At 51.8% G+C, this 115,343-nt stretch carries 105 protein-coding genes and 1 tRNA gene (2 of these 106 cut by a window edge); 59 read left to right on the top strand and 47 right to left on the bottom strand.

Annotation, left to right across the window (positions count from 1 at the left end):
• Positions 1 to 83 carry the end of a glycoside hydrolase family 25 protein gene (locus tag IEY39_RS19560; protein WP_229688996.1) on the top strand. 619 nt of this gene lie to the left of the window's left edge, so the window shows 83 of its 702 coding nt (coding positions 620-702); its start codon lies beyond the left edge, outside the window; its stop codon occupies positions 81 to 83.
• Between the two features lie 23 nt (positions 84 to 106).
• On the opposite strand, the gene IEY39_RS19555 is transcribed toward IEY39_RS19560, so the two are convergent.
• Both IEY39_RS19555 and IEY39_RS19550 read right to left on the bottom strand, forming a co-directional pair.
• The gene (locus IEY39_RS19555) at positions 107 to 718 is read right to left on the bottom strand and encodes a hypothetical protein (RefSeq protein ID WP_188934728.1); all 612 of its coding nucleotides are present in this window, start codon (positions 716 to 718) and stop codon (positions 107 to 109) included.
• The gene (locus IEY39_RS19550; protein ID WP_229688995.1) at positions 699 to 1,220 is read right to left on the bottom strand and encodes an RNA polymerase sigma factor; all 522 of its coding nucleotides are present in this window, start codon (positions 1,218 to 1,220) and stop codon (positions 699 to 701) included. The genes IEY39_RS19555 and IEY39_RS19550 overlap by 20 nt, the downstream gene beginning before the upstream one ends.
• A gap of 63 nt (positions 1,221 to 1,283) precedes the next feature.
• Here IEY39_RS19550 and IEY39_RS19545 point away from each other — a divergent pair, with 63 nt between their 5' ends.
• Positions 1,284 to 1,640: an arsenate reductase family protein gene (locus tag IEY39_RS19545; RefSeq protein ID WP_188934724.1), complete on the top strand. Its 357-nt coding sequence runs from the start codon at positions 1,284 to 1,286 to the stop codon at positions 1,638 to 1,640.
• On the opposite strand, the gene IEY39_RS19540 is transcribed toward IEY39_RS19545, so the two are convergent.
• The 3 genes from IEY39_RS19540 to IEY39_RS19530 form a co-directional block, all read right to left on the bottom strand.
• Positions 1,626 to 2,219, bottom strand: a complete 594-nt coding sequence (locus tag IEY39_RS19540) for a transposase (protein ID WP_188934722.1) — start codon at positions 2,217 to 2,219, stop codon at positions 1,626 to 1,628. The two genes, IEY39_RS19545 and IEY39_RS19540, sit on opposite strands and share 15 nt — an antisense overlap.
• Positions 2,220 to 2,370: 151 nt before the next feature.
• Entirely contained in the window at positions 2,371 to 2,943 is a 573-nt protein-coding gene (locus IEY39_RS19535) for a transposase (protein WP_188934720.1), read from the bottom strand.
• A 174-nt stretch (positions 2,944 to 3,117) separates the two neighbouring features.
• Positions 3,118 to 5,463 carry an ATP-dependent helicase gene (locus IEY39_RS19530; protein WP_188934718.1) on the bottom strand — a complete coding sequence of 782 codons (2,346 nt, stop codon included), beginning with the start codon at positions 5,461 to 5,463 and terminating at the stop codon, positions 3,118 to 3,120.
• Positions 5,464 to 5,501: 38 nt separating this feature from the next.
• Here IEY39_RS19530 and IEY39_RS19525 point away from each other — a divergent pair, with 38 nt between their 5' ends.
• Together IEY39_RS19525 and IEY39_RS19520 are read left to right on the top strand one after the other, a co-directional pair.
• Positions 5,502 to 6,716 (top strand): M48 family metalloprotease, encoded by a 1,215-nt coding sequence (locus IEY39_RS19525; protein ID WP_188934716.1) that lies wholly within the window; start codon positions 5,502 to 5,504, stop codon positions 6,714 to 6,716.
• Positions 6,706 to 12,192, top strand: a complete 5,487-nt coding sequence (locus tag IEY39_RS19520) for an AAA domain-containing protein (RefSeq protein ID WP_188934714.1) — start codon at positions 6,706 to 6,708, stop codon at positions 12,190 to 12,192. The genes IEY39_RS19525 and IEY39_RS19520 overlap by 11 nt, the downstream gene beginning before the upstream one ends.
• Here the strand turns inward: IEY39_RS19520 and IEY39_RS19515 are convergent.
• Complete coding sequence (locus IEY39_RS19515; protein ID WP_188934713.1) at positions 12,189 to 12,347, bottom strand: hypothetical protein; 159 nt, start codon at positions 12,345 to 12,347, stop codon at positions 12,189 to 12,191. The two genes, IEY39_RS19520 and IEY39_RS19515, sit on opposite strands and share 4 nt — an antisense overlap.
• Positions 12,348 to 12,415: 68 nt before the next feature.
• Between IEY39_RS19515 and IEY39_RS19510 the strand changes: the two genes are divergently transcribed.
• On the top strand, positions 12,416 to 12,781 hold the full coding sequence (locus IEY39_RS19510) for a hypothetical protein (RefSeq protein ID WP_188934711.1): 366 nt from the start codon (positions 12,416 to 12,418) through the stop codon (positions 12,779 to 12,781).
• 36 nt (positions 12,782 to 12,817) lie between these two features.
• Here the strand turns inward: IEY39_RS19510 and IEY39_RS19505 are convergent, their stop codons facing one another.
• Positions 12,818 to 13,093, bottom strand: coding sequence for a hypothetical protein (locus tag IEY39_RS19505; RefSeq protein ID WP_188934709.1), 276 nt, complete (start codon positions 13,091 to 13,093; stop codon positions 12,818 to 12,820).
• Between the two features lie 146 nt (positions 13,094 to 13,239).
• Positions 13,240 to 13,743, bottom strand: a complete 504-nt coding sequence (locus IEY39_RS19500; RefSeq protein ID WP_188934707.1) for an META domain-containing protein — start codon at positions 13,741 to 13,743, stop codon at positions 13,240 to 13,242.
• A gap of 41 nt (positions 13,744 to 13,784) precedes the next feature.
• Here IEY39_RS19500 and IEY39_RS19495 point away from each other — a divergent pair, with 41 nt between their 5' ends.
• The gene (locus tag IEY39_RS19495) at positions 13,785 to 15,374 is read left to right on the top strand and encodes a Na+/H+ antiporter (protein WP_188934705.1); all 1,590 of its coding nucleotides are present in this window, start codon (positions 13,785 to 13,787) and stop codon (positions 15,372 to 15,374) included.
• A 75-nt stretch (positions 15,375 to 15,449) separates the two neighbouring features.
• Here IEY39_RS19495 and IEY39_RS19490 read toward each other — a convergent pair whose 3' ends face one another.
• Together IEY39_RS19490 and IEY39_RS19485 are read right to left on the bottom strand one after the other, a co-directional pair.
• Positions 15,450 to 17,807, bottom strand: a complete 2,358-nt coding sequence (locus IEY39_RS19490) for an ATP-binding protein (RefSeq protein WP_188934703.1) — start codon at positions 17,805 to 17,807, stop codon at positions 15,450 to 15,452.
• A gap of 65 nt (positions 17,808 to 17,872) precedes the next feature.
• Complete coding sequence (locus tag IEY39_RS19485) at positions 17,873 to 18,739, bottom strand: OmpA family protein (RefSeq protein WP_188934701.1); 867 nt, start codon at positions 18,737 to 18,739, stop codon at positions 17,873 to 17,875.
• A 547-nt stretch (positions 18,740 to 19,286) separates the two neighbouring features.
• Between IEY39_RS19485 and recA the strand changes: the two genes are divergently transcribed.
• Positions 19,287 to 20,288, top strand: a complete 1,002-nt coding sequence (recA, locus tag IEY39_RS19480; RefSeq protein ID WP_188934699.1) for a recombinase RecA — start codon at positions 19,287 to 19,289, stop codon at positions 20,286 to 20,288.
• Between the two features lie 300 nt (positions 20,289 to 20,588).
• Here the strand turns inward: recA and IEY39_RS19475 are convergent, their stop codons facing one another.
• Positions 20,589 to 21,236: a T9SS type A sorting domain-containing protein gene (locus IEY39_RS19475; RefSeq protein ID WP_188934698.1), complete on the bottom strand. Its 648-nt coding sequence runs from the start codon at positions 21,234 to 21,236 to the stop codon at positions 20,589 to 20,591.
• Between the two features lie 182 nt (positions 21,237 to 21,418).
• Here IEY39_RS19475 and IEY39_RS19470 point away from each other — a divergent pair, with 182 nt between their 5' ends.
• Genes IEY39_RS19470 through uvrB form a run of 4 tightly spaced genes read left to right on the top strand, consistent with a single transcriptional unit; the run spans position 21,419 to position 28,692 of the window.
• Positions 21,419 to 21,907, top strand: coding sequence for a methylglyoxal synthase (locus IEY39_RS19470; protein ID WP_188934696.1), 489 nt, complete (start codon positions 21,419 to 21,421; stop codon positions 21,905 to 21,907).
• 7 nt (positions 21,908 to 21,914) lie between these two features.
• Positions 21,915 to 24,146, top strand: coding sequence for a transferrin receptor-like dimerization domain-containing protein (locus IEY39_RS19465; protein ID WP_188934694.1), 2,232 nt, complete (start codon positions 21,915 to 21,917; stop codon positions 24,144 to 24,146).
• A 6-nt stretch (positions 24,147 to 24,152) separates the two neighbouring features.
• Complete coding sequence (locus IEY39_RS19460; RefSeq protein WP_188934692.1) at positions 24,153 to 26,609, top strand: AsmA family protein; 2,457 nt, start codon at positions 24,153 to 24,155, stop codon at positions 26,607 to 26,609.
• 43 nt (positions 26,610 to 26,652) lie between these two features.
• A complete protein-coding gene (gene uvrB / locus IEY39_RS19455) occupies positions 26,653 to 28,692 on the top strand; it encodes an excinuclease ABC subunit UvrB (RefSeq protein WP_188934690.1) in 2,040 nt (679 codons plus the stop codon).
• On the opposite strand, the gene IEY39_RS19450 is transcribed toward uvrB, so the two are convergent.
• The gene (locus IEY39_RS19450; protein ID WP_188934687.1) at positions 28,672 to 29,247 is read right to left on the bottom strand and encodes a BRO family protein; all 576 of its coding nucleotides are present in this window, start codon (positions 29,245 to 29,247) and stop codon (positions 28,672 to 28,674) included. The genes uvrB and IEY39_RS19450 overlap by 21 nt on opposite strands.
• 108 nt (positions 29,248 to 29,355) lie before the next feature.
• Here IEY39_RS19450 and polA point away from each other — a divergent pair, with 108 nt between their 5' ends.
• From polA to IEY39_RS19425, 5 genes are all read left to right on the top strand, one after another.
• A complete protein-coding gene (gene polA, locus IEY39_RS19445) occupies positions 29,356 to 32,325 on the top strand; it encodes a DNA polymerase I (protein WP_188934685.1) in 2,970 nt (989 codons plus the stop codon).
• Positions 32,326 to 32,421: 96 nt separating this feature from the next.
• A complete protein-coding gene (locus IEY39_RS19440) occupies positions 32,422 to 34,776 on the top strand; it encodes a hypothetical protein (RefSeq protein ID WP_188934683.1) in 2,355 nt (784 codons plus the stop codon).
• Between the two features lie 142 nt (positions 34,777 to 34,918).
• Positions 34,919 to 35,572, top strand: a complete 654-nt coding sequence (locus tag IEY39_RS19435) for a DsbA family protein (RefSeq protein ID WP_229688993.1) — start codon at positions 34,919 to 34,921, stop codon at positions 35,570 to 35,572.
• Positions 35,573 to 35,636: 64 nt separating this feature from the next.
• A complete protein-coding gene (locus IEY39_RS19430; protein WP_188934681.1) occupies positions 35,637 to 36,284 on the top strand; it encodes a DUF5606 family protein in 648 nt (215 codons plus the stop codon).
• A gap of 5 nt (positions 36,285 to 36,289) precedes the next feature.
• Positions 36,290 to 38,005, top strand: a complete 1,716-nt coding sequence (locus IEY39_RS19425) for a M3 family oligoendopeptidase (RefSeq protein ID WP_229688992.1) — start codon at positions 36,290 to 36,292, stop codon at positions 38,003 to 38,005.
• 201 nt (positions 38,006 to 38,206) lie between these two features.
• Here the strand turns inward: IEY39_RS19425 and IEY39_RS19420 are convergent, their stop codons facing one another.
• Both IEY39_RS19420 and IEY39_RS19415 read right to left on the bottom strand, forming a co-directional pair.
• Complete coding sequence (locus tag IEY39_RS19420) at positions 38,207 to 38,629, bottom strand: Fur family transcriptional regulator (RefSeq protein ID WP_188934679.1); 423 nt, start codon at positions 38,627 to 38,629, stop codon at positions 38,207 to 38,209.
• Between the two features lie 18 nt (positions 38,630 to 38,647).
• Entirely contained in the window at positions 38,648 to 39,340 is a 693-nt protein-coding gene (locus tag IEY39_RS19415) for an SCO family protein (protein ID WP_229688991.1), read from the bottom strand.
• Positions 39,341 to 39,411: 71 nt separating this feature from the next.
• Here IEY39_RS19415 and IEY39_RS19410 point away from each other — a divergent pair, with 71 nt between their 5' ends.
• The 4 genes from IEY39_RS19410 to IEY39_RS19395 are packed head-to-tail and all read left to right on the top strand — an operon-like array spanning position 39,412 to position 41,600.
• Positions 39,412 to 39,792: a MerC domain-containing protein gene (locus IEY39_RS19410; RefSeq protein ID WP_188934677.1), complete on the top strand. Its 381-nt coding sequence runs from the start codon at positions 39,412 to 39,414 to the stop codon at positions 39,790 to 39,792.
• Positions 39,793 to 39,842: 50 nt separating this feature from the next.
• Positions 39,843 to 40,436: a NifU family protein gene (locus IEY39_RS19405; protein ID WP_188934675.1), complete on the top strand. Its 594-nt coding sequence runs from the start codon at positions 39,843 to 39,845 to the stop codon at positions 40,434 to 40,436.
• The gene (gene pnuC / locus IEY39_RS19400; protein WP_188934674.1) at positions 40,436 to 41,071 is read left to right on the top strand and encodes a nicotinamide riboside transporter PnuC; all 636 of its coding nucleotides are present in this window, start codon (positions 40,436 to 40,438) and stop codon (positions 41,069 to 41,071) included. Before IEY39_RS19405 ends, pnuC begins: the two co-directional genes overlap by 1 nt.
• Positions 41,058 to 41,600, top strand: a complete 543-nt coding sequence (locus tag IEY39_RS19395) for an AAA family ATPase (RefSeq protein WP_188934672.1) — start codon at positions 41,058 to 41,060, stop codon at positions 41,598 to 41,600. Before pnuC ends, IEY39_RS19395 begins: the two co-directional genes overlap by 14 nt.
• Here IEY39_RS19395 and mtgA read toward each other — a convergent pair.
• The 4 genes from mtgA to IEY39_RS19375 all read right to left on the bottom strand — a co-directional run bounded on the left by mtgA (position 41,589) and on the right by IEY39_RS19375 (position 45,045).
• Positions 41,589 to 42,290, bottom strand: coding sequence for a monofunctional biosynthetic peptidoglycan transglycosylase (mtgA, locus tag IEY39_RS19390; RefSeq protein WP_188934670.1), 702 nt, complete (start codon positions 42,288 to 42,290; stop codon positions 41,589 to 41,591). The two genes, IEY39_RS19395 and mtgA, sit on opposite strands and share 12 nt — an antisense overlap.
• A 13-nt stretch (positions 42,291 to 42,303) precedes the next feature.
• Complete coding sequence (locus IEY39_RS19385; RefSeq protein ID WP_188934668.1) at positions 42,304 to 42,792, bottom strand: hypothetical protein; 489 nt, start codon at positions 42,790 to 42,792, stop codon at positions 42,304 to 42,306.
• A 72-nt stretch (positions 42,793 to 42,864) separates the two neighbouring features.
• On the bottom strand, positions 42,865 to 43,503 hold the full coding sequence (locus IEY39_RS19380) for a LysE family translocator (RefSeq protein ID WP_188934666.1): 639 nt from the start codon (positions 43,501 to 43,503) through the stop codon (positions 42,865 to 42,867).
• Positions 43,504 to 43,518: 15 nt separating this feature from the next.
• Complete coding sequence (locus IEY39_RS19375) at positions 43,519 to 45,045, bottom strand: GH3 family acyl-acid amido synthetase (RefSeq protein ID WP_188934664.1); 1,527 nt, start codon at positions 45,043 to 45,045, stop codon at positions 43,519 to 43,521.
• Between the two features lie 70 nt (positions 45,046 to 45,115).
• Here IEY39_RS19375 and IEY39_RS19370 point away from each other — a divergent pair, with 70 nt between their 5' ends.
• The gene (locus IEY39_RS19370; protein WP_188934662.1) at positions 45,116 to 45,823 is read left to right on the top strand and encodes a hypothetical protein; all 708 of its coding nucleotides are present in this window, start codon (positions 45,116 to 45,118) and stop codon (positions 45,821 to 45,823) included.
• Positions 45,824 to 45,827: 4 nt separating this feature from the next.
• On the opposite strand, the gene IEY39_RS19365 is transcribed toward IEY39_RS19370, so the two are convergent.
• The gene (locus IEY39_RS19365) at positions 45,828 to 47,003 is read right to left on the bottom strand and encodes a glycosyltransferase family 2 protein (RefSeq protein WP_188934660.1); all 1,176 of its coding nucleotides are present in this window, start codon (positions 47,001 to 47,003) and stop codon (positions 45,828 to 45,830) included.
• Between the two features lie 145 nt (positions 47,004 to 47,148).
• Between IEY39_RS19365 and IEY39_RS19360 the strand changes: the two genes are divergently transcribed.
• The 4 genes from IEY39_RS19360 to IEY39_RS19345 are packed head-to-tail and all read left to right on the top strand — an operon-like array spanning position 47,149 to position 50,875.
• On the top strand, positions 47,149 to 47,451 hold the full coding sequence (locus IEY39_RS19360; RefSeq protein ID WP_188934658.1) for an ArsR/SmtB family transcription factor: 303 nt from the start codon (positions 47,149 to 47,151) through the stop codon (positions 47,449 to 47,451).
• Between the two features lie 51 nt (positions 47,452 to 47,502).
• Positions 47,503 to 48,291 carry an inositol monophosphatase family protein gene (locus IEY39_RS19355; RefSeq protein WP_188934656.1) on the top strand — a complete coding sequence of 263 codons (789 nt, stop codon included), beginning with the start codon at positions 47,503 to 47,505 and terminating at the stop codon, positions 48,289 to 48,291.
• The gene (thiL, locus tag IEY39_RS19350) at positions 48,288 to 49,325 is read left to right on the top strand and encodes a thiamine-phosphate kinase (RefSeq protein ID WP_188934654.1); all 1,038 of its coding nucleotides are present in this window, start codon (positions 48,288 to 48,290) and stop codon (positions 49,323 to 49,325) included. Before IEY39_RS19355 ends, thiL begins: the two co-directional genes overlap by 4 nt.
• 8 nt (positions 49,326 to 49,333) lie before the next feature.
• Positions 49,334 to 50,875, top strand: a complete 1,542-nt coding sequence (locus IEY39_RS19345) for a S41 family peptidase (protein WP_188934652.1) — start codon at positions 49,334 to 49,336, stop codon at positions 50,873 to 50,875.
• Between the two features lie 190 nt (positions 50,876 to 51,065).
• Here the strand turns inward: IEY39_RS19345 and nagA are convergent, their stop codons facing one another.
• Genes nagA through IEY39_RS19330 form a run of 3 tightly spaced genes read right to left on the bottom strand, consistent with a single transcriptional unit; the run spans position 51,066 to position 53,494 of the window.
• Positions 51,066 to 52,181: an N-acetylglucosamine-6-phosphate deacetylase gene (gene nagA, locus IEY39_RS19340; RefSeq protein ID WP_188934650.1), complete on the bottom strand. Its 1,116-nt coding sequence runs from the start codon at positions 52,179 to 52,181 to the stop codon at positions 51,066 to 51,068.
• A 6-nt stretch (positions 52,182 to 52,187) separates the two neighbouring features.
• Positions 52,188 to 53,030 (bottom strand): nitrilase family protein, encoded by an 843-nt coding sequence (locus IEY39_RS19335; protein ID WP_188934648.1) that lies wholly within the window; start codon positions 53,028 to 53,030, stop codon positions 52,188 to 52,190.
• On the bottom strand, positions 53,015 to 53,494 hold the full coding sequence (locus IEY39_RS19330; RefSeq protein ID WP_188934646.1) for a regulatory protein RecX: 480 nt from the start codon (positions 53,492 to 53,494) through the stop codon (positions 53,015 to 53,017). Before IEY39_RS19330 ends, IEY39_RS19335 begins: the two co-directional genes overlap by 16 nt.
• A gap of 131 nt (positions 53,495 to 53,625) precedes the next feature.
• Between IEY39_RS19330 and dnaN the strand changes: the two genes are divergently transcribed.
• Together dnaN and IEY39_RS19320 are read left to right on the top strand one after the other, a co-directional pair.
• Positions 53,626 to 54,741, top strand: a complete 1,116-nt coding sequence (gene dnaN, locus IEY39_RS19325) for a DNA polymerase III subunit beta (RefSeq protein ID WP_188934644.1) — start codon at positions 53,626 to 53,628, stop codon at positions 54,739 to 54,741.
• Between the two features lie 56 nt (positions 54,742 to 54,797).
• Positions 54,798 to 55,721, top strand: a complete 924-nt coding sequence (locus IEY39_RS19320; protein ID WP_188934642.1) for a sterol desaturase family protein — start codon at positions 54,798 to 54,800, stop codon at positions 55,719 to 55,721.
• A 63-nt stretch (positions 55,722 to 55,784) separates the two neighbouring features.
• On the opposite strand, the gene IEY39_RS19315 is transcribed toward IEY39_RS19320, so the two are convergent.
• The 5 genes from IEY39_RS19315 to IEY39_RS19295 all read right to left on the bottom strand — a co-directional run bounded on the left by IEY39_RS19315 (position 55,785) and on the right by IEY39_RS19295 (position 60,395).
• Positions 55,785 to 56,435, bottom strand: coding sequence for a hypothetical protein (locus tag IEY39_RS19315; RefSeq protein WP_188934640.1), 651 nt, complete (start codon positions 56,433 to 56,435; stop codon positions 55,785 to 55,787).
• The gene (locus tag IEY39_RS19310) at positions 56,436 to 56,591 is read right to left on the bottom strand and encodes a hypothetical protein (RefSeq protein WP_188934637.1); all 156 of its coding nucleotides are present in this window, start codon (positions 56,589 to 56,591) and stop codon (positions 56,436 to 56,438) included.
• Between the two features lie 422 nt (positions 56,592 to 57,013).
• Positions 57,014 to 57,967: a transglutaminase family protein gene (locus IEY39_RS19305; RefSeq protein ID WP_188934634.1), complete on the bottom strand. Its 954-nt coding sequence runs from the start codon at positions 57,965 to 57,967 to the stop codon at positions 57,014 to 57,016.
• A 7-nt stretch (positions 57,968 to 57,974) separates the two neighbouring features.
• Positions 57,975 to 58,907, bottom strand: coding sequence for an alpha-E domain-containing protein (locus tag IEY39_RS19300; RefSeq protein WP_188934632.1), 933 nt, complete (start codon positions 58,905 to 58,907; stop codon positions 57,975 to 57,977).
• Positions 58,908 to 58,946: 39 nt separating this feature from the next.
• Entirely contained in the window at positions 58,947 to 60,395 is a 1,449-nt protein-coding gene (locus IEY39_RS19295; RefSeq protein ID WP_188934630.1) for a circularly permuted type 2 ATP-grasp protein, read from the bottom strand.
• Positions 60,396 to 60,504: 109 nt separating this feature from the next.
• Here IEY39_RS19295 and kdsB point away from each other — a divergent pair, with 109 nt between their 5' ends.
• From kdsB to mgtE, 5 genes are all read left to right on the top strand, one after another.
• Positions 60,505 to 61,239 (top strand): 3-deoxy-manno-octulosonate cytidylyltransferase, encoded by a 735-nt coding sequence (kdsB, locus tag IEY39_RS19290; protein WP_188934628.1) that lies wholly within the window; start codon positions 60,505 to 60,507, stop codon positions 61,237 to 61,239.
• A gap of 142 nt (positions 61,240 to 61,381) precedes the next feature.
• Complete coding sequence (locus tag IEY39_RS19285) at positions 61,382 to 62,317, top strand: ROK family protein (RefSeq protein WP_188934626.1); 936 nt, start codon at positions 61,382 to 61,384, stop codon at positions 62,315 to 62,317.
• Between the two features lie 111 nt (positions 62,318 to 62,428).
• Positions 62,429 to 63,502, top strand: a complete 1,074-nt coding sequence (locus IEY39_RS19280; protein ID WP_188934624.1) for an iron-containing alcohol dehydrogenase family protein — start codon at positions 62,429 to 62,431, stop codon at positions 63,500 to 63,502.
• 11 nt (positions 63,503 to 63,513) lie between these two features.
• Positions 63,514 to 64,428 carry a fasciclin domain-containing protein gene (locus IEY39_RS19275; RefSeq protein ID WP_188934622.1) on the top strand — a complete coding sequence of 305 codons (915 nt, stop codon included), beginning with the start codon at positions 63,514 to 63,516 and terminating at the stop codon, positions 64,426 to 64,428.
• 83 nt (positions 64,429 to 64,511) lie between these two features.
• Entirely contained in the window at positions 64,512 to 65,879 is a 1,368-nt protein-coding gene (gene mgtE / locus IEY39_RS19270; protein WP_188934620.1) for a magnesium transporter, read from the top strand.
• Here mgtE and cydB read toward each other — a convergent pair.
• The 4 genes from cydB to IEY39_RS19250 all read right to left on the bottom strand — a co-directional run bounded on the left by cydB (position 65,876) and on the right by IEY39_RS19250 (position 71,090).
• Positions 65,876 to 66,910, bottom strand: coding sequence for a cytochrome d ubiquinol oxidase subunit II (gene cydB / locus IEY39_RS19265; protein WP_188934618.1), 1,035 nt, complete (start codon positions 66,908 to 66,910; stop codon positions 65,876 to 65,878). The genes mgtE and cydB overlap by 4 nt on opposite strands.
• Positions 66,911 to 66,941: 31 nt before the next feature.
• Positions 66,942 to 68,336 carry a cytochrome ubiquinol oxidase subunit I gene (locus IEY39_RS19260; RefSeq protein ID WP_188934616.1) on the bottom strand — a complete coding sequence of 465 codons (1,395 nt, stop codon included), beginning with the start codon at positions 68,334 to 68,336 and terminating at the stop codon, positions 66,942 to 66,944.
• A gap of 18 nt (positions 68,337 to 68,354) precedes the next feature.
• Entirely contained in the window at positions 68,355 to 68,861 is a 507-nt protein-coding gene (locus tag IEY39_RS19255) for a DUF2480 family protein (RefSeq protein ID WP_188934614.1), read from the bottom strand.
• A gap of 69 nt (positions 68,862 to 68,930) precedes the next feature.
• Complete coding sequence (locus tag IEY39_RS19250; protein ID WP_188934612.1) at positions 68,931 to 71,090, bottom strand: SurA N-terminal domain-containing protein; 2,160 nt, start codon at positions 71,088 to 71,090, stop codon at positions 68,931 to 68,933.
• Positions 71,091 to 71,654: 564 nt separating this feature from the next.
• Here IEY39_RS19250 and nadA point away from each other — a divergent pair.
• Positions 71,655 to 72,665: a quinolinate synthase NadA gene (nadA, locus tag IEY39_RS19245; protein WP_188934610.1), complete on the top strand. Its 1,011-nt coding sequence runs from the start codon at positions 71,655 to 71,657 to the stop codon at positions 72,663 to 72,665.
• 15 nt (positions 72,666 to 72,680) lie between these two features.
• On the opposite strand, the gene mnmG is transcribed toward nadA, so the two are convergent.
• Both mnmG and ybeY read right to left on the bottom strand, forming a co-directional pair.
• Entirely contained in the window at positions 72,681 to 74,543 is a 1,863-nt protein-coding gene (gene mnmG / locus IEY39_RS19240) for a tRNA uridine-5-carboxymethylaminomethyl(34) synthesis enzyme MnmG (RefSeq protein WP_188934609.1), read from the bottom strand.
• A gap of 87 nt (positions 74,544 to 74,630) precedes the next feature.
• Positions 74,631 to 75,062, bottom strand: a complete 432-nt coding sequence (gene ybeY, locus IEY39_RS19235; RefSeq protein WP_188934607.1) for an rRNA maturation RNase YbeY — start codon at positions 75,060 to 75,062, stop codon at positions 74,631 to 74,633.
• Between the two features lie 40 nt (positions 75,063 to 75,102).
• Here ybeY and IEY39_RS19230 point away from each other — a divergent pair, with 40 nt between their 5' ends.
• Together IEY39_RS19230 and nadD are read left to right on the top strand one after the other, a co-directional pair.
• Complete coding sequence (locus tag IEY39_RS19230; protein ID WP_188934605.1) at positions 75,103 to 75,333, top strand: FeoA family protein; 231 nt, start codon at positions 75,103 to 75,105, stop codon at positions 75,331 to 75,333.
• Positions 75,330 to 75,905 carry a nicotinate (nicotinamide) nucleotide adenylyltransferase gene (nadD, locus tag IEY39_RS19225; protein WP_188934603.1) on the top strand — a complete coding sequence of 192 codons (576 nt, stop codon included), beginning with the start codon at positions 75,330 to 75,332 and terminating at the stop codon, positions 75,903 to 75,905. The genes IEY39_RS19230 and nadD overlap by 4 nt, the downstream gene beginning before the upstream one ends.
• A 21-nt stretch (positions 75,906 to 75,926) precedes the next feature.
• On the opposite strand, the gene IEY39_RS19220 is transcribed toward nadD, so the two are convergent.
• Positions 75,927 to 76,268: an MmcQ/YjbR family DNA-binding protein gene (locus tag IEY39_RS19220; protein ID WP_188934601.1), complete on the bottom strand. Its 342-nt coding sequence runs from the start codon at positions 76,266 to 76,268 to the stop codon at positions 75,927 to 75,929.
• Between the two features lie 72 nt (positions 76,269 to 76,340).
• Here IEY39_RS19220 and IEY39_RS19215 point away from each other — a divergent pair, with 72 nt between their 5' ends.
• Positions 76,341 to 77,579 carry a chromate transporter gene (locus tag IEY39_RS19215; protein ID WP_229688988.1) on the top strand — a complete coding sequence of 413 codons (1,239 nt, stop codon included), beginning with the start codon at positions 76,341 to 76,343 and terminating at the stop codon, positions 77,577 to 77,579.
• Here IEY39_RS19215 and IEY39_RS19210 read toward each other — a convergent pair.
• A complete protein-coding gene (locus IEY39_RS19210; protein WP_188934599.1) occupies positions 77,576 to 78,973 on the bottom strand; it encodes a DEAD/DEAH box helicase in 1,398 nt (465 codons plus the stop codon). The two genes, IEY39_RS19215 and IEY39_RS19210, sit on opposite strands and share 4 nt — an antisense overlap.
• Positions 78,974 to 79,194: 221 nt before the next feature.
• Between IEY39_RS19210 and IEY39_RS19205 the strand changes: the two genes are divergently transcribed.
• Positions 79,195 to 81,795 carry an MGH1-like glycoside hydrolase domain-containing protein gene (locus IEY39_RS19205; RefSeq protein ID WP_308423241.1) on the top strand — a complete coding sequence of 867 codons (2,601 nt, stop codon included), beginning with the start codon at positions 79,195 to 79,197 and terminating at the stop codon, positions 81,793 to 81,795.
• Between the two features lie 69 nt (positions 81,796 to 81,864).
• Here the strand turns inward: IEY39_RS19205 and IEY39_RS19200 are convergent, their stop codons facing one another.
• The 4 genes from IEY39_RS19200 to IEY39_RS19185 all read right to left on the bottom strand — a co-directional run bounded on the left by IEY39_RS19200 (position 81,865) and on the right by IEY39_RS19185 (position 88,099).
• Positions 81,865 to 82,575, bottom strand: a complete 711-nt coding sequence (locus IEY39_RS19200; RefSeq protein WP_188934595.1) for a hypothetical protein — start codon at positions 82,573 to 82,575, stop codon at positions 81,865 to 81,867.
• 85 nt (positions 82,576 to 82,660) lie between these two features.
• Positions 82,661 to 86,065 (bottom strand): ATP-binding protein, encoded by a 3,405-nt coding sequence (locus IEY39_RS19195; protein WP_188934593.1) that lies wholly within the window; start codon positions 86,063 to 86,065, stop codon positions 82,661 to 82,663.
• A complete protein-coding gene (locus IEY39_RS19190) occupies positions 86,046 to 86,636 on the bottom strand; it encodes a DUF4194 domain-containing protein (RefSeq protein ID WP_188934591.1) in 591 nt (196 codons plus the stop codon). The genes IEY39_RS19195 and IEY39_RS19190 overlap by 20 nt, the downstream gene beginning before the upstream one ends.
• Positions 86,633 to 88,099, bottom strand: a complete 1,467-nt coding sequence (locus IEY39_RS19185; RefSeq protein WP_188934589.1) for a DUF3375 domain-containing protein — start codon at positions 88,097 to 88,099, stop codon at positions 86,633 to 86,635. The genes IEY39_RS19190 and IEY39_RS19185 overlap by 4 nt, the downstream gene beginning before the upstream one ends.
• A 239-nt stretch (positions 88,100 to 88,338) precedes the next feature.
• Between IEY39_RS19185 and IEY39_RS19180 the strand changes: the two genes are divergently transcribed.
• Positions 88,339 to 88,617 carry a hypothetical protein gene (locus IEY39_RS19180; protein WP_188934587.1) on the top strand — a complete coding sequence of 93 codons (279 nt, stop codon included), beginning with the start codon at positions 88,339 to 88,341 and terminating at the stop codon, positions 88,615 to 88,617.
• A gap of 38 nt (positions 88,618 to 88,655) precedes the next feature.
• Here IEY39_RS19180 and IEY39_RS19175 read toward each other — a convergent pair whose 3' ends face one another.
• Genes IEY39_RS19175 through IEY39_RS19165 form a run of 3 tightly spaced genes read right to left on the bottom strand, consistent with a single transcriptional unit; the run spans position 88,656 to position 91,857 of the window.
• Positions 88,656 to 89,366, bottom strand: a complete 711-nt coding sequence (locus IEY39_RS19175; protein WP_188934585.1) for a class I SAM-dependent methyltransferase — start codon at positions 89,364 to 89,366, stop codon at positions 88,656 to 88,658.
• A 47-nt stretch (positions 89,367 to 89,413) separates the two neighbouring features.
• Positions 89,414 to 91,360 carry a beta-N-acetylhexosaminidase gene (locus IEY39_RS19170; RefSeq protein ID WP_188934583.1) on the bottom strand — a complete coding sequence of 649 codons (1,947 nt, stop codon included), beginning with the start codon at positions 91,358 to 91,360 and terminating at the stop codon, positions 89,414 to 89,416.
• A 38-nt stretch (positions 91,361 to 91,398) separates the two neighbouring features.
• Positions 91,399 to 91,857 carry a NanQ anomerase/TabA/YiaL family protein gene (locus tag IEY39_RS19165; protein ID WP_188934582.1) on the bottom strand — a complete coding sequence of 153 codons (459 nt, stop codon included), beginning with the start codon at positions 91,855 to 91,857 and terminating at the stop codon, positions 91,399 to 91,401.
• A gap of 240 nt (positions 91,858 to 92,097) precedes the next feature.
• On the opposite strand from IEY39_RS19165, the gene IEY39_RS19160 reads away from it, so the two are divergent.
• From IEY39_RS19160 to IEY39_RS19135, 6 genes are all read left to right on the top strand, one after another.
• Positions 92,098 to 92,661, top strand: a complete 564-nt coding sequence (locus IEY39_RS19160; RefSeq protein WP_188934580.1) for a hypothetical protein — start codon at positions 92,098 to 92,100, stop codon at positions 92,659 to 92,661.
• Positions 92,662 to 92,789: 128 nt separating this feature from the next.
• Complete coding sequence (locus IEY39_RS19155; protein WP_188934578.1) at positions 92,790 to 93,323, top strand: RNA polymerase sigma factor; 534 nt, start codon at positions 92,790 to 92,792, stop codon at positions 93,321 to 93,323.
• A 1-nt stretch (position 93,324) separates the two neighbouring features.
• Positions 93,325 to 94,179, top strand: coding sequence for a zf-HC2 domain-containing protein (locus IEY39_RS19150; protein WP_188934576.1), 855 nt, complete (start codon positions 93,325 to 93,327; stop codon positions 94,177 to 94,179).
• 12 nt (positions 94,180 to 94,191) lie between these two features.
• Positions 94,192 to 95,067 carry a DUF4097 family beta strand repeat-containing protein gene (locus IEY39_RS19145; RefSeq protein ID WP_188934574.1) on the top strand — a complete coding sequence of 292 codons (876 nt, stop codon included), beginning with the start codon at positions 94,192 to 94,194 and terminating at the stop codon, positions 95,065 to 95,067.
• A 10-nt stretch (positions 95,068 to 95,077) separates the two neighbouring features.
• Positions 95,078 to 95,896: a DUF4097 family beta strand repeat-containing protein gene (locus IEY39_RS19140; protein WP_188934572.1), complete on the top strand. Its 819-nt coding sequence runs from the start codon at positions 95,078 to 95,080 to the stop codon at positions 95,894 to 95,896.
• 428 nt (positions 95,897 to 96,324) lie between these two features.
• A complete protein-coding gene (locus IEY39_RS19135) occupies positions 96,325 to 96,750 on the top strand; it encodes a YybH family protein (RefSeq protein WP_188934570.1) in 426 nt (141 codons plus the stop codon).
• 12 nt (positions 96,751 to 96,762) lie between these two features.
• Here IEY39_RS19135 and bla read toward each other — a convergent pair whose 3' ends face one another.
• Complete coding sequence (bla, locus tag IEY39_RS19130) at positions 96,763 to 97,659, bottom strand: subclass B3 metallo-beta-lactamase (protein ID WP_188934568.1); 897 nt, start codon at positions 97,657 to 97,659, stop codon at positions 96,763 to 96,765.
• A gap of 144 nt (positions 97,660 to 97,803) precedes the next feature.
• Between bla and IEY39_RS19125 the strand changes: the two genes are divergently transcribed.
• Positions 97,804 to 98,286, top strand: a complete 483-nt coding sequence (locus IEY39_RS19125) for a YcxB family protein (RefSeq protein ID WP_188934566.1) — start codon at positions 97,804 to 97,806, stop codon at positions 98,284 to 98,286.
• Positions 98,287 to 98,320: 34 nt separating this feature from the next.
• Here the strand turns inward: IEY39_RS19125 and IEY39_RS19120 are convergent, their stop codons facing one another.
• Complete coding sequence (locus tag IEY39_RS19120; protein WP_188934564.1) at positions 98,321 to 99,427, bottom strand: radical SAM protein; 1,107 nt, start codon at positions 99,425 to 99,427, stop codon at positions 98,321 to 98,323.
• A 113-nt stretch (positions 99,428 to 99,540) separates the two neighbouring features.
• Here IEY39_RS19120 and IEY39_RS19115 point away from each other — a divergent pair, with 113 nt between their 5' ends.
• From IEY39_RS19115 to IEY39_RS19075, 9 genes are all read left to right on the top strand, one after another.
• Positions 99,541 to 100,047: a hypothetical protein gene (locus IEY39_RS19115; RefSeq protein ID WP_188934562.1), complete on the top strand. Its 507-nt coding sequence runs from the start codon at positions 99,541 to 99,543 to the stop codon at positions 100,045 to 100,047.
• 358 nt (positions 100,048 to 100,405) lie between these two features.
• Positions 100,406 to 101,518, top strand: coding sequence for a Fic family protein (locus tag IEY39_RS19110; protein ID WP_188934560.1), 1,113 nt, complete (start codon positions 100,406 to 100,408; stop codon positions 101,516 to 101,518).
• A 616-nt stretch (positions 101,519 to 102,134) separates the two neighbouring features.
• Positions 102,135 to 102,866 (top strand): hypothetical protein, encoded by a 732-nt coding sequence (locus IEY39_RS19105; protein WP_188934558.1) that lies wholly within the window; start codon positions 102,135 to 102,137, stop codon positions 102,864 to 102,866.
• A gap of 376 nt (positions 102,867 to 103,242) precedes the next feature.
• Positions 103,243 to 103,488 carry a hypothetical protein gene (locus tag IEY39_RS19100; RefSeq protein WP_188934556.1) on the top strand — a complete coding sequence of 82 codons (246 nt, stop codon included), beginning with the start codon at positions 103,243 to 103,245 and terminating at the stop codon, positions 103,486 to 103,488.
• On the top strand, positions 103,485 to 103,766 hold the full coding sequence (locus IEY39_RS19095) for a type II toxin-antitoxin system RelE/ParE family toxin (protein WP_188934554.1): 282 nt from the start codon (positions 103,485 to 103,487) through the stop codon (positions 103,764 to 103,766). The genes IEY39_RS19100 and IEY39_RS19095 overlap by 4 nt, the downstream gene beginning before the upstream one ends.
• 375 nt (positions 103,767 to 104,141) lie before the next feature.
• On the top strand, positions 104,142 to 104,495 hold the full coding sequence (locus IEY39_RS19090) for a hypothetical protein (protein ID WP_505903801.1): 354 nt from the start codon (positions 104,142 to 104,144) through the stop codon (positions 104,493 to 104,495).
• Between the two features lie 55 nt (positions 104,496 to 104,550).
• A complete protein-coding gene (locus tag IEY39_RS19085; protein WP_188934550.1) occupies positions 104,551 to 105,666 on the top strand; it encodes an ATP-binding protein in 1,116 nt (371 codons plus the stop codon).
• A 49-nt stretch (positions 105,667 to 105,715) separates the two neighbouring features.
• Positions 105,716 to 105,931, top strand: a complete 216-nt coding sequence (locus tag IEY39_RS30265) for a DeoR family transcriptional regulator (RefSeq protein WP_188934548.1) — start codon at positions 105,716 to 105,718, stop codon at positions 105,929 to 105,931.
• 1,159 nt (positions 105,932 to 107,090) lie between these two features.
• On the top strand, positions 107,091 to 107,687 hold the full coding sequence (locus IEY39_RS19075) for a hypothetical protein (RefSeq protein ID WP_188934546.1): 597 nt from the start codon (positions 107,091 to 107,093) through the stop codon (positions 107,685 to 107,687).
• A gap of 92 nt (positions 107,688 to 107,779) precedes the next feature.
• On the opposite strand, the gene IEY39_RS19070 is transcribed toward IEY39_RS19075, so the two are convergent.
• Both IEY39_RS19070 and IEY39_RS29875 read right to left on the bottom strand, forming a co-directional pair.
• Positions 107,780 to 107,852, bottom strand: a tRNA-Phe gene (locus IEY39_RS19070).
• Positions 107,853 to 107,933: 81 nt separating this feature from the next.
• Positions 107,934 to 108,260 (bottom strand): cupin domain-containing protein, encoded by a 327-nt coding sequence (locus IEY39_RS29875; protein WP_229688986.1) that lies wholly within the window; start codon positions 108,258 to 108,260, stop codon positions 107,934 to 107,936.
• A gap of 78 nt (positions 108,261 to 108,338) precedes the next feature.
• Here IEY39_RS29875 and IEY39_RS29870 point away from each other — a divergent pair, with 78 nt between their 5' ends.
• Positions 108,339 to 108,731, top strand: coding sequence for a VOC family protein (locus IEY39_RS29870; protein ID WP_229688984.1), 393 nt, complete (start codon positions 108,339 to 108,341; stop codon positions 108,729 to 108,731).
• Between the two features lie 29 nt (positions 108,732 to 108,760).
• On the opposite strand, the gene recQ is transcribed toward IEY39_RS29870, so the two are convergent.
• Positions 108,761 to 111,037 (bottom strand): DNA helicase RecQ, encoded by a 2,277-nt coding sequence (gene recQ, locus IEY39_RS19060; protein ID WP_188934544.1) that lies wholly within the window; start codon positions 111,035 to 111,037, stop codon positions 108,761 to 108,763.
• Positions 111,038 to 111,454: 417 nt separating this feature from the next.
• Here recQ and IEY39_RS19055 point away from each other — a divergent pair, with 417 nt between their 5' ends.
• The 4 genes from IEY39_RS19055 to IEY39_RS19040 all read left to right on the top strand — a co-directional run.
• Positions 111,455 to 112,432: a KpsF/GutQ family sugar-phosphate isomerase gene (locus tag IEY39_RS19055; RefSeq protein WP_188934542.1), complete on the top strand. Its 978-nt coding sequence runs from the start codon at positions 111,455 to 111,457 to the stop codon at positions 112,430 to 112,432.
• An 8-nt stretch (positions 112,433 to 112,440) separates the two neighbouring features.
• Positions 112,441 to 113,523 carry a mannose-1-phosphate guanylyltransferase gene (locus IEY39_RS19050; protein ID WP_188934540.1) on the top strand — a complete coding sequence of 361 codons (1,083 nt, stop codon included), beginning with the start codon at positions 112,441 to 112,443 and terminating at the stop codon, positions 113,521 to 113,523.
• A gap of 148 nt (positions 113,524 to 113,671) precedes the next feature.
• Positions 113,672 to 114,391: a 3'-5' exonuclease gene (locus IEY39_RS19045; RefSeq protein ID WP_188934538.1), complete on the top strand. Its 720-nt coding sequence runs from the start codon at positions 113,672 to 113,674 to the stop codon at positions 114,389 to 114,391.
• Between the two features lie 10 nt (positions 114,392 to 114,401).
• Positions 114,402 to 115,343: the 5' portion of a methionine aminotransferase gene (locus IEY39_RS19040; RefSeq protein ID WP_188934536.1), read on the top strand. It continues 213 nt past the right edge of the window; only the first 942 of its 1,155 coding nucleotides appear in the window; the start codon lies at positions 114,402 to 114,404; its stop codon lies off the right edge, out of view.

Here is a 115,343-nt window from a genome sequence, read left to right as displayed (position 1 = left end):
GCGTCAACGGCATCATGACGAGGGTGGATTTCGATGTGTTCAACGGTGACTCCACCGAATTCCGCAAGCTGCTGATCAATTAGTGGACGCTGGCGCAGGCGCGGGTCTATCCCTCATCCATCTCCCGAAGCAGCTCTTGTAATTTCCGGACATGCCGGCCGTAGAATTTGTCGATGCCCCAGCGGTTGACAAAATAGGTGGCGACCGTGGTTACCACGATCAGGGCCGATAAGAGCCCAATCGCCCGCCACCAGTGAAAAGGCGGTTCGTCCGCCAGCCGGCTTTGAAGCGCGATCCCGAAAGCGGCAATGATGCTCACCGGTGCGGCCAGCGTACCGGACCAGAAATAGAAGCGGAGGTATTTTTGAAGGGTCTTAAGCTGGCCCGCCAGGTTGGACCGGACCTCACAGCTTACGCATTGCATTCTTTTCAACAGTTGGTTCTTCCGGTAATAATAGCCAAAATAGAACGCCAGGACCCCGACAAACACCCAGGCCACGCGGGACATACTGCCATTGAAGGCCAGAAGATAGAATACGATACACCCGCTGTAAGTAATGGCCATTATCACGGCCTCCTTTCGCAGGTTGCGGCGCATCCGGTCGATGGGGCCGTGCGACCGCTTCTGCAACAAGGCCAGCAGCTCATCCCGGGATGCAGCTGCATCCGGCGTCACATCCTGCTCTTTCCAGATTGCCTTAAGAGTTTCCAATTCCATAAACGGCCTCCTTTGTCATTTTACGTAATTTCTCTTTTACCCGGTTCATCTTCACACGCAGGTTGTTCTGGGGAATACCCAATATCTCTTCCATCTCCGCATAGCTCTTATCCTCGAGATAGAGCATGGTCAGTGCTTTCTCAACTTCCGTGAGCCGGTTGATGGCGGCGTAAAGGGACTGCAATTGTTCTTCCCGTTCCGTGCTGTAAGGGATATCTTTCAGTTGGGTGGGCAGATTGTCGGGATCGAACGAAGTGATATAATGGCGTTGTTTGCGCAGATCGGAAATAGCCGTGTTCAGCGCTATCCGGTAAAGCCAGGTGCTGAATTTTGCCTCGCCTCTGAAGGAAGGATAAGACCGCCAGAGCTGGATGACGATCTCCTGGAAAAGGTCCTGCCGGTCGGGTGAGGTAGCGCCGTACATCCTGCATATCTTGTAAAGGATGGCGCGGTTGTCGGTTACCAGCCGGATAAATGCTTCCTGTAAGTCCGGGTCTTGCAAGTCGAGGCTTTTAACAATAATACTATTTGTCGGCGGCTCGTGGAAAATATTACATTCGCAACCATGAAGAAGATCTATCATCTCTCCACTTGCACCACCTGCCAGCGCATCCTGGAAGAAACCGGGGCGGCGGAAAAGGGGTTTACCTTACAGGATGTAAAAACGGCCGGCATTACGCCTGCCCAGCTGGATGAGCTAAAGGAAAAAGTAGGTTCGTACGAAGCGTTGTTCAGCCGGAGGGCGCTCAAATACAAAGAGTTAGGGTTGAAGGACCAGGTTTTGACAGAAGCCGACTACCGCCGGCTGATCCTGGAAGAGTACACCTTTCTCAAGCGCCCTGTCGTGGTGGCGGGCAAAAAGGTATTTGTGGGCAGTGAGAAAAAAACGGTGGCGGCGCTTACAGCGCTAATTGGAGGATAGCAGCTTTACTCCAAAAGGCCCTTGCTGCTGCACTACCCTGACGCGGACAAGACCGGGCCTCGCGGTATAGTCCCTTGCACTGCTGAACAGATAGGACTCCGGCTGCTCTACGATCCGCTCCCTGACGGGGTTCTCGTGGATATGAGCTATCCGGTCGAGCAGGGACTGGCGAGAGGAGCAATCGATGCGCAGGGGACTGCAGCAGTCTTGCCACAGATGGAATTTCTCCTTGCGTAGGGATTTGCGATATTCCTCGAAATGCTGCAGCATCCACTCCCGCCTGAAATCCATTTCCATTTCGATGGTTTTCAGGATGGCCGGTGTGGTATATTTCTTGAAATCCCGTTCAAAATAGGCGGGGGCGGTTGCTTCTTTTGTCCGGACGATGAGGTGGAGATGGCTGGTCATCAGACACCAGGAATAAATGGTAAGCCCCTGGGTAGTGATAAAATAATTCAAGGCTTCGGCGATCACCTGCTTATAAGCCGGCCGGGTAAATACATCTATCTTGTCTACAGTGTTCAACGTCAGGAAATAACAGGCATCCAGGGGGATCATCGGTTTTTCGTTTGACAGCATAGTCTCTCGTTTTGATGACAAAAAAGCCGTTATCAAATAGGGTGCAAATGAGACAGGTATGGGCGGGGGGGATGTGTACTAAATTACAAAAAACCCGATAATTCGGTTGCAGGGCGCTCCAAAATTTTCCCTTATTTTTTCCGGCCGATCCTTACTTTTCGTCCAATTGCGGCTCGTCGATGAAGCCGTTGACTGTGGAAAGTTTTACCCGTTGTCTGGGATAGGCGCTACAATAGATATAATGTTCGGGATTGTCGACCCACTTGGCCTTCATCAGCTTGTCGATGGGGGTAGGCATGGGTTTGTCCTTTTTAAGGATCTTTTCCAGATCGACCGGCTGGTTGCCGAACTGCCAGAAGTGATGTTCCGAATCGTGCTGGTAGCGGTTGGCAAAGAAATGGAACAGCCGCATCAGCCATTCCTTCCGGCTTTCATCAGGGTGTTCTGAAATAGCCCGGAGGATCTGTTTGGCTGAAATGCTCTTTAGATCACGTAATACTTTCGGAAGATTACCTTTCCCTTGTTCGACGTCCGCTATCATATACAACTGACTGGGCAGGATGGCATATTCGTATACCCGTAGCCGTTTGTTTTCGATGCAGTAGTTGAGGTTGTCCACCAACAAATCGCAGTATTCAAAGCGAGTGAATACGTCGATCCCGCCGACTACGGTTAGGGTTACAAAATACAATCCCTTCGGCTGTATCTTGTACATTTCGGTCATGCGTAAAAGATAGCAAACTTTTGTTAAAATCTATAACTGCGCAGGTTTTCCGCGGGTCCCAACAAGGCTTTTTTTGTTCCACTTTAAAAAAGTTTCTCTTTTTGTTCCCACCGGGAGAATCTTTCCACGCAGGAGAAGTTTTCCAATTATTTCCTGCAAATTATTTGCATTTCCTCACTCGACAATTCGCAGTTTCGCGTAGTTAAGCATGATCTTCTTCTCTCCATTTAATTCGAATTTGACGGTAGCGATCGGGTTGTGGGCATTGCCTTCCATTCCGACGACTTCGCCGAATCCGAATTTCTGATGTTCTACTTTTTGTCCAACCTGCAGGCCCGAGGTATCACTTGCTACGAAATCGGGTGAGGGGACATGCTCAATGGATTTAGCTGCCGGTTTGGGTGGAATATAAGAAGGGCGCGAATCTTTTTTGGCCGGCGGAGGACCGTATCTTTTTTCCGCCTGTGAAGCACTGCCAAAGCCGCCACCATGCATCCGGTCGTATGCGGAGCCGGAAGGCCCGCCAGGGCTTTGATTGCGCAGGCCGCCGCCGGCAAAGCTTCGGTCTAAATATTCTGACGGTATCTCTTCAATAAAACGGCTTGGCTCATTCTGTACCAGATTGCCAAAACGATACCTGGTGTTGGCATAGGTGATCCACAACCTTTGCTTGGCGCGGGTGATGACGACATAGAACAATCTTCTTTCCTCTTCCAGCTCTTCCCGTGTATTGATCGCCATGGCATTAGGGAAAAGCATCTCTTCCAATCCCGCCGCAAAGACACAGGAGAATTCCAACCCTTTGGCAGCATGTATCGTCATGAGCTTTACCGTGTCGGCATTGGGGTCTTTCTCATCGGCATCCGTCAGCAGGGTTATCTGCTGCAAATAATTGCCCAACCCCTTGGTGTCGGTTTCCAACACTCCATCATCATCGGGCCGTTCGGTAAATTCTTTTATAGAGTTGAGCAATTCCTGGATGTTCTCGTAGCGTGCCACGCCTTCGGTGGACTTGTCGTTGAACAGCTCTTTCACCAGGTTGGTCTGCTTCCCTACATGGGAAGCCAGATCATAAGCGTTATGCTTCTCCTGCATGGAGGCGAAGCTGCGGATCATGAGCACGAAATTCTCGATCGCCTCGAGGGTACCGGCCTTGAAGCCAAATTCCCTGGCCCGTTCGAACACTTCCCATAGATAGATATTGTTCTCATTGGCGGCGAGCACGGCCCTGTCGATAGTGGTCTTGCCGATGCCGCGGGCCGGATAGTTGATAATCCGTTTCAGCGACTCTTCATCCCGCGGATTGACAATGATGCGCAGATAGGCGACAAAATCCTTGATCTCCTTCCGCTGGTAGAAGCTGATGCCGCCATACATGGTATAGGGAATACCCATCCGGCGCAGACTTTCTTCAAAGGCCCGGCTCTGCGAGTTGGTGCGGTAGAGGATGGCGAAATCCCGGTTGTTGTAGTGATTACGCAACCGCTGCTCCTGGATAGTATCGGCCACGAATTTTCCTTCCTCATTGTCCGTCATCAGCCGCACCAGTCTGATCTTCTCGCCGGTGGCGTTGTCCGTCCATAGGTTCTTGGGTATCTGTCCCTTATTATTTCGGATAACTTCGTTAGCGACGTTGAGTATGCTTTGAGTGCTGCGGTAGTTCTGCTCCAGCTTTACCACTTTAACATCATCATAATCCTTCTGGAACTGTAGAATATTTTCGATGGTTGCGCCCCGGAAGCTATAGATGCTCTGAGCGTCATCTCCTACGACACAGACATTCTCATGAGCAGCGCCCAGCAACTTTATGATCTCGTACTGGGCAGGATTGGTATCCTGGTACTCATCGATCATGATGTATTTGAACTTGTGCTGGAACTTATGGAGGGCGTCGGGGAAGTTTTTTAACAATTCATACATCTTGATCAGCAGGTCGTCGAAATCCATGGCCCCATTTTTGAAACAACGTTTGGCGTAGGCGTCATAGATCTGCGCAATGGCCGGGCGGTTGCTGCGCATGTCTTCCTGTTGAATAGCATAGTCATTTGCATATTCTACGGGACCGACGAGGCTATTCTTGGCCTGAGAGATGCGGTTATAGACGGTATTGGGCTTATAATGCTTGTCGTCCAGGTTCAATTCGTTGATCACGGTCTTCAGCACTCCTTTGGCATCATCGGTATCATAGATGGTGAAATTGCTCGGATAGCCAAGCCGGTACGCTTCACCGCGGAGGACCCGGGCGAACACACTGTGAAAAGTACCAATATATAAGTTGCGGGCATTGGTGTTGCCGAGGATCTTTTCCACACGCTCTTTCATCTCCTTTGCCGCCTTGTTGGTAAACGTAAGGGCCAGAATATTAAAGGCGTCCACTCCCTGGGCCAGCAGATGGGCGATGCGTGTCGTCAACACCTTCGTCTTTCCGCTGCCGGCGCCCGCCACGATCATGATGGGACCATCCTTATGCAATACCGCTTCTTTCTGCCGGTCGTTCAATTCACTAATATAATCTCGCATACTGCAAATCTACTTAAATCCGCTAACTTACGTCATCTATGTTACCCGAGGCTCTACCTTATCATCTCAAAGTCCGCGACCACTTCAAACAGCAGCAACCCACGTGGGAATTTTTCGCTGCAGCCCGCACCCGCGAAGAACAATTAGTTGCTTTTCAGACCGAATTATTGAAGAATACCTATCGCTTCACCCGCGAGGCCGATGCAGCGCTTTATGCACAGATCGACAAGGCCAGGGAGAAACTCGGACTTGACGAACTGGCCGTCACCGCCTACCAGGCACAGTATGCCAATGATGAACTCAACGCCAGTATCGTCTATCTCCATCAGGAAGCCCATCTCGTCTTCAGCGGAGCCATCCGCGAACGACTGAACGAAGCCGAAATGCTGGGCGTTATCGCCCATGAGCTTACGCATGTCCGCCTGTACACCATGCTCGACGGAGAACTGGAAGTCGCCGACAGGATCATTACGGCCATCGCCAACCATCCCAACAGCGAAGCCCCTTATTATGAGACCGCGCGGCTTTTCAAGCTATATACGGAGATTTACTGCGACCGGGGAGCATATGCCGTACTGGGCGATACCGATGCGGTGATCACCGGGCTTTTGAAGATCGCCACCGGGCTCACCGAAGTGAATGCAGCCAATTTTATGTCACAGGCAGAATCCATTTTTACGGCGGAACCCGGCACGCAGTCGGAGACTCCCACTCATCCGGAAAATTTTATCCGCACCCGCGCCCTGCGACTCTGGCAGGAGCAGCAGGATCAAGCGGAGCAGGCCATCACCCGGATGATCGAAGGGCGCCCCGAACTCGACCGGCTGGACCTTTTTTCCCAGGCAACGCTCCATGCTCTCACCCGCAACCTGTTACTCGAATTCCTCCAGCCAGAGCAACTACGCAGCGCCACCGTGCTTGGGCTGGCCCACCAGTATTTCCCCGATCTGTCCTGGCCGGCCACGACTGCGACGAACACTTCCGCCAACCCCGGGGAAGGCGCCACCGAAAACATCCGCGAACGGTTGGTCACGGCACTCGCCGGCGCACAGCCCAGCATCCGAGACTATTTTTCCTATCTTCTGCTGGATTTCGCGCTTGTCGATCCCTCACTGGAAGAGTTGCTGCCGGGAAGAGCCCTGGCATTCGCCGGTGAGATCGGGCTGTCCGCCGTCTATGAGCCCATCTGTAAAAAAGAATTGCAGCTCGGAGATAAAAAATGGCAGCAATACAAACGATCACATGGAATCTAATCGCATTTCTTTCGCCAGCTTCTTGTCTACCGCCTTTGACAAAGGCGACTATTCAACGGACGACACGATTGCCTTCGTCCTGCCCCTCTTCAGGGAAGTACTGAGCTTTCATGAGGCCGGACTGGTAGCCCCGTTTGAAAAAGAAGAGGCCCTCTTTGTCAACTCCGATCTATTGGATATCGATGAGAACCTGGCACATGCCCCGACGAGCGCCCTTCATCGCGTCGAGGCCCTCTTTCCCCGCGTGCAATCCAGGCATTTCGAGGTGGTGGGTAAATGGCATATCAAAGCCGACACAGGCGAAGGAACCACCGAGACCGGGAACCTTGCCATCCATACCGATGCGCATGAGCCCCTGCGCCATGCAGCTTATCTGCCCGGCTATCGCTGCTTCGAACACCTGGTGGGACATCACGATCCGCAAACCGATATCTTCTGTCTTGGGCTCATTCTCGCCAGCATGGCCATGGGCCTCGATCTTTACGATGCCGAAGACCTGCACCAGCTGCTGCGGGTACGCACCAATCCTTCCCAACAATATCCCCGCATCCACCCTACCCTGGGCCGGTTGATCACGGAGATGACAGAGCTCGACAGGAGCCGCCGGTCACAGGACCTTTATGATGTCATCACGCGCCTGGAGCACTACCGCGACTATGACCCCGAGAAACAGACCGATCTGAGCCAGGTGGCCGGCTGGGTGCATAAGGAATTGAAAGAACGGGATGCCTTTATCCTCAACAGGCTTCGCAACCGGCTTTTCGACCTCACCAGACGCAACCGGCTGTTATATTACAAACCCAATATGCGGTTTGTCAATCTCACCGTCAGCAGCGTGCCGATGGTGCTGCATTATCAAAGCATCCGGCCCGAACTGCTGTTTACCTGGAATCCCGGGGTAGCCGAACAGATCATCGGGATGAAAGAGATCGTGCTCAACAAATACCTGCGGTTCGAAGATCATGGCTATCTTCCTTCATCACTCGATGCCGTGCGGGTAGAGTCACAACGGAATATTCAGGAATATGGATTCAGTCAGCTAAGGCTGGTGATCGCCTTTCTCAATTGGCATAACCTCAAAGAGAATCCAAAAGAGCGGATTCAAAGCCCCCTGCTGCTGGTGCCGGTGAGTCTGAAGAAAAATAAAAAAGTAAAGGAAGATCATTATGTGCTGAAAGTGCTTGATAACGCCGCCGAGGTAAACCCGGTGCTCGCGGGTCAGCTGAAAGATCTGTATGGGATCAGGCTGCCCGATCTGGTCGATCTTGATGAAATGAGCATGGAACAGTTCTACCGGCTGCTGCAGGCCCAGATAGAAGAGGCCAACCAGGGTATTGTCCTGCGTTATATCGACAAGCCGCGTATCCGCCTCATCCACAGCGAAGCCCGGCAGACCGTGAGCAACTATCGCAGAAAGCTTCGCCGGATGCCGGGACAGGAACCCGGTTACCGGTCGATCCCTTATACCTATGACCCGGAGCATTACAAGCCCATGGGATTGGAAATTTTCCGCCAGCGCATCGAGCCCAGACACAGCTTCCTCGAATTCCTCGTCAATACCGACCTTGAGACGCCTCACCGCGATCATTTGACTGATCCCTACGACCGGCCGTCAGACCCTCAGCCGCGACCGTCAAACCCCGTCCGGGAAAGGGACATCTACCAGATAACCGAAAGCGAGAGCAATCCTTACAGCTGGGACTTCGATGTCTGCAACATGGTGCTGGGCAATTTCAATTATAAGAAGATGAGCCTGGTGCAGGACTACAATGTAGTTATCGACCGGCAGCTGCAACATGATACGTTCGATGCGCTTTTCAGCAGGGAGCCACGGGTCTTTCCCGAACATCCTTTTGACGGCAACCGGCCCGATGACTGGTACCATGTCGTCACTGCCGATCCCACCCAGACAAAAGCTATTTTACAAAGCAGGGCCGGTTATAGTTATATCATCCAGGGACCACCGGGCACGGGCAAAAGCCAGACGATCACCAACCTCATCGCCGACTTCGTAGCGCGGGGGAAGAGCATCCTCTTTGTCTGCGAGAAGCGTGCGGCCCTCGACGTCGTCTACCACCGGCTTAAGCAAGTGGGACTGGAAGAGCTCTGTTGTTATATCCATGACAGCCAGGGAGACAAACGGGAGTTTATCCGCAATCTGCGGAGCACATATGAAAATTTTATCGAGCAAAAGCTTGACCTGACGGCGCTGAAGACGCGCCGCGAATCCCTGCTGCATTCGATGAACCATCATCTCGATCTTGTCCGGGAATTTCATGAGCGTTGTCTTGAAGAAGGAAAAGAGACCGGCCTCACCGGCCGGGAGCTGATCGAGCAGATCATTGCTCTCCGGCAACATCTCGTAAATCTCAGCGCACGCCAGGAAGAAGCGCTGCCATCATACAAGGAATGGAAGGATGCCGGCGCGGTGATCGCAGAGCTCGAAGCCGTACTGGAAGAAACAGGCGCCGATGCGGTATTTGCCCTGCATCCTTTCAGCCGTGTACAGGAATCCATCTTTCTCGACGACAGCCCCCACAAGACCCTGGACGAAGCCCTGCAGCAGGCCCTGCAAGCGCTGGATGAGGCGGAGACCTTATTAAAAGCCTGCCGGCTGGAACCCCGGCAGGTACAGGAAGCAGAGCGGTTGAAGAACCTGGTGCAATTCGCCGTGCTGTTGTACCCGTTAGCCCGCACAGGCAATATGGCGTTGGCCGACCCCGACCGGCCGGAGGCAAAGGAGCTGAAGGAGCAGTTTGACCTTTATCAACAACAACAGGAAGCCTACCGGCTTTCCCAACAGGAAAACCTGCATTGGAAACATAAACTTCCCGCGGATTCCGTGGGTCCGGCATTGGACCTTGCGAACAAACAGGAAGGCGCCTTCTTTAGCATGTTCAACGGGTCGTGGCGGAAACTGAAACACCAGCTGCAGGATAGCTATGACTTCTCCGCGCATAATACCGGGAAGCCGTCCCGCCGTCACCTGCTAGAACTGTTAAAGAACGAATATGGCTCCGCGGCACAGCTGGAGCAGACCCGGCAGCAATTGCAGCAACGCTTCAAGCTCGATCAAAACATCGATACGGCGCGGCTCAGCATCGATCTCCTGCACGGCAAAAAGGGGCATCCCGAACTGGACTATCTCCTGCAACATCCGGACGGCGCCGCCCTTGTCATTTCGTTGCAGGCGCTTCACCAACCCCTGAACCGGCTGGAGACCCGGCTCAAACGCTGTCTCCAGGACCTACCCACCGGCAGCCTTGCCGAGACAAAGGACGAACTGCTCAATATCCAGCTCAACGCCGATGGTCTCCGCGACTGGCTGCCGGCCCTGAGAAGCTTTACCCGTCTGCCGGGCAAGATAAAAGCCACCCTCCGGAGTCTGCCGTTGAGCATGAAGCAGGCCGAGGCCGCCATCGCAAAAAAGGCCCTGCACCAACTATACCAGTCGCACCGGGGTTTTGCCAACATCGATGCCCAGGCGCTGGAAAAAGCCGTCCTGCAATTGGGCGAAGGGTATATCGCGCTGCAGCAGCTGAACGCCCAGCTGATCCGCGCTTTTGTACGTCAGCGCTTTTTGCAACAGCTGGAGCTGGCGGGCAGAGCCGCAAGCCAGCTGAATGAGGACCAAAAGAAATTCAAAAAGACCTTTACCGAAGGCCGGAAGATATTGGAGAACGAGTTCGCCAAGAGCATGCGGTATAAGAGCATCCGCGAATTATCCGAGAAGGAGAGCGGAGTGGTGCTCAAGACGATTAAGCCGGTGTGGCTGATGAGCCCCTACAGTGTCAGCGACAGCCTTCCGCTGGATGCCGACCTTTTCGATGTCGTGATCTTCGACGAAGCCAGCCAGATCACATTAGAAGAAGGGGTGCCGGCCGTCTATCGTTCGCGGCAGGTGATCATCGTTGGCGATGAGAAACAGATGCCGCCGACGGATTTCTTTACTTCCGGATTGAAACATTCCGACCCCGACGACCTTGACAAAACCAACGGAGAAGACGAGGACTGGCTGGCCGACGATGCCGACAGCCTGCTCGCGCAGGGAGCCCGCAAACTGGAGAGCACCCTGCTGAGCTGGCATTACCGCAGTCATTTCGAAACCCTCATCAGCTTTAGCAACCATGCTTTTTATGAAGGCGAGCTCCTGACCATCCCGGACAAAACCATCCACCACCAGGAAAAAGCGCCTATCCGGGTCAGCGGACCTGCCGATGCCGCGGCCCAGGTGAACAGTCTTTTCGACCGGAGCATTAGTTTTCATCTGCTCACGGGCAGCGTCTATGAAAAGCGGACCAATCCTGCCGAAGCAGACTATATCGCCGCCCTGGTGCGCGAGCTGCTGCTACGCGGGACACCGGAAAGCATCGGCATCGTGGCCTTTAGCCAGGAACAGCAACATGCCATCGAGTCCGCGCTCGACAGCCTGGCCGGTGAGGACGCCCATTTCGCTCAATTGCTGGAAGAAGCCTATAACCGCACCGAGAACGACCAGTATGCCGGTCTTATCATCAAGAACCTGGAAAACATCCAGGGGGACGAACGGGATATCATCATCATGAGTGTCTGCTATGGCCCCGACAGCCGGCATAGAATGCTGATGAATTTTGGGCCTATCAATAAAAAGGGCGGGGAGAAGCGGTTGAATGTCCTGTTCAGCCGGGCCCGCAGACATATGGCGGTGGTCAGCAGCATCCGGTATGAGCAGATCACTAATGAATATAATGAAGGCGCCAATTACCTCCGCCGCTTCCTGCAATATGCCGAAGTGATCAGCGGTGGGCACATGGGGGTGGTGAGAACTATCCTCGACGGGCTGGTCCCGCACAAAACGACCGGGAATGTAAAAACCACGCCAACCATCATCCGCGAACAATTAAAAGAACAGCTCACCGCGCTTGGCTATACAGTAGCGGGACCTATCGGGCAGTCGGACTTTAAATGCAGCCTGGCTGTAAAACGGCGGCCTGAAGACTCGGCGTATGCATTGGCCATCCTCATCGATGATGAAGGGCATTACCGGAATGAGAATCTTATCGAGCAGTACTATCAGCGGCCCGCCATCTTGCGCAACTTTGGCTGGAAAGTTATTCCCGTCTATGCCAAGGATTGGCTGCACCAGCCGCAAAAAGTAATGGAGCAGATAGTGAAGGCTTTGAAAGATGAGCCTGGCCACCCTGCCACGGCACCTGCATCGGATGGTACGATCCCACACCTTCCGATGTCGCCGGAGAGCGCGTCCGCCGGACCCTATGACCACCTGGCTTTCCGCCGGCTGGTCAACCAGGCGGGTAATGCCGGGTCCTTCTGGGAGGCGGCTACGGATGGCAATAAGCTGATCATCCGCTGGGGGAGGACAGGCACCCGCGGGCAGACCAGGTTAAAAACCTTTGCCGAAGAGGAATCCGCCCGCAAAGAACTGGACAGGCAGGAAAAAGAACAAATAGAAAAGGGATACCGGCCGTCTAGTTAGGACCCCCGTTGGGAACCGCCGGTGAGACGAGTATTTTTTACGACACCTTTGCTGTTGGTCTTGCCTTTTCCGGCGGGAAATCCGGGGATATTGCTCTTGGCGCCTGCGGCAGCCTTTCCGTCTTTTTTCTTCTTATTGTTGGGAATGAGGGCCATATATAATATTTTTTATAAGATAACAGAAATTTAATCTAAAGTACGAATTTTCCACCAAAGCATCAGGCATGCCGAAAGAACTCTATTTCGATATCAGCTCCGAAGATAGCGGAGGCAGCCTTTACCGGATCATCGACGATCGCGGCGAGGCAGCCTTTCTCTATAACCATAGCACGATCGACCCCGGCACCGATGAGGTCACGGTCTTCGACACCTGGTATGTCAGTTTTGAGGCCTTCTGGAAAATGCTGACCCGGGACCCGGAGTGGTATTACCGGCATCCCTTATTCGTACATCCTGAGCAGCGGGAGTTTGTGCGGGAGCAATTGAAGGGGGTAGACTGGACCGTGCATCCTGATAAAAAGTGGCGGGAAAGCCATCAGCGGCAGTGGAAGAAGGTGCTGAGCGATCCGGAAGAATACTACCGGTCGTAGCTCCGCTGCCGATGCAAGGCCATGATCGCGAGCGCGTCAGGCCTCGTAAAATTCCTCACCGTACACATCGATGAGCGGCTGGCCCATACGCTGCAGGTACTCGTTGCATTGCTGCAACAAACGAGCGGAAGCATTGGAGGAGTAATAATCTCCCCGGTACCAATAACTGAACAGGGGCTGCAACGAAACCATCTCGTCGCGTTGTCCCTGTAAGATCATCCAGTGCAACCGGGCGATCTCGTTATCCGGGAGATGATTAAAAACCCCGCTATTCAGCAATTCCCTCGTCAGATCAACCAATGTGTTTGCCATACTAGCTTTGTTTACACGAAAGTTCCAGCAAATATGTTACCACAGTGTGAAGCTTATGTTATGCTACTGTGTCGTATTTCGATTGTGCATTGCCTGTGGATAGCTACCTTTACTGTATATCTACATCTGCAATCCCATGGCCACGCTTAGACTTTGATGGCCTTTGGCGCAACTGCCGGTTTCCGCGTCCAGTGCGACAACTCCGTTCCCCCATCGGAAAGCAGGGTCAGGGTACCGCTATGAAGCCGGTAGTGGCCAACACTCTTCAGGCTTTGCAAAAATGCCGGTTCATTGTATCCCGGGCAAGCCATTTTTGTCATGGTGATCCTATCGTTGAAGGACATGCTGCTATCGGTATTGCTGTACCAGAATTGCCCGTACATCGTGTTGCAGCCGGTATTGCCGGAGAAGCGGGCTTTGGCGGGGTTCAATTGCAGGGTGGGTATCTTACCGGTAGCCGTATCCGAAGGCAGCACCGCCAGAAGGTACCAGCTTCCGGCCAGCGTGGTGGTATCCGGCGCTGCCTTTACTTTTACCTGAGCAGAGGGCAGAACGGAATCTCCCTTGTGGCTGGTGTGGCTAGCTGGGCCGCCTGCCGGGGACTGACAGGCCCCTAGTGAGGCCAGGCAGATGGCAGCAATTACTTTCATAAATTGGGGGTGTTTAGGATAATCATGGAAAAACTATGCCAATGCTAAAGGACAGCCTCCTGCTCATCGTTTCGATGCTTTTTATCGTGTCCATGCTGTCGATGCTTAGCGACAAGCTGCGCATCTCCTACCCTATCTTCCTGGTAATCGCCGGTTTGGGCATCAGCCTTATTCCCGGTATCCCCCGCATCCAGCTGGATCCCGACATCGTCTTTATCATTTTCCTTCCGCCGCTGCTTTATTCTGCCGCCTGGACTACTTCCTGGCATGACTTCTGGCGGTTGCGACGGCCCATCGGGTTGCTGGCCTTTGGCCTGGTGCTTTGCACCTCCCTTACGGTGGCTTATTTCTCCCATTTCCTTATCCCCGATTTCTCCCTGGCACTGGGCTTTCTGTTGGGGGGTATCATTTCCCCACCCGATGCCGTGGCAGCTACCAGCGTGCTCCAAAACCTTCGTGTCCCGAAGAGGCTGGTCAGCATCCTGGAAGGCGAAAGCCTGGTGAATGACGCCTCCAGCCTTATTGTATTCCGGTTTGCGATGGCAGCTCTTCTCACGGGAAAGTTCGTCTTTTGGCGGGCCAGCGTAGACTTCCTGCTGGTGGTTTTTATGGGTATCCTCATCGGGTTGGCCATAGCCTGCATCGCTTATGCCATCTACCGATGGCTGCCCACTACCCCCAGTATCGACACAGCTATCTCGCTGATCTGTCCCTACCTGATGTACATCGTAGCAGAGCATTTCCATTATTCCGGGGTATTGGCCGTTGTCAGCGGCGGGCTCTTCCTTAGTTACCGGAGTCATGATATCCTTAGTTACGACAGCCGATTGCAGTCCCGCAGTGTCTGGAATGTCCTTGTTTTCCTGCTCAACGGCGTCGTTTTCATCCTGATAGGGCTGCAGCTGCATACCGTCGTCCACGGCCTGGGGGAATATTCCCTGCACGCGGCCATCTGGTATGGCCTGGCCATCAGCCTGCTGACCATCGTGGTAAGGATCCTCTGGGTCTATCCCGGCACCTATATGCCGCGGCTGATCAGCAAGGGCATCCGGACCCGGGAGCCCAGGCCCGGGCCGAAGCTGGTCTTTCTCACCGGCTGGAGCGGGATGCGCGGGGTCGTTTCGCTGGCCTCTGCGCTCGCCATCCCCCTGACGCTTCCCGGTGGCGACGCCTTCCCTCACCGCAATCTGATACTTTTTATTACGTTTTGCGTCATCCTGTCTACCCTGGTAGTACAGGGGTTGACCCTGCCGCTGATCATCAGACTCCTAAAGATCGAAGTAGTGGAGAACAAAAAGGAACAACGGCTGGCACTGAGGCTGGAGCTTGCCAATACGGTGGTCGGGCACATGAACACCCATTATCCCGAAGAATCCGGGGCGGCCGAAGCCTTTAGCCGGCTAAAAGCCCGGTACGAGCGGATGGCGGCCATCACCGAAAAACAGCTGGAAGAAGGGGAGGACAGGGATTCGCCCGGATTCCTCCTGAAATATCGCCAACTGCTGTTGGATCTGGTGGCCATCCAGCGGCAGGAGCTCGGCCGGATGCGGCGGGAAAACAAATATTCCGACGAAATTCTGCAGGACAAGGAAACCGAACTCGACCTGGAGGAGGCCCGCTACAGACGGTAGAGCGATTGGGCATGCGGCGGCGGCATGTTTCTATGTATCATCGCGTGGCTGCACGCCGCACACGTGATGGGTGGCCTACTGGGCCTGCAGATGCTGGAGGACGACCCGGTAGAGTTCTTCCGGGCTAAAAGGTTTTACGATGACCCCGTTGAGACCCGCGGCGAAAGCATCGCTTTCCACTTCCTTTGGCATGCTGGCCGTGAGTGCGATGATCGGCAGTGTCTCCCCTCTTTGGCGTAGGAGCATGGTCGCTTCATACCCATCCATGACGGGCATGTGGAGGTCCATCAGGATCAACCGGTGGCGGCTGCGATCGAGCCGGTCGAGCGCTTCCTGCCCGTTGGTTGCTACGTCTACCTTGGCGCCGTTATTCTCCAGCATGGTCTGGGCTACCAGCACATTCAGGGGATTGTCTTCTACCAGCAGCAGGGAGACATCCCTCAACAGGGGTTCAAGACCCGCAGCAGCCGGGGCCTTCCCCGCTTCTTTTTTCGCCTCTGCGGCGACGGGAAACCGCTGGGTATAATAAAAACAGGAGCCTTTCCCGGGTTCGCTCGTCACCCGCAGGTCGACCCCTTGCAATTCCAGTATCTTTTTTGAGATGGCCAGTCCCAGTCCCGTGCCGCCATAGCTGCGGGAGGTGGACGAGTCCGCCTGGGTAAACCGGTCGAAGATAATATGTTGTTTCTCCGGCAGGATGCCGATGCCGGTGTCTTCCACCCTTATCGTAACTGTGATGGCTTCCACCGATGAATCTCCCACGGTGAGGCATAATCGAACAGAGCCCTCTTTCGTGAATTTGATCGCATTATGCACGAGGTTATTGATCACCTGGCTGGTGCGGGTGGGGTCGCCGGTCAGCATCCTGTCGAGGCGGCTGTCCACATCCAGCAAAAGGGTGATCCCTTTTTCATCCGCGGTATTCTGCAACCCCGCCACGATGTTGCGGGCGATCACCGGCAGATCGAAGGGGATCTGTTCGATGCTGATCTTGCCTTCCTCGATCTTGTTATAATCAAGAATATTATTGACGATGCCCAACAGGTTGTTAGCCGAGAAAAGCAGTACGCCAAGGTCATTTTCCTGATCGGGCCGGGGTTTGTTGCGCAGCAGAAGATGGGTCATCCCGATGACGGCATTCAGCGGAGTGCGGATCTCGTGGGACATCGTGGAGAGGAATTCGGATTTTGCGCGTAGTCCCTGCTGGGCCTGAAAGGTTGCGCGGCGGAAGGTCTCGGCGAAGCGATGGGATAAGGCCAGGGATTGCAGGAAGAAGAAGGAGATATAACAGACGAATTGTACCCCCCGCAACTCGGGGATAATGCCGAAATAATTCAGGTTGCCGATGAGAAAGATAAATAACATGACGGCCGTGCTCAGCAGCGCGAAAAGGGAGCCGCTTCGCCGGTGTCGCGCGGCCTGCAGATAGACAAACATGGCATAGGCGATGCAGACGAACATGATCATGAGGAAATAGATCAGAAACCGGGTGAACACCATTGTCGGCGTCACCAGGATCACCGCGGAATAAAGCAGGCAGAACAAGAGCATGGCCCTCATCGCCAGCGGGTGGGAATCTTCGGGGTAGAGATTCCGGGTATAGACACAGAACAAGGCAATGCTGAGCGACAGCGACAGGTATTCTACCCGGATGGTGATGAACCAGTTCGTATCGGAAAGCAGCGCATGAAGGGCATAGTTATCGGTGCCGACCATGCGGTAGCTGTACAGAATGCAGAACAGTGCGAAGTAAAGTATCGTCTTGTCGTGACGGCTGAATATATAGAGACCCAGGAAGAAGAGCCCGCCCATCAGCATACAGCCGGCGAGCATGAAGTCATAGGCGACGTCCTGGTTCTTCTTCAGAAAAAGCTCGTCCTTGTCGCCAAGCAGGATATCCTTGAACGGTCCGCCACGGGCATGCCAGAAATTGGCTATCTGCATGACAAGGACCAGGGTATCTGATTCTCCCGGCGGAACGGCGATGGTCCTGGTAACCCAAAAAGGCGTCGCTTTGCCGGGGGTGGTCTCCGGCTGACCGTTCTGTGCCTGGACGACGCCGTTGACATAAAGCTTATAAGCACTATACACATGATGGATCTCGAGGCCGATGCGGGGCCTTTTGGCCGGCAGCAGGACGGTGAGGGCATAGGTGGCATAGCCCTGGGATGCGATGGGCTTACCATGAAGCCGGATATCCTTCCACAACACGGGGAAGGGGACATAGTCGGGAGTGGCAGCCGAAAGGCTGTCGGGAGTCAGCAGCCGGTTCCGGTAAAAGGCCCATTCCCCACTGATTTTCAAGTAATTATTAAACAATGAAGCCTTCCGTAGATCGATGACGCCCTGATGCGCGACCGGACCCTGGCCGAACCCGGGAATAGCCGGGAGCCAGCAGACAAAAAATGCTACTAAGCAGAACAATTTCCGCATGTCTCTAAAACGAAAAAAAAGGCGGCCGTCTTGTCGGACGGCCGCCTTTTAATTTATAAGGGTATTTATTTCTTCTCGAGGAGCTTGAAGAACTGGTCCAGCTGGGGCAGGATCACGATACGGGTGCGGCGGTTAGCAGCACGGCCTTCTTCGTTGTCATTGCCGGCAAGAGGAACATATTCGCTACGACCGGCAGCCGTGATATGCGCCGGATCGAGGCCATACTTCTTCTGGAGGATGCGGACGACGGAGGTAGCGCGTTTTACGCTAAGATCCCAGTTGTCCAGCATATAGGGCGGACGGGCGTAGTTCTTGTTGTCGGTGTGGCCTTCAACCATGAACTCGATATCGGGCTGAGCCTTGAGGACCTGGGCAACCTTGCCAAGAACTTCCTCGGCGCCTTTGGTGACTTCAAAGCTGCCGCTCTTGAACAGCATTTTGTCGGAGATGTCGATGTAGACGACACCCTTGTCAACCTTGATGTTGATGTCCTTGTCGTCCATGTTGCCGATGGCGCCCTTCAGGTTCATCACGAGGGCCATGTTGAGGGAGTCTTTATGAGCGAGTTCGGCCTGGAGGTTCTGGATATAGGAATCCTTTGCGCCGATGTTTTCCAAAGATTTCTTGATGCTTTCTGCCTGGGAGTTAGAGATGACAGAAAGGTCTTGCAGTTGCTTAAGAGTAGCGTCGTGGTTCTGTTTGAGGAAATCAATCTGTTTGTTAAGGGCGTCGATCTGGTTTTGGAGAGCAGCTTTTTGGCTGGAGTCCTGGCCGGTGAGGTCAGTACAGTTCTTGAGGTCGCTGGCTAATTTGGCGTTGGCGGCGGTTAAGGAGTCGATCTTTGCCTGCGCGGCTTTAAATTTTTTCGAGCTTACGCATGAGAATAGGAACACAGAGAGGGCAGTAAAAAGCAAAGTGTGTTTAAGCTTCATAGTAATATCATTTTTTTAAAGAATAATTATTCCTTCTGTGCGTGTTACAAATCCGATCAGACAAGAATAATGGTGCGAATATAACCTAACAAAGTAATATTAGATAATCTGTTGCGGCAAAAAATAGGCGAATTTGATGCCAAATTCACCGACTCCCGGGTATTTATAACAGATAATTGTATTTATTATAGGGGAGGGGCATGCCCGTTGGTGCCTTATTCCCTATAATTTGAATACGACCCGCGCAATGAGACAAGAAAAAGGCTTTTGCTGGCTTTTAGCGCTATTGCAAATGCCGTTAGAAGGCCCGGCAACAGAGCCTGAGCCCCGGCGTTACGTCCTTGACCAGGTTGTTAAAATAGATACAAGGTTGCAAAAGTATCCTGTTGCCATAGAGTCGCGTCTTCCTGGCTTTTCAGGTACCGTCGCCGCACTTCCCGCGCGGACCCAAAATAGTTAGTCAAAAAATACTAAATTAATTAGTGTGCATAAAATAATTACCTTACCTTTACTGAACCATTAAATTTGAGGTACAAAAAATACGATTATGTCAAACGCAGAAAAACTCAAGGCTCTAAAGCTGACGATGGACAAAATAGACAAGGACTTCGGGAAAGGGAGCGTGATGATGATGAACGAAAAGAGCCAGGACCCCATGGAGGTGATTTCCACCGGCTCTATCGGCCTGGATATGGCGCTGGGGGTCGGGGGTCTGCCAAAGGGCAGAGTCGTAGAGATCTATGGCCCCGAATCTTCCGGTAAGACAACCATCGCTACCCATATTATTGCAGAAGCCCAGAAAAAAGGCGGGATGTGCGCGATCATCGATGCCGAGCACGCCTTCGACAGCGCCTATGCTCAAAAATTAGGCGTGGATATCGACAACCTGCTGATCTCGCAACCCGACTATGGTGAACAGGCGCTCGAGATCGCCGACCGGCTGATCCTCTCCGGCGCGCTCGATGTAGTGGTCATCGACTCCGTGGCAGCGCTTGTGCCTAAGGGTGAGCTGGAAGGAGAAATGGGCGACAGCAAGATGGGTCTGCAGGCCCGCCTGATGTCCCAGGCCCTCAGAAAGCTCACGGCGACGATAAGCAAGACCAACACCATCTGTATCTTCATCAACCAGCTGCGGGAGAAGATCGGGGTCATGTTCGGCAATCCCGAAACGACAACCGGTGGTAATGCCCTTAAATTCTATGCTTCCGTCCGTCTCGATATCCGCCGTATGGCGCAGATAAAGGATGGAGAAGAAGCAGTGGGCAACCGCGTGAAGGTGAAAGTAGTAAAGAACAAAGTAGCGCCGCCCTTCCGCGCAGCCGAATTCGATATTGTTTTTGGTGAAGGGATCTCGAAGATGGGTGAGATCATCGACATGGGTGTGGAATTGAGCATTATCCAAAAGAGCGGTAGCTGGTTCAGCTATGGTACCGACAAGCTTGGCCAGGGTCGCGATACCGTAAAACAATTGTTACATGACAATCCCGAATTAGCGACAGAGATCGAGAATAAGATCAGAGAGAAAGTAAAAGAGATGCAAACTACTTAAGCGAGTTTTTATTTAAATTGGGTTAGTAACTCCCGGGCTCCGATCTCCATCGGGGCCCTTCTTATTTCAGGGATATTTCGCCATCAGGGATATTCCGCCGGCAGGAAAGCGGGGCGGGCCGCGGATGCGTATTTATACGCATGATAATCAACGTCCTGGGCCTAAAAATAAAAAAGGGGTCTGAATAGAAATTCAACCCCGTTTTAAAATCCAATATCCTATGAAAAACCAAGATAAAGGTAGAGGAATAAAATCAAATTCGCAATACCATTTTACGGTAATATTTTTTTTAAGGTCATTTTAATTCTTCACCAACTGCTGGGAAACCGCTCTATTGCTTTCTTTATCAGTTACTCGGAGAACATAGACCCCATGTTCCAGGGTTGAAACATCGATCACCTGTATACCGGGTTGTAACCGTTTACTTGCCCGGATATTGCCGGCCTGGTCCAGTATCTGGAGGTCTATACTGTGCTCTGTCCGCACGATAAATAGCTTATCTACAGGGTTTGGATAGAATTTAAAATCGACATCCCCCGAGAGGCTTAGCTCCATCGTTTTTGAATAGACGGCAGGGCCGGTAGAACCTGCATATTTGATACGATAGAAGTCTGAACCATTAGGTGGCGCCTGATCCGTCAATTCATAGTGCCCCCTGGTCCCGGTGGATCGCAAGGCCCCGATAGTCTCGAATTGATGATTGTGATCATGATCGCCTTGACTTCTTTCCACAATAAAATAATCCCCTTCCTTCGCGCTGTCTGCATCCCACTGCAACCACACTACCCTCGTCGGCTCCTTCACCACCGCGGTGAAGTTCATCACTGGCCTTTCGCTTGCCTGATGTACATGCGCACCCGTGGAGTCCGGTGTTGCCGGTGCTTCCTGGGCCTGGCTCGCGCGGGAAAAAGCGATAGCCAGTAGGGTTAGACAGATCAGAGGTTTCATTGCCTTGGGTTAGTAAGTGTAAGTAGAAAGGGCGTATAGGGTAACAAATTCCGTGCCTGAAACGTTCGACTCGTTTTTGGGCGGTTCGTTTAAAACGATGAGCAGTTGTCAAAATTTTTTATGAGTTGTTATAATATTCTTAAAGCAACTATCTTTCAGGCAGGATCAAAACGCCATAACGTATGCAAATTCCCATAAGGAAATTGAGTGGCTCCAAGCGAATCGCCCTCGTAGCACATGACAACAAGAAAACCGAACTTATCGAGTGGGCCGTCTACAACAAATCGGCGCTAAGGAAACACCGGCTCTATGGTACCGGCACCACCGGCAGCCTCGTGGAAAATGCCCTTGGACAGTCGGTAAGTAAATTCCTCAGTGGTCCGCTCGGGGGCGACCAACAGATCGGCGCCCGGATAGCGGAAGGCAAGATCGATGTCCTCATCTTCTTCTGGGACCCCATGGAAGCCCAGCCCCACGACCCGGATATAAAGGCGCTTCTCCGGCTGGCAGTCACCTGGAACATCCCCTTTGCCTGTGACCGCGCCACGGCCGATTTCCTGCTTACGTCCCCGCTGATGTTCACCGACTACGAGGTAATGGTACCCGACTATTCCCAATATACCCGGCGCCTGGATAAGCCCGGTCAATCGAATCTATCACCAAACCAATAATGTGCACATGAGAAAACATCTTCTTACCGGGAGCCTTATCCTGGTTTCCTTTTTATCCCGGTCGCAGACCCATAGCCTGGCGGGATTCAGTGACGCCGAAGCCGGTCAACAGCTACAATTGGAAAAGACCTTTGACGGCTATCTCAGCGCCGCCAATGTCGATAGTGGTATCCGTATCATGTCCGCCCGCCCTCATCATGTAGGGTCTCCCGGCGACAAAGCCGTCGTCAATTACATCTACAATCAGTTTAAGAGCTGGGGTTATGATGTCCAGCTGGAGACCTTCTATGTCCCCTTCCCCACCCCAACCGAAAGGCTGCTGGAGATGACGGGGCCCGTGCATTTCAAGGCTACCCTGGCGGAACCACCCCTGAAAGAAGACAGAACATCTGGCCAGACCAGCGAACAGCTCCCAACCTATAACTGCTGGTCGCCGGATGGCGACGTCACCGGAGAGCTGGTATATGTCAACTACGGTATCCCGGAAGACTACGATCGGCTCGCCAGAATGGGCATCTCTGTCAAAGGCAAAATCGTTATTGCAAAATATGGCCACTCCTGGCGGGGCATCAAACCCAAAGTGGCGCAGGAACACGGAGCCATCGGCTGTATCATCTACTCCGACCCGAAAGATGATGGCTATTATGAAGGCGATGTCTATCCCAAAGGGGCCTTTAAAAGCGAATACGGCGTGCAACGCGGCTCGGTGATGGATATGCCTATATATCCCGGCGATCCGCTGACACCAGGCGTCGGCGCAACAAAAGATGCTAAACGGCTCGATCGCAAGGACGCCCTCACGCTTTTGAAAATACCCGTTCTGCCGATCAGCTACCATGATGCCGAGCCCTTGCTGCGCGCGCTGGAGGGCCCTGTGGCGCCGGAAGATTGGCGCGGCGCTCTGCCCATGACCTACCACGTCGGTCCGGGCAAGACCCTTGTTCACCTCAAACTGGCATTCAACTGGGAAATGAAAACCATCACCGATGTCATCGCCAAAATACCGGGCAGCGTCTGGCCCGACGAATGGGTGATCCGTGGCAACCACCATGATGCCTGGGTCAACGGTGCCGGCGATCCGATCAGCGGTCAATCGGCAATGCTGGAAGAAGCCAGGGCTGTTGGGGAATTGCGTAAAACCGGGTGGAAGCCCAAACGCACCATCGTCTACTGCGCCTGGGACGGGGAAGAGCCAAGCCTCATCGGCTCCACCGAATGGGTGGAGACTCATGCCGCCGAGCTACAGCAAAAGGCGGTGGTCTATATCAACTCCGATGGCAACAGTCGCGGCTTCCTGGAAGCCGGCGGGTCGCATGGCCTGGAGCCGTTTATGAACGAGATCGCCCGGGATGTCATAGACCCCCAGACCCATATCACCATCGCCGATCGCCGCCATGCCCGTGACCTCGTGAACGCCGCCGAAGGCGGCCACCTTAAAAAAGAGCTGTTTCAAAAGAAAACGATCACCCTTGGAGCGCTGGGTTCGGGCTCGGATTATTCCCCTTTCCTCCAACACCTGGGGATTCCCTCTTTTGATCTTGGCTTCGGCGGGGAATCGGCCGGCGGGGAATATCATTCCATTTATGACAGCTATGATGACTATCGCCGCTTTAAAGACCCCTCCTTTCAATATGGGGTAGCCCTGGCCGAAACCGCGGGCAGGACGACCTTGCGCATGGCGGATGTGGGCCTGCTGCCCTTTGACTTCCGTGCGTTGTACAAGACGATAAACGACTATGCCACCGACCTGATGGCGCAGCTCGACCAGATGCGGGAAACCACTTCGCTGACCAACCAGCTGTTGAAAGCGCATGATTACGACTATGCCATGGATACCGCGCGTCACCTGATGCCACCCGCGGCAAAGGATGAGATCCCCTATCTGAATTTCTCCAGCCTCCAGAATGCGTTGACCTTACTCGGGCATGCGGCCAACCATCTCGCCGACACCCTGGCAAAGGCAAAGCTGAGCGATAGCCAGCTGCAGACCGTCAACGAAGCGCTGTACAGGGCGGAACAACAATTGCTATCGGATAACGGTCTCCCCCGCCGCCCCTGGTACCGGCATACGATCTATGCCCCTGGTTTCTACACCGGCTATGGCGTGAAGACCTTGCCTGGCATCCGGGAGGCGATCGAACAGCGTAATTTTGAGGAAGCCCAGCAACAGATAGAGATCGACGCTGCCGTGCTGAAGAAGTTTGCCGCTTACCTGAGCGCCATCTTCTTCAAGGAATAAACCGCTTTGAAGAGAGCCCTACGATATCTCATCCGAATAGCAGGCGCCCTGGTGTGCCTGCTATTGCTTGCCTGGCTCTGCCTGGTGGGCTATGTCGAGCTAAACAAAGCTGCCTTGCTGGAAAAAGCGAGAAGCGCCTTCCAGGATCGCCTCGGCGGAGCGCTGCGCATCGGAAAATTGGATATCTCCTTCTTCCGCCATTTCCCCAATGTCACCGCCCGGCTCTCGACCGTGACCTTACGGGACAGCGCCTGGACACAACACCATCACGACCTGCTGCAAGCCGCCGATGTCTATATCACCTGCAACCTGTTCAAAAGCCTCTTCGCCCGCCGCCTGCAGGTGGGAGCGGTAGACCTCGAACACGGGCAGGTGTATTTGTATACGGATAGCACCGGATACTCCAATACGGATATGCTCCGCACCCTCCAACCCGCGAACACCAGAAGCAGGCCTGACCTGCCCGATATCGGGCTCACCGATATCCGCTGGGTGATGGAAAAACAGAATAAACACAAATTCTTCGATCTTGATATCCAACACCTGCACTGTGGCATCACAAGGGACCGCCGGCTGCTCCGGTTCGACGTCAATGCGAACATCCGGGCGGACGATTTCTCCTTTAACACCGCAAATGGAAGCTTTATAAAAGGCAGGGCGTTGTTAGGGCGGTTTACCGTGGACTATAATACGGCCAGTAAGATCATCCAGTTCAATGAGGCAAAGTTGGAGATAGACGATCATCTCTTTGTGTTTAGCGGCCGGTTCTTCCCCACCGTCTCGCCCGACCCGTTCTTTCTGAAGATAGAGACGGCCCATATCCTCTACCGCCATGCGTCGGCCCTGCTGACCCCTCATCTCCGGCAGGAGCTGGACAAGTACGATATCGATAAACCAGTTTCTGTATATGCCCAGCTGGATGCCGGCGCTGCCGATGACCCTGAGCCCCAGATACAGGTGCGGCTCGACCTGGACAAGGGCAGCGTCCTGACACCGGACGGCCGCTTTACAGGCGTTTCCTTTAAAGGCAGTTTTACCAACGAATGGCAGCGCGGTCAGAAAAGGAGGGACGAGAATTCCGGAATCCGGCTGCTGGGCTTCTCGGGCCAGTTGCAGAAGCTGCCGTTTCAGGCAGACACCATTGCGATCACCAACCTCAAACATCCGCAGCTGGCCTGCGACCTGCGCTCCCATTTTGGTCTGGAAGCGCTGAATGACCTCACCGGTAGCCAGACCCTGCAATTTACCGGTGGCGCCGGGACCATGAACCTCGTTTACAAAGGTCCGTTGTCGGAAAACGACACCGCCGGGACGACCGTCAACGGCTGGCTTGATCTCGACTCCGCCGCCCTTACCTATTTGCCCTACTCCTTCCGATTGACAAATGGAAAGGGACGTCTGCGCTTCAGGGATCAGGATCTGCTTGTCGACCAACTAAGCATCCATGCCGGCGGGTCAATGATCAATGTAAAAGGAATCGCCAGGAATTTAGTCGCCTTACTGGACAGGAATGAAGAGAATGTCAGCATGGACTGGAATCTCGCTTCCCCCCGGCTCGACCTGGGAGACCTGGCCGTCCTGGCGGGGCGTCCCACGGCGACAAACTTCCGGCAAAGCGGCACAAGCGCCTTTGGGACGACGTTTGGGCGTGTCGACCGGCTGCTGAAAGAAGGAATCATCCATGTAGGCGTCGAGGCCAATGATCTCCGGTTTAGAAAATTCTCCGGCGCGAATGCAAAGGCCGATCTTTTATTCGAGGACCACCAGATCATCCTTACCCGGTTAACCATGGATCAGGGGGCTTTCGACTTGAAAGGGACAATCGACCGCCGGCGTCCCGGTGACGTCCTTGTTTCGCTGGAATCCCATCTAAAGGACGTAGACCTCCCACGGTTGTTCAATGCCTTTGGCGACTTCGGCCAGGACGCCATCACCGCCAGGAATCTCAAAGGCAGCCTTACCGCCGACATCCGGCTGAATGGGGCAATGACTGATAAGAAAAAAATGGATCCCAACAGCCTGAAAGGAAGCGTCGATTTTACCATCAACAACGGGCAGCTGGTGGATTTCGAACCCATGGAAAAGATAAAGGTTTTCGTGCTAAAGGACAGGGACCTCTCTACGATTCGCTTTGCGGAGTTGAAGAACCGGCTTGACCTCGACTCGACCACGCTGACCATCCATCGGATGGAGATCCGGTCGACGGCCTTCACCCTTTTTGCCGAAGGAACATACGATCTCAAGACCGGGCCCGATATAAGTCTCCGGGTTCCCTTCAGCAACTTCTCAAAGAACCAGACCATCGATATCTCGCCGGACAGCAGGGGTAACTACAGCAAGGCCGGGATTAGCGTGTGGCTGCGAGCGCGCAGAGGCGTGGACGGCAAACTGAAGATCACCTGGGACCCGTTTAAAAAAGCGCTGAAGCAGGCGAAGGCGAACAACACACGCGGGGCCAACTAGCCAGGTCCCCCGCCGGTTGACAAATAATCGGTAAATTTGTCCTATGCGGTTTAAACTTAACGCACCTTTTCCTCCATCCGGCGACCAGCCGGAAGCGATCCGTCAGCTGACGGAAGGTATACTCACAGGAGAGCGCTATCAAACTTTACTGGGTGTCACGGGTTCGGGAAAGACCTTTACTGTCGCCAATGTCATCGAGAATGTCCAACGGCCCACGCTGGTATTGACGCATAATAAGACGCTTGTCGCGCAGTTGTATGGGGAGTTTAAGCAATTCTTCCCCGACAATGCCGTCGGCTATTTTGTGTCTTACTACGACTACTACCAGCCCGAGGCTTATATGCCGGTGAGCAATACCTACATTGAAAAAGACCTCTCCATCAACGAGGAGCTGGAAAAACTGCGGCTTCAGGCGACGACCCAGCTGCTCAGCGGCCGCAGGGATATTATCGTCGTTGCGTCTGTAAGCTGTATCTACGGTATCGGCAATCCCGCCGAATTCGAGAATGGCATCGTCCGACTGCAGCAAGGGCAGGTGATCTCGCGCCAGGGGTTCCTGCATTCGCTGGTGAACTCCCTGTACAAGCGCAGCGAGATAGAGTTCGCCCGGGGTAGTTTCCGGGTAAAGGGCGACACGGTGGATATCAACCTGCCGTATGTCGACTATGGCTATCGGATCAGTTTCTTCGGCGATGAGATCGACTCCATCGAAAGCTTTGATATCCAGACGGGCAAGCGCATCGCCGCGATCGACAATGCTGCTATCTTCCCCGCCAACCTCTACCTGGCGCCAAAGGATATTATCCACCAGGTTCTCAGTGAGATCCAGGACGAACTGGCCGAACAGGTGACCTATTTTAAGAATGTCGGAAAATATATCGAGGCGCAGCGGCTGAGCGAACGGGTGAACTATGACGTGGAAATGATCAGGGAACTGGGATATTGCAACGGTGTGGAGAACTATTCCCGGTTTTTCGACCGGCGGCAGCCCGGGACAAGGCCTTTCTGTCTGCTCGATTATTTCCCTAAGGACTTCCTGCTCGTGCTGGATGAGAGTCATCAGACCGTTCCGCAGATCAGTGGGATGTATGGCGGCGACCGCAGCCGCAAGCTGGTGTTGGTGGATTACGGTTTTCGCCTTCCGAGCGCGCTCGACAACCGGCCGCTCAACTTCCACGAATTCGAATCGCTGACGGGCCAGACGATCTATGTCTCTGCTACACCGGGTGACTATGAATTAGAAAAGACCGAAGGGGTCGTCGTGGAGCAGGTGGTACGGCCTACCGGGCTGCTTGACCCGCCCATCGAGGTAAGGCCCAGTGCCAACCAGATAGACGATCTGTTGGACGAGATTGATAAGCGGGTAAAGAAAGGCGACCGGGTGCTGGTGACGACGCTGACGAAGCGGATGGCGGAGGAAATGGACAAATACCTGCATCGCATCGACATCAAGTCTAAATACATCCATAGCGAAGTGGATACCCTCGAGAGGGTAGAGATCCTGCGTCAGCTTCGGCTCGGCGAGATCGATGTGCTCGTCGGCGTCAACCTGTTGCGGGAAGGGCTCGATCTCCCCGAGGTATCCCTTGTGGCCATCCTCGATGCCGACAAAGAAGGCTTTCTGCGCAACGAAAAATCGCTGACCCAGACGGCGGGCCGGGCCGCCCGTAATGTGGATGGGCTGGTGATCTTCTATGCCGACATCATCACCGAGAGCATGCAAAAGACCATGGACGAGACCCTGCGGCGAAGGGAAAAACAAATTGCCCACAACGAACAGCACGGTATCACCCCCCGCACCGTCAAAAAATCCAAGGAGCAGGTCTTCGCCCAGACTTCGGTGCTGGATATCAAGGGCTACAACCCTGGCGATCCCTATGCGCTGGCACCCGATGACGAACTCGTTTCGGTGGTAGCCGAAGATCAGGAGGTCTACCAGACCATTCCGCAGGTGGAAAAGGCCATCGCCCGCACCAAAAAAGACATGGAAAAAGCCGCCCGCGACCTCGACTTCATGGAGGCCGCAAGACTGCGGGATGAGATGTTCGGATTGCAGAAGAAGCTAAAGGAAATGAAGGCGTAACTCCTTTACCATCTTGCCGCTCCAGGCCTGGGTAATGATGTCAGTCAGGGTAGCAAACTCCTGCCCCTTTTTTACGCCCCTGGTCTCCCATTCATCGGTTAGCTCTTTCCTGATCTCTATGCTTTTCAGCCGTTGATTGATCCATTCTTTAGAATAGCCAAGCTTTAGATAGTTTTCCATGGCCCGGTCAATAGATTTTTGGGGATCCTGTGCTTCTTCGATCCTTTCATAGCCCACCTTGGCAAGCCATTGTTTGAAGGGTTCTGCCTTGGGCGAGGGGATGGATTGAATGACGCGCAAAAGTTGCTCAGTATCAGCAACATCTGTCATCCTCATCTTGCCATCTTCAGCTTCCATTTTCAACTGTCCCAAGTTTTGGGACAGTTCACTTCCTTCTTCTGAAAGCTTTGTTTTCAGCGCATTCCAATACTTTCTCGGGCGTGGGCTCTCGGTCAGAACCGCAATAATATCCACCACCGCAAAATACCACTTCTCCTTCTCCGCATCCCATTGACTCCGTATCTTCTGTGATTCGAATAATTTTATATTGCTCATAAGATAAATTTAAGTTATACAAATGTAGCATTTCAACCAATCAAAAAACTAAAATTATTAGCGGCCAGCAAAGAGCACCATCTGTGTTTATTGCCTAATTTCGCTACCATGGAAAATACGGATAAGAGACTATTTCTCCTGGACGCGCTGGCGCTTGTCTTTCGCGCCTACTACGCATTGATGAGCAATCCGCGGCTTACCACGAAGGGCCGCAACACCAATGCACAATTCGGGTTCACCAATGCCCTGCTGGAACTCATCAACAACCAGCATCCTTCGCATATGGCTGTGTGCTTCGACACGGAGGCGCCGACCGAACGGCATACCGACTTTGCGGACTACAAGGCCAACCGGCAGGAAGCGCCCGAAGACCTGTTGAGCGCCCTGCCCGACATCAAGGTGATCATCCGGGGTTTTAATATCCCCATCATGGAAGTGGACGGGTATGAAGCCGATGACGTCATCGGTACGCTTAGCAAACAAGCCGCTGCCGCAGGATATGAAGTGTATATGGTCACCCCCGACAAGGATTACGGACAGCTGGTGACCGACAAGGTCCGCATCTATAAGCCCGGCTACCAGGGCGGCCCGGCGGAGATACTGGGACCGAAGGAAGTTTGTGAAAAATGGAACATCAAAGACGTCTCACAGGTGATCGACATCCTGGGACTGATGGGCGACGCCGTCGATAATATCCCGGGAATAAAAGGCGTCGGCGAGAAGACCGCCGCCAAACTGCTGGCCGAATTCGGAACGGTAGAAAATGTCCTCGCCAATGCCGATAGCATCAAAGGCGCAATGGGTGAGAAAGTGCGCGGCGGCAAGGAAGCAGCCATCATGAGCAAGAAGCTGGCCACGATCATCACCTCCGTTCCCGTGCAATTCCATGAAGAGGATTTCATGCTGAAGGACTGGAACCGCGAGGCCCTGACCGAGGTCTTCGGCGCGCTCGAATTCAAGACCCTCGGCAAACGGATCCTCGGTGACAGCTTTGCACCCGGCTATAATGCGCCGGAAAGCGTGCAGAAAGATCTCTTCGGCAATGCAGTGAACCCGCCGTCAGGCAAGAAGAAGGCGGGCGCGGCAGGCGGCAGCGGGCCCGCAGCAGCAGGCGCCGGAGCAACGGCAGGAGGCGGAGGCAAAGCCAGCCCAGCCACAGACAAATTAGAAGAAGCCAGCACCCGGCAGGAAGCAGCCGTGGAAAAAGGGGAAGAAGACCTGAAGAGTGAAGAAGGAGAAGGCTTCATCCCTCCGGCAGGAAAGAATATCCATAACACAACGCATGTCTATACCGCTGTCGTCGGCGAGGCGGCGATCAAAAGCCTTGTCGAAAAATTACTGCCGCAGAAGGAGGTCTGCTTCGACACGGAAACGACGGGCATCGACGCCAACGACGTAGACATCGTCGGGATGAGTTTTGCGGTGCAGGCCGGGGAAGCCTGGTATGTCCCGTGTCCACCAGACAGCAAGGGCGCGCAAGCGATCATTGACGCCTTCCGGCCGCTGTTCGAATCTCCCTTGATCGTCTGGATCGGTCAGAATCTGAAATACGACTTGCTGGTGCTGAAGTGGTACGGCGTTACACTAAAAGGACAGATATTCGATACGATGCTTGCGCATTATGTCATCGAGCCGGAAGGCAAACGCGGAATGGACCTTCTCAGCGCGCAATACCTGGGATATGAACCGGTGCACATCGAAGAACTTATCGGCAAGAAAGGCAAAGGCCAGGGAAATATGCGCGATGTAGAGCTGGGGAAAATAAAGGACTACGCTGCCGAGGACGCTGACATCACGTTGCAGCTTAAACATATATTCTTGCCTCAGCTGAAGACGAAGGAAGTGGAGAAGGTGTTTTATGAAGTAGAGAATCCCCTGGTGAAGGTGCTTACCGACATGGAGTTCGAAGGTGTGAAGGTCGACACCGACTTCCTGCTGGAATACAGCAAGGAGCTTGAACGCGATGCCCGCCAGGCGGAGGAGAAGGTGTACCAGGAAGCAGGTGAGCGCTTTAACCTGGCCTCGCCAAAACAGCTGGGCGAGATCTTGTTCGAAAAGATGAAGCTGGACCCCAAGGCCAAAAAAACAAAGACGGGTCAATATGCCACCGGGGAAGATGTGTTGTTAAAACTGGCGGTGAAGCACCAGATCGTCGATGACATCCTGGCCTTCCGGGAGCTTACGAAATTAAAGTCGACCTATGTCGATGCGCTGCCGCAGATGATCAACCGCAAGACGGGGCGTGTACATACCAGTTATGCCCAGGCCGTTGCAGTGACGGGCCGGCTCAGCAGCAACAACCCTAACCTGCAGAATATTCCCATCCGTACCGAACGGGGCCGGGAGATCCGCAAAGCCTTTATCCCCCGCAATGATGATTTTGTCCTGGTGTCGGCCGACTACTCCCAGATAGAATTGCGCATCGTCGCCGCGATCAGCGGTGATCCCAACATGTGCGCGGCCTTCCGGGAGGGCAAGGACATCCATACGGCCACGGCAGCAAAGGTCTTTGGCGTGGAAGAGTCGGCCGTGACGAAGGAGATGCGGTATAAGGCCAAAAGCGTCAATTTCGGCATTATCTATGGCCAGGGCGCCTTTGGTCTCGCCGACAACCTGGGTATCAGCCGGACGGAGGCAAAGGAGATTATCGACAATTACAAGGCGCAATTCCCCGGCATCCAGAAGTATATGGATGATACGATCAATTTCGCCCGGGAATGCGGCTATGTGCAAACCCTGATGGGTCGTAAAAGATGGCTAAAAGACATCAACTCCGCCAATTTCACCGTACGGGGGTTTGCGGAACGAAATGCCATCAACTCTCCCATCCAGGGCACGGCGGCGGATATGATCAAGCTGGCCATGATCCGCATCCATGAAGAATTTGCCCGCCAGGGGCTTAGATCGAGGATGCTCCTGCAGGTACACGACGAATTGGTCTTCGACGCTTATAAAGCTGAGCTTGATATAATTAAACCCATAATAATGCGTTGTATGCAAACCGCGTTACCCCTGCCCCAGGACGTCCCGGCCACCGCAGAGATGGGATCTGGGGTCAACTGGCTTGAGGCTCACTAATCTAATTAACATCTCATTTGTAAATGGCAACAAACTTTGCCGTCCTTGTGGAGTCTATATATAGGTTTAGTACTCTAATTATATAAACAAAAACATATGAAAAGCATTCATATTTCATTCTCTATGCTGCTGGCCTTCATCCTATTGGCAGGTACCGCCCCTGCCCAACAGCAGGACGGACCACCGCCCACCAGTCAGCAACAGCAGCAGGAATGGCCCCGAAGCTTCACGACCGATGACGGCACTGTCGTCAAGATCTTCCAGCCCCAGCCGGAGTCTTTTTCGGACAATGTCCTGAAATCCCGCTGGGCTATCTCCGTTTTGCCGCAGGGCAAGTCGGACCCGGTGTTTGGTACGTTCTGGTCGGTAGCCAATGTGGAAACCGACAGGGACAACCGCCGGGTCGTCATCCAGTCTGTCAAGGTGCCCAACATAAAGTTTCCCGGGCAGTCTGATGACAACTTTACCAACAGCCTGAAGACGGCGCTGGAAGCCAATCTGCCCCAGGCCGCCGGCGATCTCTCGTTGGACGAGCTGCTCTCTTCCCTCGACCAGAATACCGAGCAAAAGAAATTATCGAAAGACCTGAATACGGCCGCACCCCGGATCATTTACAGCGATCATCCGACCCTGCTGGTGTCGATCGACGGGCAGCCCAAGATGCAAAACAATAAGGACTGGGGGCTCGATGTAGTGGTAAACAGTCCCTTCACGATCGTCAAGGCCAACAACGGCGGCTTCTATCTTTATGGCGGCAAGCACTGGTACCAGGCACAGTCTGCTACCGGTCCGTATAGCTCTGCCGGCAATATTCCCGCCGAATTGAACCAGGTGCAGACGGCAGTCGACAATGCCAACAGCAGCAATGCAGGGTATACCGACTCGACAACGGCCGCGAATGAAAATATGGTTTCGGACATCATCGTCAGCACTTCGCCTGCCGAGCTGATCCAGACTAATGGAAAGCCCAATTTCACGGCTATTCCCAATACGAGCCTTTCTTATGCAAGCAACTCTTCCAACGATATTTTCCAGGACCAGGGTTCGGGCAACTATTTTGTCCTTATTTCCGGTCGCTGGTATACTTCGGGTTCGCTTACAGGTGGATGGCATTATGTAGCCAGCAATGCGTTGCCGGCCGACTTTGCCAAGATCCCCGAAGGCAGCCCGAAAGACAATGTGCTGGCCAGTGTAGCCGGTACGGATGCAGCCCGCGAAGCGATTATGGATGCGCAGGTTCCGCAGACGGCCAAGGTAGATCGTAATACGGCCTCTACATCTGTCAACTATAACGGTGACCCGCAGTTTGCCCCGTTGCAGGGTACCGACATGCAATATGCGACGAATACGGGTTCCTCTGTGATAAAGGATGGTGATACCTACTATAGCGTGGACAACGGGGTATGGTACCAGTCGGACAACCCCAATGGTCCCTGGACGGTGGCGACCGAACGGCCTGAAGACGTAGACCAGATTCCGCCTTCTTCTCCGTTGTACAACATCAAGTATGTATATATCTATGACGTAACCCCCGACTATGTTTACATGGGCTATACGCCAGGTTACCTGAACACCTATATCTATGGCCCCACGGTGGTCTATGGTACGGGCTTCTATTATAATCCCTGGTGGGATGGGTACTATTATCCCCGGCCCTGGTCATGGGGGTTTGGCGTCTGCTATAATCCCTGGGCCGGCTGGACGCTTGGATATGGCTATGGCTTTGGCTGGTTCCACTATGGCATCGGCTTCCACTACGGCTACTGGGGTGGCTGGGGTGGCGGCGGCTGGTGGGGTTGTCATGCGTACCGCCCGGCCTATGCGTGGAGCGGGTATCGAAGCTATGGCTTTTATGGCGCCAACTACTACCGCAACCGCAACATCTATGTGAACAACAACTACAACTTCCATACGAATATTTATGCCGGCCGTGGTGGTATCGTCACCCGTGATAACCATACCTTCTATAACCGCACTTCTATCGGCAGACCCGTCTCCTACAACAACGGAAGGCCCGGTTTCAATAGTGCAGGTGGCGGCAGACCCGGATTCAACAGACCGGTTAGCCCGCAGGGTGGAAGACCTGGTGCTCCCGGCAATGGTTTCTCAAGACCAACCAACAATAATGTCTTTTCCGATCGCAGCGGCAATGTATATCAGCACAACCAGGCCACGAATCAATGGCAGCAGCGGTCGAACAACTCCTGGCGGCCGATGAGCAACAACAGTCCTCAGGTGCAACAGGGCCTCAACCGGGACCAGCAGATGCGCGATCGCGGCTTTACCCGGACGCAGAACTTCCAGCAGACGCGGAGCTTCGGCGGGGGCGGTGGTGGCGGTGGCGCCAGACCGAGTGGTGGCGGGTTCAGCAGGCCCAGCGGTGGCGGTGGTGGCGGTGGCGGTGGTCGTTCCTTTGGCGGAGGCGGGGGCGGCGGAGGCCGCAGGCACTAAACAAGTTGAAGAAATTTTACATTTGCCGGGGAAATCCCCGGCAAATTCGTTGAAACGCCTCCGGCGTTTCGGCCGAAGGCCCATCATTGGCGAAATGTCAGGGATGGGCGAATTTTGCTGACCGACCATCCCTGACATTAACATGACAGTATATTATTGTTACGACGCCTACTGTGGCTGGTGTTATGGCTTTAGCCCTGTGATCAGGCGCATTTTCGAAGAATATCGCAACCGGTTTGCTTTTGAAGTACTTTCCGGTGGGATGATCCTGCCCGAAAAGCCGCAGCCCATCGGGGTGATAGCGGACTACATCCGTTCGGCTTACAAGGTGGTGGAAGAAAGAACAGGCATCCGTTTTGGCGGGGACTGGCTTTGGCATATCAACAACCCGGAGGAAAGCGACTGGTATCCAAATTCGGAGAAACCGGCGATTGCGCTTTGTGTTTTTAAGGATTACTATCCCGACGAGGCCGTGCTCTTTGCGGGTGAATTGCAATATGCCCTGCACTATGAGGGGCGCGATCTCACCGATGATGAAGCCTATCGCCACCTGCTGGAAAAGTATCGTATCCCTGAAAAAGAGTTCTATGGCAAGCTGCATCATCCTGCGTATAAGGAAAAGGCTTATGATGAATTCGCATTGGTACGACAATTGAGGGTAAATGGTTTCCCGACCGTATTTTTACAGGTGAGTGATTCGAAGTTTTACCTGCTCACCCGGGGATATACCGATTATGCAACCCTGAAGAATGGAATAGAGCAAACCTTGTCTGATCCAGCTTTGCAGGGAAAATAATTGTCCTTAAATGAGCGATTAACATTAACTTGCATGTCCCCAAAAAGGGGGTAGATTTTAAATTATGGAATATAACAAGATCATTGCAGTCACCGGGATGCCGGGCTTGTACGAGTTGTTAAGCAGTAAATCGGATGGTGCTATCGTCCGTTCGCTGGATGATAAGACTACTCGTTTTGTCGCCAGCCGGAGCCACAATTTTTCGCACCTCGAAAGTATCGAAGTGTATACCGTTAGAGACAATGTCAATCTGGTAGATGTATTGAAGGCGATGGAAGCGAGTCCGGAAAAGCTGCCCGATGAAAAGGATAATGCCGCTCTCAAGGCTTATTTCACCAAGGTCTACCCGGATCTGGATTTCGAACGGGTGTACAGCAGCGACCTGAAGAAGATGGTCAAATGGTTCAGCGTTTTGAAAACAAATAATATAGAGATCAAGTTGACCGAACCCGAGCCGGAGGAAGAAGCTGCTTCTGTGGAAGTAGCAGCACCGGCGCCGGAAGAAAAGGAAGAAAAACCGGCACCTGCAAAAAAAGCGGTGAAGGCTGCAAAAGAATCGCAAGTAGCGGAAAAGGAATCGCCTGCTGCTAAAGAAGCACCTGCTGCTGAAAAACCAAAGGCGAAGAAGGCTGCCCCGAAGAAAAAAGCAGAGGAAGAAAAGGATGAAAAGATAGCAGAAAAGCCAAAGAAAGTGGCAAAAAAGAAAAGCTAATTATTATGCCTACCGCTAATTTACAAAAGCCCCAGCGGCATTTTCTGCCCGCCGGTTATGTGCTGACGGACTGGCCGGGCTTGGAGCCATATTTCCGCGACCTTGACGAGCGACCGCTGGACACCCGCGAGCAGTTGGAGAAATGGTTGCTGGATATCAGCGAACTGGAAGCCGTCGTGAGCGAAGATTCCTGCTGGCGCCAGATCAAAATGACCTGTGACACGGAGAACAAGCAGCTGGAAGCGGCATTTAACTATTTCTGCCTGGAGATACAGCCTAAGATACAGCCATATGCCGACCGGCTCAACCGGCGACTCGTGGAAAACCCGCATACGCGGGAGCTTGACCAGAAGGAATATTTTACTTATCTGCGCAGTGTCAGGAAGCGGATAGAGCTCTTCCGCGAAGAGAATATCTCCCTCTATGCCGAGGCCAGCGTAATGGGTCAGCAGTTTGGTGTCATCTCTGGCAAAATGACAGTGGAAGTTAACGGGCAGGAGTATACGCTACAGCAGGCCTCGAAATTCCTGGAAAACCCCGACCGGCCGCTTCGCGAAACCGTCTACCGGAAGATGCAGGATCGGCGGCTGCAGGATAAGGACGCACTGAACGACTTGTATTCCAAACTGATAGCGATCAGGCACCGCATGGCTCAAAATGCGGGTTTTGCCAACTACCGGGATTTCAAATTTGAAGAGCTGGGGCGCTTTGACTACACCAAGGAGGACTGCTTCCGCTTTCATGAAGCCGTAAGGGAATATGTCGTTCCCCTGGTGAGCCTTATCAATGAAAAGAAGAAGAAGAAACTGGGTCTCGATACGCTGCGGCCATGGGACGGGGAAGCCGAGCCGGAAGGGACGGAACCGCTCAGGCCATTTACCAACGGGCAGGATCTCCTGACGAAAACCACCGCCGCCTTCGACCGGCTGGATCCCTTTTTCGGAGATTGCCTCCGGACGATGCAGCAGATGGGAAGATTCGACCTGGAGAGCCGGAAGGGCAAAGCGCCAGGCGGCTACAATTGTCCGTTAGCAGAAACGGGGGCCCCCTTTATCTTCATGAACGCCTCCGGCCAGATGGGCGATCTGACGACAATGGTTCATGAGGGCGGCCACGCCATCCACTCCTTCCTTTCTCACCCGCTGAAGCTTAGCGCTTTCAAGGAATACCCCATGGAGATAGCCGAAGTAGCCAGCATGTCGATGGAATTGTTTAGCATGGATCACTGGGAGCTGTTCTTCGAGAATAAAAACGATTTAGCAAGAGCGCGTGAGCACCAGCTGGAGCGAGTGATCAGCATCTTCCCCTGGATAGCAACCATTGATAAATTTCAACATTGGGTATACGAAAATCCGGGACACTCCGTGGAAGAAAGAAAACAAAACTGGTTGGCAACCCTGGATGAGTTTTCTTCGAAATCTATTGACTGGACAGGTCTTGAGCATTACCGGGAGTTCGGCTGGCAGAAACAGCTGCACCTTTTTGAAGTGCCTTTTTACTATATCGAATATGGTATCGCACAATTAGGAGCCATCGGTCTGTGGATGCAGTATAAGAAGAACAAAGAGAAGGCGTTAAGTAATTATGTCCAGGCGCTGAGCCTCGGAGGGACACGTACGCTGCCGGAATTGTACGATGCCGCCGGCCTGAAGTTCAACTTTTCGAAAGAGCACATCAAAGAGCTGATGGCATTTGTCAGTGAGGAAATGCAAAAAATTTGAAGCAGAAAATTTTAAGAAAAATACCCTGAAAGTAGTACTTAGATCGCTTGTTCGTATGCTTTTTTCCGGCTATATTTGCAATGAGTCAATCAAAAAATGTCTTCAAAAACATAAAGAAGCTACTAATCAGAGCCTTAACCAAAAGTCCCGGTGTTTCTACATCGGGGCTTTCTCTTTTAGGCTGGGGGCCACTTTCCGCGGTTATCGATTACAACTCTTACACACCCCGCTGACCAGCATTTCCACCTGCTCGGTCACATATCCACGCGGCAACTTTATCGCCGGCACAGTCACGTCTTCGAGACAAATGGTATTACCACAGGTGTTACAAATGAAGTGAACATGATCATCGCGGTGTTGTCCACCGGAGCATTCGTCTTTACATAACGCATAACGTATAGAATTATCCGACGTCGGTATACTGTGAATCAATCCTTTTTCGAGGAAGGCTTGCAGTGTTCGATATACCGTGACACGATCGAATTTCTCTCCGGCTTTCTTCTCGATATCGCCGTGAGACAGAGCCCCATCGTGCTGGAGGAAAAGTTCCAGTATTTTCCGCCGGCCACCGGTGATGCTCAACTGATTTTTTTTCAGGAGCTCCTCTGCTTTCTTTTCGCTCATATTGTGTAGCGGGTCTGATCAACCCGGATTATTGTTAAACAAACCATTTGCAAAACGCGGCGCGGTTGCTTTCTCTTTCAGGAGGGTACGGATGTCCTTCTCCAGATCGGCCAGCTCGTCCTTTTTCAATCCGTCATAGATCTTTCTCACCCTACCGCCTTTATCAACAAGCGCCAGAAACTGGGTATGCAGAAACTGTTCGTTGATATTGGTCGCATTGTTCTTGGGATCGTCCAGCTGATAGCCCGAGCGTGCCAAATGATAGAGACTGTCCTTGCGACCGGTGAGAAAGAACCATTTCTTTGCATCCGCGCCAAGCGAGTCTGCATAGACCTTCATCCGGCCTACACTGTCCGTCTCCGGGTCAACGGTATAGGAGAGGATGCGAAAGTCGGATTCGCCCGCGAAGTCATGCGCTACATCTTTCAGGTTGGTGTTCAGCTTTGGACAGATGCCCCTGCAGGTGGTAAAGAAATACTCGGCAACATAGACCTTGCCTTCAACATCTTTATTTGTCACCGGCTGACCTTCCTGGTCACTAAAAGAAAAAGCGGGTACATAGCTTATCACAGGCAGCTCGGGTTCGCCAAATCCGGGGATGATCCGGACAAGAGTAAAGTAAAAACCAACAAACAAAAGGATAAAAAACCCGGCCAGAAAGATGATCTTCTTCTTTTTCATGATGGTATAAAGGTCGCACTTTTCGGTCATGGAAAAATATTTGCAACATTGTTGCAAGTGAATTATTTTTGCTTTCGCCTTTTTCCTGGCGGCTGCTAATCATGTTCAAGAAGATCAATTGGGATGCTCTGGGCGTCACGACCTCAGTTCTCTGTGCTATTCACTGCGCTATCCTTCCCCTGGTGATAGCGACCCTGCCCGTTTTGGGGATCAATATCATTCACAATCCCCTGTTTGAAAATGGGATGATCGGGCTGGCTTTTGTCATAGGCACCCGGGCAATGTGGCATGGATTCCGCCATCATCATCAGCACCTGATGCCCTGGCTTCTCTTCCTTGGCGGAATGATCTTTCTGGTTTCCAAGCAAATATGGCACCATTTCGAGCTGGCGCTCCTCCCCTTTGCGGTCGTGTTGATCGTGACTGCCCACATCCTCAACTACCGGCTTTCCCGGCGGCCCAGGAATTTCCCGATCGTGTAACCAGTGGTGCCCGCAATTTGTTAACTTTGTACCTGCTAAATAGCGCTCTTATGATCAAAACAGGCAACCCGGTGATCAGCATCTATACTGAAATGACTCCGAATCCGGAAACCATGAAATTCGTGGCCAACAAGCTTTTATACCCCGGTAAGATCATCGATTTCCCGGATGTCGAATCCGCCAAACCCTCTCCCCTGGCTATAGAACTGTTTGGTTTTCCCTTTATCAAGAGCGTCTTCATCGCCAGCAATTTTGTCACGCTCACAAAGACTGCCGACACCGACTGGGACGATGTCATCCCCGCCATCCGCCAGTTTCTGAAAGAATATCTCGAAGAAGGTAAATCCGTCATCAACGAGGAAGAAGTCGTCGTTACCAGATCCGAAGGAAACGCCATCGACGCCGATGACGACGATGTGGTCAAACGCATCAAAGAGCTGCTGGAAAACTATGTTAAGCCCGCCGTGGAAATGGACGGTGGCGCCATCCAGTTCAGGAGCTACAACGAAGGCGTTGTCAACCTGATGCTACAGGGTTCCTGTTCGGGCTGTCCCTCTTCCATGATCACGCTAAAAGCCGGCATCGAAAGTATGATGAAGCGCATGATCCCCGAGGTTAAGGAAGTCGTGGCCGAATCCGAGTAATGCTTCCTGAATTATATCGACAATTTCTTTCCGACCTGCAACATACCGGCTGGGTAGAGTTCTTTGCCGTCATTGCCGGCATCCTGAGTGTCTGGTACAGCCGCACCGAGAACATTCTTGTCTATCCGACGGGGTTACTCAATACCATCGCCTATATCTGGCTCAGTTTTCAGTTTTCCCTTTTCGGGGAGGCCAGTGTCAACCTGTATTATACCGTGCTCAATATTTATGGCTGGTACGCCTGGACCCGGGTCGATAGCCAAAAGCGGCCGGTGTTGAAGGTGCGTTTTTCGACGACGCGGGAGTGGCTTGTAGAGTGTGGGTTTTTTGCGGGGTTTTATCTCGTCCTGTTCCTGGCGTTGATATATGTCAAAAGGGGCTTCGCCGCGCAAGCCATTCCCTGGGCCGATGCTTTTGCCTCGGCATCTGCCTATACCGGGATGTGGCTGATGACCCGCAAAAAGGTGGAAAGCTGGTATTGGTGGATCGCTACCAATCTCGCCTCGATACCCCTGTATTTTGTAAAACATCTTGTCTTTACCAGCGTCTATTATCTCATCCTGCTGATCATCGCCGTGGGAGGATTGATGGAATGGCGTAAACGGGCAAAACATTCAGACTATGCCGCCACTTAAGAAAATAGTCATTGTCGGACCGGAATCCACGGGTAAGTCCTCGCTGTGTGAAGCCCTCGCCGAACACTACGGGACGGCGTGGGTACCCGAATACGCCCGCGAATACCTCACCACGAATGGGACGAACTATCGCCTGGAAGATCTTTCTGTCATCGCCCGGGGACAGCTGGCCCTGGAAGACCGGTACACCATGGACGCCGTGGCCGCAGGCAAGCCCCTGCTCTTTGTCGACACCGATATGTATGTTATGAAGGTGTGGAGTGAGTTCGTTTTTGGCCGCTGTGAATCCTGGATCCTGGAGCAGATCGTTACCCGCCAGTACGATGCTTATCTGTTGTGCCGGACAGACCTGCCCTGGGCGCCCGATCCTCTCCGCGAATATCCCGAGGGATCGGCCCGGGACCAGCTGTTTCACATCTATAAAGACTGCCTCATCAATCAATCCACCCCATGGGCAGAGATCGGCGGTCAGGGTGAAGAGCGCATCGCCAATGGCATCGCGGCTGTGGGGCGGCTGCTATTGCAATAGCTTTTGAATATCCGGGTCGTTCTGCAGAATCCCCATCTGGCCGATGATCCAGACGCTGCGGGTCGCCACACGATTCGAGAGCGGTTTGATGGTAAATACTTTCGGATTGGGCAGACAGGCGGCAATCTTTGCTGCCTCCAGCCGGCTAAGGTTGCGCGCCGGCTTATTGAAATTGCTGTGCGATGCGGCTTCAATGCCATAGACCCCTTTCCCCATCTCACTGACGTTGAGATACATCTCCAAGATCCTTTTCTTCCCCCACATCCATTCGATCATAAAGGTGAAATAGACTTCGAGGCTCTTCCGGAGCCAGCTGCGGCCCTGCCAGAGAAAGACATTTTTCGCCACCTGCTGGCTGATGGTGCTGGCGCCATGCAACGACTTGCTCTTCTGGTTATGCTTCATCGCCTTTTCGATGGATTTGAAGTCAAAACCGTCATGATCCGGGAAAAGCTGGTCCTCTGAACAGATAACGGCAAGCTTTGCGTAAGGCGAGATGTCTTTCATCGACACATAGCTTCGCTTCAGCCCGTCACCTCCCAGCAAGCTGCCTAATTGCGTTAGCGTGATCGGCGGATAGACCCATTTCAGGAGAAGCAAATAAAATAGCTGGAAGACGAAAAGGAAGATAACGACACGCTTGAGGATGCGCCAGGCGCGGGGGACCAGTCCTTTTGTTTTGATGGGCATACCGCAATATACCCTAGTGCCGGCCGATCTGCAAATATTGCAACTTGTATCGCCCGCCCAGGGGATAATATTTTTTTGATGTCACGATGAGGGCCACTCCGCCGGCAATAAGGGCGCCGCCCACAATATAGCCTGATGTCGTATACCATTGTTTGGCCGCATCTCCCCGGATGCCGCCATTAATGGCGCCGATGGCGAATAAGCCCACACCGGCCGTGGTCAGCAGGACTCCGTTGACCTTATTGTTCCATTTGGTCCGCTCCCTTTTGATCGCACCAATTTCCTTATAGCTAAAGGCCTGGCCGTTCATATAGACCGTATCCCGGTGGAGGTCATCGATGTTGCCGTCAAACCACTGGCCGTAAACCGTCTCAAAAGTAATGTGGTCGCCTACCGTATACGAACGCACATGAAATCCTCGCCTGGTCAGAACAAGAACGTCATTCTGTGCGTGACCCAGAAAAGGGATTATACAAAGGAATAATATTACGATTTTGCGCATAGCAATAACAGTACGAAGCTCAAACATACAAAGACAATTGCAAGTCGATTGTTAACGCGCTCTTAACAAGAGCTATTTCCCCTTATGCAGGAAAATGACGCCATAAGCCAGCGCAACACCAAAAACGATAAGCAGAGTGCCTGATATCTTATTGATAACGGTGAGGGTGTGTATCGTCAGCTTATTCCGCAATTTGCCGGCCATCATCACTTTCCCAACATCGGCCGCCATATTGATCAGCAGGCAGGTGGAAAAGATAATAGTCCGCTCCCGCAGCGTGTGGTTGACGGCAAGCAGGGTCGTATTGCCGAGCCAGAAAAAAATAACCCCCGGGTTGAGGGTGTTGATGAGAAAGCCCGAAGCAAAGATCCGGGCCATATCGCGCTTCCGAAAGCGGGCCTCGGTGCCGACCCCATCTTTCGCCATCGTCACCTTTTTCCAAAAAATAAAATAGAGCCCCATGATCACGAGAAAAAGGCCGCCAAGCGTCCCGACCACCTGTTTATGTTCGTCCAGCAAGGAGACCACCGCCGTCAGCGTATTACTAAGCACCACCAGGACAATATCGCTGACCCATACGCCGGCGACGAAGCTGAAGCCGCCTTTATGACCATTGTTCAGGCTTTGTTTGATGATGGTAAAAATGATCGGCCCTACCGATAAGGCAAGAGCAAAACCCAGGGCCAATCCTTTTATAACGGACTCCAACATGATATAAACATTTCGCTAGATGCTTCCTGTCTCCAGATATTTTTGCCAATCGAGCAGCATTTTTCCCTTCAGAACCCGGGGAAATTTATGTTGACCGCCTATTTTCCCTTTTAGGCGCATAAACTCCATGAATTTTTCTTCCGGCAGCACCTTTACATAGATGTCCTTTAAAGCGCTGTCCCGTTCGACGGCATAGTCATCATTCAGCTCTTTCAGCTTGTCGTCGATCTTCTGCCGCAGCAGCGCTTCGTCCGCCTGATCACTACAGCCCAACCACCATTGATGTGCAAAAAAGAGGCCATGAGGAATCCCCGCCACCGTAAATTCCGTGATGGAAAGGTTCAATTCTTCCGTTACCAGCTGCACGGCCTTGTTCATGTTGTCTACGCTGAGATGTTCGCCGACCAGGCTCAGAAAATGTTTCGTCCTTCCGGTGATAATGATCTCGCAGCGCTCTTTATCCACGAATCGCACCGTATCCCCGATGAGATAACGCCAAGCGCCGGCGCTTGTGCTAAGCAGCAATGCATAATCCCGTCCTTCCTCCACCTCGTGGATCATATACACTTCCGGGTTCTCCACCAGGTTACCATCGGCATCGAAATTCCGGTTGTCGAACGGTACGAACTCGAGGAAAATATGCTGATTGGTGACCAGCCGCATTCCCCGGGAATTTTGGACATCCTGGTAAGCAATGAACCCTTCGGAAGCAAGATAGGTTTCGATATAGGTCACCGGCTTGCCGAGCAGCTTTTCAAAACCTTTGCGATAGGGTTCGAAGGAAACGCCTCCGTGTACGAAGAATCCCACGTTGGGCCAGATCTCGTGGATGTTGTTAAGATTATACCGCTCGACGATCTTTTCCATGCACAGCTGGATCCAGCCGGGCACCCCGACCAGGAAGCCGATATCCCATTGCGGCGCCAGCCTGACCACCTCTTCCAGTTTCTTTGTCCAGTCCTTTGTGCGAGCGATCTTCTTCCCCGGCTTATAAAAGGGCTGGAACCAGAAGGGAACCTTGCGGGCCGTGATGCCGCTGAGATCGCCGGAATAGTAGCCCGCGCCTTTTTGCAGACTGGTGCTGCCGCCGATCATCAACCAACCCTTGCCGAGACTCTTGACGGGTATATCGCGGTAAGTGCGCAACGTCAGCAGCTGCTTGATCATCACGATCCGGTTGCCCCGCAACAGATCGTTGGTGATGGGAATAAATTTGCTCCCCGCTTCCGATGTCCCGGAAGAAAGCGCATAGTATTTGATCTTTCCCGGCCAGCACACATCCGCCTTCCCTTCCAAAGTCTTATTCCACCAGGCGGCATGAATCTTATTGTAGTCAAAGGTAGGCACCATCTCCTGGAATTTCTTTCCGGGATGACGACTCAGCAAGATCTCGTCAAACCGGTATTCCTGTCCGAATTCGGTGAATCTTGCCTTTTTAAGTAACTTCCTTAATACCTTCAGTTGCTGCCGCTGAGGTGATTTCCGTGGCAGCCGCAGAGCTCTGGCCAAAGATTTAGATAATTGAATTTCAATCAACGCCATTAAGTAACCCTTGTCTTTTGGTATGCGGTCAAAATTAACGTTTTGGATGAAATTTTCTTTACATTTATTTATGAAGCTGAAACTGACCCCCCTTTACGTCCTCTCTTTTCTCTGTCTTACCTTCTTCATACACGAGATACATGACTGGGCGCATACCCTGGTGGTAAGGCTGTTGAGCGGAAGTTGGGGCTCCCGAAGGTTCGACATCTGGCAATTCGATACCGATCAGCCGGTGTCTAACGGTCAACGTGCCCTGGCTATGCTGGCTGGGCCCGCGGTGAATATCCTGGTCATCCTGGTTGGCTGGATAAAAATGGGCAACCGGGAAAGTCTAACCGATCAGTCCATTGGCTGCAGCCTTGTCCTGGCCGCCATGCCCCTGGCGTTGTTGATGGGGGCCGCTACCGGCGGGGGTGATTCGGTCAACGGGTTAAAACTATTCTTTCTTCACCTTGATGCGACGGGCCGCCATCTCGTGAGCGGCTTTGGCCTGCTGATCCTCATCATCATCTGTGTTCCGCCACTGGTGCGGGTTTATACCCTGTTGCCCGGCTGGCAGGGGAAATTTATCTTTTTCCCCATCTTCCTGGTGCTGCCGATGTGGATCGACCATTTCCTGGTGGCGGATCTGCTCAACAGGATGCTCACCAAATATGAGATAGACGAAGGCCAGGCCTTCACGTGGGTTCTCCTCTGGACGGCGGCCATGCTCAGTGGATGGCTGTTCACGCGCCGCAAAATGCGGTCGCTGCTGGAAGACCGGGAATTGCCGTTGTAATGGCTCATAGGTCTATTGCCTCTCCCCGTCCATTGCGATCGGGGCTGCCGACGGCCGAACCACTGCCGCTTGCATGAAATTTCACCCGCCAGCGCCCCGCCTTCCCTACCCTTTGCAGCTGCTGGATACTCTCCTTAAAAGAAAAGCTCTCTCCCTCGCAGAAAAGCAGTTCAGAAGCCTCCTGCTGGTGGTCAACGATGACGCTTTCCCCGGACGCCGCCAACAAGGGTTTTAGCCGCGCAATTTCCGTCGCATCGCCCCGCAGAAAGGTACGCACCCTCTCACCATTCCCGGGAGCCTTGGCACCGCCTCCGAACCCCCCCATCACTGCCGCAACACCTGCCCGCACCTGGATGGCCGCCTGTACGCCAAGATCAAGGAAAGCCGGCAGTCCCTTGTTGAAATGCTTCCGCCTGAACTGGCGCATCGCCCGGTAGAACTGCCGGACATAGCGGATGTCTTTTAGGGTACTTTCACCTTTAAAATGCACGATCGTCGTCCCGGGATAATAGAAGTTTCTGTACCCGGCGTTTTCTATCCGGTAGCTAAGGTCGATGTCCTCGGCATAGAGAAAGAACTGCTCATCGAACCCCCCGACCTTGTCGAGAATAGCCCGGCTCACCCATAGGCAGGCGCCCGAAAGCACTGGCGCCGGATGGGGAGCATTCGCGGGAAGATGCCCAAGGTAGTACGTGGAAAAAAAGCGGCTGCGGGGAAAAAGGGCCGAAAGACCGGTCAACCGGCAAAAACCGACCCAGGGAGTTGGGAAGCCGCGCCGGGATTCTTTCAGGAAATGCCCGCTCCCGTCAACCATCCGCACACCCAGCCCGCCGATGCGGGGTATCGCAACCAGGAAAGAAAGGCAGTGGAGGGCGAAGTCTTCCGGCAGGATGGTATCGGGATTGAGAAAAAGGATGTATTCCCCGTTAGCCTGCGCCAACGCCTGGTTGCAGGCCCGGCCAAACCCGAGATTCTCTTTGTTGGCGATGAACCTTACGGCAGGAAAGCGGGGCCGGAGATAGTCCAGGCTATCGTCCCCGGAATGATTATCAACGACGATGATCTCTGCCTCCAGGCTCCGCACCGCTTTTTCCACGGAATGCAGGCAGAGCTCCAGGAAGTATTTCACCCGGAAATTGACGATGATGACGGAGAGGGTCATGCCGCACGAAGTAAGCATTTTTATGGATATATTCTCAAAAATAGATACATTTGCATTTGTCAATGGAACCGCAGGATGCGGTTCGACCGAAGGTCAGACATTAGCCGTTTGCGCGGATAGGGCTAATTTGGCCAGAAGCGCTATCCGCGCAAACACCAACGTGATGACATTAACTCTAAAGCAAATCGAGAAGATTTCAAAGGCCCTGGGAGACTCTAACCGACTCAAAATCCTTCACTACATCGCCGGTAAGGGTGGATGTGGCGAATGTTCGGGCTTACACGATGTGATCGGTCTCGCCCAGCCCTCTATCTCCCACCATGTAAAGATCCTGGTCGAAGCCGGGTTGATCGACGGAGAAAAAGAAGGAAGAAACTACAGCTACACGCTCAACAACAGTGTAATGAATCAGTATCTTACGGCGCTGCGGCAGCTGGAAACGACGGATTCTGCCGTTCTCCAATAGTGGCTGCATAGTGCCATAGGGATTGTGGGTAGCCTCTCCTATCTTTGCGCCATGCTAAAATCAACACTCATCAAGGCGGTCGAAGCAGGAGCGGCCGTCATGCAGCGGTATTTTCAAGGAGAATTCACCATCTCCAACAAGGAAGGCATTAATAACCTCGTCACGGAAGCAGATCATGCATCGGAAAAAGCGATCTTCGAGGTGATAAAGACCGACTATCCCGATCACTACATCCTCAGCGAAGAGGCCGGAGCGATCGTCATGGACTCCGACTTTAAATGGATAATCGATCCCATCGACGGAACGGTGAACTTTGCACACGGGCTGCCACTTTGCTGTGTGTCCGTCGCCATAGAGCAGAATGGGGAGATGATCCTGGGCGCCGTCTACAACCCCTTTATCAAGGAATTCTTTTTTGCGCAACGAGGCTATGGCGCAACGCTAAACGATAAAAAGATAACCGTCAGCGAGGAGACTTCCGTCGCAAAGTCCTGCCTCGTAACCGGTTTCCCCTATACTTACCTGGATCTGCCAAACTCTCCGCTGGATGTATTCTCCCGGCTCATCCGCGGGGGTGTACCCGTCCGCCGGCTGGGTTCGGCAGCGATGGATCTCTGCTGGGTCGCCGCTGGCCGCTTTGATGGATTCTATGAACACAAGCTACAGGCCTGGGACAGCGCAGCAGGTTTCCTCATCGTAGAAGAAGCGGGGGGACGCGTTTCGGATTTCGCCGGCGACCGCTATTCCCCTTATCAGCCCCATATCATCGCCACCAACGGCAAGATCCATGACGAACTGGTGGAAGTAGTGAATGGCCGGCATAAACATTTTGTAAAATGAGTGAAAACAGGACCGAGATCTCTTCAGTAGGAGAGTTTGGATTGATCGAACATCTTACTGCAAACATCGAGCTGAAGAATGCTTCTTCGCTGGTGGGCGTGGGGGACGATGCCGCCGTTATCGATCATTTTGGCAGGCAGACGGTGGTGACTACCGATCTGCTGATCGAAGACGTCCACTTCGACCTGATGTATACGCCGCTGCAGCATTTAGGTTATAAATCGGTTGTCGTCAACCTCAGCGATGTCTATGCCATGAACGCCACGCCCACGCAGATAACCCTGAGCATCGGTATCAGCAACCGATTCAGCGTCGAAGCCCTCGACGAATTCTACGAAGGGGTCTATGCCGCCTGTGATGCCTATGGAGTCGACCTCATCGGTGGCGACACCGCCTCTTCCAAAAAGGGTTTTATCATCTCCGTCACGGCTATAGGGGAAGTCGCTCCCGACCGTTTTGTAAAGCGCAGCACCGCACAGAAGGGCGATCTGCTCTGCTGTTCGGGTGACTTGGGGGCCGCCTACCTGGGCCTTATCTTCCTCGAACGGGAAAAAAAGATTTTTCTCGAAAACCCCCAGGTAAAGGCCGACCTGGAAGGTGAGAAATATGTCATCGGCCGGCTGCTAAAGCCCGAGGCGCGGAAGGACATCGTCGAATTCTTCCAGCAATCGGGTATCCTCCCGACATCGATGATGGACATCAGCGACGGGCTGAGTTCGGAGATCCTGCACATCTGCCGCCAGAGCGGACTTGGTGTCGTGCTGTACGAAGACAAGATCCCAATCGCCGAAGAGACCCGCAATGCCGCCTTCAAATTTGAAATGGACCCGACAGCCTGCGCGCTTAGCGGAGGCGAAGACTACGAATTGCTTTTCACCATCGCCCAACAGGATTATGATAAATTGGTGCTGAACGAACAGATCAGTGTCATCGGCTATATGACAGAACCGGAAAAAGGAACCAAGATCATTACAAAGGGAGGCAATTCATTCGATATCACCGCGCAGGGATGGAATGCCTTTGCCTCTAAATGAGCTTGCCCATGAATCGACTTTTTTCATGCTTACTTTTGTTATCCACGCTTTTTCTCTTTTCGTGCGGCGTTGTTAGAAAAAGCTTCCGACCCGATCGGAAATATGCCCCTGAAGATCTGAGAAAAGACTACATGGTCTTCAGGCATCTCCTGGAATCCTGGCACCCCAGCCTGTATTGGTATACCCCCCGTGACAGCATGTCCGCTTATTTCGACGAAGGCTATGCCGCCATCAGGGATTCCATGACGGAGCCGCAGTTCAGGACCATCCTGAGCTATGTAATCGCGAAGGTGGACTGTGGCCATACCTCCATCCGCGCTTCGAAGGCCTACGCGCATTATCTGGATACGGCCAAACTGCCCCAATTCCCACTGATCCTGAAATTCTGGCCCGATACAATGGTCGTATCAGCCAATCTCAACCGCCGGGATTCAGTGCTGAAAAGAGGTACGCTGATCCTTAGCATCAACGGCAGGACGACACAGCAGCTGACGGATACGCTCTTCGACTATATCGTCACAGATGGCCTCAACCAGACAGGGAAATACCAATACCTGAGCACGGGACTGCATTTCAGCTCGTGGTACCACGATATCTTTGGCTACTCCGATTCCTTCGACATCGGGTACAGGGATACCAGCGGGTTGACAAAGCTTACCCGGATCCCGCTGTACGATCCGCGCGCAGACACCTTGCGAAAAAGCCTGGGTCATACGCTGCAGCCGGGGACGGGACAACGGCCACCCGGACCGGCACAACGGATTCGACCGGCGGACCGGCGGAGGCGGAAACAACGGGAGCTGGTGTTTATCCGCAGTCTGCAATTGGACACCGCCGGCCATACGGCTTTCATCACTCTCAACACTTTTGAACATGGCTATCACCTGCGCAGGTTCTTCCATCACGCTTTTACCGAAATAAAGCAGCGGCAGATCAAAAACCTCGTGGTGGATGTTCGTAGCAATGGCGGCGGCGATGCTTCCCTTTCGACCCTGCTCACCCGTTATCTCATCGACAAGAGATTCAAGGTGGCGGATTCGCTCTATACCATCCGCCGCCACAGCCGGTACGACCGCTATATCAACAATGGATTCCTCTACGATGTGCTTACGCTGCTGGCCAGCCGCAAACGAAGCGACGGCAAATACCATTTCGGCTATTTCGAACGGCATTATTATTCTCCTTTACACCAACTCCATTTCGACGGTCATGTCTATATCCTCACCGGCGGTAATTCTTTCTCCGCTACCTGCTTATTTGCCGGTGCACTAAAAGGACAATCCAACGTCACCCTGGTAGGCGAAGAGACAGGCGGTGGTTTCTATGGCAATACGGCCTGGATGATCCCCGATGCGACCCTTCCGATTACCAAGGTTCGGTTCCGCCTGCCACGATTCCGGCTTGTCGTAGACCGGCAACGGGAAAAGAATGGCCGGGGTATCCTCCCCGATGTCGAGGCGCTGCCCACCATCGACGCCATCGGCAAAGGATTCGACTTCAAGACCGCCCGGGTAAAGGAGCTGATCCGCCAGAACGCCGATAAAAACTAAGGAATCAAAAAGCTCCTGACCCGACCTATCCTGCGCGATAAGCCTCATACGATTGTCGTCCCCACGGGTCAGTTTGACGATGGAGGAATAAAGCGTCTGCCCCGAAGACCGGTGGATCTCCAATCGGTAGAGGACCGCACCGGATGGCGGCTGGGCATCAGTCTTCCGGCTTGATGCCAGGAGGCCTGCCCTACCCCTCCCCTTCCACGATCACCTGCAGCAGGTTGAGCTCTTCGTCGAGCAGGACGAAATCGGCGCGCGACCCGGGTTGGATGGAGCCCCACTGGTCCTGCAAGCCCATGACGGTAGCGGGATACAGCGAAGCCATCCGCAGCGCTTCGGGCAGCGGGATGCCGGCCTTCTCTACTCCATTGCGAACGGCTTGTAACATTGTCAGGGCCGACCCGGAGAGGGTCCCGTCCGGCAGCGTATAGCGGTCGCCCTTGAAGACATGTATATATTCACCATAGGCAACTTCGGCTACGGCATCCGTTATAAAGAACAATCTATCTTGTAATATCTTCTTGCTGATGCGGACGGAAGCAAAGTCGACATGAATGCCGTCGCAGACGACGCTGCACCGGACGTCATTGTTGTCATAGATGGCGCCCACCATTCCCGGCTGACGGCCCTGCAGGGGCGACATCGCGTTGAAAAGATGGGTGGCGGCGGGAATCCCCTGGTAAAAACCATCGATGGCCTCTTCATAGGTGGCGTTGCTGTGACCGGCAGAGACGATGATGCCGTTGCGGAGCAGCAGCTCTATACAGGCTCGTTCACACCGTTCGGGCGCCAAGGTCATCATTCTGAACAGCTCTTTTCCCTTCTGCAAAAGGAGGTTTATTTCTTCCGCGCTGGGCTTCTTTATAAATTTCTCGAGATGGGCGCCCTTTTTGGCCGGGTTGATATACGGACCTTCGAGATGAACGCCAAGCAGCCCCTTTCCCCCGCCGTTGCGGTATTCCCGGGCGACTTCCAGGCCCCGGATGAATTTTTCGATGGAGTTTGTGGCCAGCGTGATTTGAAACTGGGTACAGCCGCCCTGCAGGCAGTATTCATAGGTGGCTTCAAGGGCCTCCGGCGTCATCTCCGCCGAGAAGAGCTTGCCGTTGCCGCCATAGATCTGGAGGTCGAGGAAGGCGGGGGCAAGCAGATAACCCGGAAGCTCCTGCCGCCGGTAGCCCGCGGGTATGGTCGAAGCCGCGGTGATCCCTGCCACTCTCCCTTCTTTTACAAGGACGGCCTTGCCCGTCTGGATCTCGCTCCCGGTAAAGATCTCCCGGGCGATGAATGCGGTTGACGACATATTGTTTTATGGTTCGATTGAGAAATTGTCCGCGTCACGCCAAAAGGGGAACCGCTTCCGCACCTCTTCGAGCGCATCTTTTTCCAGCGTCACTGTGTGGACCTCTTCCTTTGCCACTCCATGATAAAGCAGTTCGCCCAGGGGGCCGACGACCATGGAGTCGCCGCTATGATAAATACTGTTCCCATCATCGCCGACGCGGTTGACGCCTACGACAAAGGATTGGTTCTCGATAGCCCGGGCCTGTAAGAGTGTTTTCCAGGCCAGCGAGCGGCTTTCGGGCCAGTTGGCGACATAGATGATGAGGTCGTATTCGAGGGCTGCTTCGCCGGGCGCCGCGGGGTCGGTAGCAGGTTCGAGATAATCCTCGGGCTCCTGTGGGGTCTGGCGGCTCCAGACAGGGAAACGGAGATCATAACAGACAAGCAGCAGCACCCGCCAACCTTTCACCGAGGCGACGAGCCGTTTGCAACCCGCCGTATAGTGCCCGTTCTCGCCCGCATAGGCAAACCGGTGGCGCTTATCATAATACCCATATTGACCGTTGGGCAGCATCCAGATGAGCCGGTTGAAATACCGGCCTTCTTCTTCGATGATGAGGCTCCCCGTGAGGATGATCTTTCGCCGGGCAGCGATCTCCCGCATCCAATTGACTGTCGCACCGCTCATTGGTTCGGCCAGGACTTCGGGCTTCATGCTGAAGCCGGTGCTGAACATCTCCGGCAGGACCACGAGTTCGGTACTCCCCGGGATGGAAAGGATCTGTGTCTCGAGCCGCCGGAGATTGGCGGCCTTGTCTTCCCAGATGAGGTCGGGCTGGATAGTCGTAATGGTCAATGAGGGGGGCATGCTGCAAAGTAAGCATTTACCCGATCCTGTTCATACCCTTTTCTCAACAGATATTCCTTCAGCTTCTGTTTCCGGACAAAGAGGTTTGGCTCGCCGGCAAGGGAAGCCACTTTTTCTTCAGCAAGACGGTTAAGGGTATTCTCATATTCTGCCTCGTCGATAGTAGCCAGGGCCTTTTTAATGCAATATTCGGACACCTGCCGCTGTTTCAGCTCGTAGCGGATGCGAACCCGGCCCCAGCGCTTGAGCCGGAAATGACCCCCGGCATACTGGATAGCAAACCGTTCTTCATTAAGATAATTCTCTTCTATAAGGGTCGCCAGGGCTTGCTCTACGTCTTTCTTCCGCAGTCCATAGGAATACAGTTTTTCCTGCACTTCGAAATGGCAGCGTTCCTGGTAACCGCAGTAATGGCGGGCCTTCTGTAATGCCTGTTCGAGGGATAATGCCGTTCGTCGTATCATAATCGATTGGTAGTGCCGAAATTACGAGTTAATCACAGGAAATTAACAATTGATCCTCCCTGAAGTGCCGCCGCTCCTAATTCCTTGGCTATTACGCAAAAATCAGTAGTTTCGCCACAAAGATATATTCCATGAAGTTTATCGTTTCCTCGTCGGCATTATTGAAACAACTGCAACAGATAAGTGGTGTGATCAACGCGAATACAGTATTACCCATCCTGGAGGACTTTTTATTCGAAGTGGAAAAGAACAAGCTGACTGTTGTTGCTACCGACCTGGAAACGGTCATGAAGGTGCACCTGGAGGTAGAGGCCAAGGATAGCGGAAAAGTCTGCATCCCGGCCAAGATCCTGATGGACTCCCTGAAGAATATCCCCGATCAGCCCCTTACCTTCAACATCGACAAACACTTCGCAGTTGAGCTCACCAGCGACAATGGTAAGTATAAGGTGATGGGCGAGAACCCCGATAATTTCCCCAAAGAACCGGCCAGCGATGAGACCACTTCGTTTACGACGACTTCGTCCGCGCTCGTGACGGCCATCAACAAGACCTTGTTTGCCGTCAGCAATGACGATCTGCGTCCAGCCATGACCGGAGTATATTTCGAAATGGACAAGAAAGGCCTGCAATTTGTCGCTACCGATGCCCACCGCCTGGTACGCTACAAGAGAAAGGATGTCTCCTGTCCAAAGAATGACTCCCTCATCGTGCCCAAGAAGCCGCTGAATCTTTTGAAGTCGGCTCTACCTGCCAACGAAGACGAGATTACGATCAGCTATAACAGCAACCATCTTTTTGTCATTCACGGAACGACACAAATGAGCTGCCGGCTCATCGACGCCCGTTTCCCCGATTATAAGGTAGTCATCCCTGCCGACAATCCTTACAAATTGGTGGTGGGCCGCAACGACTTCCAGAGCGCCCTTCGCCGGGTTAGCATCTTTAGTAACAAGAGCACCAATCAAGTAGTACTAAACATCCACGGCAGCGAATTGCAACTGGCGGCGCAGGACGTCGATTTCTCCTTCGAAGGGACGGAAAGGATGAAATGCCAGTATGATGGTGAAGACCTCGCCATTGCTTTCAATGCCCGTTTCCTCATCGAAATGCTGGCGTCCACCGACAGCGACGAAGTTCGGATGGAGCTGTCCACGCCCACCAAGGCAGGGATCATCAAGCCCACGGAAGAAGATGAGAACGAGGAGGTGCTGATGCTCGTGATGCCCTTGATGCTCAATAGCTAAAGGCTGTTTGACGGCTGCGCGATTTTTCACTACCTTACGGGAAAGCCTGCAGCCATATGGAGACCCTCAGCTTCTATTTCCAGCACATCCCCTCTTACCAGCGAAGCCTGATCCTGGCTGGAGGTCTTGTTCTATTTTGGATCATTGAAGGGATCATTCCCCTGTTTCGATTCCAATATCACCGGGTTCGCCATGCGGGATTGAATCTTTTCTTTACGCTGACCACCGTCATCGTCAACTTTGCCTTTGCCACGCTGATCATCCGCGCCGCCGACTATAGCACCACCCATCAAACCGGTGTGCTATGGCTGATCGCCAGGTGGCCTGTTGTCCCCTTGTGGTTGCTTACCCTCATCGGGCTGATGCTGCTCGACCTCATCAGCGCCTGGTTTATCCATTGGCTGCACCACCAAATAAAATGGCTCTGGAAATTTCATCTCGTTCATCACAGCGACACCTGGGTGGATACAACCACTGCCAACCGCCATCACCCCGGGGAAAGCCTTTTCCGCGCCCTCTTCACGCTGATCGCCGTGATCATCGTGGGAAGCCCGGTGTGGATGGTCTTCCTCTACCAGTCGCTATCCGTCCTTTTCTCCCAGTTTAACCATGCGAATATTTCGCTTCCCAAATGGCTGGATAACGTTCTGGCTTTGTTTATCGTCTCACCGGACATGCACAAGGTTCACCATCACTACCGGCGACCGCTGACGGATATGAATTACGGTAATATTTTTTCGTGCTGGGACCGGCTTTTCCATACCTACCGGTTTGTTCGCGATACAAAGAAGCTTACCTATGGTATCGATACGCATCCGACGGAAGCGGAAAACAACCGGATGGGGGCGTTGTTGGGGATGCCTTTCCAGGAATACCGGCCGCCAACCAGCGAAAACTCTCCCATACCCACGCCACAAGCCGCAGCCCCGGACGCCACCCAAACAACTGCGGCGCCTCCTAGCGCGCACGCCGGCAAATAGGAGGCAACTATCTCTAGTTGGGGAAAAATTATTCATTGCCCTCGAATGAGGGCTCTTTGATCCTTAACTTGCTAATTTTTGCTCATCATTATCTCGAGAAAGAAGAAATTCCTTGTCCAAATAAGGATTATATTTCTCAATTGGCCGAGGAAGGAAAAATCCTTGAATCATTTCTGGATTAATAACGCAGATTTGAATATGTAACTGAGAGGTAAATGGAGCAGTTGGATATATTTCCCTTCCCTCCTGAAAAGCGCTCCTTATTGTATCATACGGCGATTTTCCCTGATCTCTTCTGGATTGATGAACATATTTAAGAACGGCACAGTCTAGCAATCGCTTTGGCCCATCATTTTCCGGCATCTTTTTCCCCAATTCACGATGCATCTGAACAAGACCGTTATAGGCTTCTTCAAGAATAGAAAGCGACTCTGGTTCCATTAAATTCAGGCAATTTCCCAAATGAATAGTTGTACCGAGTACGAAGGGCGTCTTAATCCTAATTTTATTGAATTGAGAGCCTTCGGCACTTTGGACCGCGTATTCAAGTGCTCTTTCAGGATTCTGTTCCCAAAAATATATGCCAGACCCCAACCAATCCCATGAGTTTTTACTTGGTTTAAGATGATCTCTTCCGTTCAGCACATTAAGACCGACTACATCTCGGTCGCAACTGTGATAGCCAGTAACTTGAAATGGTTGATGATTAGACAACTACTTCTTTTTTTTCTTAGTATCTTTTGACAATTCTTTTTCCTCAATAATACCCGCGTCGACTAGGAATTTTTGGGTACTTTCTTTTGACCTTAAAGCTTTTTTAGTTGCTGCCTTAATGGTGTTTACTTGCTCCTGGATTGCTGCCTGAGTCATGAAATAAAAAATTAGGGTAAATAATGTTATGGGCAACAAATATTTGTATATTTGATGCATCTACACTTCTTTTACTCTAAATTAATTATACAGAACTAGTAGCCACTAACTACTAGTTCTGAGGCGGGAATGAACAAAAATAGCCCACTTTTGCACATATATACTCACATTTTTTCCACTTTTCGCTGTTGCGCTAAATTAAGCTCCATAATACCTATCAGGAGAATCTCTATTGCGTCCAAAATGTACCCGAAGGATCAGAGGTCCAAAACCTTTTCTTATGAACCTGCCGCCGGTTCCGCTGTGGTCGGCTAACTCAACCCCTTAAAGACATAGCCGGGCTTATCGTCGAACAAACAATACCATTCTGCCTCAAAGAAATGAGGTTATTTTTTAGGATTGGCGATAGTTCCAAATAGGCGCTACTGCTGTTGCATCATCTCCATATAGCGGCGATAAGAATTGACCTCGCTCCCGTTGATAGAAGGCTGTTGTTCGAGAACCGTAACGACATCTTCCGTCGTCCGCCCATTCTCGTAAGAAACGGAGACGCCCACTTCCAGCACCTGGCCGGCCGTCCCTTTATACGTTCCTTTGACGGGCGAGCAGTCGGAGAAGCTGCGGCCAACGGCAAGCCGGACATGGAGATCATCGGCAATGCAATTATTGGTCGGGTCGAGCCCTACCCATCCATTGAAAGGGATATAGGCTTCGATCCAGGCGTGGGTAGCTCCTTCTCCCCGCATGCCATTCTGATTGGGGCAGATATACCCGCTGACATACCGGGCCGGGATCTGTATCTGGCGCAGGAATACCAGCAGCATGTGCGCGAAGTCCTGGCAGACGCCCGCTCTTAATTTCCACACCTCGTCGAGCGTGGACTCGACGCTGGTGACGCCTTTGATATACTTGAAGTGCTCGTAGACATAGGTTCTCAGCTGCAACGCCGCTTCGAGCGGGGTCTGGCTCCGGGCCTTGTCGGGGCAGACGCTCTCCAACACTTCGGACAAGGAAGCAAATCGCTCCTGCTTTAGAAAATCGATATAGGGCACCTGCCAGCGAATCTGCTCCAGCATCGCCCACTGGGCTTCTTTTTCTGCGCTGTCCTGCAGCGCCGGACGTTGCTTCGTCACCACCTCGATGCGGGAGTCGATGATAAGGGAGGTATGCGGCTCCGCATGGGTGAATGAACCAACCTCGTTTCCATAATAGTCCTTATAGACTTCGATCACCGGCTCACCCGTGACGGTCAGTTCGTGCTTGAGGACTTCCTGGAACTCGTCCTTTACGGGAAAAAGCACGATCTGGTTAGCGCTGTCCCTTACCGGACCTTCATATGTATATTTCGTGATGTGGTGGATATTAAAGCGGGGCATATGGAAACTAAAGATAGGCAAAGTAATGTTGATTGAGGACATTGCCTACCTCATAAAGATCTTCTTTGACTCCGTTCAGATAGGGATGGAGCCCCTCGCGGAGGATGCTTTCGACCGTGGAATATTTCACTTTGCTTTGGATGCGGCCGATCATAAAGTCGATCTTGCCCCAGGCCTCCCTGTTGCGATCGCTTTTCAGCCGTTGAAAATATCGTTGCATCTGGTTGATGGAATAGATGACGCTCCGGGGAAAGTCCTCGTTCAGCACTGTCTGTTCCACGACGTTGCGAGCGTCAAAACCGGTGCGATAGGTTTTCAGATAAAGCTCATACCCCGAGACGGAGAGCAGCAGGTATTTCCAGTAGGTAGTATCGGTGCGGGTGAGATCATAGTTGCGATCGCTGAATTTGATATCGAGGATATCCGCCGACTGCACTCCGCGTTCGAGGAACTTGCCGATATTGATGAAGGCATATCCTTCGCCCCGGGCCATTGTGATATCCGTGATGCCATAGTACAACAGGCCCTGGCGGATGAGGATATCGAGGATGGAAACAGGATCATCCTGGTGCAGACCGCGGACCAGCTGCTCGTCGCGGATGGTATGATAAAAATCGTTGAGGCATTGCCAGAGTTCTTTTGTGATATGATCCTGTACGCTGCGGGCATTCTCCCGGGCCTTCGTGACGATATTGAGCACGGAGTTGGCATTCTCCCGGGCGGTGACCATATATTGCAACACGGTGCGGGTCTGATGGGCAATGGCAGTTGATTGCTCTTCGTCGAGATAGGTAAAGATGCGCAGCACGGGTTTCCAGGAGAACTCCTGGCTATCGTCCTGGGAGGAAGCGTAATTGATCTTTAACATCCGGAGGATACCATCTGTGCGTTCCATATAACGGCTCATCCAATATAAACTGTCCGCAACTCTACTCAGCATGTATTATATTTAGCTTTGATCGGGCGGGGCCCAAAATTCTTATCCTGCCAATACCCAGGTGTCCTTACTGCCGCCGCCCTGGGATGAATTGACCACCAGCGACCCTTCCCGCAGCGCCACCCGGGTGAGGCCACCCGGGACGATCTGGATACCCTCGGGACCGCAGAGGGCGTAGGGCCGCAGGTCTACCCGACGGGGCTTCAGCCTGCCATGCATATAACAGGGGGCGGAGGACAAATTGATAATTGGCTGCGCGATATACTGCCGGGGGTCTTTCAGGATCTCGGTTTTATATCGGTACATTTCTTCTTCGCTGGCGACATTTCCCATCAGCATCCCATAGCCGCCGCTCTCGTTGGTCCGCTTCACTACCATACTGGCCATATTGGCAAAAACATATTCGCTTTCGTCCGCATTCCCTAACTGATACGTAGGCACATTTTTGAGGATGGGCTCTTCGTTGAGGTAATACCGTATCATAGCGGGGACAAAGGCATAGATAGCTTTGTCATCTGCCACTCCGTTGCCGACGGCATTGACGATGGCGACATTCCCCTTACGATAGGCGCTCATGATGCCTGCTACCCCCAGCATGCTGTCGGGCTGAAAGACGAGGGGGTCGAGGAAGTCGTCGTCCACCCGGCGATAGATCACGTCTACCTGTTGCAGTCCCGCGGTTGTTTTCATGTAGACGCGGTGATTGTCCACGACAAGGTCGCGGCCCTCGACGAGTTCGACACCCATCAGCCGGGCCAGGGTGGTATGTTCGAAATAGGCGGAATTGTAAATCCCCGGTGTCAGCAATACGATGGTTGGATGTGCTGTCTGGCGGGGTGAGAGGGAGACCAGGTTGCGATGGAGGATATCGGGGTATTCCGTGACGGTGCGCACATTATTCTTCGGGATCAGATCGGGAAAGATGCGTTTGGTGATCTCCCTGTTCTCGAGCATATAGCTGACCCCGCTGGGCGTCCGCAGGTTGTCTTCCAGGATATAGAATGTTCCGTCCTGGTCGCGGATAAGGTCGATGCCGGCGATGTGGACATAGATATCGTGAGGGATCGAAAAGCCATGCATCTCCCGCAGGAAGTGTGGACAGCTATAGACCATCTCGACGGGGACGACCCCGTCTTTCAGGATAAACTGGTTATGATAGACGTCTTTTAGAAAAAGATTCAGCGCCTTAAGGCGTTGCCGGATGCCGGCCTCGATGTAACTCCATTCGGTAGCGGTGATGATGCGCGGGATGATGTCGAAGGGGAAGATCTTTTCGATGCCTTCCCCGCTGCTGTAGACAGTGAAGGTGATGCCCTGGCTCATAAAAAGCCGCTTGGCTAATTCCTCCTTTTTGTTGAGCTCTTCGATGCTCATCTGCTGCAGGAAATCCACCACTCCCTGGTATTGCGGCCGGACGGCCTGATGGGCATACATCTCGTCCCAAGTGTGGCCGCCCACGTTATAGCTGTTAAGCAGTTCGTTGGTTTGCATGCTAGTCTTGGTTTTGGCAGAACGGAATGGCAGGCGGGCGCTAGACTTAATAAATATAAATAAAAAACCGTCCCGACGGACACAACCAGAAAATCTTATTTTCGCCCCCATGAAAATCATCGCCATGATCCCCGCCCGTTACGCGGCGACCCGTTTTCCTGCCAAGCTTATGCAGCTCCTGGGAGAAAAGACCGTGATCCGGCATACATACGACAATACAAAGGCCACGGGCCTGTTTGACGAGGTAATGGTAGTCACGGACAGCGATATCATCTATGAAGAGATTACCCGGCACGGTGGAAAAGCGAAGATGAGTGTTCAGGAACACGAAAGCGGCAGCGACCGCATCGCGGAAGCCGTTGCGGATATGGACGTCGACATCGTCGTAAATGTCCAGGGCGATGAGCCGTTTGTCAGGAGAGAACCGCTTGAAAAATTACTGGAGGTATTCCGCGGTGACGCGGGCTCGGGACATAATGACGTACAGGTCGGCTCACTTGTGCAGGTGCTAAAGGAGCAACGCTTCATCGAAGACCCCAACTATGTTAAGGTAGCATTGGATAAGAACAACAACGCCCTCTTCTTCAGCAGAAGCGTCATTCCCTATCCCCGCGACCCATCCGCCGCGGCCATCTATTATGAACATATAGGCGTATACGCTTTTCGCAAACAGGCCCTGCTTCAGTTTACGGCGTGGCCGGTGAGCCCGCTGGAAGCCGTGGAGAAGGTCGAATGCCTGCGCTACCTGGAGAACGGCATTCCCATCCGCATGGTGATCACCACCTATATGGGCGTCGAGATCGACACCCCGGAAGACCTGGAGCGGGCTGCTAAACTGCTTTAGTCCATCGTTGTGGTGCACCTCGGAGCTGCGCACTCTGCAAAAAAAGCGGGCCGCACTTTGCAAAAAAAAATTATCCAATTGCTAAAACGGTTAAGTATTAAATTAGCCGCGGAGCTATTTCCGGGAAAGAACTATCTGCATCATGAATCAACCAATATGGGGAATTGACCTTGGTGGAACAAAGATCGAAGGAGTGATATTGAGATCCATCACCGATCCTACGCCCATCGTCCGGACACGCATAGATACGGAAGCGTCGAAAGGATATGAACATATCATCAGCCAGATAGCCCGGCTCATCGCCGACATGGAAAGTCAGTCGGGGTTAAAGCCTTTCGCTGTCGGCATCGGCACACCGGGTGTTCTCGACCCGACCTTACGCACGATGAAGAACAGCAATACGGTTGTCCTCAACGGAAAGCCTTTGCAAAATGATCTGGAGCAAGCCATGCAATTGAAGATAGAGCTAGCCAACGACGCCAACTGCTTCGCCCTGGCGGAAACCCAATGGGGTATCGTCCGCCAGTCTGCCCCCGAAGCCCGGCTTGTCTTTGGCATCATCATGGGCACGGGTGTCGGCGGCGGCATCGTTATGGATGGCAAGATCTGGAACGGCCGCCATGGAATCGGCGGCGAATGGGGGCACAACTTCCTGGATGAATCCGGCGGCCCCTGCTATTGCGGCAAGACCGGCTGTGTAGAAACCGTCATTTCCGGTCCCGCGACCGAACGCTACTATAAAAGTCTCACCGGCCAGACCCTGAAATTAAAAGAGATCGTTACCCGGCATCGGGAACGCAGCGACGCAGCAGCGACAAAGACTATCGAGCGGCTCTGTCATTTCTTCGGTAAAGGCGTCTCCGTCATCACCAACCTGCTCGACCCCGATGTTATTGTCGTCGGCGGCGGCGTGGGAAATATCGACGATCTGTATTCCACGGGCCTGGAAGCGCTCGGAAAATTCATCTTCAACAATGGAGTGGAGGTTCCCTTGCTAAAACCCTCAATGGGAGATAGTGCGGGTGTCTTCGGAGCCGCTGCGCTTGTGGCGGATTTGACTCCGGTGTATAGGTCGTAGCCCGGGACGGGCCTTCGGCCAAAACACCTCCGGCGTTTCCTGGCCGGGCCTCTGCAAAGCACCTCCTTTGGTAACAATCCCTTAACTTCGCGGCTCAAATCTGATATTTTTATGACCTTTAGGAATTTCAAGATGGTGGGCTATGTCGTGTATGGCCGCGGTTGTTTTAATCAATTGGATGAGCTCCTGGCTCCGCACCGAAAAGGCGACGCCCCTATGATCTTCTTGTTGGACCACTATTTTGAGAATAGACCCCTTGCCCGCCGCATCCCCCTCCGCGGAAAAGACAAGGTCATTTTTGCAGACGTCAGCTACGAACCAAAGACTTCTTATGTCGATCGGCTGGCCACGGAATTAAAACAGGAGTTCGGTACCGTCAGCGGTATCATCGGCATCGGTGGCGGATCGACCATGGACCTCGCCAAGGCCGTCTCCCTCATGATGACCAACCCCGGCTCTTCCGCCGATTACCAGGGGTGGGATCTCGTGAAGCTTCCCGGCGTCTACAAAGTTGGCATCCCGACGCTTAGCGGCACGGGAGCGGAAGTATCGCGGACGACCGTACTCACCGGGCCTACCAAGAAATTGGGCATGAACTCTGATTTTACCCCCTTCGACCAGATCGTCCTGGACCCCGAACTTACGGCTGACGCCCCCGTCAACCAGCGCTTCTATACCGGGATGGACTGCTATATCCACTGCATCGAAAGCCTCGAGGGGACGTATCTCAACGAGTTCAGCAAATCCTACGGCGAAAAAGCGCTCCAGCTGTGCCAGGAAGTCTATGTGAAAAAACAGGGCTGGGATGCGGATAGCGATGACAAGCTCATGATGGCTTCCTATGCCGGGGGGATGAGCATTGCCTATTCCCAGGTGGGGGTGGCGCATGCGGTAAGCTATGGCCTGGCCTATCTGCTGGGGACCAAACACGGCATCGGTAATTGCATCGTTTTTGACAAACTGGAGGAATTCTACCCCGAAGGAGTCCGGGAATTCAAGAAAATGGTGGAAAAGAATAAGATCGATATCCCCCAGCATATTACAAAAGGGCTCACCGATGAACAATTCAATACCATGATCGACGTTTCTTTGGTGATGAAGCCGTTGTGGGAAAATGCGCTGGGGAAGGACTGGGAAAAGATCATGACCCGCGACCGGCTAAGAGCGTTGTACGAGAAGCTCTAAAATTCCATCTGATGGAGAGACGCTTGTTAAATTTGGTATCTGGCCTGCTAAGCCTTTTGCTCATCGGTTTGCTGGCCTGTAAAAAGACGCCTGCGGCAAAGATCCAGGTGACGCCCCTGCAGACCCTGATTAATACGGACACCACCTTGACCCTGTTCCATCGGATGATCCTCCGGGCCAATGACGTCGCCTTGCTAAACGACGAGGCGGTGACCCTGTTCATCCCCCGGAATGCCGTTCTGAGACAGGATGGGTATCCGGAGCTTATCATCGACTCGATGAGCTCGACCCTTGCCGACCGCATCGTCCGCTATCAATACCTCCCCGCCGCCGTCAACACCGACAGCGCCGGCTATACGCCCAACACGACGCTGCTGGGGATCCCCGTTTATATCGGCAAGGACAATGCAGGCAACCTGCTGTTGAATGGCTCGGCCACGGCAGCCAACAAGCCGACCGCCGTCGGTAAAGCTTCGGTTTACTGGCTGAATTCGGTGGTACCCCCCGGTGCGGACTCGCTTACGGAATTGTTACAAACGGATAGCTCCATCAAGCTTTTTGCCCGGATAATGGCCCGGACAAATCTCTACGATTCGCTTTTACAAACGGGATCGTTTACCGTACTGGCGCCCGTCAATCATGCGCTGCTGGCGGCGGGTTACGATAGCCTCCGCATCGACACCGTCAATGTCGACAGCTTGCTGCCGATAGCGCAAAACCAGGTGGTGAAAGGCACCTGGTTCAGCACCACCTTCCCCTCCAAAGTGACAACCCTCACCGGTGGCAGCATCACCGTTGCCGTAGCGGGCGGGGTCCTTCAGTTTGCCGGCACTGGCAATTCGACACCCGTGCACTGGCTCAGCGGTGACCAGGTGGGGGGCTCCGGCCTGATCCTCCATCACGTCGATGGGATTCTTTCGCCTTAGCAAGCACCAGACGCATAAGTATAACAGTAAAATAATATATCCCTCTCTTCCACAAAGCGCATCGGGTTCATTATTTTTGGCCTATGCTCAGTTTCAAAGAAATCAAGAACCTCCTTCAGCACAACAAGATCACGGATTTTGTTAAACTCAACAAGCTGACCCCCCGCGACATTGCCCAATTCGCCAATCGCAATACCCAGAGCGCGGTGAAGCTGTTCCAGCACCTCGACCCGAAAAAGACGGTGCGCGCTTTCAAATTCCTCCGCCGGAAAAAGCAGGAACAGATCATCAACTCCCTGCCGGAGGAAAAGGCGGCCGAACTGCTGAATGCCATGCAACCCGACGACCGCACCGCCTTCCTGGAAGAATTGCCGGGCAGTCACGTAAAAGAGCTGTTGAAAGTCCTGACCCCGGAGAATCGCGCCGAGGCCCTGGAATTGCTGGGGTATCCGGAAGGCTCCGTCGGCCGCCTGATGACCCCTGACTATGTCTCCATAAAGATGGATGAAACCTGCCAGGATGTGCTCTCCTTCATCCGGAAGCGGGGACAGGCGACGGAAACACTCAATTGGCTTTTTGTCATCGATGACAGAGGTGTGCTCATCGACGATATCAACATCAAAGATTTCCTCATCGTAGATCCGGGAACACTAGTCGCCGCCATCATGGACTATCAGTTCATCGCGCTGAATGTGAACGACGCGCAGAAGGCGGCTATACAGATGTTCCAGAATAACAGCCGGTATGCCCTGCCGGTGATCGATGACAACGGGGTGCTGTTGGGCATCGTCACTCTCGATGACGTACTGCGACTCGCGGAATCGGAAGGCACCCGGGAGATCCAGAAGATCGGTGGTTCCGAAGCCCTGGACGAACCTTATACGACCATCTCTTTTGCCAACCTGATCCGCAAACGCGCCGGCTGGCTGATCATCCTCTTCCTCGGTGAAATGCTCACTGCCACCGCCATGGGTCATTTCGAGGATGAGATCAGCAAAGCTGTTGTGCTGGCCCTTTTCATCCCCCTCATCATCTCCAGCGGCGGTAACTCGGGCAGTCAGGCTTCTTCGATCATCATTCGCGCTATGGCATTAGGGGAGATTGGCTTCCGTGACTGGTGGCGGGTCATCCGTAGAGAGCTGCTTTCCGGCCTGGTGCTCGGCACGATACTTGGCATCGTCGGTTTTCTCCGCGTCTCGCTCTGGCAGCAATTTCACTTGTATAACTACGGCATCCATTGGATGAAAGTGGCGACTACCGTCTTCTTTGCATTGATCGGTGTGGTTATGTGGGGCACCGTGTCGGGGAGCATGCTGCCACTTATTCTAAAAAGACTGGGAGCGGACCCCGCCGCGTCCTCCGCACCATTTGTCGCCACCCTGGTGGATGTCACCGGACTCGTCATTTACTTCACGGTGGCCTTTGTCATTATGCAAGGAACGCTGCTTTAATAGCTCATTTCATCCAGCTTTACCTTCCCTTTAAAAGTCCAGAAAACAAAGGACGTGTAAATACCTACAAGCGGCGTGCCTACCAACGCCATCACCAGCAGGATCTTCATCGTCCGGATTGAAGAAGCCGCATTATAGATGGTGATGCTGTTTTCCGGGTGCTGCGGGGAATACAACAGGTAGGGAAACACTTCGAGCGCCACCATGATCAGCAACAATGATATCGTAATAGTGCTGGAGATAAAGGCAAACCGGTATTTGCCTACTTTCACCTGCCTGGGAATATTGGCGATGGCCAGGATCATCAGCAGAGGTATCGCAAAATATTGCGGCCGGCTTCTGAAAAAATCGCCTAGATGCGGGATATAGAGTAAGGTATACACCGTCGTGATGGTAAAACTGACTACGAAGAAGACGATGAAATTATTGGCCAGGACGTGCAGCTTGACAAAAAGCCGGTTCTCGGTTTTCATGGTAAGAAATATGGCGCCATGCATCATAAACAAAGCAAGGGTGGTGATAGCAACCATCACCGCAAAGGGATTGAAAAAGGAAAGCAGGTCGCCGGAAAATTCTTTGTTGCCGTTGAGCGGAAGCCCCTCCACTACATTGCCCAGCATCAATCCCAGCGAAAGTGAAATGACGATGGAGGCTACGCAATAAACGATATCCCAGGCTTTCCGCCACCAGAGCCAGGGTTCCTTGCTGCGGAATTCGATGGAGACGGCGCGAAAGATGAGGCCGACAAGAAAGATCATAAAGGGGACATAGAAGGCGGAGAAGATGGCAGCATAGGCAACAGGGAACCCGGCGAATAAGGCGCCGCCGCCGATCACCAGCCACACTTCATTTCCATCCCAGATGGGCCCGATGGCGTTCATGGCTATCCGGCGGCTTGACTCTTTCTTAAGAAAGAGGTGAAGGGACCCCGCCCCCAGGTCGAATCCGTCGAGGATGGCATAGCCGCTGATGACGGCGCCGAATACGAGGAACCACCAAACGTTGTAGTCGAGACCTAAGAAATGATGCATAGTGCTATTTTTTTACGCCTCCCCCCAACAGTCAGCCCTGGACGCCATGGTGCTCCAATAATGGGTTATCCCGCCGCTGGCCGCTTTCTATTTCTTCCTTCGTACCATAATCCACCGGTCCGTGCTGGATCTTCCGGTTCAGCAGGAAAAGGAATAAGGTGAACAGCACAATATAGACGATGGTAAAGAGGATGAGAGAAAATACGATCTGGTTGGCGGTGACCGCTCTCGACAAGGCATCCGATGTCCGCAGCATCCCATAGACGACCCAGGGCTGGCGACCCATCTCTGCCGTAAACCATCCGGCCTGGTTGGCGATCTGCGGCAGCAATACGCTTAGGGCATAGACCCAAAGCAGCCAGCGATAGTTGAACAGCTTTTTCCGCCACCACAGCCAGCACCCAAGCAGGGACAGAAAGATCATGGCCACGCCGGAGGCGACCATTAAATGATAGAATTGAAAAACACTGTTTACCTGTGAAGGCCGGTCTTCCGGCTTGAAGGCGCGAAGGCCGGTGACAGGTGTTTTGAAACTTCCATAGGTGAGAAAGGAAAGCCCCCCGGGAATCTTTAGCCCGTTGGTCTTCTCCGCTTTTTTGTCGACATAGCCAAGGATATACATATCCGCGATGGCCGAACTGTCAAAGTGCCCTTCCATGGCCGCCAGTTTCGCCGGCTGGTAGTGGGCGACTACTTCCGCGCTGCGGTCGCCGATAAAAAGCTGGAGCAGGGAAAAAACGGTGACGACGAGAAGGGAGATCTTAAAGGTCGGCCGCGCAATCTCGACGTGTTTGCGATGCAGGAGGTACCAGGCATTGACGCTAAGGACGAGGAAGGCTCCGGCCAGGATCGCACCCGTCCAGACATGCAGGATGCGATCGACGCTGGAAGGGTTGAAGACCATGGCCCAGAAATCGGTTATCTCTGCCCTGGCGTTGAGTCCTTCCCCAACGATGTGATAGCCGGCGGGTGTCTGCTGCCAGGAGTTGGCGACTACGATCCAGACGGCGGAGAACATGCTGCCAAGAAAGACCATGATCGTCGAGAAGAAATGAATACGAGGTCCGACCCGGTTCCACCCAAAGATGAGTATTCCCAAAAAGCCCGATTCGAGGGCAAAGGCGAAAATGCCTTCCGCCGCCAGGGCGCTTCCGAATATGTCACCAACGTATTTCGAATAGGTGGCCCAGTTGGTGCCGAATTCAAATTCCATGATGATTCCGGTGGCGACACCGATGCCGAAAATGAGGGCAAAAATGCGGATCCAAAAGCGGACCGCCATTTCATAGATGCGTTGGCCGGTGCGGAGATAGAGGCCTTCGAGGATGACGAGCATCAGACCCAGGCCGATGCTGAGCGGGGGATAGATGTAATGGAAACCGATGGTAAAAGCGAATTGGACCCTGGCCAGAATTTCGACATCCATAAATATGTCTTATTTATCCTACTTCTTCTTAAAAATAGGCACATTACTACAGGCTTCCCCATAAAGAATGCTCTTGGCAACGGGCCGCAACCTGCGGGCTATTTCCAGGTACGCGAATCCACCGACGGACAGATCGCCGCATCCCTTCACAACTACTCTTTTGTCGGAAAATTCGGCAATATCGATGGCACGAAGGTTGGCCAAAAAAATTTCGCGCAATGCTGTTTCCCTGTCACCCAGGTACAGGTCCTTTACATACGGCTGCGCCTGCACCGCCACCAGCATATACGCCCAGGAAGGAATGATCGCATCCGCTGTACAGGTGACGGCCAGGATCTTGTCCTGGTATTGGGTCCAGTCTATCGCCTGCAGGGTGGCCCGGAATTCTTTTTCTTTCAAGATCATCTCCATAAACAACATCGGCTTCAGATCGAAGACAACAATTTCCTCGCGAGGATAGTAATCTTCCAGATCAAGCGTATATAGCCCGCTTTGCGCCACTTTATTGATGATCTCTTCAGGCATGATATAAAGGTACAACAAAAAAAAAGCCCGCTCTGTTCGGGCGGGCCTTTTATCTATAAGTCGGGGCTCTTAGAAGAATTTAGCCCGGTAATCTTTTATTGTCGCTACTTTCCGCAGCGCGTCCGAATACCTGCTTTGGATCATTTGCCGCAATTGCTGCTCCATCATCATCTTTTGCTGTTGGATATCGGCATTGGGATTGGAGGTGGCGCTGACATTCTCCACTTTGATAAAAAATACGCCACCATTACCCGCGATGGCAGGAGAGATGGGCTTGCCGGCCAATTGTTTGTCGAACGACGCACCAACGACCTTTGGTTCCTGGCCCCCCATCCTGGGAATATAGGGCGAAGCGAACAGGATGCTGTCCGCATGTTCCACCGGCTGACCGGAAGCAGTAGACGCCGCATCGAGCGATGCGGGGCTTCCCAGCTTCTTGACGATTTGCTCGGCTTTCTTTTTGGTGCGCAAAATGGGCTCTATCTGGTTTCTGGCCCTGGCAGGGGACATGGTCCCTTCTTTGTCGATCTCGGTGAGCAGGGCAACGACATATTTGTCGCCAACGGAGAATGGCTCGGAGACATTCCCTACTTCCGCGTCGTAGACCCATTTTACTAATTCCCGCTTGGAACCTAATCCGGGAATAGTGGATTCCGTTGGAGTGATATCGGGCGCATACAATTTTTGCAGGTGCTCCTTCTGAACACTCTCGTCAAAGGCCTTGCCATCCCGGCTTTCTCCGGCGAACTGGCTGGCAAGACCGGATGCCGCCTGATCCGTTTCCTGACTGGGGTCGATTTTCTTGGTGAGATAGGCTACTTTATAGGCCGGCTCGAACTTCTTCTGGTCGGTAATCTCTATATAATGGTAGCCGAACACCGTCTTGACAATTTTCTTTTCCCCCGTTTTGCCATCGAAGATGAAATCAGCAAATTCTTTCGCCAGACCAGCGGCGCCCGTCTGGTAACCGATGTCACCGCCTTTCGTTTTGGAGCCGGGGTCATCGGACATTTTGAGCGCGATACTGTCCCAGTTGCCGCCATTTTCGAGGAGAGCCTTGACACTGTCGATCTTCTTCTTTGCAACACTATCTTCATTGATCACCTCTCCCGTGCGGGGGTTTGTGGTAGCGATCAGGATATGGCGGGAGCGAACAGAATCCGGAAGGGTCTTTACATCGATCAGCTTTGCTACGGTCCAGTTGCCGCCGTCGAGATAGGGACCGAAGGTTTCGCCTTTCTTGAGGGCGAAGATGGAATCCTTAGCAGGCACCTGGATCTGCGATTTCCCGATATAGCCGTCGAAGAAGGGTTGGTCGGAACCCACGCGGCCAAAGAAAACCGGCATATCGTCCGCCTTTGCAAAATCCTTGGTAAGATCGGTCAATTGCTGTTTGATATTCGAACTGTCCGCGGCACTGGGGCCCGCATTGAACGTCACATAAGCGATGCTGCGGGTTTCCCCCTGTTTGTATTGATCGGGATGTTTGTCGATATAATCCTGGATCTCGGCGTCGGAGATCTTTACCGCGCTATCGGCAACGGTAAAATATGGCGTATTGACATAGGAGATAGCGGCCAGCTGACTGTTATCCGCATTCGTCTTCTCCACCATCCACTTGGGTACATAAGCGCTGTTAGCCAGCAGCGCTTGATATTTGTCTTTCAGCCGCAACTTGACAACCTCCGGAACCCGTTGTTCAAAAAACTCGCGCGCCATTTCATAACGTCTGGCGTCCTGGTTATTTTTTGGCCCGGTCTTATACAGGTTGCGCAGTTGATTGATCTGCGCCGCCGCAGTCTGGTAATCGAAGATCCCTGTTTTAGGGTCCGTGAAGGCCTGTTTTACATCCGGGATGGCGTCATTACCAACCAGCATATCATTTAATTCCTTGTCGCTAACCACAAGGCCCAGGGATTCATATTCTCTGTTGAGCAACGTCTCTTCGGTGACTTCCAGCCAGGCCCTGTCGCGGACGTTTTGCAAAACGGCGTCGTTCACCTGGAAGCCCTGGGCTTTATACCTTTCTTCTAAACTGGTAACAGCTTTTTCAAAGTCGTTGTACTCGATCTTCTGGCCGTCGACGGTCCCGACGACAGTAGATTTGTTTCCAAAAAGCCGGCTCCGGCCCACAAAAGCATCCATCAAAAGAAAGCCGATAAGGCTTAAGGCAATAAGACCAAACACCAACCAGGCAGCTTTTTCGCGTATTTGCTGAATAATAGACATAAATGGGTAATCCCGCTTTTTGTCGGTCAAACCGCTTCCAGCGGTTTTTTGGCGGATGGCAAAAATAGGGGAAAATTGGTTATGAACAAATTGTGGAAAATCTTGTTAATTGGGCTTCTGATCAGCGTTTTAGACGATCTTGCCTGCGAGACGACCCATCGTGAAACTTTTTTCGTGAAACTATAATCAACAAGGAGTTATGAATAACCGTGGAAGACGGTGGATAAGCCCGGTTATGACGATCCGGATTCTGGGGGTAGAAAGACCGCAACTTTTTTTGGATCGTCCCGCGCAATGGCTGCTGTGTAAAATGCACCACTTATTCCACACCCGCTGACAGACAACAGCGAAATAAGTTTTCCTGACCCTATTTCCATCCACCGAAGTGGAAAAGCAGGGAAGAGTTCGATCCAAACTGGATAGTCGTATGTTAAGTTAATGTGAACTCCGGTGAATAAAGTGGTAACTTTTCATTTCGATCAGGTTGAAAAAAAAGATTATCCACGAATCCACCATGATAGTAGTAGTAGTTATTTTTATAAATAATAAATATTATTAAATACTATGGTTGATATCAACATAGCAGCTGCCAAAGAAAAATTGTCAACAAAGGGTTTTTTGGATATTGACGTTTCGCCGGAATTAGATCTCTTTCTCGAGATCGAAAAGCTGAAGAAAGAAAAGAATGCCATTATCCTGGCGCATTATTACCAGGAGGCGGATATCCAGGATGTGGCGGATTATATTGGGGATAGCCTGGGGCTGGCGCAGCAGGCGGAAAAGACCACTGCCGACATGATCGTTTTTGCGGGTGTTCATTTCATGGCGGAGACAGCCAAGATCCTCAACCCGGATAAAAAAGTTGTGCTGCCCGATCTGAAAGCAGGATGTTCACTGGCCGACTCTGCACCTGGTCACCTGTTCCAGGCTTTTAAAGAGAGATATCCCGATCACCTGGTGATCTCCTATATTAATTGCTCCGCCGAAGTAAAAGCGCTGAGCGATATCATCTGTACCTCGTCCAATGCACAAAAGATAGTGGAGAGCCTGCCTGCCGATCAGAAGATCATCTTTGCACCCGACCGTAACCTGGGGGCCTATCTGATAAAGAAGACCGGCCGGGATATGGTATTATGGGATGGCGCCTGTATGGTGCATGAGATATTTAGCCTGGAGAAGATCACGAAGCTGAAGATCAGGCATCCGAACGCAAAGCTCATCGCTCACCCCGAATGTGAAGAACCTATTTTGCGATTGGCAGATTATATTGGTTCGACCACCGGGCTGCTGAATTTTACGAAAAAGGACCCGTCGATGGAATACATCGTTGCTACCGAAACGGGGATCCTTCACCAGATGCAATTATCTTCCCCACAGAAGACCTTTATCCCGGCGCCACCGACCAATAACTGTGCTTGTAATGACTGCCCGCATATGAAGCTTAATACGCTTGAGAAGCTATATCTGTGTATGAAGTATGAGCAGCCCGAACTGCTGATGGACCCGACGCTGATGGTCGCGGCCAGGAAGCCGATTGAAAGGATGCTGGAGATCAGCGCAAAGTACGGATTATAATTTTTTTATATACGTTTATCTTCCCATGAAAACCATGAGGATCTGTACATCGCTTGGATTGACCCCGCTGATGCGGCTTGCCTGACCTAACGTGCGGGGTTTTATCTTTTTGAATTTCTGGAGCGCTTCATTGGATAGCGAGCTGACACGATCGTAATTGAAATTATCGGGGATCAGGAGATCCTCCAGCTGGGCCATTTTCTGCACCAGGTCTTTTTCTTTTTCGATATAGACATCATATTTCACCTGGATCTCGGCTTGTTCGAGCATATCAGGTGAATAGGTTTTAACTTCTTCGCCTAGCCGCGGAATGGCTTTGCTCATAGACTGTAGATCTATACCCGGACGAAGCAGCACCTGTCCTGCGCGTTGCTTCTGAGTGAGAGGAGCCGAATTCTTCGTGACAAGATAGTCGAGGGATTCTTCTGGTTCGAGCGAGAAAGATTGCAGCAGATTTTTTATTTCATCGACTCCGTTCTTCTTTTGAATAGTTCGCTCCATTCGCTCCTGGCTGGCGAGACCAAGGCGATAGCTCATTTCTGTCAGGCGGAGATCGGCATTATCCTGGCGCAGGAGGGTTCGGAATTCGGCACGAGAGGTGAACATGCGATAGGGCTCTTCGGTTCCCTTGCTGATGAGATCGTCGATAAGGACGCCGATGTAGGCTTCACTCCGCTTTAAGATCAGCGGTTCGAGTTGTCTTGTTTTTTGATGAGCATTGATACCTGCCATCAATCCCTGGCAGGCGGCTTCTTCATAGCCGGTGGTTCCGTTGACCTGACCTGCGAAAAAGAGATTGTCGATTGCCTTGGTTTCGAGGGAATGGCGAAGCTGGGTTGGCGGAAAGTAGTCGTATTCTATGGCGTACCCTGGTCGGAAGATGCGCACTTGTTCAAAGCCGGGAACCTGGCGTAGCGCCGCGTATTGTACCTCTTCCGGAAGGGAGGTGGAGAAACCATTGACATAGATCTCGACGGTGTTCCACCCTTCGGGTTCGATGAAGAGCTGGTGGCGTTCGCGTTCGGCAAAGCGATTGATCTTGTCTTCTATGCTGGGGCAATACCGGGGGCCCACCCCTTCGATGCGACCGGTGTACATAGGACTGCGATCAAACCCAGTCTTCAGAATATCATGAACGGTTGAATTGGTATAGGTAATCCAGCAGCTTTTTTGCCGGGTGGGTTTGGGTACATCCAGGTAGGAGAAACCGATGATGTCCTCATCCCCTTTCTGTTCCTCCATTTTTGTGTAATCGAGACTCCGGCCGTCGATGCGCGGTGGAGTTCCTGTCTTGAGGCGATCGCTTTCAAATCCAAGTGAAACGAGTTGTTCTGTGATACCGGTGGCGGCTTTTTCTGCTACTCTCCCACCCCCGAAGCGTTTTTCACCGATATGGATGACGCCATTCAGAAAGGTACCGCTGGTGACTACGACTGCTTTGGCATGGATGGTGTGACCCAGGCCGGTGACTACCCCGCAAGCCTTACCGTCTTGTATGACGAGGGAATTGACCATATCCTGGTAGAAATCGACGTTGGGAGTCTGTTCCAGCATTTCCCGCCAGGTGGCGGCAAAGAGCATGCGGTCATTCTGGGCACGAGGGCTCCACATGGCGGGCCCCTTGCTCCGGTTAAGCATCCGGAACTGGATCATGCTTTTATCGGTGACAATGCCGGAATAGCCGCCAAGTGCATCTATCTCCCGGACGATCTGGCCTTTAGCGATACCCCCCATAGCGGGGTTGCAGCTCATCTGGGCAATGGTCTGCATGTTCATGGTTACCAGTAGAACTTTTGAACCCAGGTTGGCGGCAGCAGCAGCGGCTTCACAGCCAGCATGGCCAGCGCCAACGACAATCACATCATATTGAGGAAACATGACGCAAAATTACAATTATTTCTGGCCGTTGATCGTTCCACGTGGAACAGCTTTGGCGGGGGATTTATTGTGTTTCCACGTGGAACACTATTGGTTAAGGTAGGCGGCCAGGTATTTCTCCTCCATTTTTCGCATAATTGCCTGTTCTTTTTCGGTTTTGTCCCCATACCCACAAAGATGCAGCGCCCCATGAAAGATGACCCGGTGTAATTCCCTTTTCACGGAAGCCCCAAAATGCGCTGCATTGTCTTTAACCCTATCAACACTAATGTATATTTCAGCGTTTATTAGATGGTCCGCTTCGGAGAGATCGAAAGTGATAATATCCGTATAGTAATCATGATGAAGAAATTGCCGGTTGATTTCCAGCAGGTATTCATCTGAACAAAAGATATAGTTAAGCTCGGCCAATGCGGTCGCCTCCTTTTTAAAGAGGGAGGCAATAAATCGCTTCAGCCGCTTTCTATCCGCAAGAGAAATGGACTCTAGGAAATTAAATTGAATGATGGGATTATTCATAATTTTACTAGCCAAAGATATAATCGACTAATTGAAGAAGATGAAGAGATTATCAGAATTAGAACCTGGAACTGTCGCCAAAATTCATTCATTTGAAAAAAACGATCTTTTCCTGAAATTGATGGAAATGGGGTGTGTACCCGGCGAATGGGTCAGAGTAGAACAGATCGCCCCTTTCGGAGACCCGATCTCGATCACGGTTGCAGGATATAATTTGAGCCTCCGCCTGGATGAAGCAGAGAATATCTTCATGGAGGAAGAAGATAGATGAAGATCGGTCTTTACTTTGGCTCCTTTAACCCGATTCATCATGGCCATTTGCTCATCGCCATGTACATTTTGCAGAACACTTCCCTCCAGCAGGTGTGGTTTGTGGTCTCTCCACAGAATCCATTAAAACCAGCGGCGTCCCTCCTCAATGAATATCATCGCCTCTACCTGGTTCAGCTGGCCATCGAAGGAGAAAAAGAGCTAAAGGCCCTGGACATCGAATTCAAATTACCAAAGCCTTCCTACACGGTAGATACGCTCGCCTACCTGCAAGAGAAATATCCCACACACGAATTTTCGGTTATTATGGGTAGTGATAGTTTCCAAAACCTGCCCAAGTGGAAGAATGCAGATTGGCTGCTTCGAAACTATTCTCTGTATGTATACAAGCGGCCGGAACATGAGCATCTCCCGAACTATCCCGGGGCGAAGGATATCCACATCCTGTCTGCTCCCCTTCTGCCAATATCCTCTACGCATATCCGTCAGCGTATAAAAGAAGGGATATCTATTCGCTATTTAGTTCCGGAAGCCGTGCGGCTGGAGATTGAAAGGAATGGATATTATAGTTAGGCCTATTTTAGGCGATAAGGCCTATTCGCGCATATTCTTGGGGAGAGAGGCAACAACCAGGTTGTAGGAATCATCGATCATTTCCCGCATGATCCTATTGGGGATACTCCCGTCAGCGGTCACCGTATTCCAATGCTTCTTGTTCATATGATAACCGGGCTGCACCGCCGCATATTGCTCGCGCCATTCGATCGCTTTTTCAGGATCACACTTGACATTGAATTCCAACACCGCGCTGTCGAGACTCGTTAGCAGAAACATCTTGCCCTTTACTTTGAATACAAGAGTGGTCTCGCCAAAGGGAAAGGATTCCTCTACGTTCTTCTTCGCCAGGCAATATTCTCTTAGTGTTTCGATGTCCATACGGTTCTGTTGCCTAAGATACGTTCGTTTTGCTTAATATTGTGACCCGTCACTTATACCTGTATCTTCCTATTGACAGTTCTGTTTCGTCATATTGCATTTCTCAGAGCGGTATTCCTGCATAGTCTCACTGCCTTCGGCGGTCCACAAGGGCATTTTGGAATGATGATGAAGACGTTCGTCCATCGTCGGAAAGATGTCACCGAAGAAGAACTGATGGACTACAGCGCTTTTTGCCAGCTGCTGCCCGGCGCCTCATCGACGCAGACACTTACCCTCATCGGCTACAAACGGGGTGGTGTAGTGCTGGCCATGATTACCCTCATCATCTGGACCCTGCCGGCCTGCTGCCTGATGGCGCTGTTCTCTTTTTTTCCCGTTCAAATGACCGGCATCTTTCGTTTCATCGGACCTATGACGATCGGCTTTCTTGCCTTCGCGGCGCAGAAGGCTTTCAAGGTGTCGATCCACAATACCATTACACGGGTGATCCTGGTAGTGAGCACTATCGCGACCTTCCTCCTGTTTAAATGGCCTTGGATCTTCCCGATCTTGCTGGTGCTGGGTGGTTTTGTCACCAATCTCAGCAGCCGGCGTATCCCACAGGTAGAAGTGTTGCCCAAAAAGATAAAATGGGGCAATATCTGGCTCTTTGCTATCATCTTCATCCTTGCCGGGGCCAGTAGTGAATTGGCGCGAAGTAATAACTGGCCCAACCGAAGACCGCTCAACCTCTTCGAGAATACCTATCGGTTTGGCAGCCTTGTCTTTGGAGGTGGAAATGTCCTGATGCCGATGATGTACGAACAGTGGGTGGCCCGGCCCCAGTCGCAGCGGCTTATCCATCGCAATCCCAATATCATCCGGGTGGATAAGACGGATTTTTATTCCGGTTGGGGGGCGGTTCGCGCCATCCCCGGTCCTGTTTTTTCCATCGCCGCCTATATGGGCGGCGTCGCGATGAAGGATAAAGGGACTGCCTGGCAGATACTGGGATGTTTCATCGGAACGACGGGCATCTTCCTGCCAAGCGCCTTACTGGTGCTCTTCTTCTTTCCTATCTGGCATAATCTGAAGAAATATGCGACGGTGTACCGGGCCCTGGAGGGTATCAATTCGGTCGTCGTGGGGATCATGATTGCCGCCGCCTTATATATGATGAAAGACTTTCAGTCGGCCTCCTGGAAGGATATCGCCCTCAACTTCGGGGTCATCGGAATCACCTGGGCCCTGTTGCTGTATTCAAAACTGCCTTCACCCGTCATCGTCGCGGTATGGATGGGACTGGGCTGGCTCTTCTTACTTTTCTAATGTTGCTGTTGGCCGCTGCCAGAACCCGGACCAGAGCCGGAGCGACTTGCGTCGTGGGAACCATGGGAGCCGTTTGCACCAGGACCCGAGTTGGAACCAGAGGGTCGGGGTCTTCTGCGGTTGCCGCCGCCACGGTGCTGACCACCTCCGCCGCGATTTCCCCCGCCAGCACCGCCGTGGTGTCCTCCCCCTGAGCCGCCATGATTCCGACCGCCTCCCCCACCCCCACGCCTGGACTTACTGCGAGGGCTGTATTCGGGCGCCGGTCCGAACTCCTCCGGAATAGCGGCTTTCTTCACCGGGCTGCCCAGCAGGTCTTCTATCGACCGGAATTTATTCTGCTCCTTTTCGCTGATAAAAGTAAAAGCTACCCCGTCGGTCTCGGCCCGCGCCGTACGCCCGATGCGGTGGACATAATCTTCACCGTCGTTGGGCACATCATAGTTGATGACCATTTCGATGTTGTCGATGTCGATGCCCCTGGACAGAATATCCGTCGCCACCAGGATCGGCAGGCGCCGGCTCCTGAACTCCAACAACACCTCTTCCCGCGCCGACTGGTCCAGATCGGAATGTATTTCCTTGACGTTGAACTTGTTGCGCTTCAACTCCATCGTCAGCTGCTTGACATTATGCTTCTTCGAACAAAAGATAAGCGTACTCTTGTAATTAGTTGACTTGAGCAACCATTTCACGAGCGGTATTTTCTGGGTCTCGTATACGACAAACGCTTCCTGTACGATCTTGGCCGGCGGCTTGGAAATGGCAATGTTTATCTCCGCCGGCTCATGAAGGATCTTGCGGGCCAGATCGCGGATCTTTACCGGCATGGTCGCCGAAAAAAGCAGGTTTTGCCGCTTAGGTGGCAGGAAGGAAATGATCTTCATGATGTCATCGTAGAAGCCCATGTCCAGCATCCGATCGGCTTCGTCGAGGACTAAGTATTGCAATCCTTTCAGCTTGACGTAACCCATATTGAGATGGGCGATCATCCGGCCGGGTGTACAGACGACCACGTCTGCACCCTGTGAAAGTGCTTGTTTCTCAGTGGAGAAGTTGCTGCCATCGCCCCCGCCATAGACGGCAATAGAGCTGATATTCGTAAAATAGGAAAGCCCCTCCAGGTTTTGGGCTATCTGGATGGCCAACTCCCGCGTGGGCACGATGACGAGCGCATTGACCGTGTCGTCATGCCGGGAAGCGAGCAGGCGGTTGACAATGGGAAGCAGGAAAGCTGCGGTCTTGCCCGTCCCTGTCTGCGCCGAGGCGATGATATCTTTACCATGTAAGATGAGCGGGATCACCTGTTCCTGTACAGGGGTAGCATTTTCATATCCGGAAGCCTCTATGCCCTCGAGTAAGCTCTCATCCAGGCCAAATTCTTTAAAAGTCAAAATGGAATGATTAATAAAATAAATTGCACAAATTTACAATAAATGCACTGACAGCCGGTTTTTTTTGCCGAAATTCGAACAATGCTCTTAATGCTTGCTTGCCTGCCCAGGACCGGTTGGAGCCCGGTCTGTATACAATCAAAAACAACATGACCGCAGAACATCAAAGACTCGCAGTTAACGCTGCTAAAAAAATACCTTTAGAACAGTGGGGACCTTATTTGAGTGAACGACAATGGGGTACGGTGAGGGAAGACTACAGTCCATATGGTGATGCCTGGCATTATTTCCCTTACGACCACGCACATTGCAGAACATACCGCTGGGGCGAGGACGGTCTTGGCGGGATTTCGGACTTCTTTCAAAATCTCTGTTTTGCCGTGGCGCTTTGGAATGGCAAGGACCCCATCCTGAAAGAACGGCTCTTTGGCCTTGGCAATAAGGAAGGCAACCACGGAGAGGACGTCAAGGAGCTGTATTACTATCTCGACAACCTGCCCACGCACTATTACATGGAATACCTGTACAAGTATCCCCAACAGGAATTTCCGTATAAGAAACTGCTGGAAGAGAACCGCCGCCGCTCGCGGGAAGAGCCGGAATACGAGATCCTGGATACGGGCATCTTTGACAAGGATGAATATTTCGATGTCTCCATCACCTATGCCAAGCAGAACGCCCGGGATATTTTTATCCGCGTCGACATCCGTAACCGATATCATAAGGCGGCGGAGATCACCGTCCTGCCGACCCTCTGGTTCTACAACCGTTGGAATACGGAGGATTACCAGGATAAAAAACCTGTGATCACCAGTCGCGACCGCAATTCTGTAAAAGCAGCCCATAACCGGCTCGGCGCCTATTATTTCTATTTCCAGCCACCCCAGTATACGCTCTTTACCGAGAATGAGACCAATCTCGAAAAGGTATCCGGGACGCCCAACAAGACCCCCTTTGTAAAAGACGCCTTTCACGAGGCGGTGATAAGGAATAAAGATCTCGAGACGCTGCGCCAGAAAAGAAGCGGCACCAAGTTCGCCCCGGTCTATCACTACCTGGTGGAGCCGGGTGAGACAAAGAGCATCTATCTCCGGCTGAGCAATCGCATCCTCGAGAATCCCTTCGGCGGCGATCCCGCTGCGCTTTTCCAAAGCCGCAAGGCGGAGGCCGATGCTTTCTACAAGGCAGTGCTGCCGGCCAATATTTCGCCCGAAATAGCAGCGGTGCAGCGCCAGGCACTGGCAGGCCTGCTCTGGAGCAAACAATATTATCATTTCGATGTAGAGCGCTGGCTCACCACCAGCGACGGCATTACGCCCGTGAATGCAGGGAAAATGAATGGCCGCAACCACGACTGGAAGCACCTGAAGAACCAGGACATCATCGCCATGCCGGATAAATGGGAATATCCCTGGTATGCGGCGTGGGATCTTGCTTTCCAGACCATCGCGATGGCCCTTGTCGATCCGGTGTTCGCCAAACACCAGCTGATGCTCATCATGCGCGAATGGTATATGAAGCCCGACGGGCAGATCCCCGCGTATGAATGGAATTTCAGTGATGTAAACCCGCCTGTGCAGGCCTGGGCCGCACTCATGGTCTATCACATTGAGAAAGATCGCACCGGCAAAGGGGACATCGGTTTTTTAAAACGCATCTTCCAGAAACTGTTGATCAACTTCACCTGGTGGATCAACCGGAAGGACGCCAATGGCAACAACATGTTCGAAGGCGGCTTCCTTGGACTGGATAATATCGGCGTATTCAACCGCAGCCACTCCCTGGGCGGAGACTTTCAATTAGAACAGGCCGATGGCACCAGCTGGATGGGAATGTATGCCCTCAACATGATGGACATGGCCCTCGAGATCGCCATGAAAGACGACTCCTTCGAGGACACGGCGACAAAATTCTTCGAGCATTTTGTACTCATCGCCGAAGCGCTCAACGAACAGGGGATGTGGAATGAAGAGGACAAGTTCTTCTATGACACGCTGTCCATCGGCCGGTCGCCGGTGCAGCTGAGGGTTCAGTCCGTCGTGGGCCTCACCACGCTCTTCGCGGTCTCCGTCATCGAAAAGAAAACCCTTGCCAAATTAAGCGATTTCAAGAAGCGCATCACCTGGTTCGAGAACTACCGGTTAAAGAACAACCGGTACTGGCCGAACGAGGAACATAGTGACGGCGAGCAGACCCTGCTTTCGCTGGTGCCCCAGAAAAGGCTGATCTATCTGCTTGAAAGGCTCCTGAATGAAGAGGAATTCCTTTCTCCCGGCGGCATCCGCGCACTCTCGAAGTACCACGAGAAACATCCTTATACGATAAACATCGGGGGCACCGACTACAATGTCAAATATGACCCGGGCGACTCGACCTCGGATTTCTTTGGGGGAAATTCCAATTGGCGGGGACCGGTGTGGATACCGATCAACTATCTGATCATCCAGTCGATTAGGCAGTATGGGAAATTTTATGGCGACCGGCTGCTGGTGGAATATCCCGCCGGCTCTGGTAAAAAGCTCGATCTGGAGAGTGTGGCCGATCAACTGACGGGTCGGGTGATCAGCCTGTTCAGGAAAGACAAGACCGGTCGCCGGCCCCTGCACGGGAAATACAACTGGTTTTACCAGAAACCGGGCAACGAACACCTCTTATTGTTTTACGAATATTTCCATGGCGACACCAGTCATGGGCTTGGCGCCAGTCACCAGACCGGATGGACATCGCTTGTAGCCGAACTCATCTCCGAATTGGCGTCGCGGCCTGCAACCCAGGCGCCCGCGGCGGCGAAACAGCAGAATGTCGGTGCGACGTCGCAGTGAGGCCACGAGCAAATCGGCAGGTCCAATAACTACCGCGAAATAATGGATGGCTGTCGGAAGGCCGGGGAATTAATGCAGGTTAAACCGGAAGCTGAGACCGGCACTGTAAATAAAGCCGTGTTCGCTCACCTTCTGCTGATCGGTGGGTTTTCTCAGCTCTGTGAAATGGCCGTATTTGCCGTGATTGTTACTGTAGTAGCCTAGTCTCCAGTGGGAGTTAAAATCCATCTCATACCCCAGCGTGCTCGTAACCCCGATCTGCAGGTTGCTTACCCGGATGGGATACCAGTAGATCCTGGCGCCGGGTTGAATGCAAAGCCCCGTCCTGCGGAGTGCAAGAGTATAATGGTATTGATTGGCCAGCTGCTGGTATTCAGCGGGTAACTGACCGTTGAGCATGATAATGTCCCGATGCATTCCCACGCTACTGCCGGCAAACACCAGGAAAGAGCGATTCTTCACCACGGCGTAATATGCCCCGGCCAGGAAGTTGAAGGAGCTGAGGTTATTGACGGAATTGATCGTCGACAGCCGGACGCCGTACAACATGCGGGAAGCAGCAGGCATCGCGGCGATCTCGAAATTGTAGCTGGAAGGGATGTCGGGGATGCGTGGGTAGCCGTATTTTTCCAGCCAGCGATTGATATGAGCATCTCTGGCGTGGGTAAAACTCATGCCCGTGTTGAAAAGCAACGAAAAACTGGTATCCTTTTGGGTTTGTGAGAAAGCAGACCCGTAAAGAATCAACAGTGCCAGGACCAGAAACCCGCGAACCTTCATGCAATAAAAGTAGACAAAATCAGGGGCAGTACATAGCAATTAACAAAAAACCCTCATTGGCCGAGCCATGCAAATACCGCTGGTATTAGGAGTTTTCACTAACAATCATGGCCTTTTGCTGCTTCAGCTCCTTCCTGGTCATATTGAAAAGAATACTATGCCTGTTGTTTACCCGCTGAACAAGGTGGACATGGGCGATGAAGTTCTCGACGATCTGTATCTTATCGCTCGGAGTCACCACCAGCAGCTGGAGATGCAGCTGTTTGCACAACTCCATCAGATAGGTGGCTTTTTCCTCGTCCTGGTTGCTAAAGCTCTCATCCACAGCGATGAAGCGCAGGCTTCGGGAATTGCGGCCCTCCCGGGTGATGCCGAATTGGTAGGCGATGGCGCTACACAATATCGTATACGTAAGCTGCGCTTTTTCCCCGCCGGACAGCTGACCCATCTGGCGATACGTCTTTTTTAACTCCTGCGTCTCGCGGAACCGCTCGTCGGCCCAGAATTCGAACCAGTTGCGGACATCCAGTACCCTGTTGCGGTAGGATTCGCTTTCATCCAGGGTGTCGATAAAGGCCTGGACATTCTGCTTGAAATGCAGCGCCTTTTCCTCAAAGCTGTTCTGTTGCCAGTCCGCCGCCTGGGGAAGGGCATTGAGCAGCCTGTTCCTGAACTCCTTTATCACCGTATCCGGCACCGGCCGGATGCCGAGCTGGATATACGTATCCGGAAGGCGGTTGAAATTGATCCCGCTTAAGGATTGGTTTAGCGTGGTGATGCTGTTCCTGATCTTTCTTTCCCAGCTTTCCAGCTCTTCGTTGAGAACCCCCATCTTGATGACGGCGGTATCGTGGAGCAGCCGTTCGAAATCTTTTTTAAAGCGAGGCAGGTTCTCCGTCTCCAGCTTATCCAGCCATTCCAGGTATTCCCCGCTATGCTCTCTTTCCGTGGGCAACGCATGTGTATCGGCTGCCCAGTCGGTAAACCGCTGCAGCACTTCCAGCGGCGGATTCTTTATCTTATGGATAGCCCTATCCAGATCGCGCCCGTCCTTAGCCGCGGACTCCTCATATTGCCGGGCCGTTTGTTCCGCCGTCGCCATCAGCTGCTGGTACCAATCGTCGATATTGTCGGGGGATAGCGGATTCTCTGCCAGCAGGGCGCTGTGTTTTTGTTGGAATTGCAGCAGCAGATCTTTATCGCCTTCCGTAAGGTGCTGGACAAAGTCGGAAAGCCCTACCCTTTCTTTTTCCCGCAGCTGTAGCTCATGTTCGTATAGGGAAGCATTTTGAACCAGCTGGTCTCTGTCCTTTTGCCCGATTTCGATCTGTTGCCGGATGCCTTCGAGCTGTTGCGTCACCTCCTTCAGTTGATCGCTTCCCTTCTTTAGCTTACCCGTCTGTTCCTCGATATGATGGATGGCCTGGCGGATGGCCGGGACGTTTATCGAAGCGAAACTGGGGTGTTCGCGCAGATTTTTTATGGCAAATACCTGATTCTGCAGCCGGCTGCCACGGTGGGTAGCCCGTTGCAGCGCCTCTTCCGCCTGTTCAACCCCGGAGAGCAGCTGTGAGCGCCGGTGCTGCAGCGCCCCTCTTTTCTTCTCGTTGTTCCAGCCCATGACATAACGGCTGGCGTCGTTGCGCCCCGGCCGGTCGTCTTTCTCATGCCGGTCTTTGTTCTTGACCAATCCCTGGATGGTGATAGCGCGGTCAAACCGTTCGAGCGCCTTCTCGTTGTCGACACAGCTAAAAGGATATTGCTGAATCACCTGCTGGCTCACCCAGGCGCTGAGCGGGTGATCGGGATGGAACTCCAATTTATGCCAGACCGTTCCGTCATCGGCATGTTGTTGCAGCGCTACATCTTTTACCAGATTGTAGACGAGCCTCACGCCGAGTTTCGTGCTGTTGACATAACGGTTCACCTTCCGGTAATGCTTATCGGGGACGAGCAGGCGCAGGGCGAGGGGGTTTAGCAGTTTTTCCAAAGCAGGCTGCCAATCCATTTCCTCAGCCCGCATCTGGATCAGTTCTCCGGCAAAGGGAAGGTCCTGCTCCGCGATCTTGAGTTCGGTGCAGAGACTCTGCCGCAGGGCGACGAGGTGGGCGGGGATATTGTTCCGGCTTTGCAGCAGGGCATTCAATTCGCCTTCGATCTTCACCTTTTCCTCTGTTGCCCGCTTTTGCCGGTCCTGGGCTTCATAAAGGTCTTCGTTGTTGTTGCGGATCTCCGTTGCCAGTTTCTTATCGGTGCGCTCGGCTTCCTTTTTTATCCGCTGGTAAGCCGCCTCGTCGGCCACTTCAGTGTCCAGGTGTAGCTGGGTGCACCAGTCTGCAACTTTCTTCAACGCGGCTTCGGCCTCTTTTGCCTGTTGTTCGAGGGCTTCTTTTTCTTTTTGCAATTGCTGTAGCCGCTGGCCGGCCTTGTTCTGCTCCAGCTGATTTAGCGTCTGCCGCTCTTCTTCCATCAGGGCCGTGATCTTTTGTTTCGCTTCTTCCGACCCGCGCCGCAGGGAAACGGCCTCTTTTTCCAGGTTGCGGATATGTTCGTCCAGCAGGTGATATTTGGTGTAGTTCTTCCAGATGCGGGCCGTGTCCAGCTCCTGCCGGGCCGCAGCACCGAGATCGGATTGCTCCTTATAGGCAAGGAAATGCTTTTTCAGCGGCTGAAGCAGCCGCACCTGTTCTTCTGCTTTTTCGATATTGCGCTGAGCATCGAGCAGGGTCGAAAGGTGCTTCTTCAGCTCCTGAAACTCCTGCTCCATGTTGCGAGGCTCCAGCATATTGCTGCGAATGAATTCGTTGAGATCGCCAAGAACCTTGATACCCATGGTCTGATTGAAGAGACTCAACGCCTGCATGCTCTGCATACCCAGCACTTCCACCATTCGCTGTGCATAGCGATTGGCAGCATCGAACCACTCTACCTGTTTGCGGCTGCCTTTATTGTATTGCTGATCGATGCGCCGCCGCCAGGCGCCTCCAAGGTCAAAAGGTCTGAAGTCATCTTCAATGTGCAGGGGTTTGTGGGCGATGGCGAACACCCGGCGCATGTCATGCCCGCTGAACCAGCGCACCTGGAAGAGGGTGACGGATTGTTCGGTCTCATTGGAGAAATGGGCCAGCAGGATACTGTAAGCCTGCTCCTTATTATCCCGGAGGTAGAGGGTCTTGCTGGAAAGGCCGTTGTCGCTGTGCACGCTGCCATATCCACCCAATACATAGGATTCCTCCGTTCTGTCGCCTTTTTTCTCGCTACCGGAGGATTGATTATAAAACCGGTGTTTCTTTTCGGGGACGATCAGGGTCAGCAGGGCGTCGACAAAAGTCGTTTTTCCGCTGCCATTGGCTCCTGTAAGCAGCGAGGTCTCTCCCCCGGGCGTGATCTTCCAGACATGTTCGTCGAAGGTGCCCCAGTTGAAAAGCTCCATGTACTGCAACCGAAAGCCGGATTTGTTTTCATCGGTACTAAATACGCCCAACTGCATGCTCGGATAGTTGTTGTTTAAAGTTTTCTAATATCTCGTTGTCTACCCGGGCCTTGATGATCTTTTTGACCCTGAACTTCTGTTCGTCGATCAGCTCGTTGTGCTCTACTTTCTCCAGGAAATCGAGCTCTTCCACCCGGTCGATCAACCTGTCCAGGTCTCGAATAAATTTCACCCGGCTGGCATTCTCCCGGAAGAACAGCTCCGCATATTCCTTTATCTCCCTGCGCTTCTTGATCAGCTCGCGGCTTCCCGCCTCCCCTACCTCGAATTCTGCCATCATATCCCGTAGCAGTACGAGCAATACACTCTCTTCATACCCCAGCTGTATCCGGCGCACCCAGCCCACGGTATTTTCATCTTCATCGAGCCGGGCCTGCTCCAGGTAGGCATAGCCGTCTTCTTTCTCCAGTACGAGGATCAGCCCCAGCTGCTGGAGAAATCGGGTCAGTTCGCCCTGGTATTGGAGCAGCTGTTCCCATGAATTTTTTTCCAGGTATTCTACGGGTCCTTTCAGGAGCTTGATGAATACCGGGGTAAACGGTAAAATATTTTGCTTGTCTGTGTTCATTTGCTGAAAAGTAGATAGGGTACTTCGATGAATTGGGTTTTTCCTTCGTCCAGCGGGATCAGCTCGGTTATCTCCTGCATCGACTGTACCCTTGCCGCTTTTTCCCGGAGAAAACCAAAATAACTGACGACTTCGGCGACGCCATGTTCCAGGCCGGTGGCGCCGACTATCTCCCCCAGCGTGGCTGTTGTTTTTTGCTGCAAAACGGTTTCCACCTTCTGCCAAAGTTTCTTCCTGTCGACATGAGTTGTGCTGAGCAGCCGGCCAAAGCGTTCGAAATCTTCTACCTTTTCGCGGGCATTGGCCGGTTGTTTTACGACGCCGGCGGCTTGTCTTTCCACCAGGTTGAGACGGCGTTCCATATTCATGCGGACGGGCGACGGTGTGTTCAGCCGGATACCACAAGACGGGGTCTCATCATCCATGAATGTAAAGACCAGCTCTTTGATCTGACCGATCTGGTGGCGCAATCGCCGGTGCCGGGCGATCTCTTTTTCCGTGATGATGCGGCTCAGCTTTTCCGCCATCCTGTCGTTGGACTCATATACATTGCGTCCTTGTTGCAGAAGAAGGGATTTGATGTTCTGCACAAACTCCCCGTCGCTATCGATAGCCCTTTCCTGCAGCATTTGCAGCAGCTGATCGGTAAGCTCCCGCCACTCTTCCTGTCCTGCCCGCGAGACAAGGAAATCCCAGAAAGCGTAAAAACTTTTACCCTGGTCGCTCCTGCGCAGCGAATCATAGGCTTCGAAGGCATAGCCGACAATGGCGCCCTTGTTGATCTCCGCCCGGGTATGTTGCTCGACGATATGGCGGTGAATGGTTTTGAAATTGTCTTCCACCTCCCGGAAATCACTCAGCAGCTCATGGCTGAGGCGGGTGAACCATTCCAGCCGTTCGCGCAGTTGCGCATTGGTATAAACCTCGGGCTTGTAGCCCATCTCGATCTTTTTGATCTCCTTGTCGATCTCTGCCTTGCGGTTCTTCAATTCTTCCAGCCGCCGGGCGGCATCGTCTTCGGTATATTCCACCATTTCCCGCAGCGTCTGGAAGAGAAAACGGAAGCGACTTTCCGTACCGACGAATTGCCGCTTCTCCAGGCTTTGCAGCCATTGAAAAAGCTTCTCCGTATGGGCGCTGAGCTGGTATTGCGTGACGGCGTCCGAGTCGGGGAAGTCCTGCAACACCCGGCGTTGTACCCAGTTGAGCAGGTATTTGCGCGCGCGGCTCTCTTCGTCTTCCCCAAATTCGATGCGGGCTTCTTCCAGGTCTTCGATGTCCTCGGAATGGTTGCGCAACTCTTCGGCAAGGGCGCTGATCAGGGACTGTTCGGGCAGGGAAAGGATATTCTCCGTTTTGAAGGCTCTGAAAAGGAAAGGGATCACCCAGTGTGCGTTGCGCATCCGGATGATCTGTACGGACGGGGAGGTTTCGAGTAAATAGGATAGTTCTGCTGCTGCCATCGTTAAAGCCCTCAAATTATCGATTCACGGGATATGATGGTGACGGTGAGAGCTTGGTGGGGATAAAAAAAACGCAGCGGGGGATAATTTTCACCTCCACCGTGGAAAACTTCACCGGGCCCGGCACAATATCCGCTCCCGCACATCAATAGTTAATAACGTTTGAATAACCAGCCTATAACTAGCGGATAACGGGAGATCGCGCGATCGTGAAGTATTTTTAAGTCAGCTAAACCGTTATGAAAAAAACCAGCTGCATAAAGCTTGTCCTGATCACGGCGGCGCTGGCTGCCTGCAACAAGCCTATTTATCAGCAGGGGTCCTATCTCCCCGATTATTATCCCAGTGACCCGCCGGATTCTACCAACTCCTGCCCTATCGACTATCCCCAGCTCCTGCCCGACTTCTCACCCGATTACTACACATGGTTGTACGGGTTCAGGCCCTATCATCATCATCATCGCGCAGGGGTGAGCCGGGCGGGGTTTGGCGGTGGGGGTCACACGATATCCTCCTAAAATCCTAAAATCCCGGGGTTGGTTACTCCGGGATTTTTTTATGAGGACACAGGCCGGCACCTTGCCAGGTATTGATCCTGCCGGTCTTCATACAGTATCTCGGTCGTCCACCCTTCCTTTGCCGCTATCGCCGACAGGGTCATCCGGTCGATGAACAGCCACTGGAACCAATCTGATCGCTGACGCTTGTATTCATACTGAAAATTGATGACGCCATAATAGTCCCCACTTTTTGGCGGCCTGTCGGAATAGAGGTAGGCGATATCGGAAGAATCGAAGATCAGCTGACCGTCCGGGCGGAGCAGCCGGCGGGCGCCGGCAAAGAAAGTACGCAGCCCGTCGAGATTGCCGGCGAGCCCGATACCGTTCATCAGCAACAAGAGGGTGTCATAGTCGCCTGTCTGCAGGGAGAAAATATCCTGCCGGATCACTTTTTTTATCCCGCGCTGATCCATAAGCGTGGCAGAAAGCGGGGAGATGTCCAGCGCCGTCACATCCTGACCCAACTGCTGCAAGGCAAGTGCATGGCTGCCCGCTCCCGCCCCGATATCCAGGATCTTTCCCCGGCATTGTTGCAGCGCCACCCACTCCACTTCGGGCATGGTGTTCATGTTGCGGAAATAAACCTCCACCGGCATTTCCTCTTTCCGCCGGCCCTCGAACCGATGGTTCGACATATGTACCCAGAGCTTACCACCAAGCTCCTGCCGGTAATAGTCGGTCAGGGCCTGGCCAAGGATATCTTTCATGGCGTCTGCTTGATCCGGACGAGGTCCGATTCCTGAAGTCGAAATGTTTAATCTACCGGCTTTGGCGGTTCTCTCACCCCGACCCGCTGTTGAAGGGCCAGTACAGAAACATCGATCTGCCGGCCGATGGGTTTGCCGTTCCGGTAAGTGATCACCTTCAACCAGGAAGCATCCTTGGGGATGGTGAGCGTACCGGTATATTTCGGATAGAAGTTATCCGGGTTGGAATTGTCAAAGCTGTAATAGATGTCCAGCCCATTGACTTCGGTTGCCAGGTCGACGGTGACCGAGTCATAGACGGAAACATCCTTTTTGGCGGTGATGATGGCGTCGAACATCGAAGGAGCATATTTCACCTGCTCTACATCCAGCCGTCCGAATTGAGCTTCTACCCTGCCGGCAAAATCGTCCCAGTTCTTCTTCTCTTTTGGCGTCCAGAGGTCTTCCGCCACGGCCATGCTACGGGGCCAGACCATATATTGCATATGCCGCGTGTTATAGACTTGCTCGGTCCAGAGATTGGCCTGCCCACCCAGAATGAATTTGGGGTCCACGCTGTCGGGCACCGGCTCATAAGAGTAAGTTGTTTTTAGCCGGAGTGTAGCGTATACCGGGGGCTCGATGGCTGCATCTCCTTGCATATAATCCAGGTAAAAGAAGGTAGTTGGACTCATCACCACCGAGTGACCCATCTTTGCCGCTGCAATACCGCCCTTTACCCCTCGCCAGCTCATAACAGCCGCATTGGGAGCAAGCCCGCCTTCTAGTATCTCGTCCCAACCAATGACTTTCTTCCCTTTTGACTCTATTATCTTCTCGACCCGCTTCTCAAAATAGCTTTGAACCTGATCCATCGTCTGCAGATGCTCTTTCTGCATCAGGGCCTTGACAGCCGGGCTCTTCTCCCAGAAGTTCTTGGCGCATTCGTCGCCACCGACATGGATATACGGGAATGGGAAAAGCGCCGCCAACTCGGTAAACACCTTGTCGAGGAAGGGATAGACCTTCTCATTGGCCGGGCAGAGCGTATTGTCATAGAGGGCATCGAAGCCGCCTTTATACCAGTTCATGATCTTTTCTCCCGATCGGACATGGTATTTGTCGGCGCCCTCCGTACAGGAGAGGTCAGGATAGGAGACGATGGCGGCAAGGCTGTGGCCGGGGACATCCACTTCGGGGAGGATATTGACAAACCGGTCTTTTGCATACTGCACGATGTCGCGGATGTCGTCCTGGGTGTAAAAGCCGCCATAGTCGCGCTTTTCATCGGTCTCCGGGTCGGGGAAGGTGCCAAACGTTCCCACCCGCTTTACATTCCAGGCGCCTACTTCGGTGAGGCGGGGAAGGCTCTTGATCTCGACCCGCCAGCCTTCGTCATCGGTGAGGTGCAGGTGGAGCAGGTTGAACTTGTATTTCACCATCTCATCGATGAAATCTTTTACTTCCTGTTTGGTAAAGAAATGACGGGAGACATCGAACATCAGCCCCCGCCAGCCGAAGCGTGGATAGTCCGTCACCGTGATACAGGGGGCAGTCCAGGAAGGCCGGTTTACCGCCTGTTTGCTCTCGATCTCTTTTGGAAGCACCTGCAGCAAGGTCTGGATCCCATAGAAAAGGCCTGCCGGCTGGTTAGCCCGGATCAGAACGGCCTGGGGCGTGACGGACAGATAGTAACCTTCGGCTCCGAGCGATGCTTCGGCTGCTTTGTTCAGGACAAGCCGGATGGTCGCGTTTGGTTTCGCCTGCTGGGTCACCGTGACGGAATATCCGGTGGGGACACTCAGCCGGGTTTTCAGGTCCTGCAGGGTCTGCGCAAGATCATGCTCGTCTTGTGCTTCGATGACGATGGTGCTAGGGAGCTGGAAGACACCGCCGGTAAGCGTCTGGCTTACGGGGGCCGGGATAAGCGTCACCGGTGCGGCGGGTTCGGAATTCTGTGCGAAAATGGGGAGACTGGCAAGACTCGCTAGCAGAAGGAAGAGTATTTTTCTCATATTGTTAAGGTAACATTTCCTGGAAAAATGTAATCATTTTACAAAGCAACTTTTACCACAACCTTCCTTACCAGATCGGGTTGGTGCGTATATACTTCCGGCTGGTGGATGTCGGAGGGGAAGAAAATGATAAACTCTCCGGGCTTGAGGGTAATATAGCTGAGGTCTTCCGTTGCGATGGTGTAGAAGGCGACATCTTTTTCCTCATTATAGGGAGTTGTTGCCGGCTGTCCGGTCAGCGGGGCATAGCCAAAACATTCCATCCCCGAGAGCATGATCTGAATGTCCGCATAATCACGATGGCTTTCCGGGTCGCACTCTGTTGCTGGTTTGGTCGTATATTCATTAACTATCATATAGACATTCTCACCTTCGATGGGATATTTTCCTGTTTCCAAAGCAGAAAGTTCTGTGGAAAGCACATGTTGAATGGCTTTTTCGAAATTCGGGCTGATGATTTTGTACCAATGCAGTTGTGATAATGTAGAAGTGATCATGGTCGATGGCTTGTTTCCTTTGCCGGGAAGTTAGCCCTTTTTTGCCGTCCGCCGTTATTGTACCGTTAAGGCAGCCGTTCCGCTCGCGGATTCGGGGTAAAATGGGTAACTTAAGAAGGCGTATTCCATTCACCCCAACGGACCGGAGGTCCGTCGGCCGAAGGCCAGACATTAGCGCTTTGCGAGCGATGCGCTAATTTTCTGGAAGCGCATAGCTCGCACATACTAAAACGATCGCGTATGAAAAAGCTAATCTTGGGTTGGTGGGCCGCTATCTTCTCCTTCTTCTTCCTCCTGCCATCCGCGAACGCTCAATCTTCATGTAGCGGGGTTTATTTATCCGCCGATGACCTCAGTGCCGGAAAATTGATGGGAAGCGTTGCTTCCCGCAGGTCGGATAACGCTTTGATGGGCAAATATCTTTTTGTCCAGGTGGACGACCGCATCCGCCGGTTGGAGAGGAAGGATGTTTATGCCGTACAATATTGTGACGGCAGGGTGTTCCGGGTTTTCGACGGTGGCTATTATACGTTGTTGAATCCTGGTGAGCCCATACCACTGTATGAGGTGCACGAGTACCCGGCGGGTAAAGGCGATATTCTCCGGATCAAATATTATTTCAGCAAGGATGCCGCTGCTGATGTGGAAGAACTTACGTTAAGCAATGTGAAAGAGGCTTTTGCGGGGAATGCCAAATTCGAGCAGGAGCTCGACCTGCAATTCTCAACCGACCGCGACCTGTATGCATATGATGACTATAACAAATGTTATAGGCTGGACAGGCTCTATGTCCTTTGTAAATAATCAATAAGCCAGGGGTGGGCGAAAAAATTCCCGGGATTTCTGGTAACCTTTTTCCCGGGGTGAAGTTTCCTTTTTATCTTTTATCAGAATAAACACCCTCGTTGAACTCTCTGACGGATAATGCGCTTATGTTAAAAGTAAAATCCGGCGATCTGGATAAGATGGGTTTGCTGTTCCAGCGATACCACCAGCCGCTGTACGGTTTTCTTTTCCACATGACGCGGCAGCGGGAGGCGAGCGAGGACATGATGCAGAACGTGTTTTATCGGATGCTCCGGTCGCGTCATACGTTCACCGGTGAGGGGGAGTTCAGGACCTGGATGTATCATTTGGCGCGCAACGTCCTGAAGGATTATTTAAAACAGTCCCGGCGCAACGGCAGTCATTATGAGATTGGCGGATATGAAGAGAGGATTGCGGGCGGCTTAGCCGCCGATGAGCAGGTGGAGCGAAAGCTGGAGATAAAAGTCCTGGAGAAAGCTCTTGGCAGCCTGAGCCCCGAGAGCCGGGAGGTGCTGGTCCTGAGTCGTTTCCAGGAGTTGAAATATGCTGAGATCGCCCGGGTGTTGGAGATCAGCATCAGCGCCGTAAAGGTACGGGCACATCGGGCCATCAACCAGTTGAAAGAGATGTATCGGCAAACAGCCGTCGAAAATAAGTAGTATGGAATGCGGATTTGACAAAGATCAGTTGACAAGGCTCCTGCATGGGGAGCTTCCTGAAGAGGACCGGGTCCGGGTAGAAGCGCATCTGGCCGGGTGTCCGGAATGCCGCCAGGAGTGGGAAGCCCACCGGCGTCTCTGGGCCTTGATGGATGAGATCCCTGTACCTGCTGCATCAGCCGACGCCCGGGTGCGGTTCGATGCTATGTTGGACACCTATAAGGCATCGGTCGGGACCAATGAGGCCTCGGGGGCCTTTGGAACGGCGGGGAAGAGGTGGGGCCCCGGTATTACGGCCCTCCTGCGACAGGTGTTTGCGGGTCACCCCGCATTTGCGGTGAGTTATAGCTTTTTGCTGGTGATAGCCGGTCTGGGGGTCGGCTACCTGCTCCATCGTCCGGAACCGGTTGCACCGGCCGGCAGCGACAGCAAGCAATTGGCGGCGTTGACCGCGCAGGTAGGGGAAATGCGGGAGATGATGATGAAGACCCTGCTGCAAAACCCTTCTGCCTCCGAGCGGATGCGCGGCATCAGCTATACCAGCGAGATAAAGACGGTGAACAAAGAGGTGATCGAAGCCCTGCTCAGCACCCTCAATAATGACCCGAATACCAATGTCCGGTTGATGACGCTTGAGGCGCTGACCCACTATGCGGATAATCCCGTCGTCAGGGAAGGGCTGGTACAGTCGATCCTCCAGCAGGACTCACCGCTGGTACAGGCTGCGCTGGCCGATGTCATGCTCCGGCTGCAGGAAAAAAGAGCGATTCGACCCTTGAAGAAATTATTACAGCATAAAGACCTCAACGAGATGGTGAAGACCAGGATCGAAGAAACGATTTCCCGCTTAAGTTAAAACCAGCAAAATATGAGAAAGATGATTCTCCCGTTACTGACGGGGCTGACGATCTTTTGCCTTGCCCCGGCCGCCGGCCGGGCGCAGACCCAGGAGTTTAAGGAGCATATCAACAAAGAATTTGCCGCCCCAAAACCATCGGCCGAAGTGTTGGCCATCTATAACCTAAACGGACCGATAAAGATCGAAGGTTATTCCGGCGACAAGGTGGTTGTCGACATCGATAAAAGTCTTTCCGCGGGCGGGAGTCGCGATCTGGAGATTGCGAAGCAGGAGTTTAAGCTGGGGTTCGACCAGCATGACGACAGTATCATCCTTTACATTGCGGAGCCCTTCGATACCCGGCCGCACACCTGGCATAGAGATGATCGGTGGAATAACGAAGATCATAACTATGACTTTAATCTTGCGTATGTGGTGCGGGTCCCTTTTGGGATGAACCTGCATATCTCCACCGTCAACCACGGCGATGTCGTCGTGCAAGACGTGTCGGGCGACCTCAACGTTCACAACGTCAATGGACCTATTACTATTAACAATGCAAAAGGTGTTACGACGGCCCGGACCATCAATGGCGATCTTACAGTGAATTATCTGGCCGTGCCGAAAGGTCCTTCGGACTACTATACGCTTAACGGAAAGCTCGAAGTCACCTATCCGGCAGACCTGTCAGCCGTCTGTCAGTTCAAAAGCATGAACGGCGAGTTCTATACCGATTTCGCCAACGCCGAAGTCCTGCCGGTAGAGGTCAACAAAAGTGAGGACCATCATGCGAACCGCACCGTGTACAAGCTGAACATGGCCAGAAGAGTGCAGATCGGCAGCGGCGGTAGTCTTTTCAAGTTCGAGACCATGAACGGAAACATCTACGTAAAGAAGCAATCTTAAAAAATAAAATATGAAGACAATGAAAATAGTTGCGGTGTTCATCTTATTGACGATCCTTACGGTTGGCCGCGCCCTGGCGCAGGGAGAAGTAAAAGAGCAGCTGGTGGTGCCCCTTAGCGAACCCGGGAAACCTTTCAAGATCAAGGCTCATGTGATGCATGGGTCGGTGAAGATCGTTGGCTATGAGGGAAAAGACATCGTCATCGATGTGACGGGCGAGCAAAAGAGACACGAGTCTGCTACGAGTGGCGGCATGAAGCGCATCGGTGGTGATGCCGGTGGTGAGCTCACGGCCGAAGAGGATAACAATATGGTGAATATCAACAGCGGGCTTTCCCATTTTTCGCTCATCGCGATAAAAGTTCCGCAAACTGGTGCGACACTCGATGTAGGCGCCATCAATGACGGGAATATAACCATTGACAATGTGAGCGGGCAGTTGGAGGTGACCAATGTCAACGGGGGCATCATCGTGTCGAATGTTTCCGGATCGGTGGTTGCCAGTACGGTCAATGGTGATGTGGTGGTTGGTTTTAGGACGGTGAACGCTACTGCGCCTATGGCATTCTCCACGCTCAACGGGAAGATCGACGTCACCTTTCCGGCAGACCTCAAGGCCAATGTAAAACTCAAATCCGAGCGCGGGGACATCTATACGGATTTCGACATTGAGGTCACGAAGGATCATCCCGTTGCAACAAAGACCTCCGAAGGCCACATGTATCGTATCAATATCGACGATTGGGTCATGGGGAAGATCAATGGCGGCGGCCCGGAGATGATGATGAAGACGATGACGGGGAATGTGTATATCCGGAAGGCGAAGTAAGCCGCTCCGGTGGTTGCGGGTCGTTGGACGCCTGCGATCGATCGCGCGCGGGTTACCGCTCCAGCGGCTCCCTGTTTCCCTGGTGAGATTCGAACTCACAATCCCGTTGCCGGGCTGTATGGCTGTAAATACGCTTCCCTACTCGGCTGGTACGCTTTTCGGTGCACTGTAAACTCTACCCATAATTTCGCGTAGATATTACGGGATAATCCATACTTGCTACGGTTAGTCAATTTTACCGCAGGCTTTTCCTTTTAAGCTACAGGGACCTGGACAGGACAAAGATGAAACGCGACTGTGCAACCTATTTGCACAGCAGGGAGGAATTTTGCAATTTTCGGTATCTTACCACATGAAAGAGAAGATTGCGTCCATCCTCGGAGTGCTAGGGGTGTTGGGCACAAAAGATGGATTGTAAAACTAAAAACATGGCAATAGTTACAGAGATCGAATCCTTGTTTGAAACCTACAAGATGGCCGTTTATCAAAAAGACCTTGAAGCCTTCACCGCTATTTTTGACGAAAAAGTCCGCGTTTATGATATCTGGCAGCAGTGGACTTATGACGGGCTGGCCGCCTGGCGCGAAATGGCGAAAGGATGGTTCTCCTCGCTCGAAGCCAACCGGGATGTCGTTACGTTCGATGATATTCAGATTCAGGCGACCGGCGAGATGGCGGTCGCTAGCGCTATAATTCGATTCACAAACGTATCCGAGAAGGGAGAAGAGCTTCGCTATCTGGAGAATCGCCTCACCTGGGTCGCCCGGAAAAGCGATCAGGGCTGGAAGATCATCCACGAACACACCTCGTCACCGATAGATTTTAGTACCATGAAGGTGATATTGCAGCGATAATCCAGAGAGGAATCAGGGCGTGCTAACCTTCTTGTCGAGCCTTTTCAAATAGTCCTGGTAGCAATCGCCGATGGCCTCATCATATCCCGCGCGGTCAGAAAAGGCTTCCGGGTGGTAGCCGTCACCCTGTTTGTGCTTTTTATCCAGATCGAACTGACTGGCGTGCGCGGCAAACCAAAGATCAAATTGCAGTTTTTTCATCGCATCCAGCGTATAGGCGTAGTCCTTCTCAACCTGGGGATAGGTGGGCATGCCCGGGAATTTTGTATCGTCAAGAAGCGTTGGGATATTGGCGATGAGTATACGATACGTTCGAGCCTCATCCTTCACATCGAACAGAAAGCTGCAGGCCCCCTTGGTATGGCCTGGGTGGTGGAGCACTACGACCTGCATATCACCCAGTCTTACCGTATCCCGGTCATGCAGCAATCGATCTGCTTTTACCGGTTGGAAAATCATTCCATGACCACCCATTAAAAAGTCCGAATTACCGCCATCCGCCAGTACGGGCGCATCCATTTCCTGGATCATTACCTGGGCGCCTGTCATTTTTTTTATCGCTGCGAATCCGCCGACATGGTCGAAGTGTGCCTGGTTTGTCAGCAAAATCTTGATATCCGAAATTTTGAACCCCAGCTCTTCCACGTGCCGCCGGATCATCGTATCCGATCCCGGAAGGCCGGTATTGATCAGTATATGACCATGTGTGGTGGTGATAAGATAGCAGGCAAGATCGTAGCTTCCGACATAGTAGAGGTTACCGGCAATACGGAACGGCCTGTATTCCTGTACCCAGGTCGGCTTAAAGTTGGGTAGTGGAATGAGCTTTTGGGCGGGGGAATGAATGCTGTAGAAAGATAGGACCGCCACAAGCAGAAGGGGCGTGAAGCGAAAATTAAATTTTTTCATCAGACGTAGGTCCGGGACAACATTGCCGGATGGTTCGAAAGTAAAATTAAAAAGTGAGAAAGGAGAGCGCATTGGATGGACGGTCAATATAATCACTTACGGGTCACAAAATACGGGTTATATTAGCACCGTAAACTAGTTAGTATGGAAAACTTTTCAATAAGAACACGGATAACAGAGAAAGAGTATTCAAAAATCATGTATATAGGGCTTTACAGGAAGCCAGTGTTTATAGCTGCTTGTATTTTAGGAGTTTATTACTTTGTGACAGTCATTCTTGATCGACTTAAAATAATAACCTATTATTCCAGCACTCCCTACCTGGAAATTTTTCTCTGTCTATTCCTTTTGCTGTTACCAACCCTGATTGTACTGGCGTCGTTAAGGCAACTTCGCTCGAACCCGAGCTTCCAACATGAAATAACTTATACCATTGGCGAAAACGGGATTACAATTCAAGGCCTTACTTTTAAAGGAGAGTTTCAATGGGCACATGTCATAAAACGGAAAGAAATAAATAAATTCCTGATTTTGTACCACAGCAAAAGAATGGGAAATTTTATTGACAAAACAAAGTTGACAGCTGAACAGCTTCAATTTATAAAATCCAAAGTCAAAGGCAGATGATCCTTGGCACGTCATGAAACAGAAAAGGCCGGCCTTAATTCAAGGTAATATTAAAATCGAGATCGATGGGGTGCAGGTCTATTACATGACATTTTGCGCAGAAATCGGGGGTGGTATTGTCGTACCACATTTGCCTGAAGGCCCTGTACCCCTTGCTGTTCAGGCATTTCATCAGGGAGGTTTGGAAAACATTGCCAAAGTTTAGTTCCTTGGGGAATGGCTTGGCGCAACAGGGGGTCATCCATCCGTCCCAGCTGATGTAAAAATGGTTCCAGGGAAGATGGCATTTTTGAAATTCGTTTTTCTTCTTTATATCCCATATGCTCAGCTCTACGACCCCGGAATTGCTCGCCAGGTCGAAGGCCATCTTGAGCTCGTCGGCAAAATCCTTGGAGTAGAACATTTCGTAATACCCCCTGTCCCATGAGGTGATCGACGAAAGATTGACCGGGGTGATGTTGACATTGCGGATACCGAGAAGGACGGCGACCTCCACCACGTCCTTCATCTGACGGAAGTTCTCTTTAATAGCCACAAAATTGAACATGACCGCGACGCCGTTTGCATCGCAAATGGTCTTTATCTCCCGGGCGGTCTCGATAAAGAAGGAATAATCGCTTTTCAGCCGCACCTGTTCGTATACGGAGCCCACGCCGTCTATGGAGATCTGAACCGTGTCCAGGTAAGGCGCCATCCGCCCGATGTAGGCAGCCGCATTGGGAATATGCGCATTGGTTGAAATAAATGTCTGTATCCCCTTATTCTTTTGCTTGATATATTTTAGCGTTTCCTCCAGCTTTTTATATAACAGCGTTTCCCCCAGGCCGGTAAGACCGATCGAATCCACATACGGCGCCACCTCATCGATCACTTTAAACATTTGGGCGGCTTCGATAGTGCCTTTGTCCATTTCCTGGCCGAAGGCATATTCGCGGGGACAGGTGATGCATCCGAGATTGCAGTGGTTGGTGACCTCGAGCATGATGGACGAAGGGTATGGGACCCGGGTGCTTTTAGTCGCCTTAAGGAAGGCTCCGTGGAGCTTATTGAAGGAGTATTTAAAAAAATTGATTCCACCGGGAAGGTTCCTCAGCCGGTTGATGATCTTTTTTAAGCGTCTTCTATTGAGCTTGTAGGACATATCGGAATAAGCAAAAGTAGCTATAACTTGTCGTTATAAATGCTTTATTTGCTGAGTGGACTGGAAGCTCCAGGGGGAAAAAAGTGTTAGATTAGTCTTAAATCTGAAAAAACTTGACGGATACAAATTTTATCGAAGTCCGGGAGGGGGGGAAAAAATACTATCTCTTTTGTTTTTTTGCCATTTTATTTATCTTCTCTTTTGGCTTTATCATTCCAGGACAGCGTAAAGAATCGATTGATTTCTTGTTTGGTAAATGGAATTTTGCCAAACTTCCTTTTTTTCTGGCGTTTGCCTTTGTCCCCTCACTTTGCCTTTTTTACTTTTTCGACAAGCGTGTCAAGGTGCGAATAGATAGTAATGGCATCTGGTCCAGAAAATATGGAAATATTGGCTGGAACGACATCTGGTATTTCAACTCAACAATTTGTAAGATGCGAAGCGACGGGGATATTTACAAACTTCATGTCAGGCTGAAGGATACGGAAGAAAGATTAGATAAAGAAGCAACACTTAAATTTCGACGGATGGATAGAAATTTTGATGAGATAAGAGCAGTCGTCGAATATTATGCCGGGAAATATCAAATTGAAGATTTGGGTCACGAAAGCGAGGTGTGAAGCAAAACTCAAAACGAAGAAAGCCCTTGATAGTCAAAGCCTTTTACTGCTGTGGTGTGGGGCGAGATCGAACCGCCGACACAAGGATTTTCAGTCCTTCATATTTGGTTTAAAATCGTTTGAGATGGCTTTTGTTTCCTGTTTGTCAAGCTCTTTATTTGAAACTCACTTCAAACCAAAGGAAACAAAAACCGCTTTATGCCTGACCTATTACCTGACTATTATTTCAGGAGAAATTAGCTTGATATAGTTTTGCGCGGAGAATAAGCGGCCTAATCTCCGCATATTTAGCGGAAAATATGTTGACCTTGCGGAGATTAAGTGCTATATTTACCGCATAACCTGCGGAGAATAGCATATGGCACTTTACATTTACGAGCGAAAAGAATGGCCTAATTTCTTCTGGAAACAGGAGAATATTGCACCAAAATTGGCGGAAGTCCGCCATCACCAGGGGCGTCTGTTAGGCAGAATGGAGGGTATAGGTTTTAGCCTTCAGGCCGAAGCCAATCTGCATACTCTTACTCTCGATGTGCTGAAATCAAGCGAAATCGAGGGGGAAATCCTCAACCCGGATCAGGTAAGATCATCTATTGCACGAAGATTAGGAATGGATATAGCAGGATTAATTCCCGCCGACCGTCATGTGGAAGGCATCGTTGAAATGATGCTTGATGCAACGCAGAACTACAATGCCCCATTGACCGGGGAAAGACTTTTTAGCTGGCATGCTGCCATGTTCCCAACAGGTCGAAGCGGCATGCATCGCATTATTGTCGGGAATTATCGGGACAATTCTAAGGATGATCCCATGCAAGTCATATCTGGCCCAATGGGAAAGGAAAAGGTGCATTTTCAGGCCCCCGACTCGGATGTGTTGGTCTTGGAGATGAATAAATTTCTCGACTGGTTTAATTCGGAGAAAAGCCTCGACCCTGTGATAAAAGCTGCCATTGCACATTTGTGGTTTGTTACGATCCATCCATTTGATGATGGTAATGGCCGAATCACCAGGGCAATAACCGATATGCTCTTATCCAGAGCGGATCAAAATGCCCAGCGCTTTTATAGTATGTCTTCCCAGATAAGAGTTGAACGAAAGGAATACTATGATGTATTGGAAAAAACTCAGAAAGGGTCGCTCGATATTACCGGCTGGCTGGACTGGTTTCTCATCTGTCTGGATCGTGCTTTGACCAACACAGATGAAACACTCGGCGTTGTGATAAAAAAGGCGCGTTTCTGGGAGAAATATTCTGCGATACCGCTCAATGATCGGCAGAGGACCATGTTAAATAAATTGCTGGATGGCTTTGACGGTAAGCTAACGTCTTCCAAATGGGCTAAGATTACTAAGACATCACAGGATACTGCTGGCCGGGATATCAATGATCTTGTGTTACGCGGCTTATTGGCAAAAGAGCCGGGCGGAGGTAGAAGTACCAGTTATGTCTTGTCTTTTAATTATTAAAAATCGAAAACTCTAACCCCAGTGGATCGAAAAAAAGGGGGTCTTACAAATGCCTGACAATATGCAAAACTATTTGAAGTACCATATCCTGTATCGGATAAGGAGCTTCTTTTCGCTCTTCTGAAGACAGCTAAAGAGTATAACATGATATTAGGGGCCTTAAAAACCCTTCTTCCCATAATGGAGTCAAATACTCGTACGCTTCCATCATGGCAGCGTGATAGTGTTATCTCTTTCTGTTATTCGACGATTCAGCTATGGCAGGTTTCATTTCGAATTACAAACCTTGTGAAAGATGGAGAGATTATCCTACTTTACAGGAATGTAAAAGTCCCATTCTTGCAGGACTAATTATCATTCGTTATGAATTTGGCTAAATCAAAAAATCCAGTATTTTTGGGATGCTAAGAAGCCATATAATAGACCACTCCCTTTACACCCGTCCATCTCTGTCCTTTCTTACCGCCTTGCTTTAATTAAACCGCATTTATTCCCCATACAGGGTAAGGATAAATATTCTCAGGGAAGCCGAAAACTGAATATGGGAAAATGCTGATTTTACTGGCGACTATCAGCGATAAGTTGTGTAGTTTTTAATCATAATAATAATAATGCAATGAAAAAAATTACAGCCCTATTTCTTCTACTCATACACACCAATAGCTGTTTCTCGACTATAATTCTGATCTTCTTCAATAAGGACAATATCCTAGTTGTTGCCGATAGTAAGGAAAACAATAAAACAAATACAAATGGCAGGAAGGTGTGTAAGATTTTGGAAAAAAACAATATTGTGTTTGCGGCATCAGGATACATAAAAAACAATAAATATGATGTAATATCCTCGATAAAGAAAGGAATTGGCAATAGAGTAAAACTAGATTTGGAAACTAGAACATCAATACTTGATAGCACCTTGTCAAGTTTAAAGGAGGAAATGAAATTGATGAAATTTTATTTCAGAAAAGAATATGACTCCATTATCATGACCAAGGGACCAATAGTAACTGTCTTTATAATAGGTAGTGTTAGCGATACGCCTACTGCATTTATATATCCCCTCGTATGCATAGATTTAGGGAATGATATATTGATTAAACCGATAGACTTTCCTCCATTCAAGGCTAAAGACAGCGACAATGTATTAATCGATGGAGACATTGATACAGTCAACAATCCTTATAATAAAAACTTGGCTAAAGTAAAGGGGGCAGAGCAAGAGAGGTATGCCATTGGCTTAATAGCTTGGCAGGCTAGAAAAAATTCAATGTTCGTAGATACTCCTGTTTCTATGGTCAAAGTCACTAAAAAAGGCATAATATGGAGACATAAAGGAGTATGCCAATAATAACCGGGCTGCTCATTTATACTGCCCATCGATTGACCCGGAATAAAACCCGGAACAGAGATAGCAAATAGGCATTTCGGATGGCAAAAGTGCACCAACAGATGAGCCAAACATTTCCAGATTTGAGTACTTTGAGACCAATAAACAACAATTATTAACCAGCTTATTCTTTAAACTCAGGGGTGTTAAGGGTATGGCGCTAATGCGTGAATTTCAGCAGTTAGGGCACAAAAAAGGCCGCATTGCTGCGACCTTTAAAGCGTGGTGTGGGCGGGATCGAACCGCCGACACAAGGATTTTCCATCCTTTGCTCCTTTTTTGTTAGATTTCCGAATAATAGCTTTATAGATTAAATTTGTAACAAACGTATTCGATTATGGAACCAGGTAGTCTCCGTCAAAAACTGCATCAATACATAGATCAAGGTGATGATAAACTGTTGAAGCTAATGTATGCAGTTGCGAAAGAGTATAATGAAGATGATGATTTTGAGTATCAGTTTACTGATGAAGAAATTAAACTCTTCGAGGAACGCACTGCCAGGCGTTTGAGTGGTGAGAGTAAAACCTATAACTGGAAGGATGCCAAAGAGATCATAATTGGCAAAAGAAAAATGCAATGAGCTATCAGGTTGTGTTCCAATCAGAGGCCGTTATTGATACCCAAACTGCTTTTGAATGGTATGAACAACAACGCTCCGGATTAGGATACGAACTGATTGAAGAGATAGAAGAAGCGCTTGAAAGACTCTCCAGACATCCTCAACACTATTCTGCTCCTAACCAAAAGTATAGGAAGCTAAGAATTAAAAGATTTCCCTATCTGATCATTTTTGAGATCGAAGACCTCAAGGTTATTGTAATTGCTGTAAGGCGTATAAGCCAAGAGCCCATACATTAAATTGACCTATAGGAAAAAATCAATTTGCCTGACCTACTCTGGATCCAAAGAAAAAGCGGCTACGAATTCTCTTCGTAACCGCTTCGTTTTGATTGTGGTGTGGGGCGCAGGGCGCCCCGTTTATTTGAATTTTCTTCCTTTACTTTGCCTTTATAAATAGCCGTTAGCATGAATTGTTTCCAGTTTTTGACGGGTAAGGCGAGATAAGGGAAAGTCGTTATGACAAAGATTTTCGGCCCCCCAAAATGTCCCCGCAAGTTAGCGACTTTTCAATAACTTAGCAATACCGCTAATCGCTGTCCCCACCGCCATTTTATTAAGATGATCCGACACGGATCAGCAAAAATGCCTTTCAATGTTGAACATTAGTTTTACCTGCGGGAACCGCAGGCGGAAAAAGCGACTCCCATCGTTATGAGATTGGTGCTCCGCGGTGAAAAAATGAAGTATTCCACGGAGGAAAGGATCCATCCCCTTCGCTGGGATTCGGAAAAGCGGCGGGCAAAAACATCCAAGCTTAATGTACATAGCCTGGAGCTGAACGTGTACCTGGAAAATCTTTATAACCTGGCTGTTACCCCGACGCTGACCATTATGGCGATCACAAGGCATAGGACAGAGAAGGCGTTCCTGAGATATATCAGGTTGGTACCTTCGGACCATGCGCGGTTATTGAAAGCACATTGGGAAAAAAGGAAGGCGGGATATATGGACCCGGTCGAAGTGTAAAAATGGCGACTTTTATCAATTCGCCGTAAATTTTTCAACCATTAAAAGAATCGATATGACCCAGCACGATCTGGATGCCATCATACAAAGCGGCGAAAGTTATACGATAGAATTTAAGCGGAATGTAAATTCAGACATTTCTAAAGAACTGGTAGCCTTTGCCAATTCTTCCGGCGGCCGTGTGTTTATTGGAATTGAAGATGATGGAATAGTTCATGGGGTGCATGTCACCAATGAACTGAAGGCCAGGATACAATCAATGGCAAGGGATTGCGATCCTGCCATTGTGGTTGAATTGGAGGTTTTTAACAACATCATGATCATTCAAGTTCCCGAGGGCAAGAACAAGCCATATCGTTGCACGAATGGGTTTTATATACGTAGTGGGGCTAGCTGTTCCAAGCTTTCAACCCAGGAGATTGTTGAGTTTATACAATCAGAGGGAAAGGTGCGATTTGAAGATTTGCAGAGCCCTTCCGCACGCTACCCTGCTATTAACGAGGCGGCTATTAATCGGTATCTACGCCTGGCTGGAATCTCGGGGGTAATTGGAATGGATGAAATACTGACTAACCTGGGCGTTTTGAGGGATGACGGATCCGGGCCAGTATTAAACAACGCCGGCGTGCTCTTTTTTGCACAGCAGCCTGCCAATATCCTGCCGCATTGTGTCGTGACCTGCCTGTTATTTAAGGGTAATACGAAGGTGCATATTTTAGATAGAAAGTCTTTTGAGTTTGATCTGCTCACAAATATTGATGAAGCCCTGATATTTGTAGAGAGACATTTGAATCTTGCCTATGAAATAAAAGAACTCAGGCGGAGGGAGATATTGGAAATACCGGAATTTGTTTTGAGAGAGGCTATTATTAATGCAGTGGCGCACAGAGATTATTTTGAAAGAGGCGCCAATGTTCAGATTGATATTTTTGATAACCGGGTCGAAATATCCAATCCTGGAGGCTTACCAAAGGGATTGAAACCAGAAAACTTCGGAAAGCATAGTGTTGCCAGGAACTCTTTGATTGCCGTGTTGCTTCACAGATGCAATTATGTTGAGAGGGCAGGCACAGGGATACAACGCATGCGGGAGGGCATGAAGGAGGCCAGTCTTTTGGAACCGACATTTGAGTTTTCAGGCTTTTTTTACGATAATACTTCAGAGAGATAAAGTAATTGAAAAGAAACCAGAGGACGGATTGCAGGTAAGTGCTGACCGTATGCAACGAATGCTTATCATACTGCAAAACTTACGTGACAGTATAACATTGAATATTGCTCTATTGTCTGAGCAGTTTAATACTTCTGGCCGGACGATACGACGCGACCTGGAAATGTTGGAGCAACATGGCTGGGTTAAAAGTGCAGGTGCTACCCGTAACAAGCAATATTCACTCACGGAAGAGGGTCTGAAAAAGCTAAATGATTTGGACTAATTTGGTCATGTCCAAATGTCCAAATAGCCATTAACTAAATGGTTTTTAATTTCTTAATAAAAATGTCCGAATGACCAAATCCCTTGTCCGAGCAGTTTCATTATGAGGTGGTATTTCCTTTCAATAGGATTGTCGCAGCAATCATCGCCACCTCCGCCACGTAGCGCACAGTGCTACCGGGGAGAAATAAAGAGATTATTGCACTTGGAAGACCCATGTCCAGATTTCGCCAGGTCGGCTGAACTTCGGGTGACCCAGGCTGTAGCGGCCCGAAAGGAATATTGTCATTAGAAAGGTAATTTCGCCCTGAATCCATAAAAAAATGCCTCGAGTGCGTGATTTAAGTTTTGAACTTTTGGACAAAGACCCTTTTCTTAAGCAATATTTCCCTGCCGTCTAATCTCCTAAGAAGCATGGCCGAAAGCAATCCTGATGCAAACGCGCCTAGCAGGCGCGGGTTTGGGGAGAAAACGAGAACGGGGGGAGTGGTTTTTACGCCATTCCCCCCGCTTCAGTGGACTGGAACCCTCAGATATCGAACCCAGCCGCAGATGATATTGCAGCGGTGGAGGGTTTTGTTTAGTGACTTTTTACCAAATGAGTAATAGCAAAAATGAGCGCAGTTATAGCAAGAAGAATGCGATAAATCCAATACAAAATATTATCGATCCGCATAGAACGTCGATCCTCATCAGTTTGCCCCCTGAATTTAAAATTATTTCGCTGGTACCAAAATGTAGCGTTCGATTTTCTCCTGGGCATAATATCGATTTACGTATTAGTAGGAGGCTACAATAAAGAATTAGTTTCCTTTTTTCTGGCCGGTTGTTTTAAATACTCCTGTTCGGCCAACGCGAGCATTTCCGATACGGTCAAGTCACAAAGACGGCCGATTCTAAACAGGTCATCGAGCGTGAATAGCTGGATGTTTTCAATCAGTTGCGTAAGACGCGTCACCTTTTTTCCCCATATCTCTGGTGAACATAGAACGGAAGAAAATGAACTTGAACAGTCTGTTTCGGATGGACATCGGTCGATATGTTGGTTAGGAATCGGTTTGGATAAATATAATTAAAAGGAATCAGGATCTTGAAGTTAAGGCCGCACAATAAGATTGCCATTTTATCGTAAAGAACAAATACTATAATTCTAAACTCCGATGAGGTTAATCCTTGCCAGCCTGCTTTTCATATCCATATTTTTTGTCAACTGTTCTTCTTCAAGCGATAAGCGCCAAGCCAAAGCAGAGGATACCTTGCCAAGCGTAAAGAAACCCGTTCAGGATACCCCAGCCACGAATGAATGTGTATTTGATACCAGCGCGTACAAATTCACTACAGAAAAGCTAAAAAAATATGACAAGGATATCTCCTTCATATGGGACGGGAAAAACTACCAGGCCATTGTAAAATTTCCGGGGAATGATACACTGTGGCTCCATATCGGCGGCTGCGTCGACTTTTCCTATACCGCAATCTACAGTACAGATTCCTCACGGTATAGCGACTCCGCATACCTCCTTAAAAAGGCTGGCTGGCTGGCGAAAAATTTCCTGGGCGGAGGCTTTGATTCAAAATACGCCGAATGCCTGGCTAAGAATCTTTATACCCGGCGCACAGATGATGCCGACTCAAATTCCAGGGCTTACAACATCATCAATGAGGACACTTCTGTTACAAACAAGATTTACGAGCCATTTTCTTTTGAATTAAGGGGTGCAAGAGCGGTGATTACGATAGGTGGATATGAAAACTAGATCAAGGTTAATGGGGGTTCCCCCAAAATGTCCCCGAAAAAATAAAATCGCCTATAAATTTTTGATTTATAGGCGATTACTTGTTGACTTCGTGGTGTGGGGCGGGATCGAACCGCCGACACAAGGATTTTCAGTCCTTTGCTCTACCGACTGAGCTACCGCACCTCCTTCCCGAAGGGGATCGGGGCTGCAAAAATAGGCTTTCCGATGAAAATAATGAAATTTGGGTTGCGAAATCTTTCAGAACTACTCCAATTTTATTGTTTGCAGATCAGCACTTTCGATAGTCAGGTTGACCGAACGCTCGCCGTTGGGCCTCGTCCGGTGCTTTATGTTCCGGGGAATAGTAAAGAGCTGACCGGGAAACAATTCCACGGTTTTATCGTCCAGATCGATAAAGATCGAGCCTTCCATCACCAGGAAGGTCTCATCGGAATTGGGGTGCAGATGCCAGAAATAAGGTTGGGTCATAACGCTCACCCGCACGACCTGGTCATTCACGCGGGTAAGAATGTCATTGAAGTATCCGGTATCCTTCCCCTGTATTTTTTCCTGGATGTCTATTATGGTCAATTTGGTCGATTTTGCTATGAATATAACGGTGAAACTCCGTTGTTTAAAGTCCCGTAAATTTGCATAAACACCTTGCCAATGGCCAACCTTACCTACGTTTCCCCATTTTTTATCGTTACGAGCCTGAAGGCTTCGGTATCGTTCTATGTAGATAAGCTGGGATTCGAAGTACGGTTCATCGGTCCGGAAGAGAATCCTTTTTTTGCGATTGTCGGCCGCGAAGAGGTTAACATTATGCTTAAGGAGATTACCGCGGATGTAAAACCTGTCCCCAATCATACCCGTCATAAATGGGCACGCTGGGATGCCTATATTTCTGCCGCGGAACCGGACCGCTTGTTTGAGGAATATTGTTCGCGCGGGGCAACATTCTGCCGCCCCCTCCTCGATGACCATGATGGGTTGCGCGGATTTGAGCTGGAGGATGCCGATGGATATGTCTTGTTCTTCGGACGGCCCAAGTCGAAATAGTAGGGCCGGCATTGGCCCGCCCGCCACTCTTACATCCCGTATTCGCTCAGGAATTTGATCCGCATGATCTTCAGCTGCTCCCAGGTGAAATTACCTTCGGAAAGTTCCTGTTGGGCCACCTGCAGACTGCTGGTCTCACAGCTCTTGAAGTAGTCGATGATCTCGTCCTGCTCATATTCATCGAGCATCTCGTCAACGGCATAGTCGAGGTTGAGCTTGGTGCCGCTGGCGGCAATGGTCTCCATATCCTCCAGTAAGGCATCCAGCCGTAGGTCTTTATTTTTGGCAATGGTCTCCAGCGGGATCTTCTTGTCCACCTGCTGGATGATATAGACCTTATTGACGCTCTTGTTGACGACGCTCTTCATCACAAAGTCATCAGGCTTCTGGATGTCGTTCTCTTCGACATACCGGGCGATGAGCTCGATAAAAGGCTTGCCATAACGCAGGGCCTTGCCTTTGCTGACACCCTGGCATTTTTCCAGCTCCTGGACCGTAGTCGGATACATCGTTGCCATGTCCTGCAGGGAGGTCTCCAGGAAAATGACAAAGGGAGGAAGGCTTTTCTTCTTAGCCTCTTTCTGGCGCAGATCTTTCAGTAGATTGAACAGTTTCTCGTCGACGGAGGTGGCGCCGGCCGCTTCCGTATTCTCTTCCTCGTCATCGGCATTGGCCTCTTCGAATAAATTGTTCAACACGATCTTGAAAGAGCGGGGCTTCTTCAGGAAATCCTCGCCCTTCTTCGTGATCTTTAGCACGCCATATTCTTCGATATCTTTCTTCAGCATATCGTCCAGCAACAGCTGCCGGATAAGGGAATTCCAGAGATGCTCCGGGTCCTCTTTGCCAATGCCGAATTCCCCGATGCCTTCATGACGGAACATCTGGATCTGCGGCGTCAGCTTCCCGGCGAGGATGTTGATGACATAGGACGTCGCAAACCGCTCGTCCAAAGCCTTTATCACCTTCAGCACCTTGACGGCATGGTCACGGGCTTCCACCTGCTCTTTGGGATGGAGACAGTTGTCACAGTTGCCGCAGTTCTCCGTTGTATATTCTTCCCCAAAATAGCTCATCAGGATCTTGCGGCGGCAGACCCCGCTTTCGGCATAGCCTACCATCTCGTTGATAAGCTGTGCACCCACCTCCCGCTCGCTGAGGGGCTTGTCTTTCATGAGGTGTTCGAGCTTGTGGACGTCCTTATGAGAATAGTAGAGAATGCAATTACCTTCAAGCCCGTCACGGCCGGCACGACCCGTTTCCTGGTAGTAATTTTCGATCGACTTGGGGATATTGAAGTGGATGACGAACCGAATGTCCGGCTTGTCAATACCCATCCCAAAGGCGATGGTGGCCACGATGACCTGGACATCCTCGTTGAGGAAGAGGTCCTGTCTTTCGGCCCGTAGCTTGCTGTCGAGTCCCGCATGGTAAGCCACGGCTTTGATACCATTGGCTCCCAGCATATCGGCCAGCTCTTCGGTCGTCTTGCGGTTAAGCGTATAGATGATGCCGCTCTTGCCCTTCTGCTGGACAATATAGCGGACAATGCTCTTGATCGTCTGGTCCTTCTTGATCTTGGGCTGGATCTCGTAGTAGAGATTGCCCCGGTTGAAAGAAGAAATAAAGATGTTCGGCTCGCGCAACCCAAGATTCTTTATAATGTCGCTTTTCACCTTGGGCGTGGCGGTAGCCGTCAGCGCTATTACAGGGATGTCAGGATTTATCTGGTCCATCATCTCCCGCAGCCGGCGGTATTCCGGGCGGAAATCATGGCCCCATTCCGAGATACAGTGAGCTTCATCGACGGCGAAAAAGGAGATCTTCAGGTCGCTGAAGAATTCCATGTTCTCCTGCTTCGTAAGCGTCTCGGGCGCTACGTACAACATCTTGGTATGCCCGTTGAGCAGGTCTTCATGTACTTCCCTGATCTGTTTCTTGTTGAGGGTGGAATTGAGAAAGTGGGCTACGCTGTCTTTGCTGCTATAGCTGCGTACGAGATCGACCTGGTTCTTCATCAGCGCGATCAGCGGGCTGACGATGATGGCCACGCCTTCACTGATGATGGCGGGCAGTTGGTAGCAGAGGCTTTTGCCGCCCCCGGTGGGCATGATGACAAAAGTGTCCTTTCCGGATAATAAAGATTGGATGATCTTGTCCTGGTTGTCTTTGAAGGCGTCGAAACCAAAATGCTCCTGCAACTGCGCCAGCAGGGAATTGGACGGTTTGGCTTTTTCTCTGACAGTTTTGCTACTAACAGTCTTGGTCTTTCTTGTGATAGTTTTTTTTGTTTCGGTTGTTGCCATGCTCAATAATTTTCTTCCTCACTCGTAATCTCTGATTTTGAGAGCCCTTGATGTTCTCCTGGCAAGAATAAAGTATAAGGTAGCCGGATATAGTTTACCCAAGGGATCGGACTAATAGGCATAAATTAAGGGATGGCGAAGTTACGCAAAAAGGGGGTAAGGAGCTAGCGGATTATGTTAAAATTGGCGACCTAAGAACAAACATAGAGGGATTTTTATTATGTAAAGTCAACGCATAAAAAAGGTATATTTTTGTTTTTCAACCGGTTGCAAATCCCCCCCTTGCAAAATTCTATAAAATGACTAAGGGGTGGGGCGAAAGAGGCGGTTTACCCTTTTTAATCTAGATTTGCGACCGATAATGGCCGACGGAGAAGGCCAGTCCGGCACATGAACCAGATGCCGCAAGACAAAATTATGAACAGGGCTAAGAATATCATTGGGATAGGAAAGCATATCGTCCGGATGGAAGCGGCTGCGGTGGCGGCCCTGGAGCAGCTGATGGATGACCAGTTCGAGAAGGCGGTGGAGATGATCTTTTCCTGTAAGGGCAGAGTGGTCATCAGCGGCATCGGTAAAAGTGCGATCATCGCGCAGAAGATCGTCGCCACGCTCAACTCCACCGGCACCCCCGCCATCTTCCTGCACGCCGCCGATGCTATCCATGGCGACCTGGGGATGGTGCAGGAACAGGATGTCGTTATCCTGGTGAGCAAAAGCGGGGAAAGCCCCGAAATAAAAATGCTGCTCTCTTTTATCCGGGGATTTGGCAACCCGCTGATCGCCATGGTCGGCAACCTCCAGTCCGTATTAGCCCGGCAGTCCGATGTCGTCCTCAACACCACCATCGACCAGGAAGCCGGGACAAGCAGCATGAACAGTCTGGCCCCCACCTGCAGCACGACGGTACAGCTGGTGATGGGTGACGCGCTGGCCATCACCCTGATGGAGATGCGCGGCTTCAGCAGTGACGACTTTGCCCGTTTCCACCCGGGTGGTACCCTGGGAAAAAAGCTATACTTGCGGGTTCAGGAAGTATACATCCACAACGAACAACCCCAGGTGACCCCCGAGACCGCCTTGCGGGAGGTGATCATCGAGATCACGTCTCGTCGTCTCGGCGCTACGGCCGTTACCGACGAAGAGGGACGGCTGCTTGGCATCATCACCGATGGCGACCTTCGCCGGCTGCTGGAAAAGGAGGGGCTGCACCCCGGCCTGAAGGCAAAGGATATCATGACCACAAAACCCAAAACGGTAGAACCAGAAGCACTCGCTATCGAGGCGCTCGACCTGATGCGTGTTCACGACATTACCCGGCTGGTGGTCACCAGCGGCAATCAATATCTGGGCTTTATCGATCTCAACAATCTTATACGGGAGGGAATAATTTAAAGGAAGTTATGAACAAACATCATTATGTCGTTATCATGGCCGGTGGCATCGGCAGCCGTTTCTGGCCGATGAGCCGCCAGGATTACCCCAAGCAATTCCTCGATATTCTGAATACGGGACGGACGCTTATACAATGGACCTTCGATCGCTTTTCCACCTTGATCCCTCTTGAAAATATTTACGTGGTCACCTCGCAGGAGTATGTTGGCATCGTAAAAGAACAGTTGCCCCATCTGCCGGCAGCGAATATCCTGGGCGAACCCTCCCGGAAGAATACTGCGCCCTGTATTGCATATATTTCTTTCAAACTGATGCAGCTGGACCCCAAGGCTTCGCTTATTGTAGCCCCGGCGGATCATCTTATTCTCGACAAAACGGCCTTCACGAAGGTCTGCCTGGAAGCGCTCAGTTTTGTGGGTAAGCATAACGCATTTATTACGCTGGGCATAAAACCCACCTATCCCAATACCGGATATGGATATATTCAATACGAACAGCATTCGGTGTCGGATAACGTCTATAAGGTGAAGACCTTCACCGAGAAACCCAATCTTGAGCTCGCCAAGACCTTTTTGGCCAGCGGCGATTTCCTGTGGAATGCCGGCATCTTCGTCTGGCAGGTGAAGAACGTCATTCAAGCGTTTGAAAAATACCTGCCCGAGATGTACGACGTCTTCGCCGCGGACAAGGATAAATTCAATACGCCCACGGAAAAAGAAGCTCTTCAGGCGATCTATCCCCTCTGCACCAATATCTCCATCGACTTTGGCATCATGGAAAAGGCGGACAATGTCTATGTCATCCCCTCTTCTTTTGGCTGGAGCGATCTGGGAACGTGGAATAGCGCCTACGAGAACCTGGAGAAGGACTACCTGGAAAACGCAGTCGCCGGCGACAACGTCATCGTCATCGATGCCACTCGTTGTATGGTACATGCCCCCAATGACAAACTCGTGCTCCTGCAAGGCCTGGACAGTGTTATTGTGGTCGACACCCCCGATGTTTTGTTGATCTGTAAGCGGGAAAAAGAGCAGGAGATCAAAGAATATGTTGCCGAAGTAAAGCGGAATAAGGGAGATCAGTATCTTTAGCCATGAACCGCTTCGGCGGTTCGTCCACACCCGAGCGAAGCGAAGGGTGCGAACGAGGGCCGAGCCGGTGGCTCGGGCCGAAGTCCTACAATCATTGGCGTTTTGCGGCCGATGCGTTATTTTTACGGAAACGCTTCGGCCGCACATTATGTCTCCCTATCCATTGCATACCATTCTTTTCCTCGACATCGAAACCGTGTCGCAGTACCCCGGACTCAGTGACGTACCGGATGATTGGCAGGAGCTGTGGCGTCATAAAGCGGAGAATCTTAACCGGGACAAGACGCCCCTCACACCCGAGGAGTTGTACGGCCGCGCTGCCATCTATGCAGAATTCGGCAAGGTCATCTGCATCAGTTGCGGCGTCCTGTCAGGACCGCCCGCAGAAAGAAAACTTTCCCTGAAATCCTTTTCCGGCGACGACGAAAAAGAGCTTTTACTACAGTTTTACGATCTGTTGCACAAATGGGGTTCGGAAGGACAGAAATACCTCTGCGCCCACAACGGGAAAGACTTCGATTTCCCCTATCTCTGCCGCCGGATGATCATCCATGGGATGAAGATCCCCTCCGTCCTCAATCTCTCGGGGAAAAAACCCTGGGAAGTGCCGCATATCGATACGATGGAGCTCTGGAAGTTTGGAGAATACAAGAACTTTATTTCCCTCAACCTGCTGGCACATGCCCTTGGGATCCCTACGCCAAAGGACGATATCGACGGCAGTCAGGTGGGAACCATCTACTGGACGGAGCACGACCTGCCGCGGATAGTCACCTATTGCCAAAAGGACGTCGCCACAGTGGCGCAGGTCTATCTGCGTATCCATGGAGAGACGCTGATCCGGCCGGAAAACATTTGTATCAAATAAGCTACTACCCATGAGCTCTCCCGCCCTTGCAAGCAAACTTCCCCAGGTAGGAACGACTATTTTCACCGTTATGTCTTCCCTGGCCGCCGAACTGGGTGCGGTAAACCTCGGACAGGGCTTCCCTGACTTCCCGATGAGCGACGAGTTGGTCTCCCTCGTCAGCAAGGCGATGCGTGAAGGCCATAACCAATATGCCCACATGAGCGGGGTGGCGGCCCTCCGCGAAGTGCTCGCCGCAAAGATCGCCGACCTCTATGGCGCCATCGTAAGTCCTGATACGCAGATAACCATCACCCCCGGGGGAACCTACGCCATCTATACGGCGCTGACCACCGTTCTGCAACCCGGCGACGAGGTCATCGTCTTTGAACCCGCATACGACAGCTACATCCCGAACATCGTCATCAACGGAGCCGTCCCGGTGCGGATAGACCTGCACTTCCCCGACTATCGCATCGACTGGGATAGGGTAAGACAAAAGATAACGCCCCGGACGCGGATGATCATGCTCAACAGCCCGCATAATCCAACCGGCGCTATTTTACGGCCGGAAGATATGCAGCAGCTGCGGTCGATCGTCGAAGGCACGAAGATCTTCATCCACTCGGACGAAGTATACGAGCATCTTATCTTCGACGGCATACCCCATCAATCCATCCTCCGATACCCCGATCTGCTGGAGAGAGCCTTTGTCTCCTTCTCTTTTGGGAAGGTCTATCATTGTACAGGCTGGAAGCTGGGATATAGCGTTTCGTCCCCGACGCTGATGCAGGAATTCCGCAAGGTTCACCAGTTTAATTGCTTTAGCTGTCATACCCCGTCACAGGTGGGGTTGGCGGAATTCCTGCGTGACAAGACCTCCTATCTTTCGCTGGGGGCCTTCCTGCAACAGAAACGAGACTATTTCGAAAAGCTGATGGCGGGTACGAAATTTACTCCCCTACCCTCTTAT

This window comes from Puia dinghuensis (genome assembly GCF_014642875.1).
GTDB lineage: Bacteria > Bacteroidota > Bacteroidia > Chitinophagales > Chitinophagaceae > Puia > Puia dinghuensis.
The sequence above is the reverse complement of the archived record's forward strand: the minus strand, read 5'-3'. Positions and strand labels throughout refer to the sequence as shown.

Excerpts from the sequence above, each read along its gene's own strand:
- IEY39_RS19375 (WP_188934664.1), bottom strand. The coding sequence starts at position 45,045 with ATGGCGTTGATTGAAATTCAATTATCTAAATCTTTGGCCAGAGCTCTG.
- IEY39_RS19170 (WP_188934583.1), bottom strand. The coding sequence starts at position 91,360 with ATGAGAAAAATACTCTTCCTTCTGCTAGCGAGTCTTGCCAGTCTCCCC.
- IEY39_RS19230 (WP_188934605.1), top strand. The coding sequence starts at position 75,103 with ATGAAGAGATTATCAGAATTAGAACCTGGAACTGTCGCCAAAATTCAT.
- recQ (WP_188934544.1), bottom strand. The coding sequence starts at position 111,037 with ATGGCAACAACCGAAACAAAAAAAACTATCACAAGAAAGACCAAGACT.
- IEY39_RS19360 (WP_188934658.1), top strand. The coding sequence starts at position 47,149 with ATGACATTAACTCTAAAGCAAATCGAGAAGATTTCAAAGGCCCTGGGA.
- IEY39_RS19150 (WP_188934576.1), top strand. The coding sequence starts at position 93,325 with ATGGAATGCGGATTTGACAAAGATCAGTTGACAAGGCTCCTGCATGGG.
- IEY39_RS19305 (WP_188934634.1), bottom strand. The coding sequence starts at position 57,967 with ATGCCCCGCTTTAATATCCACCACATCACGAAATATACATATGAAGGT.
- IEY39_RS19180 (WP_188934587.1), top strand. The coding sequence starts at position 88,339 with ATGAAAAAAACCAGCTGCATAAAGCTTGTCCTGATCACGGCGGCGCTG.
- IEY39_RS19165 (WP_188934582.1), bottom strand. The coding sequence starts at position 91,857 with ATGATCACTTCTACATTATCACAACTGCATTGGTACAAAATCATCAGC.
- IEY39_RS19385 (WP_188934668.1), bottom strand. The coding sequence starts at position 42,792 with ATGCGCAAAATCGTAATATTATTCCTTTGTATAATCCCTTTTCTGGGT.
- IEY39_RS19135 (WP_188934570.1), top strand. The coding sequence starts at position 96,325 with ATGGCAATAGTTACAGAGATCGAATCCTTGTTTGAAACCTACAAGATG.
- IEY39_RS19120 (WP_188934564.1), bottom strand. The coding sequence starts at position 99,427 with ATGTCCTACAAGCTCAATAGAAGACGCTTAAAAAAGATCATCAACCGG.
- IEY39_RS19515 (WP_188934713.1), bottom strand. The coding sequence starts at position 12,347 with ATGGCCCTCATTCCCAACAATAAGAAGAAAAAAGACGGAAAGGCTGCC.
- IEY39_RS19535 (WP_188934720.1), bottom strand. The coding sequence starts at position 2,943 with ATGACCGAAATGTACAAGATACAGCCGAAGGGATTGTATTTTGTAACC.
- IEY39_RS19095 (WP_188934554.1), top strand. The coding sequence starts at position 103,485 with ATGAGCTATCAGGTTGTGTTCCAATCAGAGGCCGTTATTGATACCCAA.
- ybeY (WP_188934607.1), bottom strand. The coding sequence starts at position 75,062 with ATGAATAATCCCATCATTCAATTTAATTTCCTAGAGTCCATTTCTCTT.
- IEY39_RS19355 (WP_188934656.1), top strand. The coding sequence starts at position 47,503 with ATGCTAAAATCAACACTCATCAAGGCGGTCGAAGCAGGAGCGGCCGTC.
- IEY39_RS19465 (WP_188934694.1), top strand. The coding sequence starts at position 21,915 with ATGAGAAAACATCTTCTTACCGGGAGCCTTATCCTGGTTTCCTTTTTA.
- IEY39_RS19125 (WP_188934566.1), top strand. The coding sequence starts at position 97,804 with ATGGAAAACTTTTCAATAAGAACACGGATAACAGAGAAAGAGTATTCA.
- IEY39_RS19420 (WP_188934679.1), bottom strand. The coding sequence starts at position 38,629 with ATGAGCGAAAAGAAAGCAGAGGAGCTCCTGAAAAAAAATCAGTTGAGC.
- IEY39_RS19185 (WP_188934589.1), bottom strand. The coding sequence starts at position 88,099 with ATGGCAGCAGCAGAACTATCCTATTTACTCGAAACCTCCCCGTCCGTA.
- IEY39_RS19500 (WP_188934707.1), bottom strand. The coding sequence starts at position 13,743 with ATGAAAGTAATTGCTGCCATCTGCCTGGCCTCACTAGGGGCCTGTCAG.
- IEY39_RS19140 (WP_188934572.1), top strand. The coding sequence starts at position 95,078 with ATGAAGACAATGAAAATAGTTGCGGTGTTCATCTTATTGACGATCCTT.
- IEY39_RS29870 (WP_229688984.1), top strand. The coding sequence starts at position 108,339 with ATGGCCAACCTTACCTACGTTTCCCCATTTTTTATCGTTACGAGCCTG.
- IEY39_RS19175 (WP_188934585.1), bottom strand. The coding sequence starts at position 89,366 with ATGAAAGATATCCTTGGCCAGGCCCTGACCGACTATTACCGGCAGGAG.
- IEY39_RS19105 (WP_188934558.1), top strand. The coding sequence starts at position 102,135 with ATGAAAAAAATTACAGCCCTATTTCTTCTACTCATACACACCAATAGC.
- IEY39_RS19335 (WP_188934648.1), bottom strand. The coding sequence starts at position 53,030 with ATGCCCCCCTCATTGACCATTACGACTATCCAGCCCGACCTCATCTGG.
- IEY39_RS19310 (WP_188934637.1), bottom strand. The coding sequence starts at position 56,591 with ATGACTCAGGCAGCAATCCAGGAGCAAGTAAACACCATTAAGGCAGCA.
- IEY39_RS19470 (WP_188934696.1), top strand. The coding sequence starts at position 21,419 with ATGCAAATTCCCATAAGGAAATTGAGTGGCTCCAAGCGAATCGCCCTC.
- bla (WP_188934568.1), bottom strand. The coding sequence starts at position 97,659 with ATGAAAAAATTTAATTTTCGCTTCACGCCCCTTCTGCTTGTGGCGGTC.
- nadA (WP_188934610.1), top strand. The coding sequence starts at position 71,655 with ATGGTTGATATCAACATAGCAGCTGCCAAAGAAAAATTGTCAACAAAG.
- nagA (WP_188934650.1), bottom strand. The coding sequence starts at position 52,181 with ATGTCGTCAACCGCATTCATCGCCCGGGAGATCTTTACCGGGAGCGAG.
- IEY39_RS19415 (WP_229688991.1), bottom strand. The coding sequence starts at position 39,340 with ATGACCGAAAAGTGCGACCTTTATACCATCATGAAAAAGAAGAAGATC.
- IEY39_RS19380 (WP_188934666.1), bottom strand. The coding sequence starts at position 43,503 with ATGTTGGAGTCCGTTATAAAAGGATTGGCCCTGGGTTTTGCTCTTGCC.
- IEY39_RS19540 (WP_188934722.1), bottom strand. The coding sequence starts at position 2,219 with ATGCTGTCAAACGAAAAACCGATGATCCCCCTGGATGCCTGTTATTTC.
- kdsB (WP_188934628.1), top strand. The coding sequence starts at position 60,505 with ATGAAAATCATCGCCATGATCCCCGCCCGTTACGCGGCGACCCGTTTT.
- IEY39_RS19450 (WP_188934687.1), bottom strand. The coding sequence starts at position 29,247 with ATGAGCAATATAAAATTATTCGAATCACAGAAGATACGGAGTCAATGG.
- IEY39_RS19490 (WP_188934703.1), bottom strand. The coding sequence starts at position 17,807 with ATGCGGAAATTGTTCTGCTTAGTAGCATTTTTTGTCTGCTGGCTCCCG.
- IEY39_RS19530 (WP_188934718.1), bottom strand. The coding sequence starts at position 5,463 with ATGCGAGATTATATTAGTGAATTGAACGACCGGCAGAAAGAAGCGGTA.
- IEY39_RS19320 (WP_188934642.1), top strand. The coding sequence starts at position 54,798 with ATGGAGACCCTCAGCTTCTATTTCCAGCACATCCCCTCTTACCAGCGA.
- uvrB (WP_188934690.1), top strand. The coding sequence starts at position 26,653 with ATGCGGTTTAAACTTAACGCACCTTTTCCTCCATCCGGCGACCAGCCG.
- mtgA (WP_188934670.1), bottom strand. The coding sequence starts at position 42,290 with ATGCCCATCAAAACAAAAGGACTGGTCCCCCGCGCCTGGCGCATCCTC.
- IEY39_RS19075 (WP_188934546.1), top strand. The coding sequence starts at position 107,091 with ATGAGGTTAATCCTTGCCAGCCTGCTTTTCATATCCATATTTTTTGTC.
- IEY39_RS19430 (WP_188934681.1), top strand. The coding sequence starts at position 35,637 with ATGGAATATAACAAGATCATTGCAGTCACCGGGATGCCGGGCTTGTAC.
- IEY39_RS19295 (WP_188934630.1), bottom strand. The coding sequence starts at position 60,395 with ATGCAAACCAACGAACTGCTTAACAGCTATAACGTGGGCGGCCACACT.
- mgtE (WP_188934620.1), top strand. The coding sequence starts at position 64,512 with ATGCTCAGTTTCAAAGAAATCAAGAACCTCCTTCAGCACAACAAGATC.
- IEY39_RS19275 (WP_188934622.1), top strand. The coding sequence starts at position 63,514 with ATGGAGAGACGCTTGTTAAATTTGGTATCTGGCCTGCTAAGCCTTTTG.
- IEY39_RS19370 (WP_188934662.1), top strand. The coding sequence starts at position 45,116 with ATGAAGCTGAAACTGACCCCCCTTTACGTCCTCTCTTTTCTCTGTCTT.
- IEY39_RS19280 (WP_188934624.1), top strand. The coding sequence starts at position 62,429 with ATGACCTTTAGGAATTTCAAGATGGTGGGCTATGTCGTGTATGGCCGC.
- IEY39_RS19545 (WP_188934724.1), top strand. The coding sequence starts at position 1,284 with ATGAAGAAGATCTATCATCTCTCCACTTGCACCACCTGCCAGCGCATC.
- IEY39_RS19045 (WP_188934538.1), top strand. The coding sequence starts at position 113,672 with ATGTCTCCCTATCCATTGCATACCATTCTTTTCCTCGACATCGAAACC.
- IEY39_RS19555 (WP_188934728.1), bottom strand. The coding sequence starts at position 718 with ATGGAATTGGAAACTCTTAAGGCAATCTGGAAAGAGCAGGATGTGACG.
- IEY39_RS19300 (WP_188934632.1), bottom strand. The coding sequence starts at position 58,907 with ATGCTGAGTAGAGTTGCGGACAGTTTATATTGGATGAGCCGTTATATG.
- IEY39_RS19055 (WP_188934542.1), top strand. The coding sequence starts at position 111,455 with ATGAACAGGGCTAAGAATATCATTGGGATAGGAAAGCATATCGTCCGG.
- thiL (WP_188934654.1), top strand. The coding sequence starts at position 48,288 with ATGAGTGAAAACAGGACCGAGATCTCTTCAGTAGGAGAGTTTGGATTG.
- cydB (WP_188934618.1), bottom strand. The coding sequence starts at position 66,910 with ATGCATCATTTCTTAGGTCTCGACTACAACGTTTGGTGGTTCCTCGTA.
- IEY39_RS19425 (WP_229688992.1), top strand. The coding sequence starts at position 36,290 with ATGCCTACCGCTAATTTACAAAAGCCCCAGCGGCATTTTCTGCCCGCC.
- IEY39_RS19195 (WP_188934593.1), bottom strand. The coding sequence starts at position 86,065 with ATGCAGTTGGGCGTATTTAGTACCGATGAAAACAAATCCGGCTTTCGG.
- IEY39_RS19485 (WP_188934701.1), bottom strand. The coding sequence starts at position 18,739 with ATGAAGCTTAAACACACTTTGCTTTTTACTGCCCTCTCTGTGTTCCTA.
- IEY39_RS19145 (WP_188934574.1), top strand. The coding sequence starts at position 94,192 with ATGAGAAAGATGATTCTCCCGTTACTGACGGGGCTGACGATCTTTTGC.
- pnuC (WP_188934674.1), top strand. The coding sequence starts at position 40,436 with ATGCTTCCTGAATTATATCGACAATTTCTTTCCGACCTGCAACATACC.
- IEY39_RS19405 (WP_188934675.1), top strand. The coding sequence starts at position 39,843 with ATGATCAAAACAGGCAACCCGGTGATCAGCATCTATACTGAAATGACT.
- polA (WP_188934685.1), top strand. The coding sequence starts at position 29,356 with ATGGAAAATACGGATAAGAGACTATTTCTCCTGGACGCGCTGGCGCTT.
- IEY39_RS19475 (WP_188934698.1), bottom strand. The coding sequence starts at position 21,236 with ATGAAACCTCTGATCTGTCTAACCCTACTGGCTATCGCTTTTTCCCGC.
- recA (WP_188934699.1), top strand. The coding sequence starts at position 19,287 with ATGTCAAACGCAGAAAAACTCAAGGCTCTAAAGCTGACGATGGACAAA.
- IEY39_RS19160 (WP_188934580.1), top strand. The coding sequence starts at position 92,098 with ATGAAAAAGCTAATCTTGGGTTGGTGGGCCGCTATCTTCTCCTTCTTC.
- IEY39_RS19525 (WP_188934716.1), top strand. The coding sequence starts at position 5,502 with ATGTTACCCGAGGCTCTACCTTATCATCTCAAAGTCCGCGACCACTTC.
- IEY39_RS19200 (WP_188934595.1), bottom strand. The coding sequence starts at position 82,575 with ATGAAGGTTCGCGGGTTTCTGGTCCTGGCACTGTTGATTCTTTACGGG.
- IEY39_RS19220 (WP_188934601.1), bottom strand. The coding sequence starts at position 76,268 with ATGGACATCGAAACACTAAGAGAATATTGCCTGGCGAAGAAGAACGTA.
- IEY39_RS19510 (WP_188934711.1), top strand. The coding sequence starts at position 12,416 with ATGCCGAAAGAACTCTATTTCGATATCAGCTCCGAAGATAGCGGAGGC.
- IEY39_RS19495 (WP_188934705.1), top strand. The coding sequence starts at position 13,785 with ATGCTAAAGGACAGCCTCCTGCTCATCGTTTCGATGCTTTTTATCGTG.
- IEY39_RS19345 (WP_188934652.1), top strand. The coding sequence starts at position 49,334 with ATGAATCGACTTTTTTCATGCTTACTTTTGTTATCCACGCTTTTTCTC.
- IEY39_RS19255 (WP_188934614.1), bottom strand. The coding sequence starts at position 68,861 with ATGCCTGAAGAGATCATCAATAAAGTGGCGCAAAGCGGGCTATATACG.
- IEY39_RS19395 (WP_188934672.1), top strand. The coding sequence starts at position 41,058 with ATGCCGCCACTTAAGAAAATAGTCATTGTCGGACCGGAATCCACGGGT.
- IEY39_RS19435 (WP_229688993.1), top strand. The coding sequence starts at position 34,919 with ATGACAGTATATTATTGTTACGACGCCTACTGTGGCTGGTGTTATGGC.
- IEY39_RS19260 (WP_188934616.1), bottom strand. The coding sequence starts at position 68,336 with ATGGATGTCGAAATTCTGGCCAGGGTCCAATTCGCTTTTACCATCGGT.
- IEY39_RS19250 (WP_188934612.1), bottom strand. The coding sequence starts at position 71,090 with ATGTCTATTATTCAGCAAATACGCGAAAAAGCTGCCTGGTTGGTGTTT.
- IEY39_RS19050 (WP_188934540.1), top strand. The coding sequence starts at position 112,441 with ATGAACAAACATCATTATGTCGTTATCATGGCCGGTGGCATCGGCAGC.
- IEY39_RS19110 (WP_188934560.1), top strand. The coding sequence starts at position 100,406 with ATGGCACTTTACATTTACGAGCGAAAAGAATGGCCTAATTTCTTCTGG.
- nadD (WP_188934603.1), top strand. The coding sequence starts at position 75,330 with ATGAAGATCGGTCTTTACTTTGGCTCCTTTAACCCGATTCATCATGGC.
- IEY39_RS30265 (WP_188934548.1), top strand. The coding sequence starts at position 105,716 with ATGCAACGAATGCTTATCATACTGCAAAACTTACGTGACAGTATAACA.
- IEY39_RS19365 (WP_188934660.1), bottom strand. The coding sequence starts at position 47,003 with ATGCTTACTTCGTGCGGCATGACCCTCTCCGTCATCATCGTCAATTTC.
- IEY39_RS19520 (WP_188934714.1), top strand. The coding sequence starts at position 6,706 with ATGGAATCTAATCGCATTTCTTTCGCCAGCTTCTTGTCTACCGCCTTT.
- IEY39_RS19100 (WP_188934556.1), top strand. The coding sequence starts at position 103,243 with ATGGAACCAGGTAGTCTCCGTCAAAAACTGCATCAATACATAGATCAA.
- IEY39_RS19410 (WP_188934677.1), top strand. The coding sequence starts at position 39,412 with ATGTTCAAGAAGATCAATTGGGATGCTCTGGGCGTCACGACCTCAGTT.
- IEY39_RS19440 (WP_188934683.1), top strand. The coding sequence starts at position 32,422 with ATGAAAAGCATTCATATTTCATTCTCTATGCTGCTGGCCTTCATCCTA.
- dnaN (WP_188934644.1), top strand. The coding sequence starts at position 53,626 with ATGAAGTTTATCGTTTCCTCGTCGGCATTATTGAAACAACTGCAACAG.
- IEY39_RS19190 (WP_188934591.1), bottom strand. The coding sequence starts at position 86,636 with ATGAACACAGACAAGCAAAATATTTTACCGTTTACCCCGGTATTCATC.
- IEY39_RS19155 (WP_188934578.1), top strand. The coding sequence starts at position 92,790 with ATGTTAAAAGTAAAATCCGGCGATCTGGATAAGATGGGTTTGCTGTTC.
- IEY39_RS19085 (WP_188934550.1), top strand. The coding sequence starts at position 104,551 with ATGACCCAGCACGATCTGGATGCCATCATACAAAGCGGCGAAAGTTAT.
- IEY39_RS19505 (WP_188934709.1), bottom strand. The coding sequence starts at position 13,093 with ATGGCAAACACATTGGTTGATCTGACGAGGGAATTGCTGAATAGCGGG.
- IEY39_RS19285 (WP_188934626.1), top strand. The coding sequence starts at position 61,382 with ATGAATCAACCAATATGGGGAATTGACCTTGGTGGAACAAAGATCGAA.
- mnmG (WP_188934609.1), bottom strand. The coding sequence starts at position 74,543 with ATGTTTCCTCAATATGATGTGATTGTCGTTGGCGCTGGCCATGCTGGC.
- IEY39_RS19330 (WP_188934646.1), bottom strand. The coding sequence starts at position 53,494 with ATGATACGACGAACGGCATTATCCCTCGAACAGGCATTACAGAAGGCC.